This window comes from Sphingomonas sp. UYEF23, from assembly GCF_040546165.1.
GTDB lineage: Bacteria > Pseudomonadota > Alphaproteobacteria > Sphingomonadales > Sphingomonadaceae > Sphingomonas > Sphingomonas glacialis.
Genome location: NZ_JBEPNG010000001.1, coordinates 226884 through 342226 on the forward strand (window position 1 = coordinate 226884; position 115343 = coordinate 342226).

General features: G+C 66.5%; 98 protein-coding genes (2 of these 98 cut by a window edge). 47 read left to right on the forward strand and 51 right to left on the reverse strand.

Annotated features, from left to right (window positions below; translation table 11 throughout):
* From ABIB28_RS01050 to ABIB28_RS01060, 3 genes are all read left to right on the forward strand, one after another.
* Positions 1–113, forward strand: partial view of an NAD(P)H-dependent oxidoreductase gene (locus ABIB28_RS01050; RefSeq protein ID WP_354285732.1) — the 3' portion only. The gene continues 577 nt to the left of window position 1, outside the view; 113 of the gene's 690 nt are visible here — the last part of the coding sequence; its start codon lies beyond the left edge, outside the window; it ends in the stop codon at positions 111–113.
* Positions 114–233: 120 nt separating this feature from the next.
* On the forward strand, positions 234–857 hold the full coding sequence (locus ABIB28_RS01055) for a response regulator transcription factor (protein ID WP_133188366.1): 624 nt from the start codon (positions 234–236) through the stop codon (positions 855–857).
* Positions 858–1490: 633 nt separating this feature from the next.
* Positions 1491–3761: a hypothetical protein gene (locus tag ABIB28_RS01060; RefSeq protein WP_354285735.1), complete on the forward strand. Its 2271-nt coding sequence runs from the start codon at positions 1491–1493 to the stop codon at positions 3759–3761.
* 26 nt (positions 3762–3787) lie between these two features.
* Here the strand turns inward: ABIB28_RS01060 and ABIB28_RS01065 are convergent, their stop codons facing one another.
* The 9 genes from ABIB28_RS01065 to ABIB28_RS01105 form a co-directional block, all read right to left on the reverse strand.
* Complete coding sequence (locus ABIB28_RS01065) at positions 3788–5254, reverse strand: efflux transporter outer membrane subunit (RefSeq protein ID WP_354285737.1); 1467 nt, start codon at positions 5252–5254, stop codon at positions 3788–3790.
* Between the two features lie 5 nt (positions 5255–5259).
* Positions 5260–6777 carry a DHA2 family efflux MFS transporter permease subunit gene (locus tag ABIB28_RS01070; RefSeq protein WP_133188373.1) on the reverse strand — a complete coding sequence of 506 codons (1518 nt, stop codon included), beginning with the start codon at positions 6775–6777 and terminating at the stop codon, positions 5260–5262.
* A complete protein-coding gene (locus ABIB28_RS01075) occupies positions 6774–7919 on the reverse strand; it encodes an HlyD family secretion protein (protein WP_354285739.1) in 1146 nt (381 codons plus the stop codon). Before ABIB28_RS01075 ends, ABIB28_RS01070 begins: the two co-directional genes overlap by 4 nt.
* A gap of 375 nt (positions 7920–8294) precedes the next feature.
* Positions 8295–9596 (reverse strand): ABC transporter ATP-binding protein, encoded by a 1302-nt coding sequence (locus ABIB28_RS01080; protein ID WP_354285741.1) that lies wholly within the window; start codon positions 9594–9596, stop codon positions 8295–8297.
* Positions 9597–9606: 10 nt separating this feature from the next.
* The gene (locus ABIB28_RS01085; protein ID WP_354285743.1) at positions 9607–11352 is read right to left on the reverse strand and encodes an ABC transporter permease; all 1746 of its coding nucleotides are present in this window, start codon (positions 11350–11352) and stop codon (positions 9607–9609) included.
* A 1-nt stretch (position 11353) separates the two neighbouring features.
* Positions 11354–12700, reverse strand: coding sequence for a carbohydrate porin (locus tag ABIB28_RS01090; protein WP_502958187.1), 1347 nt, complete (start codon positions 12698–12700; stop codon positions 11354–11356).
* Positions 12701–13074: 374 nt separating this feature from the next.
* A complete protein-coding gene (locus ABIB28_RS01095) occupies positions 13075–15648 on the reverse strand; it encodes an HWE histidine kinase domain-containing protein (protein WP_354285745.1) in 2574 nt (857 codons plus the stop codon).
* The gene (locus tag ABIB28_RS01100) at positions 15641–16198 is read right to left on the reverse strand and encodes a biliverdin-producing heme oxygenase (RefSeq protein ID WP_354285747.1); all 558 of its coding nucleotides are present in this window, start codon (positions 16196–16198) and stop codon (positions 15641–15643) included. Before ABIB28_RS01100 ends, ABIB28_RS01095 begins: the two co-directional genes overlap by 8 nt.
* A gap of 96 nt (positions 16199–16294) precedes the next feature.
* The gene (locus ABIB28_RS01105; RefSeq protein ID WP_354285749.1) at positions 16295–16852 is read right to left on the reverse strand and encodes a DNA-3-methyladenine glycosylase; all 558 of its coding nucleotides are present in this window, start codon (positions 16850–16852) and stop codon (positions 16295–16297) included.
* 197 nt (positions 16853–17049) lie between these two features.
* Between ABIB28_RS01105 and ABIB28_RS01110 the strand changes: the two genes are divergently transcribed.
* From ABIB28_RS01110 to ABIB28_RS01130, 5 genes are all read left to right on the forward strand, one after another.
* Complete coding sequence (locus ABIB28_RS01110; RefSeq protein WP_354285751.1) at positions 17050–18252, forward strand: MFS transporter; 1203 nt, start codon at positions 17050–17052, stop codon at positions 18250–18252.
* A 60-nt stretch (positions 18253–18312) separates the two neighbouring features.
* Complete coding sequence (locus tag ABIB28_RS01115) at positions 18313–19566, forward strand: MFS transporter (RefSeq protein WP_354285753.1); 1254 nt, start codon at positions 18313–18315, stop codon at positions 19564–19566.
* Between the two features lie 163 nt (positions 19567–19729).
* Positions 19730–20773 carry a rod shape-determining protein gene (locus ABIB28_RS01120; RefSeq protein ID WP_189674786.1) on the forward strand — a complete coding sequence of 348 codons (1044 nt, stop codon included), beginning with the start codon at positions 19730–19732 and terminating at the stop codon, positions 20771–20773.
* A gap of 85 nt (positions 20774–20858) precedes the next feature.
* Entirely contained in the window at positions 20859–21131 is a 273-nt protein-coding gene (locus ABIB28_RS01125) for a DUF1488 family protein (RefSeq protein WP_010186626.1), read from the forward strand.
* A gap of 222 nt (positions 21132–21353) precedes the next feature.
* Complete coding sequence (locus ABIB28_RS01130) at positions 21354–21488, forward strand: hypothetical protein (protein ID WP_354285756.1); 135 nt, start codon at positions 21354–21356, stop codon at positions 21486–21488.
* A gap of 183 nt (positions 21489–21671) precedes the next feature.
* Here ABIB28_RS01130 and ABIB28_RS01135 read toward each other — a convergent pair whose 3' ends face one another.
* Positions 21672–22991 (reverse strand): MFS transporter, encoded by a 1320-nt coding sequence (locus ABIB28_RS01135; RefSeq protein ID WP_133188395.1) that lies wholly within the window; start codon positions 22989–22991, stop codon positions 21672–21674.
* Positions 22992–23113: 122 nt separating this feature from the next.
* Here ABIB28_RS01135 and cyoA point away from each other — a divergent pair, with 122 nt between their 5' ends.
* From cyoA to ABIB28_RS01175, 8 genes are all read left to right on the forward strand, one after another.
* Positions 23114–24226 (forward strand): ubiquinol oxidase subunit II, encoded by a 1113-nt coding sequence (gene cyoA / locus ABIB28_RS01140; RefSeq protein WP_354285758.1) that lies wholly within the window; start codon positions 23114–23116, stop codon positions 24224–24226.
* 13 nt (positions 24227–24239) lie between these two features.
* The gene (cyoB, locus tag ABIB28_RS01145; RefSeq protein ID WP_133188399.1) at positions 24240–26258 is read left to right on the forward strand and encodes a cytochrome o ubiquinol oxidase subunit I; all 2019 of its coding nucleotides are present in this window, start codon (positions 24240–24242) and stop codon (positions 26256–26258) included.
* Positions 26255–26893: a cytochrome o ubiquinol oxidase subunit III gene (cyoC, locus tag ABIB28_RS01150; protein ID WP_133188401.1), complete on the forward strand. Its 639-nt coding sequence runs from the start codon at positions 26255–26257 to the stop codon at positions 26891–26893. Before cyoB ends, cyoC begins: the two co-directional genes overlap by 4 nt.
* The gene (cyoD, locus tag ABIB28_RS01155; RefSeq protein ID WP_133188403.1) at positions 26890–27309 is read left to right on the forward strand and encodes a cytochrome o ubiquinol oxidase subunit IV; all 420 of its coding nucleotides are present in this window, start codon (positions 26890–26892) and stop codon (positions 27307–27309) included. The genes cyoC and cyoD overlap by 4 nt, the downstream gene beginning before the upstream one ends.
* A complete protein-coding gene (locus ABIB28_RS01160; protein ID WP_354285761.1) occupies positions 27306–28001 on the forward strand; it encodes an SURF1 family protein in 696 nt (231 codons plus the stop codon). The genes cyoD and ABIB28_RS01160 overlap by 4 nt, the downstream gene beginning before the upstream one ends.
* Positions 27998–29281, forward strand: a complete 1284-nt coding sequence (locus ABIB28_RS01165; RefSeq protein ID WP_133188407.1) for an ATP-binding protein — start codon at positions 27998–28000, stop codon at positions 29279–29281. The genes ABIB28_RS01160 and ABIB28_RS01165 overlap by 4 nt, the downstream gene beginning before the upstream one ends.
* Positions 29278–29820 (forward strand): response regulator transcription factor, encoded by a 543-nt coding sequence (locus ABIB28_RS01170; RefSeq protein ID WP_354285763.1) that lies wholly within the window; start codon positions 29278–29280, stop codon positions 29818–29820. Before ABIB28_RS01165 ends, ABIB28_RS01170 begins: the two co-directional genes overlap by 4 nt.
* Positions 29821–29895: 75 nt before the next feature.
* The gene (locus tag ABIB28_RS01175) at positions 29896–31005 is read left to right on the forward strand and encodes an NADH:flavin oxidoreductase/NADH oxidase (RefSeq protein WP_354285765.1); all 1110 of its coding nucleotides are present in this window, start codon (positions 29896–29898) and stop codon (positions 31003–31005) included.
* 58 nt (positions 31006–31063) lie between these two features.
* Here ABIB28_RS01175 and ABIB28_RS01180 read toward each other — a convergent pair whose 3' ends face one another.
* The gene (locus ABIB28_RS01180) at positions 31064–33418 is read right to left on the reverse strand and encodes a putative bifunctional diguanylate cyclase/phosphodiesterase (protein WP_354285767.1); all 2355 of its coding nucleotides are present in this window, start codon (positions 33416–33418) and stop codon (positions 31064–31066) included.
* 1 nt (position 33419) lies between these two features.
* Positions 33420–34013 (reverse strand): methylamine utilization protein, encoded by a 594-nt coding sequence (locus ABIB28_RS01185; protein WP_354285769.1) that lies wholly within the window; start codon positions 34011–34013, stop codon positions 33420–33422.
* Between the two features lie 134 nt (positions 34014–34147).
* On the opposite strand from ABIB28_RS01185, the gene ABIB28_RS01190 reads away from it, so the two are divergent.
* The 13 genes from ABIB28_RS01190 to ABIB28_RS01250 all read left to right on the forward strand — a co-directional run bounded on the left by ABIB28_RS01190 (position 34148) and on the right by ABIB28_RS01250 (position 49068).
* A complete protein-coding gene (locus ABIB28_RS01190) occupies positions 34148–35026 on the forward strand; it encodes a DUF3034 family protein (RefSeq protein ID WP_354285770.1) in 879 nt (292 codons plus the stop codon).
* A 15-nt stretch (positions 35027–35041) separates the two neighbouring features.
* Positions 35042–35506, forward strand: a complete 465-nt coding sequence (locus tag ABIB28_RS01195) for a group I truncated hemoglobin (RefSeq protein WP_354285772.1) — start codon at positions 35042–35044, stop codon at positions 35504–35506.
* 68 nt (positions 35507–35574) lie between these two features.
* Positions 35575–36189 carry a TetR/AcrR family transcriptional regulator gene (locus ABIB28_RS01200; protein ID WP_133188415.1) on the forward strand — a complete coding sequence of 205 codons (615 nt, stop codon included), beginning with the start codon at positions 35575–35577 and terminating at the stop codon, positions 36187–36189.
* Positions 36190–36517: 328 nt separating this feature from the next.
* Positions 36518–36913 (forward strand): hypothetical protein, encoded by a 396-nt coding sequence (locus ABIB28_RS01205; RefSeq protein WP_354285774.1) that lies wholly within the window; start codon positions 36518–36520, stop codon positions 36911–36913.
* Complete coding sequence (locus ABIB28_RS01210; RefSeq protein WP_354285776.1) at positions 36910–38181, forward strand: efflux RND transporter periplasmic adaptor subunit; 1272 nt, start codon at positions 36910–36912, stop codon at positions 38179–38181. The genes ABIB28_RS01205 and ABIB28_RS01210 overlap by 4 nt, the downstream gene beginning before the upstream one ends.
* 211 nt (positions 38182–38392) lie before the next feature.
* On the forward strand, positions 38393–41575 hold the full coding sequence (locus ABIB28_RS01215; RefSeq protein ID WP_354285777.1) for an efflux RND transporter permease subunit: 3183 nt from the start codon (positions 38393–38395) through the stop codon (positions 41573–41575).
* 8 nt (positions 41576–41583) lie between these two features.
* Positions 41584–42987, forward strand: a complete 1404-nt coding sequence (locus ABIB28_RS01220) for an efflux transporter outer membrane subunit (RefSeq protein WP_354285779.1) — start codon at positions 41584–41586, stop codon at positions 42985–42987.
* Positions 42988–43242: 255 nt separating this feature from the next.
* On the forward strand, positions 43243–43692 hold the full coding sequence (locus ABIB28_RS01225) for a MarR family winged helix-turn-helix transcriptional regulator (protein ID WP_354285781.1): 450 nt from the start codon (positions 43243–43245) through the stop codon (positions 43690–43692).
* Complete coding sequence (locus ABIB28_RS01230; RefSeq protein ID WP_354285783.1) at positions 43689–45734, forward strand: FUSC family protein; 2046 nt, start codon at positions 43689–43691, stop codon at positions 45732–45734. Before ABIB28_RS01225 ends, ABIB28_RS01230 begins: the two co-directional genes overlap by 4 nt.
* On the forward strand, positions 45731–45937 hold the full coding sequence (locus ABIB28_RS01235) for a DUF1656 domain-containing protein (RefSeq protein WP_189674800.1): 207 nt from the start codon (positions 45731–45733) through the stop codon (positions 45935–45937). The genes ABIB28_RS01230 and ABIB28_RS01235 overlap by 4 nt, the downstream gene beginning before the upstream one ends.
* On the forward strand, positions 45934–46818 hold the full coding sequence (locus ABIB28_RS01240) for an efflux RND transporter periplasmic adaptor subunit (RefSeq protein WP_354285785.1): 885 nt from the start codon (positions 45934–45936) through the stop codon (positions 46816–46818). The genes ABIB28_RS01235 and ABIB28_RS01240 overlap by 4 nt, the downstream gene beginning before the upstream one ends.
* Entirely contained in the window at positions 46815–48218 is a 1404-nt protein-coding gene (locus ABIB28_RS01245) for an efflux transporter outer membrane subunit (RefSeq protein ID WP_133188433.1), read from the forward strand. Before ABIB28_RS01240 ends, ABIB28_RS01245 begins: the two co-directional genes overlap by 4 nt.
* A 19-nt stretch (positions 48219–48237) precedes the next feature.
* Complete coding sequence (locus ABIB28_RS01250) at positions 48238–49068, forward strand: aldo/keto reductase (protein WP_354285787.1); 831 nt, start codon at positions 48238–48240, stop codon at positions 49066–49068.
* On the opposite strand, the gene ABIB28_RS01255 is transcribed toward ABIB28_RS01250, so the two are convergent.
* The 4 genes from ABIB28_RS01255 to ABIB28_RS01270 all read right to left on the reverse strand — a co-directional run bounded on the left by ABIB28_RS01255 (position 49065) and on the right by ABIB28_RS01270 (position 52542).
* Positions 49065–49928 (reverse strand): exonuclease domain-containing protein, encoded by an 864-nt coding sequence (locus tag ABIB28_RS01255; RefSeq protein WP_133188437.1) that lies wholly within the window; start codon positions 49926–49928, stop codon positions 49065–49067. The two genes, ABIB28_RS01250 and ABIB28_RS01255, sit on opposite strands and share 4 nt — an antisense overlap.
* Before the next feature lie 31 nt (positions 49929–49959).
* Positions 49960–50550 carry an alpha-ketoglutarate-dependent dioxygenase AlkB gene (locus ABIB28_RS01260; RefSeq protein ID WP_354285790.1) on the reverse strand — a complete coding sequence of 197 codons (591 nt, stop codon included), beginning with the start codon at positions 50548–50550 and terminating at the stop codon, positions 49960–49962.
* Positions 50551–50779: 229 nt separating this feature from the next.
* Positions 50780–52084, reverse strand: a complete 1305-nt coding sequence (locus ABIB28_RS01265) for an OmpP1/FadL family transporter (RefSeq protein ID WP_354285792.1) — start codon at positions 52082–52084, stop codon at positions 50780–50782.
* A 47-nt stretch (positions 52085–52131) separates the two neighbouring features.
* Positions 52132–52542, reverse strand: coding sequence for a DUF2147 domain-containing protein (locus tag ABIB28_RS01270; RefSeq protein WP_133188443.1), 411 nt, complete (start codon positions 52540–52542; stop codon positions 52132–52134).
* Between the two features lie 349 nt (positions 52543–52891).
* On the opposite strand from ABIB28_RS01270, the gene ABIB28_RS01275 reads away from it, so the two are divergent.
* The gene (locus tag ABIB28_RS01275; RefSeq protein WP_133188445.1) at positions 52892–53326 is read left to right on the forward strand and encodes a MerR family transcriptional regulator; all 435 of its coding nucleotides are present in this window, start codon (positions 52892–52894) and stop codon (positions 53324–53326) included.
* A gap of 8 nt (positions 53327–53334) precedes the next feature.
* Here ABIB28_RS01275 and ABIB28_RS01280 read toward each other — a convergent pair whose 3' ends face one another.
* From ABIB28_RS01280 to ABIB28_RS01295, 4 genes are all read right to left on the reverse strand, one after another.
* The gene (locus ABIB28_RS01280; RefSeq protein ID WP_322164203.1) at positions 53335–54003 is read right to left on the reverse strand and encodes a FadR/GntR family transcriptional regulator; all 669 of its coding nucleotides are present in this window, start codon (positions 54001–54003) and stop codon (positions 53335–53337) included.
* A 65-nt stretch (positions 54004–54068) separates the two neighbouring features.
* Positions 54069–54707, reverse strand: coding sequence for a 2-dehydro-3-deoxy-6-phosphogalactonate aldolase (locus ABIB28_RS01285; protein WP_133188449.1), 639 nt, complete (start codon positions 54705–54707; stop codon positions 54069–54071).
* On the reverse strand, positions 54704–55606 hold the full coding sequence (locus tag ABIB28_RS01290; RefSeq protein WP_354285794.1) for a 2-dehydro-3-deoxygalactonokinase: 903 nt from the start codon (positions 55604–55606) through the stop codon (positions 54704–54706). Before ABIB28_RS01290 ends, ABIB28_RS01285 begins: the two co-directional genes overlap by 4 nt.
* Positions 55603–56463, reverse strand: a complete 861-nt coding sequence (locus ABIB28_RS01295) for an SMP-30/gluconolactonase/LRE family protein (RefSeq protein WP_354285796.1) — start codon at positions 56461–56463, stop codon at positions 55603–55605. Before ABIB28_RS01295 ends, ABIB28_RS01290 begins: the two co-directional genes overlap by 4 nt.
* A gap of 200 nt (positions 56464–56663) precedes the next feature.
* On the opposite strand from ABIB28_RS01295, the gene ABIB28_RS01300 reads away from it, so the two are divergent.
* From ABIB28_RS01300 to ABIB28_RS01315, 4 genes are all read left to right on the forward strand, one after another.
* Positions 56664–57401 (forward strand): glycosyltransferase family 2 protein, encoded by a 738-nt coding sequence (locus ABIB28_RS01300; protein WP_354285798.1) that lies wholly within the window; start codon positions 56664–56666, stop codon positions 57399–57401.
* A gap of 86 nt (positions 57402–57487) precedes the next feature.
* Positions 57488–57574 (forward strand): ion channel, encoded by an 87-nt coding sequence (locus ABIB28_RS01305; RefSeq protein WP_354286319.1) that lies wholly within the window; start codon positions 57488–57490, stop codon positions 57572–57574.
* A gap of 98 nt (positions 57575–57672) precedes the next feature.
* The gene (locus ABIB28_RS01310; RefSeq protein ID WP_354285800.1) at positions 57673–59193 is read left to right on the forward strand and encodes a PAS domain-containing sensor histidine kinase; all 1521 of its coding nucleotides are present in this window, start codon (positions 57673–57675) and stop codon (positions 59191–59193) included.
* Between the two features lie 53 nt (positions 59194–59246).
* On the forward strand, positions 59247–59630 hold the full coding sequence (locus ABIB28_RS01315; protein ID WP_133188459.1) for a response regulator: 384 nt from the start codon (positions 59247–59249) through the stop codon (positions 59628–59630).
* Here the strand turns inward: ABIB28_RS01315 and ABIB28_RS01320 are convergent.
* On the reverse strand, positions 59623–61215 hold the full coding sequence (locus ABIB28_RS01320; RefSeq protein ID WP_189674812.1) for an MFS transporter: 1593 nt from the start codon (positions 61213–61215) through the stop codon (positions 59623–59625). The two genes, ABIB28_RS01315 and ABIB28_RS01320, sit on opposite strands and share 8 nt — an antisense overlap.
* A gap of 63 nt (positions 61216–61278) precedes the next feature.
* Here ABIB28_RS01320 and ABIB28_RS01325 point away from each other — a divergent pair, with 63 nt between their 5' ends.
* Entirely contained in the window at positions 61279–61950 is a 672-nt protein-coding gene (locus ABIB28_RS01325; RefSeq protein WP_322163676.1) for a DUF6445 family protein, read from the forward strand.
* 13 nt (positions 61951–61963) lie between these two features.
* Here the strand turns inward: ABIB28_RS01325 and ABIB28_RS01330 are convergent, their stop codons facing one another.
* On the reverse strand, positions 61964–62986 hold the full coding sequence (locus ABIB28_RS01330; RefSeq protein WP_354285803.1) for a LacI family DNA-binding transcriptional regulator: 1023 nt from the start codon (positions 62984–62986) through the stop codon (positions 61964–61966).
* A 211-nt stretch (positions 62987–63197) separates the two neighbouring features.
* Between ABIB28_RS01330 and ABIB28_RS01335 the strand changes: the two genes are divergently transcribed.
* The 7 genes from ABIB28_RS01335 to ABIB28_RS01365 all read left to right on the forward strand — a co-directional run bounded on the left by ABIB28_RS01335 (position 63198) and on the right by ABIB28_RS01365 (position 76504).
* Positions 63198–66152 (forward strand): TonB-dependent receptor, encoded by a 2955-nt coding sequence (locus ABIB28_RS01335; RefSeq protein WP_206365654.1) that lies wholly within the window; start codon positions 63198–63200, stop codon positions 66150–66152.
* Between the two features lie 81 nt (positions 66153–66233).
* Positions 66234–67757 carry a tryptophan halogenase family protein gene (locus tag ABIB28_RS01340; RefSeq protein WP_354285805.1) on the forward strand — a complete coding sequence of 508 codons (1524 nt, stop codon included), beginning with the start codon at positions 66234–66236 and terminating at the stop codon, positions 67755–67757.
* Positions 67754–69568, forward strand: a complete 1815-nt coding sequence (locus ABIB28_RS01345) for an alpha-amylase family glycosyl hydrolase (protein ID WP_354285807.1) — start codon at positions 67754–67756, stop codon at positions 69566–69568. The genes ABIB28_RS01340 and ABIB28_RS01345 overlap by 4 nt, the downstream gene beginning before the upstream one ends.
* A 5-nt stretch (positions 69569–69573) precedes the next feature.
* On the forward strand, positions 69574–71193 hold the full coding sequence (locus tag ABIB28_RS01350; RefSeq protein WP_354285809.1) for an alpha-amylase family glycosyl hydrolase: 1620 nt from the start codon (positions 69574–69576) through the stop codon (positions 71191–71193).
* Positions 71190–72710 carry a tryptophan halogenase family protein gene (locus ABIB28_RS01355; protein WP_354285810.1) on the forward strand — a complete coding sequence of 507 codons (1521 nt, stop codon included), beginning with the start codon at positions 71190–71192 and terminating at the stop codon, positions 72708–72710. Before ABIB28_RS01350 ends, ABIB28_RS01355 begins: the two co-directional genes overlap by 4 nt.
* Before the next feature lie 18 nt (positions 72711–72728).
* Entirely contained in the window at positions 72729–75218 is a 2490-nt protein-coding gene (locus tag ABIB28_RS01360) for a TIM-barrel domain-containing protein (protein ID WP_354285811.1), read from the forward strand.
* 146 nt (positions 75219–75364) lie between these two features.
* Positions 75365–76504: an aldose epimerase family protein gene (locus ABIB28_RS01365; RefSeq protein WP_354285813.1), complete on the forward strand. Its 1140-nt coding sequence runs from the start codon at positions 75365–75367 to the stop codon at positions 76502–76504.
* 18 nt (positions 76505–76522) lie between these two features.
* Here the strand turns inward: ABIB28_RS01365 and ABIB28_RS01370 are convergent, their stop codons facing one another.
* From ABIB28_RS01370 to ABIB28_RS01465, 20 genes are all read right to left on the reverse strand, one after another.
* Positions 76523–77635, reverse strand: coding sequence for an ABC transporter permease (locus tag ABIB28_RS01370; protein WP_354285815.1), 1113 nt, complete (start codon positions 77633–77635; stop codon positions 76523–76525).
* Positions 77632–78768, reverse strand: coding sequence for an ABC transporter permease (locus ABIB28_RS01375; protein ID WP_354285816.1), 1137 nt, complete (start codon positions 78766–78768; stop codon positions 77632–77634). The genes ABIB28_RS01370 and ABIB28_RS01375 overlap by 4 nt, the downstream gene beginning before the upstream one ends.
* Positions 78765–79763, reverse strand: coding sequence for an HlyD family secretion protein (locus tag ABIB28_RS01380; protein WP_354285818.1), 999 nt, complete (start codon positions 79761–79763; stop codon positions 78765–78767). Before ABIB28_RS01380 ends, ABIB28_RS01375 begins: the two co-directional genes overlap by 4 nt.
* Entirely contained in the window at positions 79760–81214 is a 1455-nt protein-coding gene (locus ABIB28_RS01385) for a TolC family protein (RefSeq protein ID WP_354285820.1), read from the reverse strand. The genes ABIB28_RS01380 and ABIB28_RS01385 overlap by 4 nt, the downstream gene beginning before the upstream one ends.
* Positions 81215–81398: 184 nt before the next feature.
* Entirely contained in the window at positions 81399–81725 is a 327-nt protein-coding gene (locus ABIB28_RS01390) for a PilZ domain-containing protein (RefSeq protein ID WP_189674826.1), read from the reverse strand.
* A 181-nt stretch (positions 81726–81906) separates the two neighbouring features.
* On the reverse strand, positions 81907–82140 hold the full coding sequence (gene rpmE / locus ABIB28_RS01395) for a 50S ribosomal protein L31 (protein ID WP_010186706.1): 234 nt from the start codon (positions 82138–82140) through the stop codon (positions 81907–81909).
* Between the two features lie 81 nt (positions 82141–82221).
* Positions 82222–82440 (reverse strand): hypothetical protein, encoded by a 219-nt coding sequence (locus tag ABIB28_RS01400; RefSeq protein ID WP_133188487.1) that lies wholly within the window; start codon positions 82438–82440, stop codon positions 82222–82224.
* Positions 82440–82916 (reverse strand): 3-hydroxyacyl-ACP dehydratase FabZ, encoded by a 477-nt coding sequence (gene fabZ, locus ABIB28_RS01405; RefSeq protein WP_133188489.1) that lies wholly within the window; start codon positions 82914–82916, stop codon positions 82440–82442. Before fabZ ends, ABIB28_RS01400 begins: the two co-directional genes overlap by 1 nt.
* A gap of 5 nt (positions 82917–82921) precedes the next feature.
* Positions 82922–83653, reverse strand: coding sequence for an OmpH/Skp family outer membrane protein (locus ABIB28_RS01410; protein WP_133188491.1), 732 nt, complete (start codon positions 83651–83653; stop codon positions 82922–82924).
* Entirely contained in the window at positions 83653–86439 is a 2787-nt protein-coding gene (gene bamA / locus ABIB28_RS01415) for an outer membrane protein assembly factor BamA (RefSeq protein ID WP_502958188.1), read from the reverse strand. The genes ABIB28_RS01410 and bamA overlap by 1 nt, the downstream gene beginning before the upstream one ends.
* A gap of 68 nt (positions 86440–86507) precedes the next feature.
* Complete coding sequence (locus ABIB28_RS01420; RefSeq protein ID WP_354285824.1) at positions 86508–87641, reverse strand: M50 family metallopeptidase; 1134 nt, start codon at positions 87639–87641, stop codon at positions 86508–86510.
* Positions 87638–88831: a 1-deoxy-D-xylulose-5-phosphate reductoisomerase gene (locus ABIB28_RS01425; RefSeq protein WP_354285826.1), complete on the reverse strand. Its 1194-nt coding sequence runs from the start codon at positions 88829–88831 to the stop codon at positions 87638–87640. The genes ABIB28_RS01420 and ABIB28_RS01425 overlap by 4 nt, the downstream gene beginning before the upstream one ends.
* Positions 88828–89628, reverse strand: a complete 801-nt coding sequence (locus tag ABIB28_RS01430; protein WP_354285828.1) for a phosphatidate cytidylyltransferase — start codon at positions 89626–89628, stop codon at positions 88828–88830. The genes ABIB28_RS01425 and ABIB28_RS01430 overlap by 4 nt, the downstream gene beginning before the upstream one ends.
* Positions 89625–90368: an isoprenyl transferase gene (locus tag ABIB28_RS01435; protein WP_189674831.1), complete on the reverse strand. Its 744-nt coding sequence runs from the start codon at positions 90366–90368 to the stop codon at positions 89625–89627. The genes ABIB28_RS01430 and ABIB28_RS01435 overlap by 4 nt, the downstream gene beginning before the upstream one ends.
* Positions 90365–90922: a ribosome recycling factor gene (gene frr, locus ABIB28_RS01440; RefSeq protein WP_354285830.1), complete on the reverse strand. Its 558-nt coding sequence runs from the start codon at positions 90920–90922 to the stop codon at positions 90365–90367. Before frr ends, ABIB28_RS01435 begins: the two co-directional genes overlap by 4 nt.
* Before the next feature lie 3 nt (positions 90923–90925).
* On the reverse strand, positions 90926–91600 hold the full coding sequence (pyrH, locus tag ABIB28_RS01445) for a UMP kinase (protein ID WP_354286323.1): 675 nt from the start codon (positions 91598–91600) through the stop codon (positions 90926–90928).
* Positions 91601–91959: 359 nt separating this feature from the next.
* Positions 91960–92898 (reverse strand): translation elongation factor Ts, encoded by a 939-nt coding sequence (tsf, locus tag ABIB28_RS01450; protein ID WP_354285832.1) that lies wholly within the window; start codon positions 92896–92898, stop codon positions 91960–91962.
* A gap of 85 nt (positions 92899–92983) precedes the next feature.
* On the reverse strand, positions 92984–93829 hold the full coding sequence (rpsB, locus tag ABIB28_RS01455; protein ID WP_189674833.1) for a 30S ribosomal protein S2: 846 nt from the start codon (positions 93827–93829) through the stop codon (positions 92984–92986).
* 420 nt (positions 93830–94249) lie between these two features.
* Positions 94250–95065: a CDP-alcohol phosphatidyltransferase family protein gene (locus ABIB28_RS01460; RefSeq protein WP_133188510.1), complete on the reverse strand. Its 816-nt coding sequence runs from the start codon at positions 95063–95065 to the stop codon at positions 94250–94252.
* Between the two features lie 160 nt (positions 95066–95225).
* A complete protein-coding gene (locus ABIB28_RS01465; RefSeq protein ID WP_354285835.1) occupies positions 95226–95954 on the reverse strand; it encodes a phosphatidylserine decarboxylase in 729 nt (242 codons plus the stop codon).
* 136 nt (positions 95955–96090) lie between these two features.
* Here ABIB28_RS01465 and ABIB28_RS01470 point away from each other — a divergent pair, with 136 nt between their 5' ends.
* From ABIB28_RS01470 to ABIB28_RS01485, 4 genes are all read left to right on the forward strand, one after another.
* Positions 96091–97314: an NADP-dependent isocitrate dehydrogenase gene (locus ABIB28_RS01470; protein WP_354285837.1), complete on the forward strand. Its 1224-nt coding sequence runs from the start codon at positions 96091–96093 to the stop codon at positions 97312–97314.
* 270 nt (positions 97315–97584) lie between these two features.
* Positions 97585–99375, forward strand: a complete 1791-nt coding sequence (locus ABIB28_RS01475) for a cation:proton antiporter domain-containing protein (protein ID WP_354285839.1) — start codon at positions 97585–97587, stop codon at positions 99373–99375.
* A gap of 373 nt (positions 99376–99748) precedes the next feature.
* Complete coding sequence (locus ABIB28_RS01480) at positions 99749–100795, forward strand: M4 family metallopeptidase (RefSeq protein WP_354285841.1); 1047 nt, start codon at positions 99749–99751, stop codon at positions 100793–100795.
* A 40-nt stretch (positions 100796–100835) separates the two neighbouring features.
* The gene (locus tag ABIB28_RS01485) at positions 100836–101108 is read left to right on the forward strand and encodes a hypothetical protein (protein WP_354285843.1); all 273 of its coding nucleotides are present in this window, start codon (positions 100836–100838) and stop codon (positions 101106–101108) included.
* A 39-nt stretch (positions 101109–101147) separates the two neighbouring features.
* Here ABIB28_RS01485 and alaS read toward each other — a convergent pair whose 3' ends face one another.
* The 3 genes from alaS to ABIB28_RS01500 all read right to left on the reverse strand — a co-directional run bounded on the left by alaS (position 101148) and on the right by ABIB28_RS01500 (position 105819).
* Complete coding sequence (alaS, locus tag ABIB28_RS01490) at positions 101148–103826, reverse strand: alanine--tRNA ligase (protein ID WP_354285845.1); 2679 nt, start codon at positions 103824–103826, stop codon at positions 101148–101150.
* Positions 103827–103954: 128 nt separating this feature from the next.
* Positions 103955–104455 carry a M50 family metallopeptidase gene (locus ABIB28_RS01495; RefSeq protein ID WP_354285848.1) on the reverse strand — a complete coding sequence of 167 codons (501 nt, stop codon included), beginning with the start codon at positions 104453–104455 and terminating at the stop codon, positions 103955–103957.
* 77 nt (positions 104456–104532) lie between these two features.
* Positions 104533–105819, reverse strand: coding sequence for a M24 family metallopeptidase (locus ABIB28_RS01500; protein WP_354285850.1), 1287 nt, complete (start codon positions 105817–105819; stop codon positions 104533–104535).
* Between the two features lie 133 nt (positions 105820–105952).
* Between ABIB28_RS01500 and ABIB28_RS01505 the strand changes: the two genes are divergently transcribed.
* Positions 105953–107260 carry a dicarboxylate/amino acid:cation symporter gene (locus ABIB28_RS01505; RefSeq protein ID WP_354285852.1) on the forward strand — a complete coding sequence of 436 codons (1308 nt, stop codon included), beginning with the start codon at positions 105953–105955 and terminating at the stop codon, positions 107258–107260.
* 144 nt (positions 107261–107404) lie between these two features.
* Here the strand turns inward: ABIB28_RS01505 and ABIB28_RS01510 are convergent, their stop codons facing one another.
* The 6 genes from ABIB28_RS01510 to ABIB28_RS01535 all read right to left on the reverse strand — a co-directional run.
* On the reverse strand, positions 107405–108037 hold the full coding sequence (locus ABIB28_RS01510; RefSeq protein WP_354285854.1) for a glutathione S-transferase family protein: 633 nt from the start codon (positions 108035–108037) through the stop codon (positions 107405–107407).
* 369 nt (positions 108038–108406) lie between these two features.
* Entirely contained in the window at positions 108407–109516 is a 1110-nt protein-coding gene (recA, locus tag ABIB28_RS01515) for a recombinase RecA (protein ID WP_029625358.1), read from the reverse strand.
* Positions 109517–109650: 134 nt separating this feature from the next.
* Positions 109651–110661 (reverse strand): SDR family oxidoreductase, encoded by a 1011-nt coding sequence (locus ABIB28_RS01520; RefSeq protein ID WP_189674843.1) that lies wholly within the window; start codon positions 110659–110661, stop codon positions 109651–109653.
* A gap of 94 nt (positions 110662–110755) precedes the next feature.
* On the reverse strand, positions 110756–111121 hold the full coding sequence (locus ABIB28_RS01525; protein ID WP_189674844.1) for a response regulator: 366 nt from the start codon (positions 111119–111121) through the stop codon (positions 110756–110758).
* Positions 111122–111158: 37 nt separating this feature from the next.
* A complete protein-coding gene (locus ABIB28_RS01530; RefSeq protein WP_354285857.1) occupies positions 111159–113564 on the reverse strand; it encodes a response regulator in 2406 nt (801 codons plus the stop codon).
* A gap of 136 nt (positions 113565–113700) precedes the next feature.
* Positions 113701–115343: the 3' portion of a M13 family metallopeptidase gene (locus ABIB28_RS01535; protein ID WP_189674846.1), read on the reverse strand. It continues 409 nt past the right edge of the window; only the last 1643 of its 2052 coding nucleotides appear in the window; its start codon lies off the right edge, out of view; the stop codon is at positions 113701–113703.

Genomic DNA, 115343 nt, shown 5'->3' on the forward strand with positions numbered 1-115343 from the left:
TCCGCCAGTGCCTCGCCGATGTGCGCGAAGTCGCGCGGCGGACGTGCGCCGCTGTCCTGAGCGAACGCCATGCCCGCCAGAACGACGCGCGCCGCTTGCAGCTTTCACACTAAGGAAAAGACAGAACTCGAACGTGGCGGGTCAATCGTGCCAATTAGCAGCGGGGGCAGGCACGGGATGGCGCCGCCGCCGCATCCGGCCTAGGCTGCTGCGCGGCGGACGGAGTCGAAAAGGTGGCTGAACAGAGACTTGTCCATATCATCGACGATGAGGAGGCGATCCGCCGGTCGGCAAGCTTCATGCTCAAGACGTCGGGCTTCGCGGTCGAGACCTGGGCGTCGGGCGTCGATTTCCTCCGGGAGGCGAAGCATGCGGCGATGGGCTGCGTACTGCTCGATGTCCGCATGCCCGAGATGGACGGGCTTGCAGTCCAACAGGCCATGCTCGAACGCGGCATTGCGATGCCGGTCGTCGTGCTGACCGGGCACGGCGATGTCTCGATCGCAGTGCGAGCAATGAAGGCCGGCGCGGTCGATTTCATCGAGAAGCCGTTCGCCAAGGCGCTGTTGCTCGACTCGCTCGCCGTGGCGTTCGAGCGGATCGATCGTTCCGAAGCCGATGCCGTGCGCGCGGCCGACGCTGCGATCGCGATCAGCGCACTGACGGCGCGCGAACGCGAGGTCCTTGAGGGCCTGGCGAGAGGGCTGCCCAACAAGACGATCGCCTACGACTTCGGCATCTCGCCGCGCACGGTCGAAGTCCACCGCGCCAACATCATGTCCAAATTGCACGCGCGCAGTTTGTCCGAAGCGCTGCGGATCGCCTTTGCCGCGGGGTTGGGCAGCTCGCGCGGTTGAGTACCCGGACCGCCGGTCTGATCCGACGCTCCAGACGCGATCGCACCTGCCACGACGCCCGCCGCGAGCAGCACGAGCACGACCGGCGAAACCGTTGCCATCGCCTAATAGGCGCGCACCCCCGAGCGCGGCGGTAGCCGTGCGGCGGGCATGTCGCGCGAAAACAAGCCGATCGGCTTGCGATCCAAGACGTCGATATCGCGTGAAGGCGCCGGGCGACACGGCGTGCGCGGTGCCGTATGGGAATTCCTCGTCAACGGGAAATCACCGGATCACCGAACCTCACAAGCCGCGCAAGGAGCGCAATCCCCGCGATGAGGACGATCCGGGCGTGGGGACCCTGCGATCAAGACGGGATTGCGACGCAGGCAGGATCGTGGGGTCAGGCGGTCGCCGGGGTTTGTCACCGACCACCGCGAGCTTGCTGGATGCGGGGTTGCGGCCGCATGGCTTCAGCCGCATTGTCGCCACACGCCAACGGCATAGGCCGCGGCAAGCAGAAATTGAGCCGTGGACACCGTGTTGCGTTTTTCTCCTATCGTCGGTCTTCTCGGTCTGTTGCTAGCGGCGTCCGCCGTCGAGGCGGCGTCCTCCTCGTTCGACCTTGTCGGCCCCCGACTGGACGTTAGCGTGGTGCGCGACGGCGTTACGCTCCCGCTCGAGCGCGTGCCCAACCTCGCCGAAGGGGATCACATCTCGGTCAAGCTCGCCCCCCTTGCGGGGCATGACGAACATTATCGGCTGATCGCGGTGTTCCTGCGCGGCGCGGTCGATCGCCCCGGTAAGGACTGGTTCCGCGAGGCCGAGAGTTGGCGGGAGAAGAACGCCAGCCTGTCGCTCGTCGTCCCCAAGGACGCGCAGCAGATGGCGCTGTTCATCGTTCCCGAGCGTGGCGGCGGCGCAAACGCGGTGATCAGCGCGGTCCGCAAGCAGCCCGGTGCGTTCGTCCGCGCGGCGCAAGAGCTCAATCAAGCCTCGCTCGACCGCGCACGACTCGACACCTTCCTGCTCGAGATGCAGCGTGCCGAGCGCAAGAACCCCGAGAGCCTTGCCGCCGTCTCGCCGGTCCTGACGCGCAGCCTTGCGGTCAAGCTCAAGGCCGAATGCCTCGCGCAGCCGACCGAAGTCCAATCGGCGTGCCTGACCGGCGACCGCGAGACGCTGCTGCTCGCCGACACGCACAGTTCGGCGCTCGCCGATACGCTCGCCGGCGCGCCGACCGACCTCGCTTTCCAGCTGAGCGCGACACCGCAAGCCGGATACGGCTCGTACAGCTCGTATATAGGCGTGGTGCGCGATCTTTTTCGGATGTTCGGCGCGTTCCAGTCGACGCAGCTCCAGTTCATCCCGGCGCTCGCGCAACAGCGTGAGGGCAATGTCACGGTATTGCTCAACACGCCGGTCTCGTTCGCCAAGCCGACCTCGGTGATGGTCGTCGCGCTCCCGGCGATCGAAGCGCCCAAGCCGCCGCCGCTGCGCCAGCCACTGCCGGCCACGATGTTGTGCGCCGCGCCAGGGGTAATATTGCCGGTCGAAGGCGCACCGCTGGTCTATGCCACGGGCTATGCGCACGACATGGTCTTACGGCTCAAGCGTCTTGACGGGACGCAAGCCGAGATGCCGGTCCGCGCCGATCCAAGCCTTGGCGGATTCGTCTCGACCGGGGAAATTCCGTTCGGGCCATTCGGACCGGTCATCTCCGCGCAATTGCACGGTGCCTGGGGCTTTTCGTCGTTCGATGGCCCGAGCTACGTCCTGACCAAGCCCGGCGACGGGACGTGGAAGGCAACCGACCGCACCGCGCTGGTCGTCGGCCGCTCGAACGAACTGCAACTGACCGGCGGCAGCGCAGGGTGCGTCACCAAGATCGGGCTGCGGCGCGGCGATGGCGCGGTCGAGCCGCTCAGCTGGAAGCAATCGGCCACGCACGGGATCGTCGCGACCGTCCCGCTCGAGCAATCCGAACCCGGCACGGTCTCGATCGTGATCGAGGAAAAGGGCGTCGCGACGCCGACCGAGCTCCCGCTGCGCGCGTTGCAGCAAGCAGGCAGCGTCGATGAACTGAGCTTCCACGCGGGCGACGACCAGGCCACACTGACCGGCACGCGGCTCGACCAAGTGATCGGAGTGACGCTCGGCACCCTCGCCTTCCAGCCGGGCGCGCTGACTCGCGTCGGCAAGCAGGATCGCGTCGCGCTGCAGGCCGCCAATCCGGCCAGCGCGATGGCGCTCGCTGCGGGCACAACGCTTTCCGCCGACATCAGCTATGTCGGCGGACGCCACAAATCGCTGAGCGTGACGATCGCACCGCACCGCGTCTCGGCAACGCTGCTCCGCGTTACGGCGCGGGCGCCGGTGCGTGATGGCGCCTTGCCGATCACCTTGCCCGGCACCGCGGTCTTTGCGCAGGATGCCCGACTGACCTTTGCCTTCCACCTCAACGACGCCCCCCCGCTCTCGGGACGCGAAAGCATCGAGATCGGGACGGTCGACGGGCGTACGAGCACGATGGTCGCGGCGGGCAAGGGCTATGATCTGCAGGACGCCAAGACGGGGATCGTCTCGATCAACCCGGCCGAAGCGCTCGGGCCCACGGCCTATGGCGCCCTGCGCTTCCGCATCGCAAGCGACGGCGCAGGGTCATCGTGGACGCCGCTCGCCACGGTCGTGCGACTCCCCGAAATCCACACGATCAGCTGCGCGGCGCGGAAGGCCTGCAAGCTGTCGGGCAACCGCTTCTTCCTGATCGAAGCGGTCGGGACGAACGCCGAGATGCAGCCGAGCCAAGCGATCCCCGACGGTTTCGTCGCGACCGAAATCACCACGCGCGCCAGCGCCGAAGGGCGGATCTACCTGCGGCTGCGCGATGCCCCCGAAGCCACCGCAACGGTAGCGGCACCCTAACGATCCGGCGGTTGAAAAGGGTGTGGTTACCCCGCGACTGGCGCTTCGGCGGCAGGTCCGGTCCAGCCGCCTGCCGTTGCCACGTATAGCCGCGCCACGTTGAGGAACTGTCGCGTCTGCGCCAGCACCAGGCCATTGCGGGCACGCTGATACAGGCGCTCGGTCTCGAGCACTTGGAGGATGCCCGAATTGCCGACCTGATAACTGCGTTGCGACAGATGGCGCGATTGTTCGGCGACCGAGACCGACTCGCGCTGATTGACCACCGAACGCGCGTCGCTCTGGATCGCCGAGAGCAGATCCGCGACTTGGCCGAAGGCGGTCAGCACCGTCTGCTGATAGGTCGCCTCGCTCGCCTTGGCGCGGTTGATCGCCGCCGCGCGCTGCGCCTTGAGCGTCCCGCCATGGAAGATCGGCGCGGTCACGCCGGCAAAGATGTCGTACCCCCGGAACGCGTTCTTGACGAGATCGCCGATCCCGGGCGCGCCCTGCGTCAGCGTCGCGCCGAGCGTGATGTCGGGATAGAGCCGCGCGGTCGCGACGCCGACCCCGGCCGCCGCGGCATGCAGATCGGCTTCGGCCTGAAGGATGTCGGGCCGACGATGCACGAGCTCGGACGGCAGCGCGACCGGGATAGTGGTGGGCAAGGTCAGTTTGGCGATGTCGAACTCGGTCTCGCCGAGCTCCGACGGCGCGATGCCGACCAGCGTCGCGAGCAGATGCCGCGCTTCGGCAAGCTGCTGTTCGAGCTGCGGGATGTCGCCGCGATCGGCGGTGTATTGGCTTTGCGCGTTGAGCACCTCGACCAGCGTACCCTCGCCGCCCTTCCGCCGCTTCTGCGTCAGATCGACGTTGCGCAGATCCTCGGCGAGCAAGGCATTGGCGGTCGCGACCTGCGCACGGATCGCGGCGACGGTGAGCACCTGGTTGACCACCTGCCCGGCGATCGAGAGATGCGCCGCCTCGGTCTGGCGTTGCTGCGCCTCGACCTGCGCGGCGCTTTGCTCGACCTGACGGCGCAGCCCGCCAAACAGATCGAGATCGTAGCTGATCCCGCCGCCGACCGAATAGAGATGGAATTCGGGATTGCCGCCGGGCGCGAGCGGATTGTTGCCCGAAAAGCCGAAGCCCGCGAGATTGACCTGCTGCTGATCGACGCGCGCATTTGCGTCGATCTGCGGGAGACGACGGCCCGCAACGGCGCGCAACTCGTCACGCGCCGCGGCAAGCGTCGCATTGCTCGCCGCCAAACTGCGATTGTTGGCGATCGCACGGTCGACCAGCGCATCCATTTCGGGCGATCCGAACGCCGTCCACCAGCGCTGCGCCGGCCCCGCGCCGACTGTCACCGCAGGCGCACCGCGCACCGCGACGCGCTGCTCGCTCGGTGGCTGGTAGCCGCTCACCCCCGGCGTCTGCGGACGCACGAAATCGGGGCCGACGGTGCACCCGGCGAGCGCGGTCGCGGCGAGGAGGATCGGGAGAAAGCGCATTGGCATCAGTCCATATGGATCGTTGGGCCGTCGGCCGCACCCTTGCGCGGGCCGCGCATCAGCAGAAGCAGCGGAATCACCGCGAGCGTCAGCACGAACAGCAGCCAGAAGGCGTCGATATAGGAGACCATCGACGCCTGCCGGGTGACTTGGGCATTGAGCGCCGCAACCGCGCTTGGGAGATTGAAGTCGAAGCCTTGCGCCAGCGCGGGATTGTCGGGCCGGACGCCTTCGGTCAGTCGCGAATGCACCGCGGCGGCATTGCGGATCGTCAGCGCCTGGAGCACCGAAATGCCGACCGCCGAGCCGATATTGCGCGTCAGCGTGAACATCGCCGCACCCTCGTTGCGATATTTGACGTCGAGCGTCGCGAACGCGATCGTCGTCAGGGGCACGAAGACGAGCCCGGTGCCGAGCCCCTGGATGAAGCCCGAGACGATCACCAGCCGCTCGCTCATCTGCAGCGAAAAGCCCGCCATGATGTAGAGCGAGACTGCCGCCAGCGCGAAGCCGACGAAGATCAGCAACCGAGCGTCGACGCGCTTGATGATCCGCCCGACGATGATCATCGAGATCAACGTGCCGATCCCGCGCGGCGCGGTGACGAGTCCGGTCAGCACCACCGGATAGCCCATCAGCGTCTCGAGCATCGTCGGCAGCAAAGCGAGCACGCCGAACAGCACGGTGCCAAGGAAGAAGCCGAAGATCGAACCCGTCAGGAAATTGCGATCCTTGAACATCCCGATGTCGATGAACGGTTTTTTCGCGGTCAGCGTGTGCACGACGAAGAGATAGCCGAAGAACAGAGCGAGCCCTCCCTCGATGCAGATCTCGAGCGAGCTGAACCAGTCCTTGGTCTGCCCGCGATCGAGCATCAGCTGGAACGCGCCGATCGCGAGCGCGAGCATCGCAAAGCCGAACACGTCGAGCCGCGGGCGCGCGGCGTCCTTGGTCTCGGTGAGAAAGCCCGACAGACCGACAAAGGCGAGAATGCCGATCGGCAGATTGATGTAGAACACCCAGCGCCAGGTGAGATTGTCGGTCAGCCAGCCGCCGAGCGCGGGGCCGATGATCGGCCCGAGGATCGCGCCCATGCCCCACACCGCCATCGCCGGGCCGTGGCGTTCGGGTGGATTGATGTCGAGCAGGATCGCCTGGCTCATCGGCACCAGCGCCGCGCCGAACACGCCCTGCAACAGGCGGAAACCGACGAGTTCGCCGAGGCTGTTGGCCAACCCGCACAAGCCCGACACGACAGTGAAACCGACGATCGACCACAGCATCAACCGCTTGCGCCCGAAGCGCCCGGCGAGCCAGCCGGTGAGTGGCGTCATGATCGCCGCCGCAACGATGTAGGACGTCAGGACCCAGGTGATCTCCTCGCTCGACGCCGAGACGCTGCCCTGGATGTGCGGCAGCGCGACGTTGGCGATCGTGCTGTCGAGCGAGTTCATCACGGTCGCCGCCATCACCGAGGCGGTGATCAGATTGCGGACGGCAGGGGCCGGATAGGCGCTCGTCATCGCACCGGCGTCGCGGCGCCGAACAGATGACGCTGATAGCCGGTATCGACGGTGACCTCGACGCTCAGCCCGGCGTGGAGCGGGATGTCGCGCGGCACTTGGTCGATGCTGAACTCGATCGGCAGGCGCTGGACCACCTTGACCCAGTTCCCCGTCGCGTTCTCGGGCGGGAGCAGCGCGAAGCTGTTGCCGGTGCCGGGGCTGAAGCTCGCGACGCGGCCAGTCAGCTTGAGGTCGGGAAAGGCGTCGATCTTGAAGGTCGCGCGCTGGCCGACGCGCATATGGTCGAGCTGATTTTCCTTGAAATTGCCCTCGACCCACAGACGCGTCCCCGCCAGCGTGAACACGGGCTTCGCCGCCGAAACATAGCTGCCGAGCTGGAGCTGATCGACCTTGGTGACGATGCCGTCCTGCGCGGCGCGGACCGTCGTATAGCCGAGGTTAAGCCGCGCGCGTTCGAGCGCGGCCTGTGCTCGCTGCACCGCCGGCTGGCGCTCGGTCGGCGCAGAGACGCTGCCGGTCAGTGTCGCGGCGACGCCGGCATTCTGCTCGACCGAGGTCGCGATCTGCTGGCGCGCGGTCTGCGCGGCGAGCACCGCCTGGTCGTATTGCGCTTGCGACGAGATGCCCTCGGCGAGCAGCGCCTTCTGGCGCGCCGCCTCGCGCTGAGCGTAAGCGAGCTTGTCGCGGCCGGCCTGCAGCGTCGCTTCGCCTTCGCGATAGCTTGCCCGCACCGAGGCGACCTGGGTGCGCGCACTGGCCAGTTCGGCGGCGGCTTCGTCGACGGCCGCCTGATACGGCGCGGGGTCGATCCGGAACAGGACGTCGCCCGCCTTGACGCGCTGGTTATTGTGGACCGCGATCGCGACGACGGGGCCGCTGACATTGGCGCTGACCGAGACCAACCCGGACTGGAGATAGCCATTGTCGGTCGCTTCGTAGCGGCCGCCGCTCAGATAGAAATACACGATGGCCAGCACCGCGACGATCGGCGCCAGCAGCAGCAAGGGCGTCCGCAAGCGACGCCGGGCGCGGGGCTGGCGGTCGGCGGATTGCACTACGGGAGCAGGCGCGACGATCGGGGTCGAGTCTTCCACCGTGGGATAGTCGGCCGAGCGACCTGGCGAATCTTCCAAACTCATAGACTTTGCTCTCGAAAAGCAGTCGGTCCGCAGACGAAAATCGGACGCGGATAGCGCGTGCAACCGCGGTCGCGCCTTGCCGCTTCCGCCGATACCACGCAAGCAGATAATATGCATGCTTATGTTTTGAAAGAGGCTAACGCGATTTGGCGACGAGGCTCCAGCGCGGATGCGCGGTGGAACGCGGCGCGACGACCCTACTGCGCGCGTAAGACGGCGGTTTTGAAACTGCGGAAACCCCGACCGCCTCGCAATGATCGCTCTTCCAGATGACCTTCAGGCGCTAACGGCAAAGGCCATCACCCTCCGCGCAGCAGGGCCGGCACCCGCCGCCTTAGCGAGCGGCTTGCGCCGCCCCCCGGGCAGCGCACGTGATCAGGCCGGATCGTCGAGCGAGAACAGATCGCCGTCATCGTCGAACGCGAACAGTTCGGCGTAGCGCCCCCATTCGGTCACGGTGCGCAATGTCGTCGCGGCGAAATCGGGCGACATATGGTCCTCGAGCTCGTCGCGGAAGCGCCGCGCCGGCGCCTGGTGGCTCGGCCGCTCGTCGAGCACGACGCGGATGTGGCGCGCCAGCCGGACATGCGTTTCAAGCGTCCGGCGGAAATTGGCCTTGCGCTGGTCGACATCCTCCTGCGCGAACGCCGCGCCGCGCTTGGTGAGCACCGCATCGCCATCGTCGATATCGACGAACTGCAACATCTGCAGCGTCTCGACGATCGGAAAGAGGTCGTCGATCTCGAGCTGGAGCGTGTCGGCGAGCGTGGCGAGCGGCGCGCGGCCCTCGAACGGCGCGGCCTCGATCTCCTCAATCAGACCCGCCAGGCTGTTGATCGACACGTCGGGCAACGGCCGGTCGAGCCCGTGCTCTGGCTGCGTCCCATGGAGCGCCACCGGCACCGCCGCACGCTGCGTCATCCGCGCATAGATCTGCTCGACCAATTCGCGGAACGCGGGATCGAGCCGGTCGCGCGGCTGCGGCAGGTCGACGGTGAACTCGGCCGCAATCCGCCCCGGGTTCGACGACAGCACCAGGATCCGATCGCACATCAGCACGGCTTCCTCGATATTGTGCGTGACGATCAGCACCGAGGCGATGCCGAGCTTCCCCTCGCCCCACAGGTCGAGCAGATCGGTGCGCAGCGTCTCGGCGGTCAGCACGTCGAGTGCCGAGAAGGGTTCGTCCATCAGCAGCAGCGACGGCTCGACGACGAGCGCGCGCGCCAGGCCCACACGCTGGCGCATTCCGCCCGACAGCTCCTTGGGAAAGGCGTTCTCGAACCCGTCGAGCCCGATCAGATCGATCGCGGCGAGCGCGCGGGTGCGGCGTTCCTCGGCCGGCACGCGCTGCGCCTCGAGGCCGAGCTCGACATTTTGCAGCACCGTCAACCACGGGAACAGCGCGAACGACTGGAACACCATCGAGACCGAGCGCGGCGCGCCCTCGGCATCGGGCACGAAACGAAGCTCGCCGCTCGAAGGGCGGACGAGACCAGCGATCGAGCGCAGCAGCGTCGACTTGCCCGATCCCGAGCGGCCGAGCAGCCCGACGATCTCGCCCTCCCGCACGGCGAGCGCGACGTCTTCGAGAATCGGCGGGCCGCCCTGCTCGCCGCCATAACTATGGCTGACATGCTCGAGCGTGACGACGGGGCGGGCGGTGTGCGGGATCATGATAAGGTCCTCAAGACAGACGCAGGCGGCGTTCGGACAGGCGATAGAGCGGGCGGAACAGCAAGCGATTGATCGCGATGACGAACACCGACATCACCATAATGCCGAGCAGCACCCGCGCGCCGTCGCCCGCGGTGGTCGCATCGGCGATATAGCTGCCGAGCCCTTGCGCGCGCAGCCGCGTGCTGCCCCACGACACGGCTTCGGCGACGATGCTCGCGTTCCACGATCCGCCCGAGGCGGTCAGCGCGCCGGTGACGTAATAGGGGAAGATTCCCGGCAGGATCAGCCGCCGCCACCACTGCCAGCCGCGCACCCCGAACATCTGCGCCGCCTCGCGCATGTCGCTCGGGATCGCGCTGGCGCCTGCAATGACGTTGAACAGGATGTACCATTGCGTCCCGAGCACCATCAATGGCGAGAGCCACACGTCGGGATCGGCATGAAAATGGACGATCGCGACGACCGCGATCGGGAACAGCACGTTGGCCGGGAACGCCGCGAGAAATTGCGCAACGGGCTGGATCCGCGAGGTCCAGCGCGGCCGCAGCCCGACCCACACGCCGATCGGCACCCACACGAAGCTCGCCAGGATGATCAGCACAATCACGCGCAACAGCGTGATCAGCCCGAAGCGCAACGCCGCCAGCGCCTCGGCAAGCGACAGCGTCTGGTGGAGGAAGTCGATCGCATAGCCCGTCGCGGCGAGCGCGGTGAGCGCGACCACCGCCGCCCAAAGCCGCATCCCGCGCGCTGCCGGGGCGACCGCCCTGGCGGCGAAGTGCCGCTCCTGCGCGATCGGGCGGCGCGCGGGTTCGAGCCGATAGACCATCTGCCCGACCGCGCGCAGCGGCGCAGTGAACGCCGGAAGCAACCGCGCGCGCCGGAACAGGTCGAACAGCCACGATTTCGGCGGGGCGACGCTCGCGGTCTGTTCGACGCGAAAGCGATCGGCCCAGGCGATCACCGGACGGAAGACGAGTTGGTCGTACAGCAGGATAACCACCGCCATCGCCCCGACCGCGAGCGCGACCGCGCTGAGATTGCGCTGCTCGATCGCGATCGCCAGCCACGACCCGATCCCCGGCAGCATGATCTGCGTATGCCCGACGCTGATCGCCTCCGACGCGACGACGAAGAACCAGCCGCCCGACATCGACATCATCGCGTTCCACACGAGGCCTGGTGCGGCAAACGGCAGTTCGAGCCGTATCAGTTTGCGCAGCGGCGAAAGGCCGAAACCGCGCGCGACTTCGTCGAGATCGGCGGGCACTTGCCGCAGCGACTGGTACAGGCTGAACGCCATATTCCACGCCTGGCTGGTGAAGATCGCAAAGATCGCCGCGCATTCGACCCCGACGCGGCTGCCCGGGAACAGCCCCATAAAGGCGGTCACGGTAAAGGTCATGAAGCCCAGCACCGGCACCGACTGGAGGATGTCGAGCGCAGGGATGATCACCAGTTCTGCCCGCCGGCTCTTCGCCGCGGCGGTCGCCGCGAACAGCGTGAAGACGAACGATGCCGCCAGCGCCGCGAACAGCCGCAGCGTTGTCAGCAGTGCGTAGCGCGGCAATTGCCACGCATCGAGCACGACCGGCTCGAGCCGAAGTCGCGCGAGCGGCTCCGTCGCGCCACTGACCCCCGCCGCGATCGCCACCCCGGCCGCAGCAATGATCGCGAACAAGGCGGCATCGGGCCAGCCGAACCGCACTTTCAGGCGCCGCGGCGAGAAGCCGAGAAATCCGGGCGTTTGCATGTCAGAACGCTCCATGCAGGCGTAAGGCGGCGATGTTCGCCGGCCCGCGATCGCGATTGTAGCCCGGGTTGGCGATATGCTGCGCGTCGAGCGTCGCATCGACGCCCGGCAGGAGATGCACATCGTAATAGAGCTCGGCGATCTGCTCGCTCCCGGCGTCGGGCAGCCGCGCATCGCCGACGAGCACGCCGATCCCGCCCGCCGCGAGATAGCGCTGATGCGCGGCCGAGATGCCGTTGACGACGAGCGCGAGCCCGACCCGGTCGGTCGACCGCCCCCAGCCCTTGCCCGCCAGCACCGCGCCGACTTGCGCGGTGCGATCGATATCGGTGAAGTCGTACGGCTCGATGCCGCCATCCGACCAGCCGAGACGGCCGAAAATCCCGAGCGTGTCCGTCAGTTCCTGCTCGGCATTGGCATAGGCGCCCACCCGGGTCCGCCGACCGCGCACCAGCGCCGTATCGGCCGGGGCAGCGCTTGCCGCGCCGAGCGCCAGCGCGTCGTCGAACCGCCCGAACTGCCCGCGATTGCGGAACATGCCGAGCCGGATCGATCCTGCACTGGGCCCGAAGCTGTGACGATGTTCGACTTCGCCATCGAGCTGATACTGGCCGAAACCGCGCTCGAGCGTCTCGCCATTGGGCACGTGCGACAGGTTGAACGCACCGACGCGGATGGTCCAAGGCCCGCGATAGGCCTCCAGCGCCGCCCCGGTCGAATAGCCCCAGGCGTCAGCGGCGTAATCGAAGCTGCCCGCATCGACCACCGACCAGTTGAGGAAGTCGGCGCGCGGGTCGTGCGCGTAGCGGTTCGTATCGAACACGTCGCCGACGCCGATCTTGCCAAGAGTGAGGACGATCCGATCGATTGGACGCGATCCGCCCAACTGATTGGACGACGCCAGCACGGCCTCGCGCTCGCTGCCGAGAGCGATCGTCTGGCGGAAGAACACGCGCTGTAGGCGGAAATAGGGTGCGGACTTGCCGACCTTGTAGGCTTCCGCACTCGGAAAACCCGCCGCGCCGAGCGTGTTCGACAAGCCGAAGCCCTGATCGATCTCGGGGTTGGCCCAAACCTCCGCCCCCTGCCAAGGTGCCACGCCGAGATAAGCGGTGACGTCGGCGGTCTCCTGTACCTGGCGCGGCGTCAGGCTATTGGGGCCAGAGTAAGGCGAGGCGAAGCCCCCTACCCCCTGGACAACGAACGTTGCCTGGCCGTGCAGCGCAAAGGTCTGCGGATCGCCCGTCCGCGCGCCGCTGGTCTGCGCCGCGACGGGACTGGTAGTAAATAGCAGCACGCTTCCGAATGCCACGATCGGAAAATACGGGACCGCGACGCCTTTGGGCATGCGCGACCGAAACAGCGCGTCAGCGACGCGCACGGGGGGATATGGTGCGCACTTGGGCGCGAAACATGGTCATCAGCGAAATCCTCGGGTCTCGTGGTTCGAGCCCGCCGGATATCGCCTCAGGCCGGCATGATACCGCCCATGACGACCCGGCCGGGCCCAGGATTCCGACAATCGGCAGCGCAGAAGCCGAGGCTTCTACTGTCGCCGTCGCCGGACAAGGGGCTAGATCGGGGCATTGGGATCCTGTGGAATAGAGGCATCAAAGTCGTACCGAATCGGACGGGCGATTGCGATATCGCGCGGCGCCTAGCAGCTTGCCGTTCCCTCGCACAGTGTTTGCGCGGCAGTGCGGTACGATGCCGTGGCGAGGCTCAATCGGTCGCCACCGGCCCCAGCATCTCGGCCATCGCCCGCGCGACATTCTCGAGCGTGTACGGCTTTTGCACGACCATGCGGTCGCGATGGTCGGCCGGCAACTTGGCCTGTTCGCCATACCCCGTCGCGAACAGGAACGGTACGCCAAGCACAAGCAGGCGATCGGCGATTGCAAAGCTGTTGCGATCGCCAAGGTGGATGTCGAGCATCGCAATCGCGGGCCGATTCTGCTCGATCGCATCGAGCGCGCCGTCGACCGTCGCCGCGGTCGTAACGGTCTCGGCGCCGAGCCGCGTTACGATGTCCTCGGCATCGAGCGCGATGATCAAGCTGTCCTCGACCAAGAGGACGTCGCGCCCCTTCAGCATGCGATCGGGCACCACCGCGGCCAGCCCCGGCGCGGGCCCTGCATACCGAACCGGCGGCGCAAGACCGGGCGGCGCTTCGGAGACGTGTCGCGCGGGAATGCGGAAGCGCGCCTCGACCCCCTCGGGACGATAGTCGACCTCTGCCGTCCCGCCGATGTCGTATGGCACCGAGCGATGGATGATCGTCGTCCCGAACCCTTTGCGCGTCGGCTTGGCGACGGTCGGGCCGCCGGTTTCACGCCAGGTAAAGTGCAGGTCCTGCGCCGCGTCGCGCTGCCAGCTGATCGCGACACGACCTTCGGGCACGGAGAGGCTGCCATATTTGGTCGAGTTGGTGACGAGTTCGTGCAGCACCAACGCCATCGTCGAATAGGCCTGGGGATTGAGCAGCACCGGCGCGCCGTCCGAAATGATCTTGTCGCCATCGGCAAGAAAGGCCGCGGCCTCGGCGTCGATCAGCGCCTGCATCGGCGCCGGGCCCCAATGGTCATCGGTAATCTGGTTGTGCGCGCGCGCCAGCGCGTGGATCCGCCCGTCGACCACCTTGACGAAATCCTGGACGACATTCTCGGTCGGCTGCGACTGGCGGATCAGCCCCCGGATCACGCCGAGCACGTTGCGCACGCGGTGGTTGAGCTCCGCGATCAGCAACTCCTGCCGCGCGCTGGCGTGCTGCCGCTCGGTCGAGGCTTCGTCGGCCATGCGCAGCACGACTTCGATCAACGTCGCGCGCAGCGTCTCGGCAACGCGCACCTCGGACGGTGTAAAGGGCTGCGAACGCCCCTGGACGAGCTCCTTCCACTCGGCAAAACTCTCGCGCGGCGACAGGCGTGGCCCGTTGATGCCATATTCGACCGGCTTGTCCGGGTTGCCGGCCCAGCGCACCGATCGCACGAGTTCCGAGCGGAACAGCACGACATAGTCGCGCGGCGCACGCGAGATCGGGATCGCCAGCAAGCCGGCGGATTGCGAGACGAACGCCTCGGCACCCGGCAGGATCGAGGCAATATGATCGGTCGCAAAAACCTTCCCCGCAGCCGTGCTGTTGAGGGCGCGAACGATCCGCTGGAATTCCTCGACCGACGGCGTCACCCCGGAAAACGCATGGTTGCCACCGATCCACACGCCGACACCGTCTGCGGCGATAGCGTTGGTCAGGATATCGCCGAGCCAGTCTGGATCCCTCAACAGCGTATCGTCGGAGGCAACCGCGCCGAGCAACTGGTCGGCGATCTCGCGCGCACCGCGCTCGAATTCGACCGTCGCCTGGCGCTCGCGGCTTTCGAGCCGCATCGCGAACATCTGCGCGAACAATTCGCTGACCGATCGCCGCTCGAAGGTCGGGCAACGCGGCGCATAATGGTGGCATGCGAACAGCCCCCAGAGCTTCCCGTCGACCAGGATAGAGATCGACAGCGACGCCTGGACGCCCATGTTCTTGAGGTATTCGATATGGATCGGCGACACCGCGCGCAGCACCGAAAGCGACAGGTCGAGCGGCTGGCCCTGCGTGTCGCGGGCCGGCACGATCGGGACCGTCTGATGGTCGACATCGGCGATGATGCGCAGCAAATTGCGCTTGTAGAGTGCGCGCGCCTGGACTGGGATGTCGCTTGCCGGATAACGCAGCCCGAAGAATTTGCCGATCCCGGCCTTGACCGCCTCGGCCACGACCTCGCCCGAATCGTCGGCGTTTAAGCGATAGACCATCACCCGGTCGAAGCCGATCAGCGCGCGGACCTGGCGTGCGCCTTCGCGGAAGAAGCTCTCCATGTCGGCGCATTGGTCGAGCCGCGAGATCATCGACCGGACAAGGCTGCTCGCATCGCCATATTCCCCCGATGCCGGCTCGGCCTCGATAACGACCTGGCCTCCCGAATAATGGATCGCGACATCGAACGCAGTGCCGCCGGGAACGAGCACGAGGTCGAACACTCGCTCGACCGCATCGGCGCCGCGCAGGACCGCGGCACGGTTGCGCAGGTCGTGGATGACCGAGGCGGAGAAGATTTCGGCAAGCGGCAGCCCGATCAGATCTTCCGGAGCGTGGCCGATATAGTCGGCGATATTCGCCGACGTGCGCGCGACAAGCCAGTCGGCGGTCAGCGCCAGCAGGAACCCAATCGGCTGAATCGCCCCCAGGATATGGATCGGTTCGCGATCACAGTTCGTCAGATCGACCGATCGGAAGTCGTCAGCCAAGGTGCCCGGTCTCCACAATTCGTTGTCCGCTGGTTTCAAACAACGCAAACACGTTACGCGCCGCGGCGACCGCGACGGAGCGTTTTAAACCAGTATCGAGCCGCACGTCGAGCATCTGGAGCAAGCTGCGCCACGCGGCCGAATCGACGCCCCCAAGAAAGCGCGTCGGGAAGTCGGCGGGGACCGATCGCCTCAGCATCGTCCCGCCCAGCCGCGACCCCTCGAGCACATAGAGGCCACCAAGCACCGCCGCTTCATCCGAAAAGACGATCGGTCCGGCGGGGTCGGGCACGGGCAGACCGAGCACCGCGAGATCGGCTCGCACCAGATCGCCGCGCTGGCGGATATCCCAATCCGGGACGATCGCGCCCACACCCGCTTCGACAAGGGCTTGCTCGACAGGGATGTGAGCAGCCGCCTGCGCACCGAGAAATGCGCCATAATCGTCGCGGTCATCGAGCCGGATCTGCGAGTATAGGCGATCGACCCGGTCGTGCTGCTCGTGCGTTGCCGCCCGCAACGCGCCTCGCGCGGTGATTTGATGCGTCATCGCATCATAGTAGTTCGGTTCGACGCAAATGTAACCGCGCGCTATCATAGGCTGGATCAGCAAACGCCGGCCATGCGCGATGGTGCGAGCGCGCGATCACACGGGTTTGCTCAGATAGCGCGACCCCGCGAGACAGAAGCGCCACGGCGTTGTCGCGCCCTTGCTGATTCCGATCCGCACCCCCTCGACGATGCCGGGAGCGGTCGCAGGCAAGGCCATCGCAAATGGCGGACCATCGAGCGGCGCTCCGTTCAGCTCCGCATCGATCCCCAGCGCCTGTGCCAGCCGCCCCGGCCCGCTGCAGAGCAGTCGGTCGGCGACGTCGCCGCGACGCGCCTGCATGACGTCACGACCGTATAACGGTTCGATCGCGCGGATCAGCACGGCACTCCCGGGCTGCTCCGCCGCGCAAACGAAGTTCAGGCACCAATGCAATCCGTAGATGCGATAGACATAGGCTCGCCCGACGGGGCCGAACATCACGGCATTGCGCGGCGTCATTCCGCCGAAACTGTGCGAGGCTGGATCGCCCGCGTCATACGCCTCGGTCTCGACGATCCGGCCGCCCGCGCCATCGACTTGCAGCTCGGCGCCGATCAGGCCGCGCGCAACGCTCACCGCGTCGCGCGCGAAGAACCCGGCGGCGAGTGTCACAGCAGCTTCCCCTCACCGACGCGCACGCCGCGATCGCATCGGTCGATGACCATCGGTGGCGGAAGCGGGCAAGTTTGTGGTGGCATCACGGCCCCCGGCTTGTATGGCACGCGACGCGCGGATCAACCCCCGCACGCTACGGAGAGGCTGCCGAATCGCCCGTCGCCGCTGTTCGGTGACGGACCCTGGAGCCTGTCATGCCTGCCCCCTCCTCAACGTCAGCGCGCACCGGCGCTGCGCCGCACGTCGGCCTCGTCCACGCGGCGCTCGCGGTCGGCGGTTTTGCGATCGGTACGACCGAATTCGCGACGATGAGCTTGCTTCCCTATTTCGCGCGCGACCTGCACATCGACGAACCGAGCGCCGGACACGTCATCAGCGCCTATGCGCTGGGCGTGGTCGTCGGGGCGCCGCTGATCGCGATCCTGTCGGCCAAGGTCCCGCGCCGCACGCTGCTGATCGCACTGATGACGGTCTTCGCGGTCGCCAATGCGCTGTCGGCGCTCGCGCAATCGTACACCATGCTGTTGCTCGTCCGCTTTTTGAGCGGCTTGCCGCACGGCGCCTATTTCGGCGTCGCGTCGCTCGTCGCGGCGTCGCTCGTGCCCGACGAGCGGCGAACTCAAGCCGTCGGCCGGGTCATGCTCGGGCTGACCGTCGCGACGATCGTCGGCGTGCCCGCCGCGACATGGCTCGGGCAAGCATTCGGCTGGCGCTATGGCTTCGCGATCGTCGCGGTGCTTGCGTTGATCACCGCAGGCCTCGCGGTCGCGATCGTCCCGCAGGACCGCCCGCAAAGAGACGCCAGCCCGTTGCGCGAACTCGGCGCGCTCCGCCGGCCGCAAGTGTGGCTGACGCTCGCGATCGGCGCGATCGGCTTTGGCGGGCTGTTCGCGGTCTACACCTATCTCACCGCGACGCTGACCCAAGTGACGCGCATCGCGCCGGCGCTTGTCCCGGTCGTCCTCGCGTCGTTCGGGATCGGGATGACGATCGGCAACCTCGTCGTACCGCGCTTCGCCGACAAGCGGCTGATGCGGACGGGCGGCGTGCTGCTGCTGTTCATGGCGCTCGTCCTCGCGCTCTACACGGTTGCCGCGCACAATTTCCTCGCGGTGACGCTCGATGTCTTTGCGATCGGGCTCGGCGGCGCGCTCGGGACGGTGCTGCAGACGCGGCTGATGGATGTCGCGGGCGACGCGCAGACACTCGCGGCGGCGCTCAACCATTCGGCCTTCAACGTCGCCAATGCCCTCGGACCATGGCTCGGCGGGATGGCGATCGCGGCCGGCTTGGGCTGGACCTCGACCGGCTGGGTCGGATGCGCGCTCGCGCTCGGTGGGTTCGCGGTGTGGTGCGCCTCGGTGCTGCTTGAAGCGAGAGGTCGACGCGCCGTATAGTCGGCTGAGCTCGGCGGCGCGCGATTTCGACAAGCGCCGCCGGCGTGCGTAAGAGGAGCCATGTCCACCGCCTCGACCCGCCGCATCCTTCTCGCCAGCCTGATCGGCACCTCGGTCGAGTTTTACGACTTCTACGTCTATGCGACCGCGGCAGCGCTCGTATTCGGGCCGCTCTTCTTTCCGGCGAGCGATCCCGGCGTGCAGATGATCGCATCCTATGCGAGCTTTGGCCTCGCCTTCTTCGCGCGCCCGCTGGGTGCCGCGCTGTTCGGACATTTCGGCGATCGGCTCGGTCGCAAATCGACGCTGGTTGCCTCGCTGATGCTGATGGGAGGATCGACCGTCGCGATCGCCTTCCTGCCGACCTATGCGCAGATCGGATGGATCGCGCCGCTGCTGCTGTGCATCCTGCGCTTTGGCCAGGGGCTCGGGCTCGGCGGCGAATGGGGCGGCGCCTCGCTGCTCGCGGTCGAGAATGCGCCCGAGGGGCAGGAAAATCGCTGGGGCATGTTCCCGCCGCTCGGTGCGCCGATCGGCTTCATCGCGGCGAACGGCTTCTTCCTGCTGCTCGGCGCGGCGCTGACGCCCGCGCAGTTCACCGCCTGGGGCTGGCGCCTGCCCTTCCTCGCCAGCGCAGTGCTCGTCGTGCTGGGGCTGTGGGTGCGTCTCAAGCTCACCGAAACGCCGGCATTTCGCGAGGCGGCGGCGCACGATGCGCTGCCGCCGGTGCCGATCGCCGAACTGTTCCGCCACCATCTGCGCGCAACGCTTGCCGGGACTGGCGCGGTGATCGCCTGTTTCGCGCTGTTCTACCTGACCACCGCCTTCGCGCTGAGCTATGGCACGACGACGCTCGGTCACAGCCGCCAGGCGTTTCTCGGGATCGAGATCGGCGCGATCCTGTTCCTCGCGCTCGGTGTCATCATCTCGTGCACGCTCGCCGACCGGACCGGGGCGCGGCCGATGCTGCGCTGGGGGTTTCTGGGGTGCGCAGTGTCGGGACTGCTGATGGGGCCGATGCTCGGTGCGACGTCCTTGTGGATCGTGTTCGCGTGGCTCGCGCTGTCGCTGTTCGCGATGGGCTTTGCCTATGGCCCGCTCGGCGGCTGGCTGCCCTCGCTGTTCGACGCGGGGGTGCGCTATACCGGCGTGTCGATCGCCTTCAATCTCGGCGGAATCCTCGGCGGCGCACTCGCCCCGATCGCGGCGCAGAAACTCGCCGAAGCAGGCGGACTGAATCTGGTCGGCATCTATCTCATTGGCGCAGCCTTGCTGAGCCTTGGCGGCCTGGCGCTGCTCAAACCGGCGCATTGAGCGGACCGGGCGCGCGGCTCTGGCGCGCAACTTGCCGCGCGAAACGATCGGCGGGTCGGAAGCGCGCTTGACCGCCGGGCCAGCGGCACCCACGGAGTCGCCAAAGCCTGCGCCGGGAGCCCTTCACGGCGGCCAGACCACGACCTTATCATCGAGACCTCTTATGTGGCCGTCGCGGCTCTTCACTTTCTCTTCCAACGACATGGCGATCGACCTCGGCACAGTGAACACCCTGGTCTATCTTCGCGACAAGGGGATCGTGCTCGACGAACCGTCGGTTGTAGCGCTCGAGACGATCGACGGCGTGACCAAGCTGCGGGCGGTCGGCACCGACGCCAAGCTGATGATGGGCAAGACCCCTGAGGAGATCCGCACGATCCGCCCGATGCGCGACGGCGTGATCGCCGACATCGATGTCGCCGAACAGATGATCAAGCATTTCATGGACAAGGCGCTCGGCGGCGCGAGCCGGATGCCGCGACGCCACAAGGTCGTGATCTGCGTGCCGTCGAGCTCGACCCAGGTCGAACGTCGCGCGATCCGCCAGGCGGCGACCAATGCCGGCGCGGCGAACGTCCTGCTGATCGAAGAACCGCTCGCCGCCGCGATCGGCGCCGGCATGCCCGTTACCGAGCCGATCGGCAGCATGGTGGTCGATATCGGCGGCGGGACGACCGAAGTCGCGATCCTGTCGCTGCGCGGGCTTGCCTACAGCACGTCGGTGCGCGTCGGCGGCGACAAGATGGACGATGCGATCGCCTCGTACATCCGCCGCAAATACAACCTGATGATTGGCGAGGCGACCGCCGAGCGCGTCAAGATGACGATCGGCATGGCGCGCAAGCCCGAGAACGGCGTGGGCCTCACGATGAACGTCCGCGGGCGCGGGCTGGTCGGCGGGATCCCGACCGAGATCGAAATCAACCAGGCCGAAGTCGCCGAGGCGCTCGGCGAGCTCGTCGCGCAGATCGTCGAGGCGGTGATGAACGCGCTCGAGCAGACGCAGCCCGAGCTTGCCGCCGACATCGTCGACCACGGCATCGTGATGACCGGCGGCGGATCGCTGCTGCGCGAGCTCGACACTGTCCTCGCCGATGCGACCGGGCTGCCCGTCGTCGTTTCGGAAAACGCGCTGACGTGCGTCGTCACGGGTGCGGGCCGCGCGCTCGAGGATGCGGTGTTCAGCGGCGTGCTCAGCGAAAGCTGAACCTGCGAGGGAACCTCCACCGCGTACTTGCGCTTGGTCAAGCGCACGGGCACATCGCGCCCTCACACGATCTGGAGCATTCTGCATGGCCGCCGACAAGATGGATATTCTGCACTCGAGCCTGCTCGACAATGACGACGAGCGCGTCGTCGAATTTATGGGCGAAGTCGATGGCGAGGAATATCAGTTCGCGGTGCAATATGCCGTGCTCGAAGCGCTGAGCGGCGACGCACCCGAGGACGACGCCATCGAGCAGTTCAATCGCTTCGAGGATTCGATCGCCGAAGCCGGTCTCGTCGCGCTCGCGCGCAACAGCGACCAGGCGATGATCGTGATCAGCGAAAACGATCTCGAATAGCCCATGCCGCCATGCCGGGAACGTCCCGGCATGGCGCCTCGTGAGGCGGGTCTTACATGGATAGGCCATGAAAACCGTCGTGAGATCTTCCGAATGGTGCCCGCTTGCTCTTGCCTGGCCGCTCGCTCTCCCCGTGGCGGGATAAGGCCTCACCTATCATGCCCGACGTAGCGACCCCCAAAGGGTAAGTTGCCCGATCCTGCGCGATGGACCGCGTATCGCTTGGCGTTGACGATCGGTCCCGACCATCCGCGCTTCACCGCCCGTGACGAGATCGACATCGTGGTGAAAGCTCAGGCCTCGATCCTCTACGGCCGCGACAAGACCGTCGCCACGCCAAGCGCGGGACCATGTTGATCCCCGCACGCCCTACCCAAGTCGACAGGACCCGCGTCGTGTAACGCGATTCTTCCAGCCCCCCCACCCACTCCCCGTACCAATGCCGGTGCGGTTGGCGCGAGCTGATCGCATAAAAACGCTCCCCCGGCACAGGCCGAGGGAGCGTCTCGAAGATCGAAGCAGAGCGTTGCGACGTGCCGATCAGGTGCGGCTCGCCAGCTCCTTGTTGAGCCACAGCGCGAGCAAGGTCGCGAGCGAGCCCGACAACAGATACGCGCCGCCTGCGACCAGACCGAAGTGCGACGACAGGAACAAGGCGACCAGCGGCGCGAAGCCGGCACCGACCAGCCATGCGATGTCCGACGTCAGCGCAGCGCCGGTATAGCGCGATTCGCCCGTGAATTCCGAAGCGACGACGCCCGACGACTGGCCGAACGAAATGCCGAGCAAGGCAAAGCCGAGCACCATGAAGATCACTTCGCCAAGCTCGCCTGCGGCCAGCAACTGCGGCGCGAAGCCCGAGAATACGGCGATCGCCGCCGCCGACGCCCCCAGCAAGGTGCGGCGCCCGATACGATCCGCGAGATACCCCGACGCCACGATCGCGACGACGCCGATCGCTGCGCCGACCACTTCGATCGCCAGGAAGCGCTCGGGATTGCTCTTGGTGTAGAGGAAGACCCACGACAGCGGGAACACGGTGACCATGTGGAACAAGGCAAAGCTCGCCAGCGGTGCGAACGCGCCGAGTGCGATCGTCCGCCCCTGCTTGCGGACCGTCTCGAGCACCGGCGCCGGGATCAGATCGCGGCTGGTGAACATGTCCTGATAATCCGACGTGCTGACGATGCGCAGCCGGGCGAAGAGCGCGACGACGTTGATCGCGAAGGCGACGAAGAACGGATAGCGCCAGCCCCAGTCGAGGAAATCGACCGACGACAGCGTCGCGGTGAAATATGCGAACAGCCCCGCCGCGACCATCAGGCCGAGCGGCGCGCCGAGCTGCGGAATCATCGCATACCAGCCGCGCTTGTCCTGCGGCGCATTGAGCGCCAGCAGCGACGACAGGCCATCCCAGCTCCCGCCGAGCGCCAGCCCCTGACAGATCCGCAGGAAACCGAGGACGAACGCGGCATAGACGCCGATCTCGGCATGGCCTGGCAGGAAGCCGACCGCGACGGTCGATCCGCCGAGCAGGAACAGCGCAATCGTCAGCTTGGTGCCGCGGCCATACAGATGGTCGATCGCGAGGAAGATCATCGATCCGATCGGCCGGGCGACGAAGGCGAGTGCGAACAGGCCGAACGAATACAGCGTGCCGGTAAGACGGTCGACATAGGGGAAGATCATCGTCGGGAAGACGAGCACCGAGGCGATCGCATAGACGAAGAAATCGAAGAACTCGGACGTGCGCCCGATCACCACGCCGATCGCGATCTCGCCCGAGGAAACATGCTCCTGGTTGATCCGGCTGGCATCGGCCTCGATCGCGCGCGACGTCGGGGTGTGGGTGGCTTGCATCGGTGTTCGAACTCCCGGCCATGATCGCCGTTTATGGTGTTCCTCTACGCGTGCTGCAGCGCAGCGAGGATTGGACAAAATGTCCAATGGGAGGCGCCGCCATAGAGGCTTAGCTCCGCGACATGATCCGACCTCCCTCGCCCCTTCGCCCCGCAATCGCGGGCCTCGCGCTGCTAGCGCCCGCCTTGCTCGGAGGGTGCAGCACCGTCGTGCTGTCGCCCGCGGGCGATGTTGCACAGCAACAGGGTGACCTGGTGGTCATCGCTACATTGTTGATGTTGATCATTATCGTGCCCGTTATGGCGCTGATCGCCTTCTTTGCGTGGCGGTATCGCCAGGCCAATACCGATGCACCGTACAGCCCCGAGTGGCATCATTCGACTGCGCTCGAACTGGTCATCTGGGCGGTGCCGCTGTTGATCATCATCTGCCTTGGCGCAGTAACCTGGACCAGCACGCATCTGCTCGATCCATATCGTCCGATCGGCCGGATCGACGCGACCCGCCAGGTGGCGCTCAACGCCAAGCCGATTCGTGTGCAAGTCATCGCACTCGATTGGAAATGGCTGTTCATCTACCCCGATTACGGGATTGCCACGGTCAACCAGCTGGCCGCGCCGATCGATCAGCCGATCGAGTTCGACCTGACCTCGGCCGACGTGATGAACGCGTTCTACATCCCCGATCTTGCCGGCATGATCTATGCGATGCCGAGCATGACGACGAGGCTCCATGCAGTTGCCAACAAACCCGGCAACTATGCGGGTTTCTCGTCCAACTTCAGCGGCGACGGCTTCTCGTATATGAAGTTCCGCTTCCTTGCAGGATCGCAGAGCGACTTCGACGCCTGGGTCGCACGGGTCCGTGCGAGCGGCGCCATGCTCGACCGCGCGACCTATCTCAAGGTCGCCAAACCGAGCATGAACCATGCACCAACCTTCTATTCGGGCGTCGCGCCCGGCTTGTTCGACGCTGCCGCCAACAATTGCACCAAGCCTGGGCAAGTCTGCATGGACGCGATGATGCGCGCCGATGCGGGACCGCACAGTGGCGCGCATGCCGAAGGCCACGCCAAGAACGACGACGCGATGAAGATGTCGGCGATGCCGATGCCCGGTTCGGGGAAACCCGACGTGGTAGAAGCAACCAAGATCACCGCCAAGAATTCCGCCCAAAGCACAGCGCGCCTTGCCGGCGCAGGTCTGCCGATGCCCGGCGACCGGAGGACCTTCTGACATGATGCCCCCCATGAGAGATGTACACCCAGTGGTCAGCCCGCTTCTCGGGCGTCTGACGCTCGATGCGTTGCCCCTTCACGAATTGCCCGTGCTGCTCGCCTTTGGCGGCGTCACGGTCGGCGGCCTCGCGCTGCTCGCGATCATCACCTACTTCAAGGCGTGGGGATGGCTGTGGCGCGACTGGTTCACCTCGGTGGACCACAAGAAGATCGGCATCATGTATGTGATCCTCGCGCTGGTCATGTTCCTGCGCGGCTTCTCCGACGCCCTCATGATGCGCGCGCAGCAGGCGATGGCGTTCGGCGACAACGCCGGGTACCTTCCGCCCGACCACTATAACCAGATTTTCACCGCGCACGGTGTGATCATGATCTTCTTCGTGGCGATGCCGCTGGTCGTCGGGCTGATGAACTTCGTCGTCCCGCTGCAGATCGGCGCGCGCGACGTGTCGTTCCCGTATCTCAACAATTTCAGCTTCTGGCTGACCGCGTCGGGCGCGATCATCACGATGATCTCGCTGTTTGTCGGCAACTACGCGCGCACCGGCTGGCTCGCGATGCCGCCGCTCTCGGGGATGGAGGCGAGCCCGGACGTCGGGGTCGACTACTACATCTGGGGGCTGCAGATCGCCGGTCTCGGCACGTTGCTCTCGGGCGTCAATCTGCTCGCGACCATCGTCAAGATGCGCGCGCCCGGCATGACGCTGTTCAAGATGCCGATCTTCGTGTGGACTGCGCTTTGCACCAACACGCTGATCGTCGCCGCCTTCCCGGTGCTGACCGCCGTGCTCGCGATCCTGTCGCTCGACCGTCTGCTCGGGATGCAGTTCTTCACCAACGGCCTCGGCGGCAACCCGATGATGTACGTCAACCTCATCTGGATCTGGGGTCACCCGGAGGTCTACATCCTCATCCTGCCGGCGTTCGGCATCTATTCCGAGGTCGTCGCGACCTTCTCGCAGAAGCGCCTCTTCGGCTACACGTCGATGGTCTATGCCACGATCGTCATCACGATCCTCGCCTACCTCGTCTGGCTCCACCACTTCTTCACGATGGGTTCGGGCGCGAGCGTCAACTCGTTCTTCGCGATCACCACGATGATCATCTCGATCCCGACGGGCGCGAAGATCTTCAACTGGCTGTTCACGATGTACCACGGCCGCATCCGCTATGAGCTGCCGATGATGTGGACGGTCGCCTTCATGCTGACCTTCACGATCGGCGGGATGACCGGCGTGTTGCTCGCCGTGCCGCCAGCCGACTTCGTGCTGCACAACTCGCTGTTCCTGGTGGCGCATTTCCACAACGTCATCATCGGCGGTACGCTGTTCGGCATGTTCGCGGGCATCAACTTCTGGTGGCCCAAGGCATTCGGCTTCAAGCTCGACCGGGTATGGGGCAAGCGCTCGTTCTGGTTGTGGGTCGTCGGTTTCTGGACCGCCTTCGCACCGCTCTACGTGCTCGGCCTGATGGGTGTGACGCGCCGCTTGAGCCACTTCGACGATGCCTCGTACCAGCCCTACTTCATCGTCGCGGCGATCGGCGCGGCAATGATCGCGGGTGGCATCGGCTGCATGGCGATCCAGTTCTTCGTCAGCATCCGCGATCGCAACACCGAGCGGCTGCGCGACCTGACTGGCGATCCGTGGGATGGCCGTACGCTCGAATGGTCGACCTCGTCGCCGCCGCCAGACTACAACTTCGCGTTCACCCCGATCGTCTATGACAACGATGCGTTCTGGGACATGAAGACGCGCGGCTTCGAGCGTCCGACCGCAGGCTTCAAGGCGATCCACATGCCCAAGAACGCCGCCGCCGGCGTCATCATCGGCCTGATCAGCGTTGGCTTCGGCTTTGCAATGATCTGGTACATCTGGTGGCTGGCGATTGCTTCGCTGGTAGCGATGCTCGGCGTCTCGATCTGGCATTCGTTCAACTACAAGCGCGATTTCCACATCCCCGTGGAGGACGTGATCCGCACCGAAGACGAGCGCACGCGCCTCCTCGCAGCGCAGAAGGTTGTGGCATGAGCACCGAACTGACCCACGAACAGATCACCGGCGGCGGGAAGCCGGTGTTCTTCGATTTCGACGAGCACGATCATCCCGAGGGCGGCAGCACGATGCTGGGCTTCTGGATGTACCTGATGAGCGATTGCCTCATCTTTGCGGTGCTGTTCGCTTGCTACGGGGTGCTTGGGCACGGCTATGGCGGCGGCAAGGGCCCGAAGGAGCTGTTCGAACTCCCGCTGGTCGCGTTCAACACCGCGATGCTGCTGTTCTCGTCGCTGACGTACGGCATCGCCATGTTGACGATGGAGAAGGGCAGCGTTCGCCAGGTGCAGTTCTGGCTGGTCGTCACCGGCCTGTTCGGCCTGACCTTCCTCGGCGTCGAGATGTACGAGTTCAGCAACTTGATCGCGGAGGGCAATGGCCCGTCGCGCAGCGCGTTCCTTTCGGCCTTCTTCACGCTGGTCGGCACGCACGGCTTTCACGTCACTTGCGGCTTGATCTGGCTGACCACTCTCGTCATCCAGATCGGGACGCATGGCCTTGGCCAGGCCAATCGCCGCCGCCTGCAGTGCCTCAGCATGTTCTGGCACTTCCTCGACGTCATCTGGATCGGCGTCTTCACCATCGTCTATCTCATGGGAGTGCTCGGATGAGCGCCGATACGCACAGCGCACATGCGCCCGAATACGACGCCGGCGCCGGCGGCTACCATGACGCGCATGGCGACGACATGCCGCACGGTTCGATGCGCGATTACGTCATCGGCTTCATACTCTCGGTCATCCTGACGGCGATCCCGTTCGCGCTGGTCATGACCGGGGCACTCGATCACACGTGGACCGCGATCCTGGTGCTCGGCTCCGCGCTGATCCAGGTGTTCGTCCACATGATCTACTTCCTGCACATGAAGACGAGCAACGAAGGTGGCTGGTCGTTCATCGCGCTGCTGTTCACGCTGATCGTCATCGTCATAACGCTGTCGGGATCGATCTGGGTGATGTATCACATGAACGCCAACATGATGCCGATGAGCCCCGCCATGTCGTCCGAGACGATGAGCCAGCAATGAGACGGTCCCCCGCGACGATGGCTGCGCTGCTGGTCGTCGCGGGGGTTTTGTGTGCCGGGCTGATCGGGCTCGGTATCTGGCAGATCCAGCGGCTCAGTTGGAAACTCGCGCTGATCGCATCGGTCGAACAGCGCGTCCACGCCGCCCCAATCCCCGCACCCGGCCCCGAACGTTGGGCCACGATCAGCGCGACGCAGGACGGCTATCGTCATGTCCGCATCGCCGGTCGCTACCGCGATGACGCGACGGTGTTCGTTCAAGCCGTGACCGAACGCGGTCCCGGTTTCTGGGCGATGACCCCGCTCGTCTCCGATCGCCGCTTCACCGTTCTCATCAACCGCGGCTTCGTTACGGATCGCCGAACGCCGGCAGGCGGCGCTGCGAGCGTTAGCGGGCTGCTGCGCCCGAGCGAGCCCGGCGGCGGCTTCTTGCGCAGCAACGACCCAGCGGCAAACCGCTGGTATTCGCGCGACGTGGCAGCGATTGCCGCTGCGCGGCGACTTGGTCCGGTTGCGCCCTATTTCATCGATGCAGAGGCAGGACCGCCGGGACGCAGGCCGGTCGGCGGGCTGACCGTCATCCGCTTTTCGAACAATCATCTCGTCTACGCGCTCACCTGGTTCGCGCTCGCGGTGATGGTTGCCGGTGCCGCAGCGATGCTCGTGCGCAGCCAGCGGCGCGACGCTGCATGAGCGCCCCGCTCCCGCCGCTCGATACGACCGGGCGCGACAATCTCCGGCAATTGATCAATTTGCGCTGGCTCGCGGTCGGTGGCCAGTTCGCGACGATCTTGGTTGCGCAATTCCTCATGGGTCTGACGCTGCCGCTGGCGCCGATGCTACTGGTCGTCGGCGGGCTGGTCCTGCTCAACGTCGTCAGCATCACGCAACTGCCGCGCCGTGTCGCGATCTCGAATGGCGAACTCTTCGCCAGCCTGTTGCTCGACGTCGGCGCGCTTACCGCCCTGCTCTATCAAAGCGGCGGCGCGACCAACCCGTTCATCGCGCTGTATCTCGTCCAAATCGTGCTCGGCGCGATCCTGCTCGAGGCGTGGTCGAGTTGGGCCCTGGTCGCGGTGACGATCGCCGCCTTCGCCCTGCTCGCCGAGGTGCATATGCCGCTGCTCTTGCCGCAGCGCTTCTCCTACGACTGGAGCGATCTGTATGTGCTCGGTTCGCTGATCTGCTTCGTGCTGATCGCGGTGCTGATCGTCGGCTTCGTCACGCGGATCAACCGAAACCTGCGGATGCGCGACGCGCGGCTCGCGACGATGCGCCAGCAGGCTGCCGAGGAGGATCATATCGTCCGCATGGGCCTGCTCGCGACCGGCGCGGCGCATGAGCTCGGGACGCCGCTCGCCTCGCTCTCGGTGATCGTCAACGATTGGGGGCATTCCCCCGCGTTGCGTGCACAGCCGGGCCTCGCCGAGGAAATCGAGGACATGCGCGTCGCGCTGACGCGCTGCAAGACGATCGTCACCGGCATCCTGATGGCGGCGGGTGAAGCGCGCGGCGAGCATCCGACGATCACCAGCGTCCATCGCTTCTGCGACGAAGTCGTCGCCGAATGGCGCGTACAGAATTCGGACGACGCGATCGTCTTCCGCAACCGCTTCGGCAACGATCGTGCGATTGTCGCCGATACCGCGGTCAAGCAGATGATCTGGAATTTGCTCGACAATGCCAAGGAAGCGTCGGGCCAGCCGATCACGCTCGAGGTCGCGCGCGACGGGCCGTCGCTGCTGTTCGCGGTGAGCGATACCGGGCCGGGCTTCGCGCCTGAGATGCTTGCCAATATCGGCAAGCCGTATCACTCGACGCGCGACCGGCTCGGCAGTGGGCTGGGGCTGTTCCTCGTCGTCAACGCAATGCGCAAGCTCGGCGGGTCGGTCGAAGCGCGCAATCGCCCGAGTGGCGGCGCGGTCGTCACGTTGACCTTGCCGCTCTCGGCACTGGAGTGGGATGGCGTATGAGCGAGAAGCATCTGTTGATCGTCGAGGACGATGGCGCGTTCGCCCGCACGCTGCGCCGCTCGTTCGAGCGCCGCGGATATGAGGTCGAGGTCGCTGCCGACCAGGGAGCCGTGACGAGCGCGCTTGCCGAGCGTACGCCCGATTTTGCGGTGGTCGATCTCAAGCTCGGCGCGACCTCGGGGTTGGCGTGCGTCCAGGCGATCCATGCGCATGATGCCACCACGCGGATCGTCGTGCTGACGGGCTATGCCAGCATCGCGACCGCGGTCGAGGCGATCAAGCTCGGCGCGACCAACTATCTCGCCAAGCCGTCGAACACCGACGATATCGAGGCGGCGTTCGGCCAGACCGACGGCGCGGCGGCGGGCAATGTCGACACGCCGCTGACCAACCGCCCGACCTCGATCAAGACGCTCGAATGGGAGCATATCCACCAGACGCTCGCGGCGAACGATTTCAACATCTCCGAGACGGCGCGCCAGCTCGGAATGCACCGCCGCACACTCGCGCGGAAGCTCGAGAAGCAGACCGTCAAATAACCTTGCCCTTTGTGGGCGGCGTGCGGCCAAACGCGCATCCGTGCGTTGCAGCGATCGTCTTACCCGGAGTGTTTCATGCCAGGCCCAAAACTGTTCGAGCCGATCGCCATCGGCGGTCTCGCGCTGCGCAATCGCATCGTGATCGCCCCGATGTGCCAATATTCCGCGGTCGATGGTGCGATGACCGATTGGCACCTGATCCATCTCGGCCAGCTGGCGCTCTCGGGCGCTGGCCTGCTGACGATCGAGGCCAGCGCGGTGCTGCCCGAGGGGCGGATCAGCTATGGCGATGTCGGGCTGTGGAACGACGCGACCGAGGCCGCGCTTGCGGGCGTCATCGCCAGCATCCGGCGGCATTCCGACATGCCGATCGCGATTCAGCTGTCGCATGCCGGCCGCAAGGCATCGACCGACCTGCCGTGGCACGGCGGCAAGCAGATCGCGCCATCGGCGCCGAATGGCTGGCAGACCGAAGCGCCGTCGGCCGCCGCCTTCGCGGAGGGCGAGAACCCCCCGCTCGCACTCGATCGTGACGGCCTTGCCCGGATTCGCGATGCCTTTGCCGCATCCGCCACGCGCGCGGCGCGGCTCGGGATCGATTTGGTCCAGCTCCACGCGGCGCACGGCTATCTGCTCCACCAATTCCTCTCGCCGCTGTCGAACCACCGCGATGACGACTATGGTGGCAGCCTCGAGAACCGGCTGCGCTTTCCGCTCGAAGTGTTCGATGCGGTGCGGGCGGCCTTCCCCGCCGACAAGCCCGTCACGATGCGCGTCTCTGGTACCGATTGGGTCGAGGGCGGTTGGGACGTGGATGGCACGATCGCCTTCGCACGGGCGCTCGAGGCGCGCGGGTGCGCGGCGATCCACGTGTCGAGCGGTGGGCTCGATCCGCGCCAGGCGATCCCGGTCGGCCCCAACTATCAGGTCCCGCTCGCGCGTGCGGTCAAACAGGCGGTAACGATCCCCGTCGTCGCGGTCGGTCTCATCACCGAGTTCGAACAGGCCGAGGCGATCATCGGAACCGGCGATGCCGACATGATCGCGCTGGCGCGGACGATCCTCTACGATCCGCGCTGGCCGTGGCATGCCGCGGCGCATCTCGGCGCGCGTGTCGCTGCGCCAAACCAATATCTGCGCTCGCAGCCGCGCCAGCACAGCCGCTTGTTCGACCTGCCGGACTGATCGGGCGCAGGCGTCGCCGGCCTGCTCCCGACCTCTAATCGAACGTGGCGGCTGGCCGTCAGGCCGCCGCGCTCATCGCGCTGCCAATCATCGCCGCGACCATATTGCCTTCGATCGGGCGGCTGAACAGATACCCCTGAATGCTGCTGCACCCCTGCCCGCGCAGCTCGCTCAACTGGTCGCGGTCCTCGACACCCTCGGCGGTCGTCTCCATGTGGAGCGCGGTCGCCAAGTCGACGATCGCGCGGACGATCGCCGCCGCGCTGCGGTCCTCGGCGACCGCGTCGACGAAACTCTTGTCGATCTTGATCTTGTCGAACGGGAAGCTGCGCAGATAGCTGAGCGACGAATAGCCGGTCCCGAAATCGTCGAGCGCGATCCGCACACCCATCGCGCGCAATTTGTGGAGCAGCGTGACGACGGTCGTCTCGCCATCGAGAAACACCGACTCGGTGATCTCGATCTCGAGCCGGTCGGGGGAGAGCCCGCTATGGCTCAACGCCTGGAAGATGACGTTCGGGAAGCCCGAATTGCGAAATTGCAGCGGCGAGACATTGACCGCGACGCGGACATGCGCCGGCCAGGCGGTCGCTTGACGACACGCCTCCTGCATCACCCAATCGCCGATCGCGATGATCAGGCCGGTCTCCTCGGCAACCGAAATGAACTCGATCGGCGGGACGTTGCCGCGCGTCGGATGCTCCCAGCGCAACAACGCCTCGAAGCCGCCGATCCGATCGCGCTTGAGATCGAAGATCGGCTGGAAGTTGAGCCGGAACTGGCCACTCTGGATCGCTTCGCGCAAGTCGAGCTCGAGCGCACGCCGCTTGCGCGCTGCGGCATCGAGCGCGGGCTCGAAGAAGCGGAATACCCCGCGGCCGTCCTGCTTGGCACGATACAGCGCGAGGTCGGCATTCTTGAGCAGCGCATCGCTGTCGGCGCCGTCGTTCGGGCTGATCGCGATGCCGATGCTGGCCCCGGTAGCGATCTGGTGCCCTTCAACGAGCAACGGGCTGCGCATCTCATCGAGGATCGCTTGCGCCAAAGCGCGCGGGCGATCGACATCGTCATGATCGGCGAGGATGATCGCGAACTCGTCGCCGCCAAGCCGCGCGACGACTGCATCGCTGGCGATACGCGAGAGGATGTCGCCCATCTGGCGGAGCAAAGCGTCGCCGATCGGGTGGCCGAGCGAATCGTTGATCCCCTTGAACCCGTCGAGATCGAGGCACAGCAAGGTCGTGCGCTGTCCGCGTTTGAGCGAACGCTGCAATTCGGACTCGAGCTGCTGGCAGAAATAGGTGCGGTTTGGCAGGCTGGTCAGCGTGTCGTGGAACGCGAGATGCGTGATGCGATGCTCCCGCTCGACGATACCCGCCGACATCCGGTTGAAGCTCTGCGCGAGCCGCCCGACCTCGTCGTCGCTCTCGACCAGCAGTTCGGTGCGCGTGCCTTCCTCGAGCGCGCGCGCGGCCGCATCGAGCGCTGCGATCGGACGGGCGATCCCGTTCGCCAAGCGGCGGCTGCCGAGCAGGACGAGCAGCAGCCCCATCACACCGGCGAGCGCGATACCAACCTCCATCGTGCGATACGCCGCCATCGCCGCTGCCCAAGGATAGCTCAGCAACAGGACCGCGCTCGGCTTGCCCGCCGGCCCGAGCAACGGCTTGGCGAGCGCCAGCGCATCGCCATCGGGCAGGGCAAGAAACGCCGGCTCGCTGCGCCCGCCGATCGCGGTCGCGACGAATGCGTCGAGCGCCCGCGACCCGGCAACGTCGCTCGATACGCCGTGCCACGATCCCTTCGCATCGCGTGTCAGGATCGTCGCGGCGAGCGGGATGGCGGACAGATGCTGCAACGCCGCCATCTCGGCGCGATCGAGCGGAAGCGCGAACGTGACCCAACCGATTTCATTCGGGGCGAGGACCGGTGCTACGATGAGCCGGAATGCGCCGGTTCGCGTGGCGATGACCGCCTCGGTCCGGCCGCGCGCGAGGGTGGTCGGCACGCTCGCGATCGCACGCCGCACGTCGCCCGAGCCAGTACCGAAAACTTGCCCCTGAAGATCTACGAAGAATGCCTGCGGCACGTCGGCGCGGGTGCGCAACGACGCGAGGGCAGACTCGATCGTCGGCCGATCGCCGCTCGCGACCGCCGAGCGGAAGCCGAAATCGCGCGTCAGCACCGACGCGCTGTCCATAAGCGCGTGCGCGCGCATCGCCCAAATACGATCGTAGACGCTGCCGCTGGTCCGCAACTCGGCGCGGACCGCGTCGCGGGCCTGCCCCCAGATCACGAGCTGCCCGACGATTGCGACAACGAGCAGGCTGGCCGCGAACAGCACGCCATATTGCACCGCGAGCCGCGTGCGCAGATGCCGGAAGCGCCACCGCGGCAGGGCCCGTACGGTCATCTCAGCGCCCGCGAATGGTGTAGGTGGTGGTGTACCCGGTCGCAGTCACCGTGGCCGATTGAGACAGCATATTGTCGGGCGCGCGGATTGATGGATGCCATACGCGGATCGTCGCGCCCCCAACCGGGACGTCCGCGATCGTCGCGTGCCCCTTCGCGTCCGATTGCACCGCATAAGGCGTTTCGACGACGATGATCGACCCGTTCATCGCATCGTGGATATTACAGCCGAGGGCGACGACGCCGGGCTTGTCGAAGACGACAGAGCGAGTCTCATCCTTGCCGTACAGCTTCAAGTCGAACTTGCGCGCTTTCGAGAAGGAATAGACGTGGTGGCGCACCTTGTCGCGATTGGGAAAGCTGACCGTCGCCCCGACCGGCACGATCAGCACGTGCGGGACGAACGCGATATTCTGCTGCGCCATCTCGTACGGACCGCCCGGCTTCATCGCGCCGGCCGGTTTGCGGGGGGTATCGACGAGCACCACCGCGCCAGCGAGCGGTTTGCCATCGGCGCCGATCACGTCGACCGAAACGGTCGCCGCGAAGGCCGGAAACGAACATGCGAGCGCCGCGGCCGCTCCGGTGAATCGCATAACATGGATTAACATCACACCCGGCTAAGCCGGAAAGGTGGCGAAAACGTAAAATTCGCATTTACGGAACCCTAAGGGTCTTTCCCTAGGCAAACGGCGGCGCCTGCACTTCAGCCGGCGTGGGTGGGCGTATCATGTTTCGACACTTTCAGGCTCTGGTCGTTTGCGTGCTCGCCTTGCTGTGCGCGTCTCCCGCCTTCGCCGGCGAATTGCGCCAGGGCGGCAAATTGATGCTGACGAGCGGGGTCTCGACCGTCGAGGGATCGGCCGGCGGCGGACTGGCGACTTGGGCGCTGATCGCGGGCAATGAGACCGATGCCGGGATCGGCGGCAGCGCGCATGCGACCATCGTCGCGCTGCCCGATTTCGACCTGAAGAGCGTCGGCGGCGCGATCGGCCTGCACAATCGCGTTGAATTCTCCTACGCGCACCAGAGCTTCGACACGCGCCAGGCGGGCGCGACGCTCGGGCTCGGGCACAACTTCACGTTTGGCCAGGACGTGTTCGGTGCAAAACTGCGCGTGATCGGCGATGCGGTGTATGATCAGGACCGCGTGCTGCCGCAAATCTCGATCGGCGTGCAGTATCACCGCGCTGCCAAGAGCGCGATCATCGCGGCGGTCGGCGGCAAGCACGCGCAGGGCACCGATTTCCTGCTGTCTGCGAGCAAGGTCGTGCTCGCGCGCAGTCTCGTTCTCGGCGCGACGGTTCGCTTCACCAAGGCCAATCAGTTCGGGCTGCTCGGTTTTGGCGGCGACCGGAGCGATGCCTATCACGCCGAATTCGAAGGGTCGGCTGGTCTGCTCGTCTCGCGCCGCCTGCTGCTTGGCGCCGAGATTCGGACCAAGCCCGACAATCTCGGTTTCGCGCGCGAGCGCAAAGCGGTGGATGCGTTTGCGGCGTGGCAATTCGAGCGCCATCTGACGGTGACTGCCGCCTATGCCGATCTCGGCAGTATCGCGACCTTCAAGCGCCAGCGCGGCGCATTCCTTTCGCTCCAGGCGAGCTTTTGAGGTAGGCGCGTTCCCATGGTACTTCTTGCTCTCGCGCTCGCGCTTCAGACCACGCCGCCTGGCGAGGATCCCGTCGATCCCTATCCGCACAGCAACGCCAATGCCGGAGCGACGCCGTTCAAGGGCAGCGCGATGCTCGTCGCGTTCCACGGGCGTGCAGGCGTGGACCGGATCGCCGACGATCTCGTCACGCGCATCGTGATCGACCCGCGGATCGCCGATATCTTCAAAGGCCAGGACGAGGTGCGGTTGCGGCGGCTGCTCAAGGAGCAGTTCTGTTACATCCTCAACGGCGGCTGCGGTTATAGTGGACGCACGATGCGCGAAGGCCACAAGAACCTCGGACTGCAGACCGCCGACGTCGGCGCCCTCGTCGAGGATCTCCAGGCGGCGATGCGCAAGGAAGGCGTGCCCTTCGCCGCGCAAAATCGCTTTCTCGCCAAGCTCGCGCCGATCAAGCGCGATGCGGTTGAACGCTAGGTTCGCTGACACGTCTCACGTGTGACAGGTCTGGACGTCGCGGGCAGAATGCCTATATACCGACCGGTATGAATAGCGTTTGCTCCCCCTCGGCGCCGAAAGGCAGGCCGCGTGAGTTCGACATTGACGAGGCACTGGGCCAGGCTTTGCTGGTGTTCTGGCGCAACGGCTATGAGGCCGCGTCGATGACCGAGCTGACCAGTGCGATGGGCATCACCAAGCCAAGCCTGTACGCTGCGTTCGGCAATAAGGAGCAGCTGTTCCACAAGGCGCTCGACCTCTACGAGCGCGAAAAACTGGCCTATATGACGTCGGCGCTCGAAGCACCGACGGCGCGGGGTGTCGCCGAACGCTTGCTGCGCGGATCGCTCGAAATGCAGATGAGCACGTGCGATCCCAAGGGTTGCCTCGGGGTGATCAGCGCCGCGACCTGCGGCGCCGAGGCCGAACCGATCAAGGCCGAGGTCGTCAAGCGGCGCGCCTCTTCCGAGGCAGCGCTGGTCAAGCGCTTCGCCGAGGCACAGGCCGCGGGCGAATTCCCCGAAGGTATGACGCCCGAGGCGCTGACCCGCTTCCTCTTCGCGATCCTGCAAGGCCTCGCGCTGCAAGGCGGATCGGGCGCGACCTGCGCTGAGCTTTCGCAACTCGTCGAGACCAGCATGGCGGTTTGGCCGACCCAATAAAAACTTGTCGATAAATATTCAGACCGGTACAGAATGCCGTTGACGCACGCCTTTGGCGCTTTATATACCGAACGGTATTGAAGCTGGATCCTAACGCGGAACCGGTAGCGGCAAAAGGGTCTGTGCCCATGACCAACACGATCACCTGACTGAAGGGTCCGTCGGTAATGCCGCGGGCCTTTTCTACACTTTCCAAAGCTTGATCAGCAGGAAGCATGTGCTTCCTGGCATGATTTCTCACGCCCATCGCGCGGCTACCGCAGACGAAGCCTCGTCTGCGTAGGGTGCTGCTCGTCTGTCCGCCAAAGACCCAAGAGGGGGATTTTCCATGGCCTATCTCGACCTCGACAATATGTTCGCAGCGCCCGTCACCAGCCGCAGCCAGACGCCTGCCACCGCTGGGCTTGCCGGGTTCTCGGCGCTCGAATGGAGCGTCATTGCGCTGGCGCAACGCGATACGCTCGGCAGCCTTACCACCCCTGGCCGCCTGGCGCGCGCGCTTGGCGGCGTATTCGGGCGCGGTACCGCATCGCGGCTCGCCGATCCGAAGCTGGAAGCGCTCCGCCGCGCGGCGGTGCACGCCCGGCATCGCGGTTTCGCCCTGCCAACGGCTGAAATCGCGCATTTCCATTCGGTCGGCTTCAGCGAGGCGCAACTCGAGACGCTCATCATCAGCGTGACCGGAATGCGCGTCGGACGTACCGACCGGAGGATCTTCGCATGAACATGATCGCACCGATCGATACGACGCCGGAGCTTCGTACCGAATCCGACATATCCAAACCAAAGCGGTGGACGCGCTGGCAAAAGCGCGCGGCAGTGCTGGTGCCGATCGCGGTCGCCGGGGTCGTCGGCGTCAAGCTGTTCGATCATTCCGACGCGGTCGCAGCGCTTCCGCCGCCCGCCGCCGTGACCATCGCCACGCCGTTGGTACGCCAGGTCAGCGAGTGGGACGATTATGTCGGCCGCTTCGCGCCCAGCCGCAGAGTCGAGGTCCGGCCGCGCGTTGCGGGTGAAGTGACCGGGGTGCATTTCCACGACGGCGATGTCGTCCGCCAGGGCCAATTGCTCTTCACGATCGACTCGCGCCCCTTCGCCGCCGCGCTCGCCGAAGCACGCGCCAACGAGGCGAGTGCGCAAAGCGCGCTGGTGCTGGCGCGCACCGATCTCGGCCGCGCGACGCGGCTGATCGCCGACGATGCGGTTTCGGCCGGCGAAGTCGATGCACTGCGCGGGAAGCTGCAGGCGGCACAAGCCGGCCTCGCGGCGGCGCAAGCCCGCGTCCGGGCGCGCGCGCTCGATGTGTCCTTCACGCAGATCCGGGCACCGATCAGCGGACGCATCTCGGATCGCCGCGTCGATGCGGGCAATCAGGTCGCCGGCGGCGAAGGCACCGGCGGCACGGTGCTGACGACGATCAACGCGCTCGACCCGATCTACTTCACCTTCGACGGTTCGGAGGCGTTGTTCCTCAAGACGCAACGCAACCGCCAGCCGGGTGCCGCTGCGCCTGCGGTCGAGATCCAGTTGCAGGACGAGACGAGCCATCGCTGGAAGGGCAAGCTCGACTTCACCGACAACGGGCTCGACACGCATTCGGGCACGATCCGCGGTCGCGCGGTGCTCGCCAATCCGGGGCTGTTCCTGACGCCGGGGATGTTCGGCAACATGCGGCTCGCCAGCGCCGGGACCAGGCCCGCTTTGCTCGTCCCCGACGATGCGGTGCAGACCGACCAGGCACGCAAGGTCCTGCTCACGGTCGATGGCAACAATGTCGTCACCGCCAAGCCGGTCGTGCTCGGCGCGGTGGTCGACGGGATGCGCGTGATCCGATCGGGCGTCGGCCCGCAGGATCGCATCATCATCAAGGGCACGCAGATGGCGATGCCGGGTGCCAAGGTTGCGCCCACGGTCGGCAAGATCGCGGTTTCGGCGGATGCATCTGCGCCGACCGCGCAGCCAATCGCGGGCGAAGCGACGCTGAGCCGGTAATGCCCCTGCTCGTCACCCTCGCGAAGGCGAGGGTGCCGCTTCTTCTCCCACGACGGGGCAAGGCAGCGGGATCCCCGCTTTCGCAGGGATGACGGGAGTGGCGTCGGTCCGGACCCAATAGCCGATCGATTCATCATTGCCGTTCGTCGCTTCGGCGTCCGCTCGTGGACGCTCTCCGGTGACGTGCGCGCTTCTTCTAGGGACACTGTCCATGCGCTTCTCGCGCTTCTTCATCACCCGGCCGATCTTCGCCGGGGTCATCGCGGTGGTCATCACCATCGTGGGTCTGGTCGCCTATTTCACCCTGCCGGTGTCGCAATATCCCGATATCGTGCCCCCCACGGTGACGGTCAGCGCGGTGTATCCGGGCGCTTCGGCCGAAACCGTCGCCGAGACCGTCGCCGCGCCGATCGAGCAGGAAATCAACGGCGTCGACAACATGCTGTACCAGTCGTCCCAATCGACCGGCGATGGCAAGGTGACGATCACCGTCACCTTCAAGATCGGCACCAACCTCGATGCCGCGCAGGTGCTCGTGCAAAACCGCGTCGCGGTCGCGGTCCCGCGGCTACCCGAGGACGTGCAGCGCCTTGGCGTGGTGACGCGCAAGACCAGCCCGGACTTCCTGATGGTCGTCAACCTGATCTCGCCCGACAATTCGCTCGATCGCGGCTACATCTCCAATTACGCGCTCACCCAGGTCCGCGATCGCCTCAGCCGCATCGATGGCGTCGGTGACGTGCAACTGTTCGGCGCGCGCGACTATTCGATGCGCGTCTGGATCGACCCCGGCCGTGCCGCCGCGCTCGACCTGACCGCGGGCGAAATCGTCGCGGCACTCCGCGCCCAGAACGTCCAGGTCGCGGCGGGCACGCTCGGCCAGCCGCCCTACGCCACTGGCAACGCGTTCCAGCTCAACGTCGAGACGCAGGGCCGCCTCACCGACCCCAAGCAGTTCGCCGACGTGGTGATCCGCACCGACAAGGATGGCCGCCAGGTCAAGGTCTCGGACGTCGCGCGGGTCGAGCTCGGTGCGCAGGACTACGGCGCCAACACCTATCTCAGCGGCAAGCCGACGGTCATCGCGGCGGTCTTCCAGCGCCCAGGCTCGAACGCGCTCGCCGCCGCGCAAGCGGTGTCGGCCGAGATGGAGACGATGTCGAAGAAGTTCCCCAAGGGGCTCGCCTACAAGGTCATCTACAACCCGACCGAATTCATCGCCCAGTCGATCGACGCGGTGAAGCACACGCTGATCGAGGCGATGATCCTCGTCGTGCTCGTCATCCTCGTCTTCCTGCAGAAGTGGCGCGCGGCGGTCATCCCGATTGTTGCGATCCCGGTCTCGCTGATCGGCACCTTCGCGGTGCTGGCAGCGGTCGGTTACTCGCTCAACAACCTGTCGCTGTTCGGGCTGGTGCTCGCGATCGGCATCGTTGTCGACGACGCGATCGTTGTGGTCGAAAATGTCGAGCGCAACCTCGAGCACGGGCTCTCCCCGCTCGAGGCGGCGCGCAAGTCGATGGACGAAGTGTCGGGCGCGCTCGTCGCGATCGTGCTCGTGCTCTGCGCGGTGTTCATCCCGACCGTGTTCCTCACCGGCCTGTCGGGCGCCTTCTACCGCCAGTTCGCGGTGACGATCTCGACCGCGACGATCATCTCGCTGCTGCTCTCGCTGACACTGTCGCCCGCGCTCGCGGCGATGCTGCTCAAGCCGCATGGACCGGCGGATTCGGGCAACCGCGCCGCGCGGCTGGTGCGCCGCGCGGGCGACGCCTTCAACCGCGGCTTCGAGCGGATGAGCGAGGCCTATGGCCGCATGACGCTGCGCCTCGTCAGCGCACCGCGCAAAATGATGCTGGCGTACGGCGCGCTGATCGCGCTGACCGCCGTCGTCTTCACCGTCACGCCGTCGGGCTTCGTGCCAGCGCAGGATCAGGGCTACTTCCTGACGATCATCCAGCTGCCGCCGGGCTCGGCGGTCGATCGCACCGATGCCGTGATGCAGAAGGTCGCCAAGCGCATCCTGCCGCTCGCCGGGGTCAAGGGCGCGGTCATGCTTGCCGGCTTCGACGGCCCGTCGCAGACGCTCGCGCCCAACAGCGCCGCCGCCTACATCCCGCTCAAGAGCTTCGAGGAACGTCGCAAGCTCGGCGTGACGCTCGCCTCGATCATGGGCGAGGCGCAGAAGGCGACCGCCGACATCAATGAGGCACGTCTGCTGATCGTCCCGCCGCCGCTGATCCAAGGCATCGGCTCGGCCGGCGGCTATCGCCTGATGGTGCAGGACCTGCAGGGGCATGGCTATCAGGAGATGGGCAAGACCGCCTACGGCCTGATCGGCCAGGCGAACCAGACCAAGGGGCTGGCGCAGGTCTATACCTTCTTCGACACCGCCACCCCGCGCATCTTCGCCGATGTCGATCGCACCAAGGCGAACATGCTGGGGGTGCCACCCGAGCGCGTGTTCGAGGCGCTGCAGGTCTATCTCGGGTCGGCGTTCGTCAACGACTTCAACCTGCTCGGCCGCACCTACCGCGTCACCGCCCAGGCCGATGCGCCGTTCCGCAACACCACCGCCGATATCGCCAACCTCAAGACGCGGTCGAACACCGGGCAGATGGTGCCGATCGGATCGGTCTCGACCTTCCGCGACAAGACCGGGCCGTATCGCGTCGTGCGCTACAATCTGTTCCCGGCGGTCGAGGTCGATGGCGACACCGCCAAGGGGTCGTCGTCGGGCCAGTCGCTCGTCGCAATGGAGAAGCTCGCCGATACCGCATTGCCGACGGGGTACGCACATGAATGGACCGGCATCGCCTTCCAGCAGAAATCGGCGGGCAGCACGGCGGGGCTCGTCTTCGGCATGGCGGTGCTGTTCGTCTTTCTCGTGCTCGCCGCACAATATGAGAGCCTGACGCTGCCGCTCGCGATCATCCTGATCGTGCCAATGTGCCTGCTCGCGGCGATGACCGGGGTGAATCTGCGCGGGATGGACAACAATGTCCTGACGCAGATCGGCCTCGTCGTGCTGATCGCGCTTGCCGCCAAGAACGCGATCCTCGTGGTCGAGTTCGCCAAGCAGGCCGAGGAGGAAGACGGCCTGTCGCCGGTCGAGGCGGCAGTCCGCGCGGCGAAGGACCGGTTGCGGCCGATCCTGATGACGAGCTTCGCCTTCATCCTCGGCGCGGTGCCGCTGGTGATCGCCGAGGGGGCTGGCGCCGAACTCCGCCAGGCGCTCGGCACGGCGGTGTTCTTCGGGATGATCGGTGTGACCGGCTTCGGCCTGCTCTTCACCCCCACCTTCTACGTCGTCGCGCGCGCGCTGGCGAAGCGGCTCGAACGCCGCCGCCCGGCTTCCCCATCCGCCGCCCCGACGCTTCAGCCAGCCGAATAGGAACGATCATGAAAGCCGTCCTGCTCACCAGCCTCTCCGCGCTCGCCCTCTCCGCCTGCGCCGCCGGGCCTAATTATGTCGCCCCCCTGCCCCCACCGACCGCCGCGGCGCCGTTCGTCACGTCAAACGCCGCGACGGTCACCACCGATGCCGAGCTGAACTGGTGGCGGATGTACCGCGATCCCGTGCTCGACGGGCTCGTCGCCGATGCGCTCGCGGCGAACACCGATCTGCGCGTCGCGGTCGCGCGGCTCGACACCGCCCGCGCCTCGCTGCGCGGCGCCAAGACCGACCGCGAGCCGCAGGTGAATGCCGGCGCGAGCGGCACTTACGCACGGTCGTCGCAACTACAGAGCCTGCCCGGCTTGGCACGCGAGCGCGCCACCTACGATGTCGGCCTCGACGTCAGCTACGAACTCGACCTCTCGGGCCGAGCCCGCCGCAATGTCGAGGCGGCACGCGGCGATGTCGGCGCGGCGCAGGCCGATGCCGATGCGGTGCGCGTCTCGATCGTTGCCGCGACGACGCGCGCCTATGTCGATGCCGCCTCCTCGGCCGAGCGGCTCGCGGTCGCGCGGCGGATCGTCGACCTCCTCGAAAAGTCGACGACGCTGACCGGCAAGCGCGTCGACGCCGGGCGCGCGACCAAGCTCGACCAGGTCCGCATCGCCGCGCTGCGCGACCAGCGCGCCGCGCTCGTCCCGCAGATCGAGAGCGAGCGGCAAGCCGCGCTGTTCCGCCTGGCGACGCTCACCGGTCGAACGCCGCGCGACCTCCCCACCAGCGCCAGCGCGCGCAGCACGACGCCGCGGCTCGACCAGCCGATCCCGATCGGCGACGGGGCGGCTTTGCTCGCCCGACGCCCGGACGTTCGCGCCGCCGAGCGCCGCCTTGCCGCGTCGACCGCGCGGATCGGGGTGCAGACATCGCAACTCTATCCGCAGATCTCGCTAGGCGCCTCGATCGGCTCGACCGCGACGACGGTCGGCGATCTGTTCACCGGCGGTCCGGTGCGCTGGCTGCTCGGGCCATTGCTCAACTGGTCGCTCAACCAGTCGGCGGCGCGGGCGAAGATCGCCGGCGCCAAGGCCGAGACGCGCGGCGCGCTCGCCAGCTTCGACGGCAGCGTGCTGAGCGCGCTCGAGGAGACCGAGACCGCGCTGTCGACCTATGCGCGCGAGCTAGACCGCCGCACGCAGTTGCAGTCGGCACGCGACAATGCCGCGACCGCCGCGCGGATCACCCGCGCGCGCCAGCGCGAGGGGACGATCGATTTCCTCGAAGTGCTCGATGCCGAACGCACCTTCGCCGACAGCGACGCCGAACTGGCCGCCGCCGACGCGCGGATCGCCGATGCGCAGATCGACCTGTTCCGCGCGCTGGGGGGTGGATGGCAATCCCGACAAAGCTGATCGTGCAGGGCGCGGTGGCGGCCGATCGAAAGGCCATCGGCGTCGCGTCGCCCCACGCGGACGCGCTCCTAACGGCTAAGCCAGGGCCGCGCCGCACAACCGACGAACCGCTGGCGTGGTCGGCCAACGCCCCGCCGGCCGGTCCGCACCAAAATTCGGCCCGGCTTGGACCCAAAGCGGTTTCGTTTCGTTGCCGTCGCATTCCATCCTCAAGGGTTGCGATTGCGCCATGCATCATTACTTAGCACGCTAATGATGTCCGAACGATCTAACGTCGAAGCCGCTTATGCTCGCACACTCCTTCCGCTTGCGCGCATGTGGCGGCAATCCGCCGACCGTGCGCTGAGCGGCTTTGGCCTATCCGCTTCAGGCGGGTGGACGATCGTCCAAGTCGGGCGCCTCGGTGACGATGTGCGCCAGACCGACCTCGCCGCCGAGCTCGACGTTTCCGCCGCCTCCTTGGTTCGCGTGGTCGATCAGTTGGTCGCCGCCGAACTGGTCGACCGCCAACGCGACGACGTCGATGCCCGCGTCAGCCGCGTCCGCTTGACCGAGCGGGGCCGCGCGCTGGTCGCAAAGATCGAGGCGGCGTTCGAGGCGTTGCGACGCGAGATGCTCGCCGACGTCGCCGACACCGATCTTGCCACCGCCCTGCGGGTGGCAGAGCAGCTCGAGGCGCGCTTCACCCGGAAGCGCAGCCGATGACGGGCAATCGCTTCGGCTGGAAAGAGGCGCTGTTCTCGGTCAAATGCCTGCTCGCGGCGGTGCTTGCCTATTATATTGCGCTGCGGATCGGCCTGACGCGGCCATACTGGGCGGTGACGACGTCGTACATCGTCGCGCAACCGCTCGCCGGCGCCGCGCTGTCGAAGGCGGCGTTCCGCGTGATGGGGACGGTGCTCGGCGCCGCCGCCGCGGTCGTGCTGGTGCCGAACCTCGTCAACGCGCCCGAACTGCTGTCGCTTGGGCTCGCGCTGTGGCTCGGCGTGTGCCTCTATATCTCGTTGCTCGACCGGACACCGCGCGCCTACGTTTTTCTGCTCGCCGGCTATACCGCGAGCATCATTGGCTTCCCCTCGGTCGAAGCGCCGGGTGCGATTTTCACCACCGCGATCCTGCGCGTCGAGGAGATCACGATCGGGATCCTGTGCGGCGCGTTGGTGCACGGCTTCGTCTTCCCGCAGACCGTCACTGCAACGCTGCTCTCGCGCGTCAACGCGATCCTCGCCGATGCCGAGCGCTGGTCGCGCGATTCGCTCGCGGGGCTCGCCGACAGCCGGCTCGACCGTGATCGGCGACGGCTCGCGCTCGATATCAACGAGCTGCACCAGCTCTCCATCCATTTGCCGTTCGACACCGCACGCCTCCAGCCGCGCGTCCGTACGCTGCGCGCGCTTCAAGCCGAGCTGTCGATGCTGCTCCCGCTCGCCAGCGCCGTCGACGACCGCATCCGCGAATTGCTGCGTGGGGCCGACGCGCCGCGTCCCGAAGCGCTCGCGTTGATCGAGGAGGTCCGCGGCTGGCTCGCCGCTGCGCTGCCGATGGCCGAGCGCAACGCCACCGGCGATGCGCTGATCGCCCGCGCGCGCGCGCTCGAGCCGCCTGTGGCCGAGCCATTGCTGTGGCGCGATGCACTGCGGCTGAGTTTGCTCGCGCGGCTCGCCGAGCTGATCGATGCGCATCGCAATGCGCGCGACTTGCTCGACCAGATGCGCTCGCCCTCGCGCACGCCGCTCAACCCCGGCGTCGCGCGACTGCTGGCGCGGACCGCGCGCCGCCCGCTCCACCGCGACCGTGGCATCGCGCTGCGGGCGGCGGCGGGAACCGTCGCGACGATCCTGATCGGCTGCGTCTTCTGGATCGGGACGGGCTGGTCCGATGGCGCTGGCGCGGTGCTGATCGCGGGCGTGTGCTGCGCGCTGTTCGGCAACAGCGACGATCCCGCGCCGTCGATCATGGCGTTCTTCTACGGCACCATCCTCGGCCTGACCGTGGCGGCGATCTACGCTTTCGCGATCCTGCCACGCGTCACCGATTTCGTGACGCTGATCGCGGTGCTTGCGCCGGCGATGCTGATCGGCGGCGTATTCCTGTCGCGCCCGCGGACGACGCTGGTCACGCTCGGCGCGTTGCTCGGCGGGATCAATACGGTCGGGCTCAACGATCGCTACGGCGGCAGCTTCGACGGGTTCGTCAATGGCGGCGTCTCGCAGCTGATCGGGACGATCTTCGCGGTCGTCACCGTCGGCCTGTTCCAGACGATCGGCGCCGATACCGCCGCGCGCCGCCTGATCCGCGCCGGCTGGCGCGAACTGGCGCAGCGAAGCAACGCGAAGGGCCCGCCCGACGCCGCAGGCTGGGTTGCGCGGATGCTCGACCGGATCGGCTTGTTAGCGCCGCGGCTCGCGCTGCAGGACAAGGATCCGGGCAAACCGCTGCTCGATGCGTTGAGCGATCTGCGCGTTGGCGTCGCGATCGGCGAATTGCGGCAATTGCGGCTCGACGGCACGCTCGACGACGCTGCGAGCATAACTCCCGTCCTGCAGGGCGTCGGCACGCATTATCGCGCGCTGCGGCCAGATCGCCCCGCCCCACCCGAACCCGAGCTGCTTGCCGATCTCGACAGCGCGATCGGCGATCTGGCGGCCAACCCCGAACCCGCCCGCGCGCGTGCCGGCGTGCTGGCTTTGACGTCGTTGCGCCGCAACCTCTTCCCCGGCGCGCCGGCGTATGGAATCGCGGCATGATCGGCGAAGTCTCGATCGGCGGGGTGTTCGTGCCGACGATCCTGCTGCTGGCGATCGCCGCGCTGGTGCTGACCGCCGTCGTCACGCGGCTGCTGTCGGCGTTCGGCGCGTATCGCTTCGTTGCCTACCGACCCTTGGTCGACCTCGCGCTCTTCTTCCTCATCCTCGGACTCTTGTCCTTGCTGACCGGACCCTCGTTATGAAATCGCTGCTCGCCCCGCTTGGCCGTTCCGCCGTGACGATCGTGATCGTGCTGCTCGCGATCCTCGTCGCTTTGTGGCTGTGGCGCCGCTACGAGACCGATCCGTGGACGCGCGACGGGCATATCCGTGCCGATGTCGTCCGCATCACCCCCGATGTCGGCGGGTTGATCACGCAAGTCGCGGTGCACGACAATCAGCGCGTGAAGGCGGGCGACGTGCTGTTCGTCGTCGATCGCCCGCGCTTCGCGTTGACGCTCGCGCAGTCCGACGCGGCGATCCAGAGCGCGCGCGCGACGCTGCTGCAAGCGCGGAGCGAGGCGCAGCGCGACCTTGCGCTCGGCGATCTCGTCGCCAAGGAAACGCACGAGCAAAATGTCGCGCGCGTTGCGACCGCCAGCGCGGCGCTCGCGCAGGCGCAGAGCGCGCGCTCCACCGCCGCGCTCAACCTCGCGCGGACCACGGTACGCGCGAGCGTCAACGGCACGGTGACCAATCTCGATCTGCACCCGGGCGACTTCATCGCAGCGGGGGCGCAAGCGATGGCGCTGCTCGATTCGGATTCGATTCGCGTCGAGGGCTATTTCGAGGAAACAAAGCTCGGCAGCATTCATATCGGCGACCCCGTCACGGTCCATCTGATGGGCGAGCCGCGCGCGCTGAAGGGCCGCGTCGACAGCATCGCAGCGGGCATTAGCGACAACGAGCGCAGCATCAGCGCGAACCAGCTACCGACGGTCAACCCGACCTTCACCTGGGTCCGCCTCGCACAGCGTATCCCGGTGCGCGTCAAGCTGACCGCGGTGCCGCAGGGGGTCTCGCTGATCGTCGGGCGCAGCGCGACGGTAACGGTCGTCCCGCAAGCCCCACAGGTGCACGCATGAGGCGCGGTGTCCTCGCGGGAGCTGCCGCGCTTCTGCTGGCCGGCTGCACCACTGCCGGACCGAACTACACGCTGCCCGATCCAGCCGTGGTCAACCGCCCGAGCGCGCAAGGCGCGTTCGACAGCGGCAAGGAGAAGCGCTTTGCCGATGTCCCGCTGCCCGATCACTGGTGGCAGCTCTATGGGGACACGCGGCTCGACGGCTTCGTCGCGGAAGGGCTTGCCGCCAATGCCGACCTGCGCGTTGCCGACGCCAATCTGCGACGCGCCGATGCGGTCGTGGCGGAGGTCGCTGCTGGACGGACGCTGTCGACCGCGCTTGGCGGCGGCGCGTCGCTGTCGCGGCCCGCTGGCACCGGCGGATCGCTGCCGGGTACGGTGGGCTACGATGTCGGGCTGTCGCTCGCCTACCCGCTCGATCTGGCGGGGCGAATCCGTCGCGCGATCGAGGCGGCGCAGGGCGATGCCGAAGCCGTCGCCGCGGCGCGCGACAATGTCCGCGTGACCGTGGCTGCCGAGATCGCGCGCAGCTATGCGGCGGCCTGCACGGCGAACATGGTGCTCGCCGCCAACAACCGCGTGCTCGCGCTCCAGCGCCAGACGCTCGGCGTGACGCAGCGGCTGCAACGCGGCGGACGCGGGACGGCCTTCGACGTGACGCGCGCGCAAAGCGCGGTCGATCAGAGCGCTGCGCTGGTTCCCTCAACGATCGCGACGCGCACCGCCGCGCTCTACCGGCTCGCCACGCTGATGGGCCGCGCGCCCGCCGATTACCCGAAGGACGTGGCGAGCTGCGCGACCGCGCCGACGATGCGCAAGCCGCTGCCGATCGGTGACGGCGCAGGGCTGATCGCGCGGCGGCCCGATATCCGCGCCGCCGAACGCTCGCTCGCCGCCGCGACCGCGCGGATCGGGGTCGCCACGGCGAACCTGTATCCCCAGGTCAGCCTCGGTGGATCGGTCGGGCTGACCGGGCCGCTCTCGGCGTTCGGGTCGGGCGATGCCTTCCATGTCGGGCTGGGACCGCTGATCAGCTGGAGCTTCCCCAACCGCCCGATCGTCCGCGCACAGATCGCGCAGGCGGGCGCGGCCGCCGACGCTGCGCTCGCGCAGTTCGATTCGACGACGCTCGAGGCGCTGCGCCAGACCGAGACCGCGCTCTCGGCCTATGCGCGCGAGGCCGATCGCAACGCGGCACTCGCCCGCGCGCAGGCGAGTGCCGCGCGCGCGGCGAACCAGGCGGGCACGCTCTATCGCTTCGGGCGGACCGATTTCCTCGCTCTGCTGAGCGCACAGGCCGCGCTCACCACGGCGCAAGCGAACCTTGCCGCCTCCAACGCGTTGTTGGTCGATCGGCAAGTCGACGTGTTCAAGGCCCTTGGCGGGGGCTGGCAGTCCTGACGCGCCGCCCGGAGCAATGATGAAACAGGTTTCCCTCCCCGATGGCACGACCGTCCCGGCGCTTGGCCAGGGTACGTGGATGATGGGCGAAGACCGCTCGAACCGCAGCGCCGAGATCGCGGCTTTGCGCGAGGGCATCACGCTCGGCATGACGCTGATCGACACCGCCGAAATGTACGGCGACGGCGAATCGGAAGCCTTGGTCGGCGAAGCGATCGCTGGGCTTCGCGATCAGGTGTTCCTGGTCAGCAAGGCCTATCCGCAGAATGCCGGCCGCGCGCGCCTTCGCGCGGCGTGCGAAGCCAGCCTCAAGCGGCTCGAAACCGACCGGCTCGATCTCTATCTGCTCCACTGGCGCGGCTCTGTCCCGTTGGCCGAGACGGTCGAGGCGATGGAGGCGCTCCGCGATGCCGGCATGATCGTGCGCTGGGGCGTCAGCAACCTCGACACCGACGATATGGAGGAGCTGGTCGAAGCCGGTGGACAAGGCTGCGCGACCGATCAGATTCTCTACAATCTCACGCGACGCGGGCCCGAGCATGACCTGCTGCCATGGCTCGCGGAGCGGCGGATCCCAATCATGGCGTACAGCCCGGTCGAGCAAGGACGCCTGCTCGGTCACCGCGCGCTGGCGACGATCGCTGCCGCGCGCGACGCGACACCGGCACAGCTCGCGCTGGCCTGGACGATGCGGCGCGACGCCGTGATCGCGATCCCCAAGGCCGGCAGCGTCGCGCACGTCCGCGACAATCGTGCCGCGCTCGATCTCGAACTCGACGCGGAAACGCTGGCGGCGCTGGACGCAGCGTTCCCGCCGCCACGCGCGCGTACGCCGCTCGCGATGCTCTAAGCGGCTTGCCCGATTGCGGCGAGCAGCGTCTGTTCGGACACGATCCGGATCGGCTTGCCCGCGCGGCGCAGCGCTTCGGCCTTGCCATATGCCGGGCTCATCAACGTCGCGCGCGTGAAGCGATCGCCTCCGGCGACGATAAGGACATTGGTGCTCGTACCGACCGAGGTCATCACCTTGGCGCCGAGCGCCGCGAGCCGATGCGCCAATGGCCCATCGCGCGGCTCGCCGACGATCGCGACTCGCTCGCCGAGCAGCGGCCCTGCCTCGGCCGGGGTCGGCGCTGGCCCCGGCTTGCGCGGCGGTGCCAGCCATTTCTCGAGCGAAATCCCGGTTTGCTCGATCGCCTTGACGATCACCCAGCCCGCGGCGCGCGCATCGCTCAGCGCGTCGTGATGGCGATGCGCGATCCCGAGATAGCGCGCCAGCCCCCCAAGCTTGTGGTTTTCGAGATCGGGCCAAGCGCGCTGGGCGACGCGGACGCTGTCGAGCCACGTCGTCTCGATCATCGGCCGATCGTGCTGCCGGCAGGCCGCCGCGAGCGCGCTCTTGTCGAAGAACGAATGCGCGACCGTGGTGCGCCCGGCGAGATGCCGTTCGACCACCGCGTGCACGTCGCCGAAGCGCGGCTGCCCGACGACATGGTGCGCGGCGATCCCATGGATGCGCGTATTGAAGATGTTGAACTCGTCGCACGGATCGAGCAGCGTTTCGTATTCGAAGACTTCGCGGCCTCCGCGAAACCCGACAATGCCGATCTGGCAGATGCTGCTCGCGCGCGAACAGGCGGTCTCGACGTCGATCACGACGAAATCGGGCGGCGGGGATTGGAACTCGGCAGACGACACGTCGTCCGGCATAGCAGTTTTCAGGCGGGCATTGTCCACAGGCTTAGCGATTTGCGGCCGCGATCGACGCCCTGCCCGTGTCGGAGAGGCTGCGAAAGGTGATCGACCAGCGCGGTGCATCCATTTCGGCGATGCTGTGCTCCCACGCGTGGCGTGCAACGCCGCTCAGATGATAGGCGCCGCGCGGAGTCAGCAGCGCGGTGGCCCGCTCGAAGCGGTCGCCGATCCGACGGCGGAAGCGCAGCGTCGCGGGCGCGCCGAGCGAGATGCCGACGACATGCTCGAAGTGCGGCCGGTCGCGGTGCCAGCCGATCCCGGCACCGATATCGTAGCGAATCACCAGCGCTTGGACGAGCGTGCCAGCGGCCAATCCCGCCATCCCCTCGGCACGGCGACGAAGCGGATCGAGCCACGCCGGAATTGGCGAAGCCTCGGCCATCCCGCCGGTGTCGAAATCGTAGTGCCAGCCGAAGCTGTGCGTCAGCCGCTTGCCGAGCCAGCCCTGGAAGCGGAACGGCTCTAGCGCACACGCATCGATCGACGTGACCAGCGCGCGCGCTTCGTCCGCGGAAACGAAATCCTCGACTGCGGTCAGCCCCGGCAGGATCGGGGTATCGAACAGATCACGCATCATCGATCCAAAGACAAAAGGCCGCCCCTTGCGGGACGGCCTTTCCATTGTCGGCCTCAGGCCGGCAACTCTTCAGGCGAGACCGCCCTCCACGAGGGAGACCGAGCTCAAACCCTGTGCCGACTGCGGCGTGAGACAATGAGACATTCGACCACCTCCTTTCCATTGTTGAACGATGACAGGAAGATGGTGACGCTTCCGGGGATTGCAAGATCCCCGGATGTCCGTTCGATCAGAAGCTGAAGCGCCCGCCAAGCGACAGCACGACGGCATGCGCGTTCTGCAGCAGGCCCTTGGTCAGGATGACCGTCTGCGCGGCGGTGCCGGCATAGGCTGCGGTCGCACGGTCGATCGTCGTGTCCTTGAAATCGACATAGCTTGCCGCGGCATCGATCGTCATGTGGTTGCTCATCCGATAGCTGCCGCCCGCCGAATAGGTCCAGCGGTTCGAATCGGGCACGCGCGCGTCACGCAGGCCATCCTGTGTCGGGGTCACTGCGCGCTGCACGCCGGCACGCACCGTCGCCTTGGGGCTGACCGCGTAATCGAAACCGCCGGCGAGGCTCCAGCTGTCGCGGTAGTTCTCGGGCAGTGCGACGTTGAGCGGCGCGCCGAGGCGGATCGCGTCGAACTTGCTCCAGTTATACGCGACGACCTGCGCGTTGAGCGTCAGCGCTTCGGTTGCGCGCAGACGACCGCCGACGATCACCTGACCCGGTGTGTTGAACTGTGCCTGGACGCCCGAGAGCGAACGGTTCTGCGCCGCGAGCGGGCCGACCAGCCCGGCAACGGTGAGATCGCCCTTCAGCGTATGCTTGATGCTCGACTTGTAGCTGATGCCGACCGAAACGAGCTTGTTGTGGAGCTGGACGCCCGCGGTCCAGCCGAAGTCCCAGCCGTCGCCGCGCAGCGTCTGGCTGCCGTCGGGCAGTGCCGCCGAGACGTTGGGCAGCGCGTTGCTGAGGTACGCGTCGGTATATTCGACGTTGAGCGCGCCGCCGACCCGCAGCCAGTCGGTCAGCACCACGCCGATCGAAGGCTGGATGTCGATCGTGCGCAGGCGCGTCTTGTCGGCGCTGTAGCGCGTCCAGCTATTGGCGTCGTAATCGGTGGTGAAGCTGAACGGCGACGTCACCGCGAGGCCGACCGCGATCCGGTCGTTGATCGGATACGCGACCGATCCGCTCGGCAGCACGCCGTTGTTGATCGGATTGCGCGAGCGGGTCTGTCCGCCGATCGGCGCGAAGGCCTGGCCGGGACGCGCGATCAGCGTGCCGTTGTCGACGACGTCACCCTTGGGCAGGATTGCGGTCGCGCTGACCTGGACTTCGGTCTCGGTGATCCCGGCGATCGCGGCAGGGTTCCACCACAGCGACGACGGTCCCGTGTCGGCGACTTCACCCGAGAACGAACGCCCCGCGCCGACCGTGGTCTGTGACTGGAGATAGAAAGCATCGGCGTGCGCAACGCCGGCGAAGCCGACGGTCGAGACGAGTGCAGACGCGGCCAGCAACGGGGCCTTGCAACGGATAACCATGATATATTCCTGAACTGACTTTTCGAGGGGGAAGAAAGAAGGTGGGCTCAGCGCACGCGCGTCCACGTCTGCGTCTTGCAGAGCGGGAAGAAGACGCAGCCGCGCAGCTTGAGCCGGTCGCTGCCAACGGGGGTGATACGACCGCTATAGGTGTGGCCGTCCTCGGCATTGTAGACTTGGCCGTTGGCCCATACGCCGTCCTTGTCGGGTGCAAAGCCGCTCAGCATCAGCATTCCCTGGACAGGACGCGTGCGCAGCTTTTCGTCCGAATTCTTGGCGTCTTTGAGCGACGGATTGGCGCGGATCGCATCCGACGTTACGACTTTACCGCAGATCGAGGCGCCGCACCGGCTGATCTCGACAATGGCATTGAGCGTCTCGGTCTTCCAGCGGCCGATCACGGTGTCGGCGGTGGCGGGGGCGCCGGCGAGCAGGGCGCCAATGAGCAGCAGGGACATGTACGTTCCTCTCCAAGCACCACCATCTCGGTGGTGCAATCGTGGTTGCCGTGCTTGAGCGATCCCCGCACGGTCGGTTCTTGGTGTCGCTCCGTTTCGGCCCTAATGGCGAGCCCGTTGACGTATGCGGCAGATGGCTCGCAGTAGATTCGTATGCCGACAAGTCAAGCACTTGTCGGTACCGCTCGGGCACACCGACCCGGCAACACCGCAAGATCGCGCTTCCCCAACGCGATGAAATCCGCAACACACAGGCCAAGACGTTGATCGCCACGCATTCGACAAAGGAGCGTGTCCGTTGCTCGCCGGTGGTCCGGCAAGGGTCGGCGTCCTTGGATCGAGGGCGTGAATGAAAGAGCCGATGCAGGATCTGACGGGGATCAACGAGGTCGCGCGCATGCTCGACATCACGCCCCGCACGTTGCGTTTCTATGAGGATAAGGGGCTGATCACTCCCTGCCGGGTCGGCGCGATCCGCGTCTATACGCGGCGCGAGATCGCGCGGATGCGGTTGATCCTGCGCGGCAAGCGGCTCGGCTTCACGCTACGCGATATCGTCGAATTTCTCGATCTCTACGACACCGATCCGCAGCATGTCGAACAGATGCGCGCGCTCGCGCAGCGATGCCGCCAGCGGATCGACCGGCTCGCCGCGCAGCAGGAGGCGATCGCCGAAACGCTCGTCGAGCTCGAGAAGATCGAGCGCGAAGCCTTGGCACGCGTGCCCAAACCCCGCCGCCCGCGTGTCGTCCTGTCGTCAGACGCTGCGCCGCGCGAGGCCTAGCCGTCTGATCACGTGTCGTCGTGCTCACGCGCAAGGATCAGCGCCAGCACGTCGGCGATGATCTGCTGCATCGCATGCTGCGCCGCCAGGCCGTCCCGCGCCTCGATTGCGCGCAGCACCGCGCCGTGCGCCGCCAGATCGGCGCTGCGGCCCTTGAAACGATTGGTGAAGCGAATCGACGAGCGCAGCGCGGTCGTCACGACGTCCTCGAACTGCGCGAAGAACGGGTTGCCGGCGGCGCGCAGGATCGCGACATGGAACGCGATATCGGCGTCGAGCGAGTCATCCTCGCCCGCCTCAGCCGCGACCATCCGCGCGTAACCCGCGCGAATCGCGACGAGCCCGCCCGCGCCCGCATTGCGCGCGGCAAGCTCCGCTGCGGCGGGCTCGATCGCGATGCGGAGCTCGCTGAAATGCCGCAGCAGCCCGAGCGAGAATTTCCGCTCGAGCAACCAGCCGAGCACATCGGCATCGAACAGGTTCCACGACTCGGCCGGCTGGACGATCGTCCCTTGGCGCGGCCGGGCCGACAACAGCCCCTTGGCGGTGAGCATCTTGACCGCCTCGCGTGTCACCGATCGGCTGACGCCGTGCTGGCTCGCGAGATCGGCTTCGGTCGGGAAACGCTTGTCCGTATACACCCCCGTCACGATCGCCCGCCCCAACGCATCGAGCATCCCGTGCGTAAGATTGCGTCCGAGCGAGCTGCGGACGTCGTGCGGCTCGGGTCCCTCGCCGCTGGTCACAACGACGCGCGGGCAGCGCGCCAGGCTGCGATCAGGCCATCAGCCTTGGCGCCGACGCGCGCGGCATCGTCGCCCGGGCGGTAGAGCGCGCCCCCGACGCCGATCCCCTCGGCCCCCGCAGCAAGCCATTCCCCGAAATTGTCGGCCCCCGTGCCGCCGACGCCCCACACCGCGACATGCCGCGGCAGCACTTCGCGGATCGCCTTGAGGTAGTTCGGGCCAAGCGCGACCGCCGGGAACAGCTTGATCCGCCGCGCACCCGCATCGATCGCGCGGAACGCCTCGCTCGGCGTGACGAAGCCCGGCATCGGCTCGAGCCCCAGCTCGACCGCGCGCGCGATCAGCGCGGGCGCGGTGTTGGGCGTGACCATCACGGTCGCCCCGGTCGCTGCCAGCGCCTCGACCCCAGCAAGATCGAGCACCGTGCCCGCGCCGATCGCCGCAGTGTCGCCGAACGCCTGCTGGATCGCGGCGATGCTGGTGAACGGATCGGGCGAGTTGAGCGGCACCTCGATAATGCGAACGCCGGCCTTCACGAGCGCCTGGGCGACGGGGAGCGCCTCATCGGGCCGTATCCCACGCAGGATCGCCACGACGGGCGGGGCACCAGCGGCCAGCAGATCGTCGATCGTCATCGGTCAGTCTCCAACAAGGCAAGCCCGGCGAGCGCACAGGCATCGCCATCGAGCAGTTTCGTATCGATCCCCCGCGCGGTGAGCGCACGAGCGTAGCGGGCACAGAGCGCGGGATCGCCGATCAAGCCGATCGTCTCGCCCGCGGCGGGGGCGACCTCGGCGACCTCGCGACCGATCAGCAGGCCCGACAGATAGCCGGCGGCCCAATCGGGCGAACGCCCGTCGATGAGCTGCGCGCTGCGCGCCTCGAACAGCGCGCCGAGCACAATGTCTCTGTCGTTCGCCCGCGCGAGACCGTGGGCGAAGCCTGCCTGCTCGGCGGCAGGGTCGGCATCACCCTGGCTGGCCGCGCGCAGCAGCGTCGAGCGATCGCGCAGCAGCGCGAACAGCTCGCCGGTGAAGAAGGTCTGGAAGCCGGTGATCCGCCCATCCTCGATCGTCGCCCATTTGCTGTGCGTCCCCGGCAGAGCGAGGCGATGGCGTCCCACGCGTAGCGCAGGATCGCGCGCGATCGCCCCGAAGAGTTGCGTTTCCTCGCCGCGCATCACATCGGGGCCGCCCGACGGCGCGGTGCAAGCGAGCCCGGCCATGATCGTGACCGGCACCCCGTCGAGCGCAACCTGCCCAGCCCCGGCAAGCCAGCCCGCGACGTCGGCAGGACACGCCGCATAGGGCACTTCGATCCAGCCGTTACGCGACCCGACCATACCGCACAGCGCGATCGACTCGGCAGCGCCGACGGCGCGCCACGGCGCAATCGCGTCGCGCAGCGCCGCCTCGGGCGTGCCGTCGAGCGCGCCGATACCAGCGCCCGCGGCGCGCGCGACGACCGCGCCGTGTTCGATGCGAAACAGCCGCAACCGGCTGGTGCCCCAATCGCCGACGATGCGATAGCTCATCGCACGATCCTGACGGCAGGAAGCGGTAGTCCGGGGGCAGGCGCATCGAACGCGAACAGCCCGCCGGCAAGCGGTTGCGCGGCGAGGTCGGCGTCGGACAGTCCGGCGCGCGCGGTGGTGACAAAGCCGGTCCGCAGATCGGGCCCGCCGAATGCCACCTTGGTGACATTGGCGCACGGCAGGGCGACGCGCATCAACACGCTGCCGTCGGGCGCATAGCGCCGCGCTTCCCAGCCGCCCCACAGACCGACCCAGACACACCCTTCCGCATCGACCGTCACGCCATCGGGATTGCCATCCTCCGGCGCGATCGTCGCGAACAGCGTGCCGTCGCGCAATTGCGCATCGGTCGCGATGTCGAAGCGGTGGATCGTGCCAGCGAGCGTATCGACATGATAGAGGAAGCGCCCGTCGGGGCTGATCGCGGGGCCGTTGGTGATCGTGCATTCGCCGCCGACCACGGTGATGCTGTCACCGTCGTAGGTGTGGACCGCGCCACTCGGCCGCGACTCTTCGTCGTCCATCGTGCCGAACCAGAGCCGGCCCTGCGGGTCGACCGTGGCATCGTTGGTCCGGTTATGATCGGGCATCGGCACCGTCGCGATCGGCGCCCCGAGCGCCGCGCCGTCGAACAGCTGGAGCGCACCGCGATTACCGACCAGCAGCGCGCCATCGGCGGTTGGAACGATGAAGCTCGGCGCTCCGCCGACGGCAAAGCTCTCGCGCCTGTCGGTACCCGGATCATAGCGATGGATCGCGCCGGACTTGATATCGACGAACCACAGCACGCCATCGACCCAGGCAGGCCCCTCGCCGAGCGTTGCGGCGACCGGCCAAACCAAACGACTTTGTGACACAGCGCTCTCCGATCCTGACCTCGCGGCCGATAATGTGTGATCGATCATATAATTAAGCCGCGGGGATCGGGCAATCGCCGAACCGGGGCGGCAAATCGGATCACGGGCCGCCGCCAGGCTATGCCGCATGCATCCCAATTCTCCGACTTTTTACGTTATCCCCGCTAGCCTTGCGGTCGATAATCGGGCACCTGCGCCGCATGACCGGCTTACCCCAAGTTCGAACGCCGACAATCAGCCTCATCATCCCGGCGTATAACGAGGAGGACTATCTCCCGGCCTGCTTGGATGCGGTCATGCGCAACGTCGCGGGCAAGGCGTTCGAGATCATCGTCGTCGACAATAACAGCACCGATGGCACCAAGGCGGTGGTCGAGCGCTACCCCTCGGTCAAATATGTGTTCGAGCCGAACAAGGGCATCACGCGCGCGCGGCAGCGCGGCTTGATCGCGTCCAGCGGCGATATTCTGGCATATGTCGACGCCGATACGCATCCGCCCGCCGGCTGGATCGAGCAGATCTGGGAGCAGTTCGCCGCGAACCGCGATCTTGCCTGCCTGTCGGGCCCCTACAGCTTTTACGACCTGAGCGGCTTGCGCAATCGCGTGTCGACCGCGTGGTTCGTCGCGGCCCGATCGATCTACGGGATCACCGGCTATCTGATGGTCGGCGGCAATTTCGCGATTCCGCGCCAAGTTCTCGAGAAAATGGGCGGCTTCGACAGCTCGATCGAATTCTACGGCGAGGACGTGGACATCGCCAAGCGCGCCAAGCAACAGGGAAAGGTCCTGTTCTCACCGCGCTTCGTCATGCCGACATCGGGCCGTCGCATGCAGAAACAGGGCTTTGCGAAGATCGCGGGGATCTACCTCGCCAATTATGCGTCGATCATGCTGCGCGGCAAACCCGTGACCAAAGGGTATGAGGACATCCGCTAGCTCCCCCGTGGACGACATCGTGCGGGCCGGGAACGCTATGCCGCGCTGTACAGGCCGACCCACGCGCGGCCCGATTTGAGAGCGGTTTGTATTTTTCGACACCTACCTCCGCCACCATCGGCTATGGGGATGTGGTACTTGTCCGTTCGTGGGCGATCGTCGGCGCGACCTAGGTCGCCAACGGCGTCATCCTGCGGGGCTGGTCGACGGCCTTCTTCGTCGCGGCGGTCGGCCGAATCCGGTTTGTCGAAGGGGAGATAGAGACATTACGGTGACCGCCACGGACCCGCTGGCCGATGCCTTCGCCCTGTTCGTCAACAGCACGACCGATCGCGCGCAGTTCCTGCTCGATCCCGCGGGCCTGGTGATGAGCTGGAATCGCGGTGCCGAAATTCTGACCGACTGGAGTGCAGAGGCGATCATCGGACAGTCCTTCATGCTGTTCTATCCCCCCGCCGATGCCGAACGCGGCGACCCCGCCGCCGATCTGGCGCAAGCGCAGAAAGACGTCACGACGCGCAAGGAAGCCTGGCGGATTCGCCGCGACGGTTCCGAATTCCTGGCGGACTCAACGCTCGTCGCGTTGCGCAATCCGGCCGGCGCGCTGCTTGGCTATGGGCAAAGCGTGTACGATATCACCGCGCGTCGCGCCGCCGAGGCAGCGCTTGCCGATAGCGAGCAGCACGTCCGCTCGATCCTCGAAACCGTGCCCGATGCGATGATCGTGATCGACGAACGCGGCCGCATCCTGTCGTTCAGCGCGGCGGCCGAGCGGCTGTTCGGCTATGCCGAGGCCGAATTGGTCGGCCGCAACGTCAGCATGCTGATGCCGAGCCCCGACCGCGACCGCCATGACAGCTATCTCAGCCATTATCTGACGACGGGCGAACGCCGCATCATCGGCATCGGCCGAGTCGTGGTGGGGATGCGTCGCGATGGCACTCCCTTCCCGATGGAGCTTTCGGTCGGCGAGGCGAGCAGTACCGGGCGGCGCATCTTCACCGGCTTCATCCGCGACCTGACCGAACAGCAACGCAGCGAATTGCGGCTGAAGGAGCTGCAATCCGAGCTGATCCACGTCTCCCGCCTCAGCGCGATGGGGACGATGGCGTCGACGCTGGCGCACGAACTCAACCAGCCGCTGACCGCAATCGCCAATTACATGGAGGCGAGCCGCGATCTGCTCGACGCGCCCGATGCCGATACGCTCCGCTATCTGCGCGAAGCGGTCGATCAATCGGCCAAGGAAACGCTCCGCGCCGGCGACATCGTGCGCGCCTTGCGCGACTTCGTATCGCACGGCGAAGTCGATCGCCGCGTCGTTCCGCTGCGCCCGCTGATCGAGGAAGCCAGCGCGCTGGCACTCATCGGTGCGCGCGAGCGCGGTGTGCGATCTTTCTTCGCGTTCGAGAGCGATGCCGCGCACGCCCTCGTCGATCGCGTTCAGATCCAGCAAGTCGTGGTCAATCTGGTGCGCAATGCGGTCGAGGCGGTCGAGATGTCGCTGACGCGCGACGTGACGATCAGTGTGCGCGCGGCGGCGGGCGACATGATCGAGATCATCGTCGCCGACACGGGCCCCGGGATCGATCCCGCGGTCGCGCCGCGCCTGTTCCAGGCGTTCGCCACCAGCAAGAAAAGCGGCATGGGGCTTGGTCTGTCGATCTGCAGGACGATCGTCGAAACGCACGAAGGCCGGATCTGGGCGGTACCACGGCCAAACGGCGGAACCGCGTTTCATTTTACAGTCCGCGGCGCGCCCGACGCCACCGACACCCGGACCATTACGTAGCGACGCGGCGTCGCGCTCGCGGCAGGACCGGCGTTCCTATTCCCCGGGTACCTATGTCAGACCTTGCCGCCGCCAAACCGCCCCGCCGCACCCGTATCGTGCTGATCGACGCCGATGAGAGCGTTCGCCGCCAGTTGCAGTTGGCGTTGCAATGGCATGGCTACGAGGTGCGCTCGTTCGGCACCGCTGCGCCGGTGCTGCAGGGTGGCTATGCCGACGCCACTGACATCCTGATTACCGATTATGCCCCGCCCGGCAGCAACGGGATCGCGATCCTGCGCATCCTGCAAAGCCGCGGGTGGGACGGGCGTGCGGTGCTGATCACCAGCAATCCGTCGCACGAGCAGGAACACTGCGCCCGCGCTTCGGGTTTTGCCGCAGTGCTCGAAAAGCCAGTCCACCAGGCCGACCTGATCGCCGCGATCACGTTCAGCTGACCGCGCGATCCCCCGTCTCGGGAACCCGCAACATCGCGAGCGCCGCCAGCGCCATCACGATCGCGGCGAACGCCATCGTCCAGATCGGCTCGGTCGGGAAGAACGCCTTGAGGACCGACCCCATCACCGTCGCGACGAGCAATTGCGGTACGACGATGAAGACGTTGAACAGCCCCATATAGATGCCGAGCTTGGCTTGCGGCAGGCTCGAGGCGAGGATCGCATAAGGCATTGCCAGGATCGACGCCCAGGCGATGCCGACGCCGATCTCGCTCAGGATCAGCCAGTTGGGATCGCGGATCACGAAGAAGCTGGCATAAGCCGCGGCCCCGCACAGCAGGCAGGCGATATGCGTCCGGACCTTGCCGATCCGTGCCGCAAGCCGGGGCAGGACGAGCAGAGCAGCCAGCGCGGCCACGCCATTATAGACCGCGAACAGCACGCCGACCCAGTCGCCACCGGCATTGTAGGCGGCACTCTTCGGATCGCTCGCGCCGAACATGTATTGCGCGACGACGGGGGTGGTGAAGATCCACATGATGAACAGCGCCGACCAGCTGAAGAACTGCACCAGCGCCAGCCGCTTCATCACGAGCGGCATGCCCGCGAAATCGCCTACGATCATGCTGAGCGCATTGTCGGTCTTCCCGCCGCGGGCGAGCCGGATCGCGACGATGCTCGCGACGCCGTAGGCGATCAACAGCGCACCGAGCAGATAGACTTCCTTCTGCAACGCGAGCAGGGGCACCGCCGCGACGATCACTACGCCGCCGACGATCCACGCGAGGCTGCGCCCCAGCCCGCGTGCGGCAAGCGCGCGCATCGGTTCGCCCACGCCTTCAACGGGGTCGCGCTCGCCGAATGCGGCCATTTGCGCCGGGCTGTATTCCTTGACGTTGCCGACGGTCCACAACACCGCGAGCAGCAGCGCCGCGCCCCCGAACCAGAAGCTGTAACGCACCGTGTCGGGCACCCCGCCGAGCGCTGTTCCCGAGACGCCGAGATGCGCCAGCACGAACGGGAAGATCGACCCGACCACCGCGCCCGCACCTATGAAGGCGGTTTGCAGCGCATAGCCCGCGGTGTGCTGGTCCTTGCGCAGCATATCGCCGACGAACGCGCGGAACGGCTCCATCGAGACGTTGATCGAGGCGTCGAGCACCCACAGCGTCACCGCCGCGAACCACAGGATCCTGGCCTCGGGCATGACAAACAAAGCGAGCGCCGCGAGCACCGCGCCCGCGAGGAAATACGGCCGCCGCCGCCCGAGCCGGTTCCAAGTCCGGTCGCTGTAATGGCCGATGATCGGCTGGATCAGCAGCCCGGTCAACGGCGCGGCGACCCACAGATAGGAGAGGTCGTCGAGCGAGCCGCCGAGCGTCTGGAAGATCCGGCTCATATTGGCGTTTTGCAGCGCGAAGCCGATCTGGATGCCGAAAAAGCCGAAGCTGATATTCCACAGGCCACCAAAGCCCTGCACCGGTTTTTCGTTCAACTCTGGCCTCCCCTGCCCGGCGCCTGACGATCGGCGGGGCGTGTTTGTCGGCGAGCGTGGCGACAAGCCGGGGGCCGCACAAGCCTGCATACGAATGCGCAGCGCCGCACAAACCCTTGCCGAGCGCCCCACGCGCGTTCCATGACGCCAGCCATGGACACCGTGCACCTCCATCATCAGGGCAACGAGCGCCGCCCGTTGCTCGTGATCGACGATTTCTGGCCCGACCCCGAGATGCTGCGCGAGGATGCAGCGGCGTTGCGCCTGGGCGAGATCGGCCCGCATTATCCCGGCGTCCGCGCCGAAGTCCCGGCGCGCCTCGCCGAGACGATGCGTCGCAAGATCGCGCCGTTGCTCGCCACGCATTTCGGGTTCGATCCGGCGCCCGGCGTATCGGAAGCCTATTATTCGCTCGTCACGACGCCGCCCGCAGCGCTCGCGCCGATCCAGCGGCTGCCGCATTTCGACGGGGTCGAGCCGCGCCGGATCGCATTGCTGCTGTTCCTCGGCCATGGCGCGCAGGGCGGCACCGCCTTCTACCGCCAGCGCGAGACGGGCTTCGAAAGCGTCGATGCCGACCGGCTCGATCGTTTCAAGGCGACGCTGGAGGAGGGCGTGCGTACCCACGGCATGCCAGACCCGGCATATATCGCCGGCGATACGCCGCTTTACGAACGGATCGCGCTACAGCCCGGCGCGTTTAACCGCGCGCTCGTCTATCCCGGCAACACGCTCCACTGCGCGCATCTGCCGCCCGAGGTCGTGCTCAGTGCCGATCCGCTTGCGGGCCGCCTGACGCTCAACCTCTTCCTGTTCGACGACTGAGACCGCGCCGGCGCTAGCCGCCGCTGCTCGCGCGGACGACGAGCCGCGTCGGGAGCGGTGCCGCCTCGCACATCCCGCCGCGCAACTGGCCGAGCAGCGTCTCGACCAGCACTTCGCCCGCGCGCCGCGTGTCCTGCACCACGCTCGACAGCGGCGGACTGGTCAGCGAGGCCGAGGGGATATCGTCGAACCCGACGATCGCGACGTCGTCGGGCACGCGCCGCCCCGCCGCCGCCAAGCCGCGCATCGCGCCGATCGCGATGCTGTCGCTGGCGGCAAAGATCGCGTCGTACGCCACCCCGCGGCTGGCAAGCGTCTCGACCGCCGCCTGCCCCGGTTCCTCCGCCGTCGTCGCATCGACGCGCAACATCGGATCGGGGGTCAGCCCGGCGCTCGCCAGCGCATCGAGATAACCGCGATAGCGTTCAAGCAGCTCGGGATAGCGGCTGTCGGCCGAGCCGAGGAACGCAATCCGCCGCCGTCCCTGCGCGATCAGATGCGCCGTCGCCAACGCCCCGCCGCCGCGATTGTCCGATCCGACGGTGATCCCAGCGGGCCCCGTCCCGACCGCACCCCAGCGCACGACATGCGTCCCCTGCTCGACGAGATGGTCGAGTCGCACGCGGTACGCTTCGTAATCGCCGTAGCCGAGCAGGATGATCCCATCGGCCTTATGGCTGTCCTGATAATCGACGTGCCAGTCACCCGACAGCTGCTGGAACGAGATCAGCAGGTCGTACCCGGCCTTCGCACAAGCGCGCGTGATCGATCCGAGCATCGAGAGGAAGAACGGGTTGATCGCGGCATCGTCATCCGCTGCCTCTTCGAAAAACAGCAATGCCAGCGTGTTGGACGATTGGCTGCGCAAGCTCGAGGCGTTCTTGTCGACCGCATAATGCAGACTGCGTGCGATCGCCTCGATCCGCGCGCGCGTCTGCGGATTGACCGATTTCACCCCGCGCAAGGCGCGCGAGACGGTCGGCTGCGAGACGCCCGCCAGCTGCGCGATATCGAGGGAGGTCGGTCGTCTGGCCATCGGGAAAAGCAGGTCCTGCGCTACACGGCACACGCGATACTGCGCCAAACGATCGGCTGACGACAGCCCATTCGTGAATACGTATGCCCGATCCTTTCGAAATGTGTCTGCCCGAAATATAGCCGTGCCGGGCCAATCGACGCTGTTTCACGACGTCGAGGAAACTGAAGCGAGGATGTGCGGGCCGGGCCCGCCTGATGGGGAACACCACATGACTGATTTCGAGCCGAGCCGCGCTGACCGCGCGTGCGCGCCGCTGCGCCGCATTTCCATGTCGGCACGCCTTGGGCTGTACACCAGCACCGCCGCGATCACCGCTGCCCTGCTGCTGCCTGGCGCCGCCTACGCGCAGGATGCCGCGACGACTGCGAACGCGAACCCGACCGCCAAGGCGCAAGTCGAAGCAACGCCGACCCAAGCCGATCCGACGCCGCAGCCGACGACGCCGGCGCCCGTGACCGCCGCCGACGTTGCGCCGACCACGGACACCACGCCCGACGGCGACATCGTCGTGACGGGCATCCGCGCGGGCCTCGACTCCTCGGCCAAGATCAAGCGCCAGTCGGTGCTGATCGTCGACTCGGTCTCGGCCGAAGACGTCGGCAAGCTGCCCGACGTGTCGATCGCCGACTCGCTCGCTCGCCTTCCCGGCGTCACCGCGCAGCGTCTCGAGGGCCGCGACCAGCGCCTGTCGATCCGCGGTCTCGGCCCCGACTTTTCGACCACGCTACTCAACGGTCGCGAGCAAGTCACCGTCGGTGACAATCGCGGCGTCGAGTACGACCAATATCCGTCGGAATTCTTCAAGACGGTCAACGTCTACAAATCGGCCGACGCGTCGCTCGTCGCCGCCGGCATCTCGGGCACGGTCGATCTGCGCATGCTGCGCCCGCTCGATCAGGCCAAGCGCGTTCTCGCGGTCAGCGCTCGCGGCCAGATGAACGGCATCAAGAACCTCAACCCCGACAGCTCGCGCTACGGCTATCGCGCGTCGGCGACGTATGTCGACAAGTTCGCCAACGACACGCTCGGCATCGCGCTCGGCGCATCGGCGACGCTCACCCCGTCGCAGGACGAGCGCTATAATGCTTGGGGTTATGCCGGTGCCGGTACCGCGGCGAGCCCGTTCGTGCTCGGCGGCGCAAAGCCCTATGTCCAGTCGAACGAACTCAAGCGCTACGGCGGCGTCGCGACGATCGAATGGCGCCCGTCGGAGGTGTTCCACTCGACTTTCGACGCGCTCTATTCGCACTTCGAGGAAACGCAGCACCTGCGCGGGATCGAATTCCCGCTCGGCTTCTCGAGCCCGACGCAAAGCGGCGTGACCGTCGCCAACGGCTTCGCCACCGCGACGACCTTCTCGGGCGTCCATGCGATCCAGCGCAACGACTATAACCAGCGCAAGGCCGAGAACTTCTCGCTCGGCTGGAACAACGACCTCAAGCTCAGCGACAAGATCCACCTCAACGTGGACGCGAGCTGGAGCCATGCGACGCGCACCGACTTCCTGCTCGAGACCTATACCGGCGTCGGCTATGGCGGCGCGGGCCCGGACGACACCGTCCGGGTTTCGCAGCAGGGCAACGGCACCTACAAGATCGTGCCGACGCTCGACTATACCAACACCAGCGTGTTCAAGCTGACCGATCCGCAGGGCTGGGGCTATAACGGCACGCAGGCCGTCGTGCAGTCGGGCTTCCTCAACCGCCCGAGCTTCAAGGACGACCTCAAGTCGCTCCGTGCAAACCTCAACGGCGAGTTCGACAATAGCATCATCAAGAGCTGGGAAGCCGGCGCCAACTACAGCCGTCGCGAGAAGACCAGCGCCTACCAGTCGTTCTTCCTGTGCCCCAAGGGTGCCGGCAGCAACTGCACCGTCGCGAGCGGCACCCCGACTTCGGCGCCGATCCCGACCCAGGCGGTGATCGGCAAGATCCCGCTCGACTATCTCGGCGTCCCCGCGGTGCTCGCGCTCGATCCGCTGTATCTGTACAACAACAGCTACAACACGTTCTTCGACAACCGCCCGTCGTCGCTCGTCCGCGACAACGTCGTGACCGAGAACGTCTATACCGGCTACGCCAAGATCAACATCGACGGCGATGTCGGCGGCAAGGCGCTCAAGGGCTCGATCGGCACGCAGGTCATCCACAGCGAGCAGCGCTCGACCGGCCAGATCGCGAGCGTCGTCAACGGCGTCGTGACGATCGCCCCTGCGTCGCAAAAGTACAGCTACACCAACGTCCTGCCCTCGGCGACGATGGCGGTCGAGCTGGTCCCGCTGGGCTATGTTAAGCTTGGTGCCTCGCAGACGATGGTGCGCCCGCGCCTCGACCAGGAGCGCGTGACGCAGGACGTGGCGATCAACATCGCCAATATCGTGCCGAACAACTTCAACCCCGGGCTCAACCCGGTGTTCACCTCGTCGGGCGGCAATGTCGCGCTCCGGCCGTACAAGTCGACCAACATCGACATGTCGTTCGAGCAGTATTTCCGTGGCGGCGGCTATGTCGCGCTGTCGGGCTATTACAAGCACCTCACCGACTTCGTCGATCCGAACAACAGCTACGCGTATGACTTCTCCTCGCTGCTCGGCGCCCTGTCGCCGGCACAGCGCGCGATCGTCACCGCGAACCGGCTGGCGATCGGCAACGTCAGCGCGCCTGCCAACACCGGTCGCGGCAGCGTGATCGGCGTGGAAGGGACGATCTCGCTCCCCTTCAAGATGGTCAGCGAAGCGCTCGACGGCTTCGGCATGTTCGTCTCGGGCAACTACACCGAGTCGGAGATCAAGTTCGTCAGCAACCCGACTCAGGCGATCACCCTGCCCGGCCTGTCGAAGTGGACCGGCAGCGGCACGGTGTATTTCGAGAAGCACGGCTTCCAAGCGCGCGTGAACTATCGCTATCGCTCGTCGTTCCTCGCCGAGGTCGCGGGCCTCTCGGCCAACCCGACCTATCGCACCGCGCGATCGGAAGGCATTCTCGATGCGCAGATCGGCTATGAGTTCCAGAGCGGTCCGCTCAAGAACTTCGCGATCCTGGCGCAGGCGAAGAACCTGACCGACCGTCCGTTCGTGACGTACCAGAATGACGACCCGCGCCAGGTGATCGATTACCAGCGCTATGGCCGTGATTACTACCTGGGCATCACGTACAAGTTCTGACCCCGTGCGACGGCGGACGGCGAACCCTTTCGCCGTCCGTCGTTCCGCGAGTCTAATGTCGAAGAAGCGGGGACGCGGACCATGGCCACTCTATCCGATCCGACCGGACCGATCCGGATCGTCATCGTGGGCGGCGGCACCGCAGGCTGGATGGCGGCCGCCACGTTCGCGCGTTTCCTCGAAACCGGGTTCGAGATCGACCTGATCGAATCCGAAGAGATCGGCACCGTCGGCGTGGGCGAAGCGACGATCCCGCAGATCCGCTTGTTCAACGATGCGCTCGGGCTCGACGAGGATGCGTTCCTTCGCGCGACGCAAGGGACGTACAAGCTCGGAATCGAGTTCGTCGACTGGCTGCGGCCAGGCCATCGCTACATGCACGCGTTCGGCGCGGTCGGGCGCGATGTCGGTTTGCTGCCGTTCCACCAATATTGGCTGCGCGCGCAAAAGCTCGGGTCGGCGCGCGATCTCGCGGCCTATTCGCTCAACAATCAGGCGGCACTCGCCGACCGGATGCAGCGCGGCCCCGCGCGCACCGCACGCGTATTGCCCGACATGCCGAGCGCGTTTCATTTCGACGCCGGCCTCTATGCGCGCCATCTGCGCCGCTACAGCGAGACGCGCGGCGTCACCCGGATCGAAGGCAAGGTGGTCCGCGTCGACCAGGACGAGCGCGGCGATATCTCGACGCTGCTGCTCGAGGACGGGACGACGCTCGGTGCCGATCTCTTCATCGATTGCACGGGGTTTCGCGGGCTGCTGATCGAGCAGACGCTCAAGACCGGCTATGACGACTGGACGCATTGGCTCCCGGCCGACCGCGCGATCGCGGTGCCGTCGGAACGCAGCACCGCGTTCACCCCGTACACCCGCTCGACCGCAAAGGCAGCGGGCTGGCAATGGCGCATTCCGCTGCAGCACCGCACCGGCAACGGCCTCGTTTATTCGTCGCAGCATTTGAGCGACGACGAGGCGACCGCAACCCTGCTCGCGGGGCTCGACGGCGAAGCGCTTGCCGATCCGCGCCCGATCCAGTTTCGCACCGGCAAGCGTCGGCAAATGTGGAACCGCAATGTCGTCGCCATCGGCCTGTCGGGCGGCTTCATGGAGCCGCTCGAATCGACGAGCATCCACATGATCCAGTCGGCGATCGCGCGGCTGATGAAGCTGCTGCCCGGTCGCACCATCGCGCAAGCCGACCGCGACGAATTCAACCGCCAGAGCGACTTCGAATACGAACGCATCCGCGACTTCATCATCCTCCATTATCACGCCAACGACCGGAGCGAGCCGTTCTGGCAGATGTGCCGCGAGGCGACGCTGCCCGAAACGCTTGCCGCCAAGATCGATCTGTGGCGCGGCAACGGCCACATCACGCGCGAGCATGAGGAGCTCTTCACCGAGGTCGGCTGGCTTCAGGTGTTCGCTGGCCAAGGTGTGATGCCAGCGGGGCACCACCCGCTCGCCGACGCGATCCCCGCCGCCGATCTCGCCGAATTCCTCGATACGATCGACCAGCTCAACGCCCGCGAGGTTGCCCAGATGCCAAGCCATGCCGATTTCATCGCGCGCCACTGCGCCGCGCCGACGCCGGTGGCGGCGTGAGCCTTACCGCCGCGCTGCTGCTTGCGCTCGCCGGTCCGGCGACCGCAGTCCCGGTCGAACAGGTCCGCGCGCGTCTGCCCGAGGACGAGATCATCTATTTCGTCCTGCCCGACCGCTTCGACAATGGCGACCCGGCCAACGACACAGGCGGGTTGACCGGCGACCGGCTGACGACGGGGTACGACCCGACCGCCAAGGGTTTCTATCACGGCGGCGACATCAAGGGGCTTCTCCAGCGGCTCGACTATATCCAGGCGCTCGGCGTCACCGCGATCTGGGTCGCGCCGGTGTTCAAGAACAAGCCCGTGCAGGGCGCGGCGGGGCATGAGAGCGCCGGCTATCACGGCTATTGGATCACCGACTTCACGAAGGTCGATCCGCATTTCGGCACCGACGCCGAGTTCGCGGCGTTCGTCGATGCCGCGCACGCGAAGGGCATGAAGGTCTATATGGACATCATCGCCAACCACACTGCCGACGTGATCCAGTACCGCGAATGCGTCGGCAAGAGTTGCGCGTATCGCGGCAAGGCGGATTATCCATACCAGCGCCGGCTTGGCGTCACGGGCAAACCGATCAACGCCGGTTTTGCAGGCGATGCGGTGCAAACGCCCGAGAATTTCGCCAAGCTGACCGACCCGGCCTATGCCTACACGCCGTTCGTTCCGGCAGCGGAAGCGAAGGTCAAGGTCCCGGCGTGGCTCAACGACCCGCGCTATTACCACAATCGCGGTGACTCGACCTTTGCCGGAGAATCCGCGCGCTATGGCGATTTCAGCGGGCTCGACGATCTGATGACCGAGGATCCGCGCGTGATCGATGGGTTCATCGCGATCTATGGCGGCTGGATCGATCGCTTCGGCGTCGACGGCTTCCGCATCGACACCGCGCGCCACGTGAACCCCGAATTCTGGCAGGCGTTCATCCCGGCGATGCAAGCGCGCGCCGCCGCGCGCGGGATCCGCAACTTCCCGATCTTCGGCGAAGTCTATTCGGAAACCGTCGACCCCGGCTACACCGCGCAATTCACGCGCCGCGACGGCTATCCCGAAGTGCTCGATTTCTCGTTCCAGGCGGCCGCGCGCGCGATGCTGAGCGGCAAGGCGGGGACCGATGTCTTCGCCAAGCTGATCGACGGCGACGTGCTGTACCAAGGCGGCGACGCCACCGCGCTGCGGCTGCCGACCTTTCTCGGCAACCACGACATGGGCCGGATGGGGCACATGCTCGATCTCGCCTGGCCCAAGGCGACCGACGCAGAACGCCTTGCGCGGCTCGAGCTCGCGCACGTCCTGCTCCTTTCGGCGCGCGGAGTGCCGACGATCTATTCGGGCGACGAGCAGGGCTTCACCGGCCATGGCGGCGACCAGGATGCGCGCGAGGATATGTTTGCGAGCAAGGTCGCGAGCTACAACGACAATCGTCTGATCGGCACCACCAGCACGACGGCGACTGCGCATTTCGGCACCGACAACCCGATCTTCCAGACGATCGCGCGTCTGTCGCAGATCCGGCGGACCCACGCGCAGTTGCGCCACGGTCGCACCATCGTGCGCTTCGCGTCGGACAAGCCCGGCCTGCTCGCCTTCACGCGCGGCGATGACGACGGGCGCGAGATCCTCGTCGTGCTCAACACCTCGAGCCAGCCGCTTAGCGCCAATGTCGAAGTCGGCGCGCGCTCGGCCGGCTTCGCCACGCTCGCCGGCGCCTGCCCCGCCACGGTGACCGCACCCGGCTCGGCCGCGATCACGCTCCCACCGCTCGGCTACGCCATCTGCGCCGCCACTCCTGCACGCCTCCCCAGCGAATGAGCCCTATGCCCGCCCCTGCCCAACACCCCGTTCCCGGAACTCCTGAACCCTGGTGGAAGGGCGCATCGATCTATCAGATCTACCCGCGCAGCTTCGCCGACTCGAACGGTGACGGGATCGGCGACCTCAACGGCATCACCGCGCATCTCGAATACGTCGCCGGGCTCGGGATGGACGCCGTCTGGCTGTCGCCCTTCTTCACCTCGCCGATGAAGGATTTCGGCTATGACGTGGCGAACTATCGCGACGTCGACCCGATCTTCGGGACGCTCGCCGATTTCGACACGCTGATCGCGCGCGCGCATGCGCTCGGGCTGCGCATCATCATCGACCAGGTCTATTCGCACACGTCGAACGCGCATCCGTGGTTCGAGGCGAGCCGCGCGAGCCGGTCGGGCGACAAGGCCGACTGGTACGTCTGGGCCGATGCCAAGCCCGACGGCAGCCCGCCGTCGAACTGGCAATCGGTGTTCGGCGGCCCGGCGTGGACGTGGGACGCGCGGCGGCAGCAATATTACCTGCACAATTTCCTGAAGGAACAGCCGCAGCTCAACGGGCACAACCCGGCGGTGCAGCAGGAACTGCTCGACACCGCGCGCTTCTGGCTCGATCGCGGCGTCGACGGCTTCCGGCTCGATGCGATCAACTTCGCAATGCACGATCCCGCGCTGACCGATAACCCGCCCGCGCCCGCGACCAATCGCGCCCGCACGCGCCCGTTCGATTTCCAGCTCAAGCTCCACAATCAGGGCCATGCCGACATTCCGCCGTTCCTCGAGCGGATCCGCGCATTGCTCGACGAATATGGCGCTGGCTTCACCGTCGCCGAGATCGGCGGCGAGGATAGCGACCGCGAGATGAAGCTGTTCACCGCGGGCGGCAAGCGGCTCGACAGCGCGTACAGCTTCGACTTCCTCTACGCCGATGCGCTGACGCCCGAGCTTGTCGCGGACTCGCTCGCGCGCTGGCCCAACGATCCGACGATCGGCTGGCCGAGCTGGGCGTTCGAGAATCACGATGCCCCGCGCGCGGTGTCGCGCTGGACCAGCCCCGACCATGCGCGGGCGTTCGCGCGGATGAAGCTGCTGCTGCTCGCTTGTCTCCGCGGCAACATCTTCCTGTATCAGGGCGAGGAGCTCGGGCTGACGCAAGTCGACATCGCGTTCGAGGACCTGCTCGATCCCGAGGCAATCGCGAATTGGCCGATGACGCTGTCGCGCGACGGCGCGCGTACGCCGATGCCGTGGACGGGCGACGCACCCGATCTCGGTTTCGGAAGCGCAACGCCGTGGCTGCCCTTCGGCGGCGACCATGCGGCGCTCGCGGTCGATGTGCAGGATGCAAATCCGGAGTCGCAGCTCAACTGGACGCGCCGCGTGATCGCAGCGCGCAACGCACATCCGGCATTGCGTTCGGGCGACCTTCGGATGCGCCACAATGACGCCGCCGTGCTCGCGTTCGAGCGCGAAGAGAATGGCGAGCGGCTGCTGTGCCTGTTCAACATGAGCGACGCCGCGCAGGCTTGGCCGGAGGGCATCGAACCGACGAGTAGGATCCTGCTCGCTACAGGCGAATTGGAGACGGGCACCCTCCCCGCATTCGCCGGCTTGGTGCTGCGCGGGTGAGCGATTCCGCCAAGGACCTCGCCCGCGACGGCGCGATCGTGATCCTTGGCGGCGGAACCGCAGGCTGGATCGCGGCATGCCTGATCGCGCAGCGCTGGCCGAGCGCGCGCGTGACGCTCGTCGAAAGCCCCGAGATCGGCATCGTCGGCGTCGGCGAAGGCTCGACCCCGCAGCTCAAAGGCTTTTTCGACCGGCTCGGCATCGCCGAGGCCGAGTGGATGCCGGCGTGCGATGCAACCTACAAGCTCGGCATCGGCTTTGCGGGCTGGTCCGACCGGCCGGGGTTCGAGCGCTACTTCCACCCCTTCCCTACCGCGCTCGACAGCCACACCGCGGGCTCGTTCTTCTACAACACGCGCGCCCGGCGGACGGGCCGCGACGTCGCGGCGCATCCCGACCAATTCCTGCTTCCGGCGCGGCTTGCCGCAGCCGGATACGCGCCGCAGCCCGAGGAGAGCTTTCCGTTCGAGGTGAGCTACGGCTATCATTTCGACGCCTACAAGGTCGGCGCGTTCCTCGGCCGGCATGCGGTGACCAAACTCGGCGTCACCCACCTCCAGCGCCGTGTCGAAAGCGTCGAACGGCGCGCCGATGGCGGCATCGCGGCGTTGCTGTGCGACGATGGCGAGCGGATCGCGGGCGATCTCTTCCTCGACAGCAGCGGGTTTCGCAGCTTGTTGTTCGAGGGCACGCTTGCCGTCCCGTTCGTCCGTTACGGCGACACATTGTTCAACGATTCCGCGGTGGTCATGCCCACCCCGCGCGACGACGCCGCGCCGCTAGCAAGCCAGACGCGCGCCACCGCGCTGTCGGCGGGCTGGGTGTGGGACATCCCGCTGACCAGCCGGACCGGCAACGGCTATGTCTATTCCAGCTGCCATGTCAGCCGCGACCAGGCCGAGGCCGAGCTGCGCGCGCACTTGAAGGTCGGCGACGAAGGCACCGCGCGCCACCTGTCGATGCGCGTCGGGCGCGTCGCCGAAAGCTGGTCGCACAATGCGCTCGCGGTCGGGCTGGCGCAGGGGTTCCTCGAACCGCTCGAGGCGACAGCGCTCCACATCGTCATCGCCACGGTCGAGGCGTTCCTCGACGCCGTCGACGCCGACGGGTTCACCGAGAAGGCCCGCATCCCCTTCAACGCGCGCATCGCCGCGCGCTATGACGGCGTGCGCGACTATATCGTCGCGCATTACCGGCTCAATCAACGTCACACCGACCCGCACGGCTATTGGGCGGCGGCGCGCGCGGTCGAGCCGTCCGACACGCTCAAGCACGTCATGTCGGCGTGGTTCACCGGCGCCGACCTCACCGCGACGATCGACCAGCTCGACATATCACGCTATTACAATGCGATAAGCTGGCATTGTCTGCTCGCTGGATACGGCACCTTCCCCGACGCCGCGCGGCTCGTGCCGCCCGGCCCCGATATCGAGCGGATCGACATGGTCAGGATCGAAGACTTCCTACGCCGCTGCGCGCACAATTTCCGCCCGCATACCGATCACCTCCCCCGGTAATCTCTTGAAAGACCTGCCATGAAACGCCTCCCCCTCGCGTTGCTGCTCGCCACCGTCGCGCTGCCGCTCACCACGGTCGCCGCGCACGCGCAGAGCGCTGCCCCCGCCCCGACGCTCACCGCGGCCAAGGATGGCGTCGAAGTCACCGCCGGCGCGCTAAAGATGAAGCTGATCGCGCTCAGCGACGATCTCGTCCGTGTCCGCATCGCGCGCGGCGGCGTCTATCCCGAGGACGCCAGCTGGGCGGTCCTCCCCGCGCAGCGCGCAACGCGCGCGACGGTGACGTCCACCGCCGATGGCTTCACCACCGCCAAGCTCCGTGTCCGCATCGGTGCCGGTGGTGCGGTGACCTTCGAGACGCTCGACGGGAAGATCATCTCGGCCGATGCCGCGCCCGCGAGCGTCGACGACAAGGCCTTCACGCTGACCAAGACGCTGCCGATCACCGAGCATTTCTACGGCCTCGGCGACAAGACCGGCGGGCTCGACCGACGCGGCAAGGCGTTCGTCGACTGGAATACCGACGCATTCGGCTTCTCAAGCTCGGACGACCCGATCTACAAGTCGATCCCCTTCTTCGCCTCGACCGGGGCGGCAGGCGGAAGCTACGGGATCCTGCTCGACAACACCTATCGCACCTGGTTCGACTTCGGCCACAAGGATGCCGAGACGCTCGCGTTCGGCGGCCCCGACGGCCCGATCGACTATTATTTCATCGCCGGGCCGACCCTCGCCGACGTCACCCGCCGCTACGCCGGGCTGACCGGCCGCGCGCCGCTCGCGCCGAAATGGGCGCTCGGCTATCAGCAATCGCGCTACAGCTACATGTCCGCCGACGAAGTCCGCGAGATCGCGCGCCACCTGCGCGCCGACCGAGTGCCGACAGATGTGATCTGGCTCGACATCGACTATCAGGACCGCAACCGGCCCTTCACCACCAACCCCAAGACCTTCCCCGACATGGCGAAGCTCGTCGCCGACATGAAGGCGCAAGGGATCAAGCTGGTCGCGATCACCGACTTGCACATCGCCAAGGTCGATACCGGTTACGCGCCCTACACCAGCGGCAAGCGCGGCGACGAATTCGTCAAGAACCCCGACGGCAGCGACTATGTCGCGCCGGTCTGGCCCGGCCCGTCGGTCTTCCCCGATTTCACCCAGGCCAAGTCGCGCGCGTGGTGGGGCACGCTCTACAAGGGTTTCCTCGATGACGGCGTTGCCGGCTTCTGGAACGACATGAACGAGCCCGCGATCTTCAATACGCCGACTAAGACGATGCCGCTCGACACGCAACACCGCATCGCCAGCGACGATTTCGCCACCCGCACCGGCGACCATCGTGAGATCCACAACGTCTACGGCATGCAGAACACGCGTGCGACCTATGACGGCCTGCTCGCGCTCCGCCCCAACGAGCGGCCGTTCGTGATGACGCGCGCGAGCTATGCGGGTGGCCAGCGCTATGCCGTCACCTGGACCGGCGACAACTGCGCAACCTGGGATCATCTGAAGCTCTCGGTCCACCAGATCCTCAACCTCGGCCTGTCGGGCTTCGCCTATAGCGCCGCCGACGTCAGCGGCTTTGCGGGCGGGCCGAGCCCCGATTTGCTGACACGCTGGTTCGAGATCGGCGCGTTCACGCCGGTGTTCCGCGATCATTCGGCAACCGGCACGCCACGCGTCGAGCCGTGGGTCGACGGCCCCGATCATCTCGCGATTCGCCGCCGCTTCGTCGAGGAGCGCTATCGCCTGATGCCCTATTTCTACGCGCTGGCCGACCAGAACAGCCAGCTCGGCGATCCGATCATGCGCCCGGTGTTCTACGATTATCCGAGTGCTGCGAGCATGGGCTGCGACCAGTCGATGGCGTTCACGCTCGGAAAGGCGCTGCTGATCGCGCCGCCGCCGAGCCCCGAATCGCCGCAGCGCTACGACGTCTGCCTGCCCGCGGGCGGCTGGTACGACTACTGGACCGGCCAGCGCGCCGGCACGCCAGAGCCGACCGCTGCCGGCCCGATCCAGTCGGCGACGCAGGCCGTCCCGACCGAACACGCCAAGGGCGACCGCGTGAACGAAACCCCGCGGCTCGATCGGCTGCCGGTGTTCGTCCGCGCCGGCACGATCCTGCCGCGTCAGCCGCTCGTCCAGAGCACCGCGCAAACGCCGTCGGGGCCGCTGATGCTCGACATCTATCCGGGCGAGGACTGTGTCGGAACGCTCTACGAGGATGACGGCACGACGCTCGCCTATCAGCGCCGTGGCTATCTGCGGCAGACGGTCCGCTGCAGCGTAACCGCGAACGGGCTCACGATCGCGTTCGACGCGCGCGAGGGCAGCTTTGCGCCGTGGTGGAAGCAGATCGCCGTCACCGTGCATGGCTGGACCGGTGCCGCCACCGTGGCGCAGGACCGCAAGGCGATCACCGCGCAGCCAGACAGCGCGGCCGGCACGCTGAGCTTCACCGTCGCCGCGCCAATCCGGGCAACGCAGATCACGCTGGCGCGCTGACCGGGCGCGCCCGGCGGCTATCCCGGGCGCGACAGCGCGCCACGGGGCCTTGCGCTTTGCCCTCTTTTGTCTGACTATAAGCGCAAGGGGATCACGTTGACACTGCGTCGGCGGCCTTGTGTCACAGACTCCTGGAGGGGACCTCGATGCCTCGGACTTTCGCTCTTGCGGCGCTTGCGCTCGGCTTTGCCGCACCCACCATGGCAGCCGCCGCCGGCGCCGATCGCGCGCCTTTCGGAACGCTCGCCGACGGCAGCCCGGTCGAAGTGGTTACACTGACCAATAGCCACGGCATGCGCGCGCGGATCCTGAGCTACGGCGCGATCCTCCAGGGCGTCGATGTCCCCGACCGCGATGGCAAGATCGCCGATGTGACGCTCGGCTATGGCGACATGCGCGGCTATCTCACCGCGCCCAACTATTTCGGCGCGACCGTCGGGCGCTATGCCAACCGGATCAAGGGCGGTCGCTTCACGCTCGACGGCAAGGGCTATACGCTCGCGCTCAATAACAAGACCAACGCGCTGCATGGCGGCATGAAGGGGTTCGACAAGCGTCCGTGGCGGATCGTCGACGTGGCCGGCGTTGCCACGCCGCACGTGACGCTCGCATACACCAGCGCCGACGGCGAGGAAGGCTATCCCGGCAAACTCCAGGTCACTGCGACTTATTCGCTCAACGACGCCAACGAACTCACAATCGAGTATCGCGCGACGACGAACAAGCCGACCATCGTCAACATCACCAATCACAGCTTTTTCAATCTCGGCGGCGAAGCGGCGCAGCGGTCGATCTATGACGCTGTGCTGACAATCCCGGCCGAAACGACGACGCCGGTCGATGCCACGCTGATCCCAACGGGCAGCTTCCGCCCCGTCGCGGGGACGCCGTTCGACTTCCGCACGCCGACCGTGATCGGCACGCGCATCCGTGACGCGAGCGATCCGCAGATCGTCTACGGCCAGGGGTATGATGAGAATTACGTCCTCGCGCGCACGTTCAGCGCGACGCCGCGGCTTGCGGCACGCGTCTCCGATCCGGTGAGCGGGCGGACGATGGAAATCCTGTCGAACCAGCCGGGCGTGCAACTCTATACCGGCAACTTCCTCGATGGGACCGCGGTCGGCAAATCGGGCCATGCCTATCGCCAGGGCGACGGGATCGCGCTCGAACCGCAGGTGTTCCCCGACACGCCCAACCAGCCGGCGCTCGGATCGGCGCGGCTCGATCCGGGCCAGACCTATCGCAACGTGATCGTCTACCGCTTCTCGGTCGCCGCCCGCTAACGCCGGCGATCGCCCCGGTCAGTCTGTTCGCGCGCTCCGGAAGGGGCGCGTGAGCAGCCAGGCGGCGAGCGCGCCATAGACCAGCGCTTCCACCGCCAGCGCGATCGCGTCACCCGCCACGTCGTTCAACCCCGCCCCCATCTGGTTGAGCGGCACGAAGATATGCACCGCGAGCGTCGAGGGCGCGAGATGCGCGAGCGCGGCGAGCCAGGACGGCATTTGCTCGAGCGGCCATGCCGATCCGGTGAGGAAGAACAGCGGAACCGAGGTCGGCACGAGCACCGCCATCGCGCGCTCGGAGCGATCGAACAGCCCGCCGAGGAACAGCCCGAGCGCCGCGACCGCCGCGGCAAAGCACGGCACCGTCACCAGCAAGGCCGGGATGTTGCCGCCGCGCGGAACGTCCTGCAGCCAGAAGATGAAGCCGAAATAGAAGAACGCCGCGAACACGCCGAGCAGCGTCATCGCCGCCCATGCCCCCGAGAACGCGGCACGCCGCATCGGCGGATCGCCGCGCTCGCGTCGCCCGGCGACGAAGGTCGCGACGCCGAACAACAGCGTCTGCTGGAGGATCACACTCGCGACCGCGGGAAAGACATAGTCCTTGTAGCCTGCGCCGGTGTTGAACAGCGGCTCTTGGATGACGCGGACCGGGGTGCGCAGCCCGAGGGCGCGCGCCGCGCTCCCCAGCCGGTTCTCCGCCGCGCCCGCGATCGCCGCGCTGACCCCTTCGCCGATCGCGCTCGCGCGCAACAGATATGCGGCCTTCACCCATACACCGACACCGCCGCCCGGCGCGCCGGTCAGCAGCGAGCGCGTCACCCCGCGCGACAGCAGGATGATCCCGTCGGCCTCGCCCGCGCGCATCCGCGCGGTCGCGCTTGGCATGTCGGCGACCGAGGCGACGATCCGCACTTCGCGCGTCGCCGCCAGATTGCGCAGCACCTCGCGCGTCAGCCCACTATCCTCCTGGTCGACCACCAGCACGGGCACGCTTTGCGTCGCTTCGTGCGCGTACGGCGCGGGATAGTAAAAAGCATACAGCACGACCGCGAGCAGCATCGTGCTGGCGAGCGTGCGCGAGGTCAGCACCGTCCGCCACGTCTCCTCGAAGGCTTCGCGAAAGCTCATGCCGCGCTCCGGGCGCTGTGCGCGATCAGCAGCACCGCGCCGCCACCCGCAATCGCGACATACGCGAGCAGCGCGAGGATCGGCCCGACCGCCGACCCCGCCGCATCCCCGACGAACTGCCCCATCTGCAGCGCGAGGTAATGCGTCAACGGCAGGATCGCACTGACGATCCGCGCAAAGCCGCTGCCGCCATCGAGCGGCAAGGTCGCTCCTGAAAAGGCGAGCGCCGATCCGGCATAGACCGCGCTCGCCGAGAGCCCGGTCGAGGTCTCACGCGTGACCGCGACGAGCAGTGCCGAGATGCACGCGGTGCCGAGATAGAAAAGCGACTGCCCTGCGACGATCAGCGCGATGCTCCCCTCGACCCGCCACCCGCGCGCGAGCGTCAGGTAGAGCAACCAGGCAACACCCCACAGGCTCATCGCCGCGACATAGGGCAGCATCTTGCCGAACACCGCTCCCGCGACACCACCGCTCGCGCGCGCCCAGGCGGCGAGCGACTTGTCGCGAAGTTCGCGACCGAGCGCCATCGCCGTCACGCACGCGGTCAGCAGGTGGAGCACCGCCGGATTGATCAGCGAGAGCAAATACCATTCGAAACTCGTCGCGGCGTTGTACAGCGCGGTCACTTGCACGGTGAGCGGCGTCACGCGCAGCGGTGGCAGTCCGTGGGCGCTCAACTGCGCGGCGACGAGCTCGGCACTCGCCGCGGTCACCGCGCTCGATATCCCGCGCACCGCCTGCGTGCCGGTCGAGAGGAAGCTCGCTTGGTAGCGGATATGGATCGCGGGCGCTGTACCGCGCGCCACCCCCCGCCCGACGCCGCGCGGGATCTCGACGATCGCCCAGGCCTGCTCGCGCCGCACCAGCGTCATCGCATCGGGCAAATCCGCCCCGACCGAGACGATCCGCACCGCCGGCGACGCATCGACCGCACGCACGATCGCGCGGCTCGCGCTGGTCGCGTCATGATCGACGACCGCGATCGGCAGATCGCGCGCCACGCCTCCGAACAGCATAGCCCCCATCGCGAAGAGCAAGGCGGCGGGCATCAGCGTCAGCATCGCGAGATCCCAGCGACAGCCGCGCAAATGCGCGAGCTCCGCCGACAGCGCTCGCGCGAACGCGCTCATTGCGGCCAGTCGAACAATACGCTCATGCCCGGCCGCAGATTGGCGAGCGTACCGACCGGGCGCATCCGAACCTCGAACGAGCGCACGTCATAGCCCGATGATTGCCGCGTCGCGCGCCACGTCGCAAAATCGGCCCGCGGCGCGATGCTATAGATACGGAAGCTCGCGGTCGTGCCGAGCGCGGGCACCTTGCCGCGCAGCACCTTGCCCATCGCGATGCCGCGATATTGGTCCTCGCGCACCGTCATCGACACCCACGGATGCGCGACGTCGATCACTTGATAGGCGGGGACAATCGGGCTGACGACCTCGCCCGGCTGGACGAGCTTGCGCGAGACTTCGCCCGCGATCGGCGAGACCAGCCGCGTCTCGCCGCCAAGCGCGGTCGCTGTAGTGAGCGCGGCGCGCGCGATATCGACCTGCGCCGCCGCCACCGCCTTGTTCTGCGGCCGCGCGCCCGCCAACGCCTTGAGATATTGCTGGCGTGCCGCCTCGGCCTGGCGCGCGCTGCTGTCGCGCGCGGCAACGGCTTCGTCACGCCGCTGCGCCGCGATCACGCCCTCGGCATAGAGCGTCTCCGACCGGCGGCTGGTGACTTGCGCCAGATTGGCGACCGATTGCGCCGCCAACCAGACCGCCTTTACGCTTGCGACATCCTCGGCGCGCGCGCCCTGCTCGGTCTCGGACTGGACTGCCTGCGCACTTTGCAAAGCGCCCTTGGCCTGCGCTTGTCCGCCCGCGATCTCGGGGCTCGACAATTCCGCGAGCACTTGCCCGGCACGGACGTGCGCGCCCTCATCGACGAACAGCCGATCGACGCGCGCAAGCGCCTTGGTCGCGACATTGACCTCGTCGGCATCGACCATCCCCTGCAACTGCTCAGGCGCGGGCCGGCTGGCGAGCCACAGGCCAATCGCGAGCAGGATCGCGACGAGGACCAGCGCGGCGTAGAACAGCGGCAGGAGATTGCGCTTGCTACGCGGACTGTCGGTCATGGCGTCACGGCCCCCAGGCGGTGGTCGGCGCGCGCGAGATAGCCGCCGAAACTGTCGAGCTGATGGCTGGCGACAAGCAGCCCCGCCAGCGCGAGATCATATTCATACGCCGCGGCAATCCGTTGCGTGCGGACCGTCGCGATCGCCGCCTGCGCATCGATCACCGCCGCCGAGGTCGCCTCGCCCTCGCGGAACGAGAGTTCCTGCACACGCAGATTCTCCTCCGCCGCGGCAACGCTGCTGTCGAGCGAGAGAAAGGTGCGCCGCGCGGTTTCGGTCAGGTCATAAGCGCGGATCGTCTGCGTCGCGATCGTCTTGCGGATTTCGGCCGCGCCGTCGGCGGCCGCGCGCTCGCGTTCGTGCGCCGCATCGAGCGTACGGCGCCGGTCGACGTTCGACAGCAAGGTCATCCGCACCGCGACCCCGGCGATCCAGTCGGGCTCGGTCGGCAGCGCATCGTTGCGATTGAGATTATACTCGCCGAACGCAAACGCCTGCGGGCGATAGCGGGAGCGCGCCAGATCGACCCCGGCCGCGGCGACCGCGCGCGCCGCATCGGCGCCGCGTGCTTGCGGATGATCGCTTGCGGCGAGGAACTCGGCCTTGGGCGGCAACGGCTGGGCGTTGACGAAGAGCGCCGTGGTCGGCTGCACCCCACCCTCGGCATCGAGCAGCCGCGCGAGCGTATCACGCGCGGTCGCCGCCTCGAGATCGGCGCGCAGATAGGCGCGGTCGGCGGCATCGCGCGCGACTTGGACCTCGAGCACGCGGGCATGCGACAACACGCCTTGCTGCTCGAGCTTGCGCGCGTCGGAAAGATGGCGGTCAAAGCCGTCGCGCGTCGCGCGCGTCGAGGCAGCGAGCTGTTCGGCGACTTGCTGCCCGAAATAGGTGCGGACCAGGTTGAGCTGCGACAGATCGCGCCCCTGCGCCTGCGTCGCCTCGGCGATCGCGACGCCGGCCTGCGCGCCACGCTGGATCGCGGGGATCGCACCGCCGGTGTAGAGCGGCAGCGCGGCTGTCACCGTCGGGCGAAACGCCGTATCGCGCGTCTGGAAGCGCAGCGTATCCGGGATCGCCGACACTAACCCTGGCAGCGCCGCGCCGACGCGTTGCGTCACCTGGCTGACGATTTCCTGAAAGCCCGGCGGGAATTGCCCGGGCAAGCCGGCGAGAAAGTCGGTGGTCGCTCCGGTCAGGTCGCTTTTGCTCCCCGACAGGTCGATCGCAAGCGTCTTCTGATATTCGACAACGCTCGCCGAGGCGGAGACAACGGGCCGCCGCAATGCCTTCAGCGCGTCTGCCGTGGCCTGTGCCGCCCGGACCTCGTGATCCGCAGCACTCAGCGCGCGCGAGCCCTTGCCCAGCGCCTGCGATGCCGCCTCGAAGCTCATCGCCACCGGCGGCGCGACATCCTGCGCCGCAGCGGGCAGCGCAAGAAGAAGACTCACGCCTGCCGCACCAAAGGAAAGCAAATGGGCCATGTCGCCGCCATGCCTCGACTACGGTCCCCGGCGCAAGTCGAAGCGCGCAGAGGCGGGCGCCCTCAGTACGGATTGCCATTGCGTCCGAGGACGCTTGTCTCGGACGTGCATCGATCAAAACTTATGGTAGCTGACGGCAAGCCCGCCAAAGTCACGCCAGTTCGAGCGTCCGGTCCGTCAACCGCGCAAAGGCAACGTCGTCGAGCGGCTCGCGGAATTGGCAACCCGCCTGATATTCGTCGGCCCAGATGATCGTCGCGACGATCTGGCCGATCTTGGGCAACGTCAGCCAGATCATCGCCCCCTTGGTCATCGGCGAATAGGTGTGGATCTTGGCGCCGTGCAGCGAGACGTCGGTCACCTTGCACAAGGCGCGATCGAGACCGCCGCGCCCCATCTTGGCATCGAGCGAGATCGGCGAACGCGGACTGCGACGGCGATCGGGTCTGACGGCGGGTTCGAATTCGGCGGCGATCATCGGCGGTTCCTTCCCGCGCCATTCGCGGGAGACGAAAGCCTATGCCGGTATCGTTAAGGCGCGGTTAGCGATGCTGCCCCGCGGCGATTTTCCATGCCCCAAAACAGAACCGGCCCGCTCCCCGTGATGGGGAACGAGCCGGCTCGATCCGCGCAGCGCCATGCGGCGCTGGTCGCGATGCTTACTTCTTGCCGATCGACGACATCGCGCCGAAACGCTTGTTGAAGCGCGCGACCTGACCGCCTGCGTCGAGCATCGTGCCGCGCCCGCCGGTCCATGCCGGATGCGCCAGCGGATCGATGTCGAGCGTCATCAGATCGCCTTCCTTGCCCCAGGTTGTGCGGGTCTGGAACTGCGTGCCGTCGGTCATCTGCACCGTGATGGTGTGATAATCGGGGTGAATGCCTTTTTTCACGTCTAAATCTCCGAAGAGCCGCTGGTTACCGACCAGCAGCGAAGTCGCGGCCCCTAGCAGGGCGCAGCGGTCTTTGCAAACTCAACCGCCCCGCAACCCCCACCAGCGGCGCAGCGCGATCAGCGACCAGATCGCCTCGACGCCGCCGAACGGCCAGGCCCCCTGCAGGAAGCCGTAGGTCGACCCGAGCACGCAGGCCCCGGCAAAGCCGAGCACCCACCAGGACGAGCGCTGCTCGAAGGCGTAGCAGACCAGCATCGCCGACACGGCAAACAGGCCAAACCAGGTCAGCGCGTCCATTACGCCTTTGGCGGATCGGCGATCATCGCGGTGAAATTGGCTTCCGCGGCGAGCTGCCCGTCGATCGTAGCGCGGCCTGCGAACTTGCAGACGCTCGAGCGCTTCTGGACGAATTCGACCTCGAGCTTGAGCAGCACGCCCGGCTCGACCGGTTTACGGAACTTCGCGCCGTCGATCGCCATGAAATAGACGAGCTTGCCCGAGCCGGCGAGCCCGAGCGATTCGACGGCAAGGATCCCCGCGGCTTGCGCCATCGCTTCGACGATCAGCACGCCCGGCATGATCGGCCGCCCCGGGAAATGCCCCTGGAAGAACTGCTCGTTGATCGTCACCGCCTTGATGGCGGTGATCGACCGGTCGAGGATCAGTTCCTCGACACGGTCGACCAACAGCATCGGATACCGGTGCGGCAGCGCCGCCATGACCCGCCCGATATCGAGCGGGCCAAGCGGGCCCCTGCTTTCGCTATCGCTCATCGGGCTCAGCGGCCCGATGGCGCCTTGGCGCCGGCAGCCGGTGCTGCGGCTGCGCCACCCGCCTGCTGCGCCTGCGCGCGACGCACGGCCGAGAGATAGACGAGCTGCTGGAACTGCTGCTGCAGCTGCGCGGTCTGCTGGCTCGGCTGCCAGTTGGCGGGCGGCGTGATCGACACTGTCGGGTTTGCGGCGTCGAGGGCTGCCTTGATCTCGTCGGTCATGTCGACTGCCGGCGCGCTGTACTGGACCGAGTTGGCCGAGAGCAGCAAGCTGATCTTCTTCGAATCGACGACGGTCTTCACCGCAGCCGAATACTTCTGCGAGATCTGCTCGATCGCCCAGGCCTGGGCGCGCGTCGCAGGTGCGCTGAGACGTGCGGACTCGGCCTGCGCGGTCTTCTGCGCGGCTTCCATCTTGGCGAGGATCGGGTTGCGCGCAGCCTGGGCAGCGGCGATTTCCTCGTCCGACAGGCGCTTGTCCTTGTTGGTGTCGAGCGGCGCGCCGAGCGTTGCCATTTCGGTCTGCAGCGCAGCCTGGCGTGCGCTCGCCTGGTCGAGCTGCGCCTTGTAGGTCGTGCTGATCGACTGGTTGGCGGCGTCGAGCGCCTTCGCGGTCAGGATCACCGTCTCGGGATCGGAGATCGCCACGCCATTGGCCTGTGCAAATGCCGAATTCGCCATCGCGAGCGCCGGCACAATCGCCGCGCAACCCAGCATGAGCTTCTGGTACGTCTTCATCAGAACTGTGTCCCTACGTTGAAAGTAACGAGTTTCGAGTCGTCGCTCTTATCCTTGAGCAACGCATAAGCAAGATCGATCCGCAGCGGACCGAACGGCGAGTTCCAGTTGACGCCCGCACCGACCGAAATACGCGGCCGCGGCGAATCGCCACCGAATGTTTCCTTGAACGGCGCGTTCGAACTGGTCGAGGCGACATTGGTCGACGTCCCGGTGCACGCCCCACCGATCGTCGACGAATAGCCGACTGCGCAGGTCGTGGCCGAACCCGGGTTCGTTGCATCGGTATTCGGCACCACATAGAGCGGGCTGCCGTTCGTCGCGTAGTTTTGCGTAATCAACGGCAGGTAGGTGATGCTTCCATCGGACTCTATCCGCGTTGGGAACTGACCGCCCTGCAACACTGGCGATGTGATTCCGAACAGCGCACCCGCCTGAACGTAGATCGACGGCCGCAGACCCAGTTCGCGCGCGCCCGCACCCAGCGGAATCTCGAGCTCGAGCTTGCCGAGGTAATAGGCGCGACCGCCGAGCGCATCGTCGGCGAGGAGCTGCGTACGATCGGTGACGAGCGTCTGCTTGCCCGAAGCATCGGTCGTGAAGCTCTGCCGCTGGACGCGCGGGCCGACGCCGCGAATGTCGAAGCCGCGGAAATCGGGCTCGCCGAGATAGAAGCGATCGGTGATGCGGACATTGTCGATGCCGACGCCACGGCTCTTCTCGAGCGACTTGATATAGCCGCCCTCGACGTTGGCCGAAGCGATGAAGCCGCTGCCGATGTTGAAAAACTTCGAACCCTCGAACTTGGTACGAATGTACTTCACGTCACCGCCGAGCCCGGCAAAATCCTGGCTGAAGATGAAGCGATGCCCCGCGGTCGGCCGCAAGCGGCTGTTGAGGCTGTCGTAGATCAGCGAATAGCCGACCGACGACGTCCAGCGATTGCCGATTGCATCGCACAGATAACGCCCGGCCTGAAGCGGATCGCACCCGTCGTTGGACGAGTTGCCGCGAATGCCGTCGAAATTGCTGTCGGTATAATAGGTCGACTTGTCCAACCCGACCTGATCGTACGACAGGCCATAGCGGCCGGCGAGCTGCCAATATTCGGTCAGCGGCACGCCCGAGCGAATCTGGAAGCCGGTCGACACCTGCGTATAGGTCGTCTGGCGCTGGTTATTGAGCGTGTAGTTGAACGCGTTGTAATCGCGCCGGAAGATGTCGCCACCGATCGCGATGTTCTTGTTGAACAGATACGGTTCGGTGAACCCCAGCTCGACCGACTTCGAATAGGTCGAATAGTTGACGCTCGCGCGCAATTCCTGGCCCTTGCCGCGGAAGTTGCGCTGGCGGATCGAAGCCTGGATGATGAAGCGTTCGAGGCTCGAATAGCCCGCCGACAGCGACAGCTCGCCGGTCGACTTCTCCTCGAGGTTCGCGGTCAGCACGACGCGGTCGGGCGATGACCCTTGCGTCTGCTTGATCTCGAACTTGTCCTGGAAATAGCCGAGCGAGTTGATGCGGTCCTGCGAGCGCTTGACCTGGAAGCTGTTGAACGCATCGCCCTCCGACAAACGGATCTCGCGACGGACGACCTTGTCCTGCGTCTGCGTGTTGCCGTTGATGTCGATCCGCTCGACATAGGTACGCTTGGCTTCGGCGATGTGGAAATTGAGCCCCATCGTCAGCGTGTCTTTGTCACGCGCGTAATCGGGGTTCACTTCGGTGAACGCGTAGCCGAACAGGCCGGCCGCTTCGCTCAGCGAATCGATCGCGGTTTCGACCTTTTTGGCGTCGTACCAATCGCCCTTGTTGATGCCGAGGTTGGCGGCGAGCTTCTTGTTGTCGAAGTCGCGGATGTCGCTGTCGACGGTGATGTCGCCGAACTTGTAGCGCTTACCCTCCTCCACCACGTAGGTGATGATGAAGTCCTTCTTGTCGGGCGTCAGCTCGGCGACCGCCGAGGTCACCTTGAAGTCGGCATAGCCCTCGGTCAGGTAGAACTGGCGCAGCTTCTGCTGGTCGTATGCCAGGCGATCCTGATCATAGCTCGTGTTCGAGCTCAGCAGCGTGGTCAGACGCGCTTGCTTGGTCGCCATCTGCTCGCGCAGCTTGCTGTCCGAATAGACCTCGTTGCCGAGGATGTTGATCTGGCGGACCTTCGACTTCGGGCCTTCCGAAACCTCGAAGATCACGTCGACGCGGTTCTGGTCGAGGCTGACCATCTTCGGCTCGACGACCGCAGCGAAGCGGCCCTGGCGACGATACAGTTCGACGATCCGTGCGACGTCCTGCCGGACCGCGGTGCGCGTGAAGATCTGGCGGGGGGCGAGTTTCACCTCCTTCTTGATCTTGTCTTCCTTGAGCCGCTTGTTGCCCTCGAAGATGACGCGGTTGATCACCGGGTTCTCGCGAACGCGCAGCACCAGCTCACCGGTATCGGCGCCGGCGATGATCACGTCGGCGAACAGTTCGCTCGCGTAGAGATCCTTGATCGCCTGATCGAGCGTCTCGTTGGTGAACGCCTGCCCCGTCCGCAGCTTGGTATAGGACAGCACCGTCTCTGGCTCGAGCCGCTGCGCGCCTTCGACGCGGATCGACTTGATCGTACGCGACACGACCGGCGCGGCGGCAGCCACGACCGGAGGTGTGGCCTGCGCGGGAGCTGCGGCGGGCTGGCCCGTCGTCTGCGCCGACGCCGCGAGCGGAACGCCCGTCAGCATCGTGCCGGCGAGCAACACGGCGGTGGCCCGTGCGCCGAAATTGGAAACCTTGATCGCTGTCACATCCCACCCCAAATCGGAGAAAATTCCGCGTGGCCGATAAATCGTCGGCCCGCCCTGCCTTACAAGCGTCAACCGATCAAGCCGGTCAGCGACTTCCAGAGGCCAAATGCGCCGAGATCGTTGATCGTTACCATGATCATCAGCGCGAGAATCGCCGCCAGCCCGCCGCGAAACGCCCATTCCTGGATTGCCGGCGTCACGGGCCTGCGCCGGATCGCCTCGATCGCGTAAAAGAACAGGTGCCCGCCATCGAGCAGAGGGACTGGCAATAAATTGATGAATCCGAGATTAATGGAAACCCCGGCGATCAGGAAGATCAGGTCGGGCCAGCCGAGCGCGAGCTGTTCGCCCGACACCTTTGCAATGCGCAGCGGCCCGCCAAGTTCGTCGACCGAGCGCCGCCCGGTGATGATCTGGCCCAGGCCGTCGAGCGTCGTGCGCAGGATCTTGCCCGTCATTGCGACGCCGAACGCGGGCGCCTCGAGCAAGCTGACGGGGCGAGCGACGGGTGCGGTCGGGCCGACCCCGAGCAAGCCCTTCTTGAATTCGTTGCCGAAGCGATCGCGCTCGGTCGCGGTTCCGAGCACGGCTTCGCGCTCGACGGTTGCTCCGCCGCGGACGTAACTGACCATCACACGCTCGCCGGGGCGTAGCATGGCGAATTGCGCGACATCGTTGAAGGTCGCGATCGGGCGTCCGCCAAGCGCAGTGATGCGATCACCCGGCTGCATGCCGATCGTCGACGCGGCGCTGCCGGGGCTGACCAGACCGACGACGGACGGCGTCCGGTCGACCCCGAAGGTCATGGCAAATCCCGAAAGGATGATGATCGCGACGATGAAATTGGTGATCGGCCCGGCCGCGACGACGATCGCGCGCTGCCATACAGGCCGCGCCTGCAACGTCCGCGCGCGCTCTTCGGGCGGCAGTTCGAGCCATGCCGGATCGGGGGCACTGGCGGCGTTGAGATCGCCCGCGAACTTCACATAGCCGCCAAGCGGCAGCGCGCTGAACTTCCACCGCGTTCCGCGGCGGTCGGTCCAGCCGAACAGCTCGTGGCCAAAGCCGATCGAAAATGCGTCGATCTTCACGCCGAACAGCCGCCCGGCGAGATAGTGTCCAAGTTCGTGCAGAAAAACGAGCGGCCCGATGACGAGCGCAAAAGCGAGGACGGTAAGCAACAGGCCTGGGGATTGGCTCAAACCGAGATATCCTTCACGTTCGCCCCTCTCGCCGCCCCGCTGCGCGATCCGACATGCCGGCGCGCCATCCTGCGCGCTTCGGCATCGACCACGAGCACGTCTTCCAACGTCGCCGGTGCGGCCGGATCATAGCCCTCGAGCGTATCGGCGACGATTGCGGCAATTTCGAGGAAGCCGATCTCGCGGGCGAGAAAAGCCGCGACCGCGATCTCGTTGGCCGCATTGAGGATCGCCGGGCGCGCGCCGCCCGCGTTGAGCGCATCGCGCGTCAGCTGCAACGCCGGGAAGCGCACCGGATCTGGCGCGGTGAAATCGAGCCGGCCGATCGCGACGAGATCGAGCGGTGCCATCGGCGTGGCCATCCGGTCGGGCCAGGCGAGGCACGAGGCGATCGGCACGCGCATGTCGGGCGGGCCCATCTGCGCGAGCACCGAGCCGTCGACATAATCGACCAGCGAATGGATCACCGATTGCGGATGGATCACGATCTCGATCGCGTCGTTCGGCACGGGGAACAGCCGCGCCGCCTCGATCAGCTCGAGCCCCTTGTTGAACAAGGTGGCCGAATCGACCGAGATCTTCGCGCCCATCGACCAGTTCGGATGCGCGACCGCCTGTTCGGGCGTGACGCTGCGCATCTGCTCGGTCGACCATTCGCGAAACGGTCCACCGCTGCATGTCAGGATGATCCGCCGGACGCGCTCGGGACGCGCCGCGTCGAAGCATTGGAAGATCGCATTGTGCTCGGAATCGGCAGGAAGCAGCGTCGCGCCCGATTTGGCTGCGGCGGCTAGAACGACCTCGCCCGCCGAAACCAGCGGTTCCTTGTTGGCCAGAATCACCGTCTTGCCGCCAGCAATCGCCGCCATCACCGGCTCGAGCCCGGTGCAGCCGACGATCGCGCCCATCGTGATGTCGGCACCCATGCTCGCCGCCTCGAGCACCGCGGCACGCCCGCCGCCGCACCCGATATTGGTCCCGGCAAGCGCCGCGCGCAGTTCGGGCAGGCAGCTTTCGTCGGCGACCACCGCGAACTTGGCATTGGTGCGGATCGCCGCGGCGGCAAGCCGCGCGACGTCGCAATTCGCGGTCAGCGCAACGACCGCGAACCGGTCGGGCTCGCGCTCGATCAGATCGAGCGTCGACGTACCGATCGAACCGGTCGCGCCGAGAATTGTAATCGTCTTCACCACCAATAGACTTTCGGTAACAGGATCAGCAGCGCCGCGACGGGGGCGACGGGCACCAGACCGTCGAGGCGATCGAGCACGCCGCCATGTCCGGGAAGCAGCGTACCGCTATCCTTGACGCCCGCCTGGCGCTTGAGCCAGCTTTCATAAAGATCGCCCGCCTGTGCAAGCACGGCGAGCAAGGGCGTCGCCAGCGTCAGGCGAAGCGGCAGGCCATAGTGCAGATGCATCGCCGCGGCGAACAGGCTCGCCGCAGCAACGCCGCCGGCAAGGCCGGCCCAGGTCTTGTTCGGGCTGATCGCCGGGGCGAGCTTGGGCCCGCCGATCGCGCGTCCCGCAGCATAGGCGCCGATGTCGCACGCCCAGACCAGCGCCAGCGCCCACAGCGTGAGCACCACGCCCTCACGCTGATGCCGGATCAGCAGCAGCGCCATGATCGGCAGCCCGACGTACAGCACGCCACGCGCGAGGCCGGGGAGCCGCGTCACGATCACGACGAAGAACGCCGCGCCGATCAACAAGCCAAGCGACAGGAACCCCGCCCCTGCCCCGACCACCGGCATCATGATCGCCAGCGGCACCGACAGCGCATATTGCGCGAGCCGCTTGGTGTGCGGCGGCGCATGTTGCAGATCGGACCACTCGGCCATCATGAACAAGCCGAGCACGACGCACACCAGCCAGAACGCGATGCTGCCGAACACGATCGCGCCGAGCGCAACCGCAATCAGCGCCAATCCGACAACGATCCGGAGTGTAAGATTCGACGGGCCGGCCGCCTTGGGGACAGCCGTCACAGGCCGCCGAACCGCCGTTGCCGCTGTCCGAAGGTCGCGATCGCGCCAGCCAGCGTCTCGGCATCGAATTCGGGCCAGAGCGTGTCGACGAACAGCAATTCGGCATAGGCCGCCTGCCACAGCAGGAAATTCGACAGCCGGACTTCGCCGGACGTACGGATCAACAGATCGAGCGGCGGCAAGTCGCGCGTGTCGAGTTCATCCTCGAACATCGCAGCGTCGATCGTCGCGGGGTCGAGCGTACCTGCCTGAGCACGCTCCGCCATGCGCCGGGCGACTTCGACGATCTCTGCCTGCGCGCCGTAATTGAGCGCCATCACGAGGATCGGCCCGGTATTGACCGACGTGCGCGCGATCGCGGTGTCGATCAGCTCGACGAGATCGGGCGTGAAGCGGCGATAGTCGCCGATGATGCGAAGCCGCACATTGTCGCGCACCATCTCGTCGAGATCGCTGCGGATGAAGACGCGCAGCAGACCCATCAGGTCGCTGACTTCCTCTTCCGGCCGCCGCCAATTCTCGCTCGAGAAGGCGTAGAGCGTCAGCGCCTCGATCCCCATCGCCCGCGCCGCGCGCGCGACGCGGCGGACCGCCTCGACACCCTGGCGGTGCCCGGCGATCCGCGGCAGATGCCGCTTCTTGGCCCAGCGACCATTGCCGTCCATGATGATCGCGACGTGGCGCGGGAGCACCCCGGCCACGGTCGCAGGATCGGCAGCCCGGGCGGCGAACGGCCTCACTTGCCCAGGATTTCCTTTTCCTTGGCCAATGCCGCGGCATCGATGTCGGCAATCGTCTTGTCGGTCAGCTTCTGGACTTCGGTCTCGAGCTTCTTGCGATCGTCCTCGCCGAACAGGCCCTTCTTCTCGTCGACCTTGAGCGAGTCCATGCCGTCGCGACGCACGTTGCGCGCGGCGATGCGCGCGTCCTCGGCATATTTGCCGGCAAGCTTGGCGAGCTCCTTGCGGCGCTCCTCGGTCAGATCGGGGATCGGCAGGCGCAGCGTGGTGCCGTCGACGATCGGGTTGAGGCCGAGCCCGGCCGAACGGATCGCCTTGTCGCACGGGCCGACATTCATCTTGTCCCACACCTGGACCGAGATCATCCGCGGCTCGGGCACCGAGACGGTCGCGACCTGGTTGAGCGGCATCTGCGCGCCGTACACTTCGACCGTCACCGGATCGAGCAACGAGGTCGAGGCGCGACCGGTGCGCAGCCCGCTGAGATCGCCCTTGAGCGATTCGACGCTGCCGGCCATGCGGCGTTCGAGATCAGCCTTGTCATACGCGGCCATGGATCAGTCTCCCTTGATATGCTGAACGGTCGTCGAGACGCCTTCGCCGCGCAGTACCGCGGCAAGGTTGCCCGACTGACGGATGTTGAAGACGACGATCGGAATATTGTTGTCACGGCACAAGGCGATCGCGCTGGCGTCCATCACCTTGAGGTCCTGAGCGAGCACGGTGCCGTAGCTGACGGTGTCGTAGCGCTTTGCGGTCGGCACAACCTTAGGGTCGGCATCATAGACGCCGTCGACCGAAGTGCCCTTGAAGAGCGCGTCGCACTTCATTTCCGCTGCACGCAGCGCTGCGCCGCTATCGGTCGTGAAGAACGGGCTGCCGACGCCGGCCGCGAAGATCACGATGCGCCCCTTTTCGAGGTGACGCTCGGCGCGGCGGCGGATGAACGGCTCGCACACCGAGGCCATCGGGATGGCGGACTGGACGCGCGTCTCGACGCCGATCTGCTCGAGCGCGTTCTGGACGGCGAGCGCGTTCATCACGGTCGCAAGCATGCCCATGTAGTCGCCGGTCGCGCGGTCCATGCCGCGCGCCGCGCCTGAGATGCCGCGGAAGATGTTGCCACCGCCGACGACGACGCAGAGCTCATAGCCCTGGTGCTTAACGTCGGCGATTTCGGCCGCGACACGTGCGATGACGTCGGGATCGATCGACAGGCCGCCCGAGCCCATCAGGACTTCGCCCGATAATTTCAACAAGATGCGTTTGTGGGCGATTGTCACGAGAATCCAGACTGCAATGGGCTTGGTCCGCCAGCGGGCGGTGCGGCGCGGACCTTATCGGCGACGCCGGATGATTGGAAGCGCGGAAACCGTGCAGAGTGCTCGGGTCGGCGCGGATGTGGGCGTGCTTCCGCTTCCGTCACCCTCGCGAAAGCGAGCGTCCCGCTTCTTCTTCTTCTACTCGGCCCGGGCCAGGCAGCGGGATCCCGGCTTTCGCGGGGAGGACGGGTTCCCGACGTAACAAGGGCCGCACCATCCGGCGCGGCCCCTGCCCTTTGTCGCGTCACCCGAAGGCGAAACCGAATCGCTTAAGCGGCCGGCTGCTGCGGAACGCCCGAAGCGGCAGCGACTTCGGCTGCGAAGTCGCTCGACTCCTTCTCGATGCCTTCGCCGAGCTGGAAGCGGACATAGTCCTTGAGCTCGATGGGCTTGCCGGCGGCCTTGGCAGCGTTGGCGACGACGTCCGAGATCTTGGTCTTGCCGTCCATCACCAGCAGCTGGCTGACGAGCGCGTTTTCCTTGCAGTACTTCGCGATCGCACCGTCGACCATCTTCGCGACGATCTCGGCGGGCTTGCCGCTCTCCGAAGCCTTTTCGGTTGCAATCGCGCGCTCGCGGGCGACGATCTCGGGGTCGAGGCCGTCCTCGTTGAGCGCGAGCGGGAAGGCCGCCGCGATGTGCATCGCGATCTGCTTGCCGAGCGGGAGGAGCACGTCCTCGCCAGCTTCGCTCTCGAGCGCGACGAGCACGCCGATCTTGCCGAGGCCAGGCGCTGCTGCGTTGTGGATGTACGGCACGACCGCGCCCGAGGTCACTTCGAGGCGCTTGGCGCGACGCAGGTTCTGGTTCTCGCCGATCGTCGCGATGTTGCTGGTCAGCGCCTCTTCGACGGTCTTCTCGCCGATCGACGCCTGCTTGATCATCTCGATATCGTCGCCGAGCGCGAGCGCGACTGCGGTGACGTCACGGACGAAGGTCTGGAACTGGTCGTTCTTTGCAACGAAATCGGTCTCGGAATTGACTTCGACGGCCGCACCCGTGGTGCCGTTTACTTCAACGCCGATCAGACCCTCGGCCGCGGTGCGGCTCGACTTCTTGGCGGCAGCAGCGAGGCCCTTGGCGCGCAGCCAATCCATCGCCGCCGTCATGTCGCCAGCTGCTTCGGTCAGCGCCTTCTTGCAGTCCATCATGCCCGCGCCGCTCTTTTCGCGCAGGTCCTTAACCGCTGCTGCAGTGATCTCGGCCATGTGAAAATCCTCTTGTCTGTAGATACGAATATAGGCGGAGCGGGGCGAAAAGCCCTACCCCGCCCATAGGTCAGTTCGGTGACGCTTACGCGTCGATCTGGCGCTCGGCCTCGGCGACCATTTCGGCCTGCAGAGCTGCGTCCGATGCCGGCGTGATCTCGGCGGCAGGAGCCTCCGGTGCCACGGTCAGCGCTTCCTCGGCGGGCGGCGCTTCCATCGAACCGATGTCCTGACGGCGCGACATCTGCTCGTTGCCACCGCGCGTCGCGGCGATCGCGATCGCTTCGCAATACAGGCGGATCGCACGGCTGGCGTCATCGTTCGCCGGAACCGGGAACGCGATGCCGTCGGGCGAGACGTTCGAATCGAGGATCGCGACGACGGGGATGCCGAGCGTGTTGGCTTCCTTGATCGCCAGCTCTTCCTTGTTCGCGTCGATCACGAACATCACGTCGGGGATGCCGCCCATGTCGCGGATACCGCCGAGGCTGAGCTCGAGCTTGTCGCGCTCGCGCGTCAGCTGGAGGACTTCCTTCTTGGTCAGGCCGTGCGTGTCGCCGGAGAGCTGCTCTTCGAGCGTCTTGAGGCGCTTGATCGAACCCGAGATGGTCTTCCAGTTGGTGAGCATGCCGCCCAGCCAGCGATGGTTGACGAAATGCTGGCCCGAACGGCGAGCGGCGTCAGCGACGGGCTCCTGCGCCTGGCGCTTCGTGCCGACGAACAGAACCTTGCCGCCAGCGGCGGTCGACGCCGAGACGAACTCGAGCGCGCGCGCGAAGAGCGGAACGGTCTGCGAGAGATCGAGGATGTGGACGCCGTTGCGGTCGCCAAAGATGTAAGGCTTCATCTTCGGGTTCCAGCGATGCGTCTGGTGGCCGAAGTGTGCGCCCGTTTCGAGCAATTGCTGCATGGAGACGACTGGTGCCGCCATAAGATAGGTCCTTTCCGGTTGTGCCTCTGGGAAGCGAGTCATCCGTGGATCCAGGGTGAAACCCCGGACGGACACCGGCAATATGTGCTTCCCATGCGGTGTGAAGGCGGCCCCGTTAGCCGAGCTTGCCCCAACAATCAACCCGGAACACGACTTGACACGCAGAACGGAAACGGAACATACCATGTTCGAGAGCGGAACGGGGAACCCGAACGCCTTAAGGATGTTGCGACTTTATGACGCTTCACCGTGATAGACGGAGATAAACGATGGCTGTTATCGGTTTCCTGGTTTTTGCAAGCGCGCTGGCAGCGAGCGTTGCGGTGTTTTGTTTGACGCTTGTGCCGGCCTTGCCGCGGATCGTTGCGTTGCTCCGCGACGGTGTAGATCCGATGGCGACGCGACCTCCGGTTTGGATCGTTAGCGAGCCTCGGCTTCGGGCGCGGATGCGGACGGTGTCGGCGGTAGCCCGGCCGAAGCTGCGCGCTGCCGCTTGACCTTTGCATAGGCGGCGATGCTGAACGGCACCGTCGCCAGATAGGCGGCACACAGGAACGTGAGTGTGTGCCATGGCGCGGAAATCAGCGCCGCGCCGAGCAACACGACAACTGCGATCGCCTCGAAGCGGATATTGGTGCGTAGTTTGAGCGACGACCAGCTGAAGGTCGCGACGCTCGACACCATCAGGATCGCCATCAACGCGACCCACGGCCCGACGATGAACGGCGAGCGCCACAGATCGAGGCCGGTCCAGAACCACAGATAGAGTGGCAACATCGCGAGCCCTGCGCCGACCGGCGCCGGTGAACCGGTGAGGAAACCAGCCGATTTGTGCGGCTGTTCGGCGACATCGATGCCAGCGTTGAAGCGTGCCAACCGCAGGGCACAAAACACCGCGAACACCAACGCGACGAGCCACCCGAAGCGCGGTACTTCCTTGAGCGACCATAAATAGAGAATCAGCGCGGGCGAGACGCCGAATGAAATCGCGTCGGACAGCGAATCGAGTTCAGCGCCGAACCGGCTCTCGCCGCGAACCATCCGCGCGATCCGGCCGTCGATCCCGTCAAGCACACTGGCGATCATTACCATCAGCACAGCGGTTTCCCACTGCTCGGCGATTGCGAAGCGAATCCCGGTAAGCCCGGAACACAAGGCCAAGGCGGTGACCGCGTTGGGCGCGACGGCCCGCAATGGCAGGCCGCGCGCAGCGGTGCGGCGCAGGGGCGTGGTCATGCGGCGATGCCCGGCAGGCCGGCGGACATTATCCGCGAAATGCTGACGCGTTCAGCCGCGCACGAACGCACATTCGGCGATGTAGCAGGCAACGCTTCGACACGCTCGACGCGAATGGCAGGCGAAGACCACCGCACAGGTGACGCTGAAACACGCTCGATCACTGCGCGATCCCGCTTGCGACGGTGCCGCCGATGCGCCCGAGAATCGTCTCGCCAGCCACGCTGCGCTGGCCGAGGACGACCTGGCACGCACAATCATCGGGCAGGAACACATCGAGCCGGCTGCCGAAGCGAATGAGACCGATCCGCTGCCCCGCCGCGATCATGTCGCCTGGCTTGACGAACGGAACGATCCGCCGCGCGAGCAGCCCGGCGATCTGGGTGAAGCCGATGCGCCGGCCGTCGCGACCCTCGACGACGATATGCTGGCGCTCATTGTCCTCGCTTGCCTTATCGAGCTCGGCGTTGACGAACTTGCCTGAGATATACACCACCTGCTTGACCGTGCCGGCGATCGGGGTGCGGTTGATGTGCACGTCGAACACCGACATGAACACCGAAACGCGGATCAGCGGCGCGTCGCCGAGGCCATTCGGCCCGGCGAGCTCGCGCGGAACGGGCACGCGTTCGATCATCGAGACCAAGCCGTCGGCAGGCGAAATGATCAGACCCTCGCCCGACGGCGTGACACGCACCGGATCACGGAAGAACAAGGCGACCCACAATGCGAGCCCGAGCAGCGGCCACGTCAGGATGGGTACGAACACCCACGCGAGGAAGGCGATCAGCAGCGCGATCGCGACATATTTGCGCCCCTCGGGGTGCAGATCGGGAACGCGCCATTTCACGGCTTCGGCGGACGGGTTCAGCTTGTCGGATGGTATCATGCCGGAAACTGTAGCTCACCCCCCTCGCTGCGACAATCGCGAACCCAAAGCGCTCCGCCCTGGACCGGGTGCGGGTTGATCACCGCGCGCCATGCTCCTAGACGCTCCCCAAACCTCCCTTCAGGAAAGAGCGGAAATGGCGAAGATCAAGGTAAAGACGCCCGTCGTGGAAATCGATGGCGACGAGATGACGCGGATCATCTGGCAGTGGATCCGCGAGCGCCTGATCCTCCCCTATCTCGACATCGATCTCGAATATTACGATCTCGGCATGATGAGCCGCGACAACACCGACGACAAGATCACCGTCGACAGCGCCAAGGCGATCCAAAAGTACGGCGTCGGCGTTAAGTGCGCGACGATCACCCCTGACGAGCAGCGCGTCGAGGAATTCGGCCTCAAGAAGATGTGGAAGTCGCCCAACGGCACGATCCGCAACATCCTCGGCGGCACGATCTTCCGCGAGCCGATCGTGATCAAGAATGTCCCGCGCCTGATCCCGGGCTGGACGCACCCGATCGTCGTCGGTCGTCACGCATTCGGCGATCAGTATCGCGCGACCGATTTCCTCGTGCCCGGCCCCGGCAAGCTGCGGCTCGTGTTCGAAGGCGATGACGGCAAGGTCATCGACCGCGAAGTGTTCCAGTTCCCGTCGTCGGGCGTGGCGCAGGCGATGTACAACCTCGACGACTCGATCCGCGATTTCGCACGCGCCTCGATGCATTACGGCCTCAACCTGAAGTGGCCGGTCTACCTGTCGACCAAGAACACGATCCTCAAATATTACGACGGCCGCTTCAAGGACCTGTTCGCCGAGGTCTTCGAGACCGAGTTCAAGGACAAGTTCAAGGATGCGGGCATCTCCTACGAGCATCGCCTGATCGACGACATGGTTGCATCCGCCCTCAAGTGGCACGGCGAGTTCGTCTGGGCGTGCAAGAACTATGACGGCGACGTCCAGTCGGACCAGGTCGCTCAAGGGTTCGGCTCGCTCGGCCTGATGACCTCGGTGCTGCTCACGCCCGACGGCAAGACGGTCGAGGCGGAAGCCGCACACGGCACCGTCACGCGCCACTTCCGCCAGCACGAGCAGGGCAAGGCGACCTCGACGAACCCGATCGCGTCGATCTTCGCCTGGACCGGCGGCCTCAAGTATCGTGGCAAGTTCGACGGTACGCCCGAGGTGACCAAGTTCGCCGAGACGCTCGAGCAGGTCTGCATCCAGACGGTCGAGGACGGTCACATGACCAAGGATCTCGCGCTGCTGATCGGCCCGGAGCAGCCGTGGATGACGACCGAGCAGTTCTTCGAACAGGTCCGCGTCAACCTCGAAGCCAAGATGGGCGAGATCACCGGCTGATACCGGCGTTTCAGGAGATGAGGAGCCCCGGGGTTGCGAGCGTCCTGCTTGCACCTCCGGGCTCCTTGCTCCGCACGGTCGTCGGGTATCGGGCGGCGCGACAACGACGATCGCGCAGTTAATCGCGCTGCCTTCGGAGCACAATCGGCCGACCTCAGCGGCCCGCAACCAACAACCGGATGATGATACCGGCCGGTTCGGCGCCGATAATCAGCACATCTGTGTCAGGCATAAGCTGACAAAGCGGCCGCAAGCTGGTCTAACGGCTGCATGGCATCTCCCCTTCTCTCTTCCGGCTTCAGCGACGCGCTCGTTATCCTCGGCGCCGCGGGGTTGGTCATTCCGGCATTTGCCCGCGCGAAGATCAGTCCGGTCATCGGCTTCATCCTCGTCGGCCTGCTCGTCGGGCCATTCGGGCTCGGTGCGCTCGTCAAGAGCTACCCCTGGTTGTACCACATCACGATCTCCGACCCGCACGCGATCGAACCCTTCGCCGAGTTCGGCATCGTGTTGCTGCTGTTCTCGATCGGGCTCGAGCTGTCGTTCAAGCGCTTGTGGTCGATGCGCCAATTGGTCTTCAGTACCGGCGCCGCGCAGCTGATCGCGTCGGGCATTATCCTCGGAACCGGCCTGCACCTGCTGATGGGGCTGGCCTGGACGGGATCGATGGCGCTCGGGATCGCGCTTGCCCTCTCGTCGACTGCGCTGGTGTTGCCGATCGCGGGGACCGCGAGCCCGGTCGGGCGCACCGCGTTCGCGATGCTGCTGTTCGAGGATCTCGCGCTCGTCCCGATCATCTTCGTGCTCGGTGCGCTCGGGCCGATGGCGGCGGCGGCGGGCTGGGCCGGATTCGTCAAGGTCGGCGGCCTCGCGGTGTTGACGGTCGCGATCCTGTTCGTGGGCGGGCGCTTGCTGCTGCCGCGGCTGTTCGCGCAAGCCGCACGCACCAAGAGCCCCGAACTGTTCCTCGCCGCCTCGCTGCTCGTCGTGATCGCCGCGAGCTTGGCGACCACCGCCGCGGGTCTTTCGCCGATCGTCGGCGCGCTGCTCGCTGGCTTGCTGATTGCCGAGACCGACTATCATAGCGAAGTCGAGGTGATGACCGCGCCGTTCAAGGGGCTCGCGCTCGGTGTGTTCCTCATCACCGTCGGAATGAGCGTCGATATCGGCGCGATCCTCGCGGATTGGAGCAGCTATCTGCTCGGCATCGCGGCGGTCGTGGCGATCAAGGCGGTGGTGACCTTCGCGCTGCTGCGCCTTTCCGGTCTGGGTGGCGGGGTTGCCGCGGAAACCGGCGTGCTGATGGGCAGCCCGTCCGAGACCACGCTGATCGTGCTCGGCGCAGCGGGACAGGCGCAATTGCTGGCGCCTGGACTTACCAGCTTCTGGCAGACGGTGACCGCGATTGGCCTCACCATCACGCCGCTGCTGGCGATGCTCGGCAAGCGCGCGGCGAAGCGGATCGAGCTCCGCGGCGACACCTTGCCCGAGGCGGAGATTTCGCCCGAGGGGCCGGGCACGGTCGTAATCGGCTTTGGTCGCGTCGGTCGGATGGTGTGCGACATGCTCGCGGTGCACGGCCAGCCCTATGTCGCGGTCGAGGCGGACATCGACGCAGTGACCGCAGCGCGCGCCGAGGGATATCCGGTAATTTTCGGCGACGTGGTCCGTCCCGAGCTCGTCGACCGACTCAATCTGGGGCGCGCCAAGGCGCTGATCCTGACGATGAACGACCCGGTGCTGAGCGTGTCGATGACGCGGCGAGTGCGCGGCGGGGTGCCCGATCTGCCGATCATCGTGCGCGCGCGCGACACCGCGCATGCCGCGCAACTCTACAAGGCCGGGGCGAGCGATGCCGTGCCCGAGACGCTCGAAAGCTCGCTCCAACTTGCAGAGGCTGTGCTGACCGATCTCGGCGTCGCGGTCGGGCCCGTGATCGCCTCGATCCACGAAAAGCGCGACGAACTGCGCCAGGAGATCAAGGCGGCGGCCGAGATGGAAGTCCTGCCGCGGCTCAAGCGGGTGCGCGGCATCATCCGTACCGAGGGTAGCCCGGCCTGACGCCGACGTGCGGCCCCGCCGCGCGTTGATCCGAAACGCCGCTAATCGCGCCGCGATCGACTGAGGGCGGACCGCCATCGTTTGATGGCAATTGCAGCGGTTTGGGACCACATCCCGCCGGCTCGATCCACGGCAAACGCGCTCAACACGCGCGCGAGCGCATCCGAAACAGATGCAACCGGCTTTGACGCGGCCCGCCGCATGATGCGACCAAGAGCAGCGCCAACGCTCGCGCTGCCGAACCTCTCCCCGATCGACTCGATCCGACAGCCTCCGCTGCCGGCACCGGACACCCGCGTCGGGAGAGAATCGGCAGCCCGCCGTCCTGCGCCTGTGATCGCGTCGTCGCATCATCATCGCCCAGGGGGACATCATGACGTGTGGTTGCTGCATCATTCCAGAAGACATCCTGCTCCGCTTCGCATCCGATCCCGAACTGTCCGACGCGGCGCGCCAGGCGCTGCATCACACCGCCGAGATCAGCGGCCAGATCCGCGCGTTGCGCCAGCAGAACGCCGCGCTGACGCTGACCGCGCTCCGGCTGCCCCTGCCGCGCCCGCCGATCCCGTTTCCGCTGCCGCATGTGCTTCCCGCCGCGCACATCTTCGATTGCCATCACACGACGGCGCTGCCCGGGGTGCAGGTCGCCAATCCGGGGTCGTCGCCCGACGGTCCGATCAAGCGCGCCTATGTCGAATCGGAGAATGTCGCGAAATTCTATTGGGACAATTTCAAGCGCGATTCGATCGACGGCAATCACATGACGCTCGTCTCGTCGGTCCATTACGGCGTGAAATACAACAACGCCTTCTGGAACGGCGCGCAGATGACGTACGGCGATGGCGACGGCCAGATCTTCCTCGATTTCACGCTGGGTGACGACGTGATCGCGCACGAACTGACGCATGGCGTGACCCAGCACAGCCTCGGCCTTGCCTATTCGGGCGAGGCGGGCGGGCTTAACGAAAGCATGTCCGACGTCTTCGGATCGATGTTCCGCCAATGGGAGAAGAAGCAGGTAGTCACCAAGGCCGACTGGCTGATCGGCGCCGCCATCATGGGGCCGCTCTCCAAGCAGAAGGGCTTTACCTGTCTGCGCGACATGGCGGCCCCCAAGAGCCCGCACGCAATGGCGCCGCAGCCCGACCATTATTATCCCGGCATCGGCAACCTCGATCCGCATTATTCGAGCGGCCCGCCCAATCTCGCCTTCTACAAGGCGGCCCAGGCGATTGGCGGGCATTCGTGGGAAAAAGCCGGCAAGGTCTGGTACACGGCACTGACCACCGCGCCGCCGATGCCCAATATGACCATGTCCAAATTCGCCGCCCGCACCCGTAAACTCTCGACGAGCCTGTTCCCCAATGATCCTACGGTCCATAACGCTGTCGACGCTGCTTGGACTGCTGTCGGCCTGTAATCCCGGTCGGCCCGCGGCCCTCCCAACAAAGGCAATCGCAATGCGTGAGATTTCGATCGAAGGCTTTGGCGGATTCGTTGGTGCGGGAGGGCCGGCGAGCCACGTCCATCAGCGCGGCCGGCTGGATTGGTCGGCTTTGTCGGCGGCCGATCAGGCGGCGCTCGACCGGCTGTTTGCCGCGCAAGCGCGGGTCGAAGCCAACCTGTTCTATCGTCTGACGCGGGTCGGCGCAGGCGGGACCGAGACGGTCGATGCCCTGCCCGACCAGATCCCGCCCGCGCTCTTGGCGAGCGTTCAGACGACGCTCGACTGAAGGCGCGACGACGCTGGAGGTGGGGCGGGACGGCTCGCGTTACGCCGCCAGCGCCGCCTTGACCGCGTCGACCGCCTCGCCACCCTTGGCGCCATCGGGGCCGCCGCCCTGCGCCATGTCGGGGCGACCGCCGCCGCCCTGACCGCCGAGCGTGGCGACGGCGATCTTGAGCAGATCGACCGCACTGCGCGTCGCCACCAGATCGGCGGTGACGCCGACCGCGACCGAAGCGCGACCGTCATTGACCGCGACGATCATCGCGACGCCCGAGCCGAGGCGTTGCTTCATGTCGTCGACCGTGCCGCGCAAGCCCTTGGGATCGAGCCCCTCGACCACTTGCCCGAGAAACGCGACGTCGCCGATCATCTCGGGACCAGCGGGCGCCGCCCCTGCCCCACCGCCGAGCGCGAGCGCCTTCTTGGCCTCGGCGAGTTCGCGCTCGAGGCGACGGCGATCCTCGACCAGGGCGGCGACGCGCGCCGGCACTTCATCGGGCGACGATTTGAGCGCGGTCGCGGCTTCGCGGAGCTTCTCGTCGCGGCCGGTAAAATAGGCGCGGGCCGCTTCGCCGGTAAGCGCCTCGACGCGGCGGATACCCGACGACACCGCGCCTTCACCGACCACCGCGAACAGGCCGATGTCGCCGAGCGCGCGGACGTGCGTGCCGCCGCACAGCTCGAGCGAATAGGTCTTGTCGACCCCGTCTTCCTTGGCGGTCCCCATCGAGACGACGCGGACCTCGTCGCCGTATTTTTCGCCGAACAGCGCCATCGCGCCTTCCTCGATCGCTTCGTCGGGCGTCATCAGCCGCGTCGCGACGGGCGAGTTGCCGCGGATGTGGTGGTTCACATCGGCCTCGACCAAAGCGAGCGCCGCCGGATCGATCGCGCTTGGCTGCGAGAAATCGAAGCGCAGGCGTTCGGGCGCAACCAGGCTCCCTTTCTGCGCGACATGCAGGCCGAGCCGCTGGCGGAGTGCTTCATGCAGCAGATGCGTCGCGCTGTGGTTGGCGCGGATGCGGTCGCGGCGCGCGCGGTCGATCGTCAGGTGGAGCGCATCACCGACCGCGATCTCGCCCTCGGTGATCGTGGTGGCGTGCGCGAACAGGCGACCGAGATACTTCCGCGTGTCCTCGACCTGGCCGAGCACGCCCGGCGCGGTGAGCGTGCCGGTGTCGCCGACCTGCCCGCCGCTCTCGGCATAGAACGGCGTCTGATTGAACAGGATCTCGACACTCTCTCCCGCAACGGCGCGCTCGACGCGCGCGCCGTCCTTGACGATCGCGACGACTTGGCCCTCGCCTTCCTCGGCGGTGTAGCCAATGAATTCGGTGCTGCCGGTCGCCTCGGCGATGTCGAACCACACGTCATCGGAAGCGCGCTGGCCCGAGCCCTTCCAGGCGGCGCGCGCGGCGCGCTTCTGCTCGGCCATCGCGGTGTCGAAGCCCGCGCGGTCGATGCCGAAGCCTTGAGCGCGCAAGGCGTCCTCGGTCAGATCGTAGGGGAAGCCGAACGTGTCGTAGAGCTTGAACGCGGTCTCGCCGGGCAGCGTCGCGCCTGGCTCCATGCTCGCAGTCGCTTCGTCGAGCAGCCGCAGGCCGTTGACCAGCGTGCGGCGGAACTGCGTTTCCTCCTGCAGCAGCGTCGATTCGATCGACGCCTGTGCGCGGACGAGTTCCGGGTATGCCGCGCCCATTTCCGCGACGAGCGCAGGCACGAGCCGGTGCATCAACGGCTCCTTCGCGCCGAGCAAATGCGCGTGGCGCATCGCGCGCCGCATGATCCGGCGCAGCACGTAGCCGCGGCCCTCGTTCGACGGCAGCACGCCGTCGGCGACGAGGAAGCCCGACGAGCGCAGATGATCCGCGATCACGCGGTGGCTCGCCTGCGTGCTCGGCGTCAACGCCGCGCCCGACTGCGCGACCGAGGCGGCGATCAGCGCCTTGAAGGTATCGGTGTCATAATTGTCGTGGACGCCCTGCAGCACCGCCGCGACGCGCTCGAGCCCCATGCCGGTGTCGATCGACGGCTTGGGCAGCGCGGTGCGCGTGCCGTCGGCCGATTGCTCGAACTGCATGAAGACGAGGTTCCAGATCTCGACGAAGCGATCGCCATCCTCGTCGGGGCTGCCGGGAGGGCCGCCGGGGATGTGATCGCCGTGATCGAAGAAGATCTCCGAGCAGGGGCCGCATGGGCCCGTGTCGCCCATCGACCAGAAATTGTCGTTGGTCGCGATGCGGATGATGCGCTCTTCGGGGAGTCCGGCGATGCGGCGCCACAGGTCGAACGCCTCGTCGTCGGTATGATAGACGGTGACGGTCAGCCGGTTGGGGTCGATCCCCCATTCCTTGGTCAGCAAATTCCACGCGAGCGTGATCGCGCGCTCCTTGAAATAATCGCCGAACGAGAAATTGCCGAGCATCTCGAAGAAGGTGTGGTGCCGCGCAGTATAGCCGACATTGTCGAGGTCGTTATGCTTGCCGCCGGCGCGCACGCACTTCTGCGACGAAGTCGCGGTGACATACGGCCGCGATTCGAGCCCAGTGAAGACGTTCTTGAACGGCACCATCCCGGCATTTACGAACATCAGCGTCGGGTCGTTCTGCGGGACGAGCGGCGCCGAGGCGACCTTGGCGTGGCCGTTGGCCGCGAAATAGTCGAGGAAGCTGCGCCGGATGTCGTTGGTGGAAACCGGGATCGAGAGCGAAGGCTGGGTCATGCGCCGTGGCTTAGGCGAGCGCGCGCTGTATCTCAAGCCGGGCTCGGTTGGTCGCGTTCGCTATGGTTGCCACAAGACCGGCATTGTCTCGCGTCTCGGGTGTGCGTGGAGCTCGTCACAGCCTTCGGTCATGCCGCTTGCGCTGAACCGAGACCCAAAGCCTCGAGAATCATCGCGCCGTCGCTCGTATCGAATGGCACGAGGTTGACGATCGCATAGGTCAAGGAAATGCCGATCAGGCTCGCCACGATTTCGGGAGCGTATCCGGGCGCGCGATACGCCAGCGCAATAAGAAGCCCACAGCTGGCGAAATTGGCCAAGGGACCGGCAAGCGATAGCAACACGCGGCCCCACCGCGAGATATCCGGCGCGCGTGCGAAAACGACCGCGCCCCCCAGATCCTGCCCCAACACCTGTCGCGTGAGGTGGAACGACCAGGGACGCAGCCGGATCTCGAGCGGGACGACGTGGAATCTCAAGATCGTCATTCCCAGTAATTTGCCGACGACGGCATGGCCTAGTTCGTGAACCAAGATCGCCAACCAGCTCAGACCCCAGAACACGACCCATTGCAGTACCCCCTGCGCCGACCCGGGAAGCAGCGCGGTCAGAGGCGCGAACGCGATCAAGCCGCCTACTATGCCTATGCCGAACGCCACTCCCCGCCCGAGCTTTTGCCGTAGCGGTGGGTTGGGCGTGCGCCGCGTCATCCCAGCGGCGCATCAAGTGAGATCGGCGGGACGCTGAACCATTTCGGGCCGGCCGCGGTCATGTGGAAGCAATCCTCGAGCCGCACGCCGAACTTGCCCGGCAGATACAGGCCCGGCTCGTCGGAGAAGCACATCCCCTCGGCGAGCTTGGTCGTCTCGCCATGGACGAGATTCACGGGCTCGTGCCCATCGAGCCCGATCCCGTGGCCGGTACGGTGCGACAGGCCGGGGAGCGCGTAACGCGGGCCGTAGCCGAGCGCGGTGTAATAGGCGCGGACCGCATCGTCGACCGCGCCCGCCGGTGTGCCGAGCTGCGCCGCGGCGAAGGCATTCGCCTGGCCGGTGCGGACTTGCTCCCAAACCGTGCGCTGGTCCTTGCTCGCCGCACCGTAAACGAAGGTGCGCGAGACGTCGGACTGATAGCCCTGCACGGTGCAGCCGCAGTCCATCAGCACGATCTGCCCGTCGGCGACGATCTGCGGGTCGCGGCTGCCGTGCGGGAAGGCGGCGGCGGGGCCGATCAGGACGAGCGCGAATTCGGGATCGCCGCCCAGCTGCACTGTCGCGGCGTTCATCAGCGCGGCGATGTCGGCGGGCTTCATGCCCTTTTCGACGCGCGGCCAGGTCCAGCGATAGGCCGCGATCGTGACGTCGGTCGCCGCCTGCATCAGCGCGATCTCGGGCGCGGTCTTGCGCATCCGCACACCGCGCACGATCGGATTGGCGCTGACGATCGTCGCGCCGGGCATCGCGTGCGCGAGCCCGTCGACCGCGAAATAGCGCACCGTTTCCTCGATCCCGATCGGCCGACCGCTAAGCTTACGGTCGCGCAGGAAACCGGCGACGAGTTTGGCGGGATCCTCGTCCTCCTGCCAGACACGGACTTCCGCGGGGACGCCGAGCGTCTGGCGGACCGAGGGTTCCTCGAAGAACGGCGTGACGATGCACGGCTCGCCCTCGACCGGCAGGATCGCCGCGGTGAGGCGTTCGCTGCGGTGCCAGGTGACGCCGGTAAAATAGACCAGGCTCGAGCCCGATTCGATCAGCACCGCGCCGATGCCGGTGGCGCGCATCAGGGCTTGCGCACGCTCGATCCGGGCGCGGCGTTCGGCTGCGCTGATCGGCGTGGTGGCGGTGGTCAGCGAGCGCAGGCCCGAAAGGTCGGGCGCAGCGGCGCGGACGACGGCCGCCGGCAGAATGGGGAGCGCCGCGGCGGCGCCGACGAGCGCGCGACGGGTGATCAGGCTGCCTGAAGTCGACGCGGTTCGGTTCTGATCGGCCATGCTCGCACTCCCCAATTCGGGCACGTGTCTGCCAGCCCTGCCAGCGGCTCGCAACGCCTTGCGTGGCGGTGGGCGCTTGACCGGGCGCGCATTCTCCCCTTGATGACCGTGAAAGACGACATTGGGGCGACACGTGGCGAAACGGCTGACTAGCTATATCCTGATCGGGCTGGTGCTCGGATTGATCGTCGGCTGGGCGATCCATTTCCAGATCGCCGACGGCACGCCGGAAGCGACCGCGCGGCTAAAGGACATCGGTGCGGGCTTCTCGATCGTCACGACGATCTTCCTGCGGCTCATCAAGATGATCATCGCGCCTTTGGTCTTCTCGACGCTCGTCGTCGGGATCGCGCATATGGGCGACATCGCCGCGCTCGGCCGCGTCGGGGGCCGTACGATGGCGTGGTTCGTCACCGCCTCGCTCGTCTCGCTCTCGCTGGGGCTTTTGCTGTTCCACGGGATCGAGGCGGTGATCGACCTGGTCGCGCCGGGAACGGGCTTCGGCTTCAAGCTGCCGCCGCCCGCCGCCTCGGTCGGGCTCGACGAGAAGGCGTTCAACCTCACCAACTTCATCACGCATATCGTGCCCTCGTCGATCGTCGAGGCGATGGCGACCAACGAGATCATCCAGATTGTGCTGTTCTCGGTGTTCGCTGGCGTCGCGCTGACCGCGATCGGGGAGAAGGGCGAACCGATCGTGCGCGGCGCCGAAGCGCTCGCCGCGATGATGCTGCAGATCACCGATTACGTCATGCGCTGCGCGCCGATTGCGGTGTTCGCGGCGATCACTGCGACGATCACGGTCAACGGGCTCGGGATCTTGTGGTCGCTCGGGTTGTTCGTCGGCGGCTTCTATCTGGGGTTGGCGACACTGTGGCTGCTGCTGTTCGGCGCGGCGTTCGTGTTCATCGGGCCGCGCGCCTTCGGTCTCGCGCGCTATATCCGCGAGCCGATCCTGCTGGCGTTTTCGACCGCGTCGTCCGAGGCGGCGTATCCGCGCACGCTCGAGGCGCTCGATCGCTTCGGCGTGCCGCGGCGGATCTCGAGCTTCGTGCTGCCGCTGGGGTATTCGTTCAATCTCGACGGGTCGATGATGTACATGACCTTCGCGACGCTGTTCATCGCGCGGGTCTACGGGATCGACCTGCCGCTCGGCACGCAGATCGTGATGCTGCTCGTGCTCATGATCACCTCGAAGGGGATTGCCGGCGTGCCGCGCGCGTCGCTCGTCGTGATCGCGGCGGTGATGGGGCAGTTCGGCATTCCCGAGGCGGGGCTGCTGCTGATCCTGCCGGTCGACCAGTTCCTCGACATGGGCCGATCGGCGACCAACGTCGTCGGCAATGCGGTGGCGACGACGGTGGTGGCGAAGTGGGAGGGCGCGCTCGGCGAGCCGCAGGCGGCGGAGATCGAACCGCCGCACGCGCCGCATCGGGCTTAGCGCTTACCGCACCATTCGTTCCTGCGGTCACCCCGGCCTTGTGGCGGGGTCTACCGTGCCGCGCGTGCTACGACGGCAGGAGCGGGATCACGGTGGACCCCGGGACGAGCCCGGGGTGACGGGTATTGGGGGTCGCCCCCGTCTTCACGCGTAGGCGTAGGGCCCGCCCTTTTCGAGCGCTGCCTGATAGGCCGGGCGGGCATGGATCTTGTCGAGCCAGGCGATCGTCGCTGGGCGGCTGTCGTCGAGCCCGGCGCGGCTCTTTGCGGCTTCGAGCGGGAAGCTCATCATGATGTCGGCGCCGGTCAGCTGGTCACCCGCGAACCACGGCCGCTTGGCGAGTTTGGATTCGACGTAATCGAGATGGACGTCGATCATCGGCTGAACCCGCTTCGCGGCGGTTGCGCCGATCACCGGGATGCGATTGAGCACGAGCAGCAGCAGCAACGGCGGCATCACCGAGCCCTCTGCGTAATGCAGGAACTGGCGATAGCGCAGCACGTCGTCGCGGTGCGCGGGCGGCCCGAGCTTCCCGTCGGCATATTCGACCAGATAGTCGATGATCGCGCCGGTCTCGACCAGCGTCTGCCCCGCGGCGGTGTCCTCGAGGATCGGCGACTTGCCGAGCGAATGGACGCGCTTCAGCTCGGGCGGGGCGAGCATCGTCTTGGCGTCGCGCTGGTAGCGCTTGATCTCATAGGGCAGCCCGAGCTCCTCGAGCATCCACAGGATGCGTTGCGAGCGCGAGTTGTTGAGATGGTGGACGATGAGAGTCATGCGCGCGCTCCGGTGGTGGACAGGATCAACCGATCGTAACGCGCAACGCGGAACGTCGCACTAAAGTCGCACCATCGCGGTGCTTGCCTCGTCGCGACGACCCGACCGTCATGGGGCGGTCCGACATCGGACGCTGCTCGGGCGGAGGGGTGGGCCCCGGTACAAGGCCGGGGTGACGATAGGGTAGTTTTCGATCGGCGCCTGATCCTGTGAAGCGCCTGCCGTTTGACGAGCCCGCCATAGCAAAGGCCCGCCATTGCTGGCGGGCCTTCCCGGTTTTGCGACGACCAACCAAAGCCGCCTGTAGAAAGAACGCGGCCGAGCCCTGCCGCCGCTCCCTGCCCCGGACCAAGCGGCCCGAAGCGGATCTCACATCTCGGGCTCGTCCCCGTCGTCGGGCTCGCCGCCGACCATCATTTCCTCGGCGACCTTGTCGGTGCGCGCGCGGATCGAGGCTTCGAGGCGGTCGGACATTTCGGGATGTTCCTTAAGGAACGTCTTCGAATTCTCGCGGCCCTGGCCGATGCGGACGCTGTCGTAGGAGAACCACGCGCCCGACTTCTCGACCAGCCCGGCCTTGACGCCGAGATCGAGGATCTCGCCGATCTTCGACACGCCCTGCCCGTACATGATGTCGAATTCGACCTGCTTGAACGGCGGCGCGACCTTGTTCTTGACGACCTTCACGCGCGTCGTGTTGCCGATGATCTCGTCGCGATCCTTGATCTGCCCGGTGCGGCGGATGTCGAGGCGGACCGAGGCGTAGAACTTGAGCGCGTTGCCGCCGGTCGTCGTCTCGGGGTTGCCGTACATCACGCCGATCTTCATGCGCAGCTGGTTGATGAAGATCACCATGCAGCGCGAACGGCTGATCGAGCCCGTCAGCTTGCGCAAGCTCTGCGACATCAAGCGCGCCTGCAGACCGACATGGCTGTCGCCCATCTCGCCCTCGATTTCGGCGCGCGGCACCAAAGCCGCGACCGAATCGACGACAAGCACGTCGATCGCGTTCGAGCGCACCAGCGTGTCGACGATCTCGAGCGCCTGCTCGCCGGTGTCGGGCTGCGAGACGATCAGCTCGTCGATGTTGACGCCGAGCTTCTTGGCATAGACTGGGTCGAGCGCGTGCTCGGCGTCGACGAACGCCGCGGTGCCGCCGGTCTTCTGCGCTTCGGCGATCACGTGGAGCGCGAGCGTCGTCTTGCCCGACGATTCGGGACCGTAGATCTCGATCACGCGCCCGCGCGGCAAGCCGCCGACGCCGAGCGCGATGTCGAGGCCGAGTGAGCCGGTCGAGATCACCTCGACCTGCATCGTCTGCTTCGACCCGAGCTTCATCGCCGAGCCCTTGCCGAACGCGCGATCGATCTGCGCGAGCGCTGCTTCGAGCGCCTTCGCGCGTTCGTCCTTGGCCTTTTCGGCGGCCTTGTCCGTGGATGCTGCCATTTTGCTGTCGATGACCTTCAAAGATACCGCCATTGGTAGCTCCCGTCGCTAGACCGAACGCCTCATGCGTTCAATGCGTGACAGCGATGTATCGCATTTGTTCTGTGAGAACAAGTGTGGAACGACGGTGCTTTTCCGAGGGTCGTAGGACAGGTTAACACCGCAGGTTATGGCATCCCGCCGCCGCCCGCCGCGCCATAGACGTGGCCGGTGGTGTAGCTGGCGCCGTTTTCGGCGAGCAGGACGTAGATTCCGGCGAGCTCGGCGGGCTGGCCGGGTCGGCCGAGCGGCGTCATACTGCCGAAGCTCTCGAGCTTCTCCATCGTCGCGCCACCCGATACCTGGAGCGGCGTCCAGATCGGCCCCGGCGCGACGCCGTTGACGCGGATGCCGCGCGGGGCGAGCTGCTTCGCCAGGCTGCGGACGTAGTTCGTCGTCGCGGCCTTGGTCATCGCATAGTCGTAGAGATCCTTCGACGGGTCGGTCGCCTGTTCGGAAGTCGTGCCGATGATCGCCGAGCCGGGCTTGAGATGCGGCAGCGCGGCCTTGATGATCCAGAACGGCGCATAGATGTTGGTCTTCATCGTCGCGTCGAAATCCTCGCTCGACACGTCAAGGATCGAGGCGCGCGTCTGCTGGCGCGCGGCGTTGCTGACGAGAATGTCGAGCCCGCCAAGCTCCTTGACCGCGGTCTCGACCAGCTTCTGGCAGAAGGCCTCGCTGCGCAAATCGCCGGGGATGGCGACCGCCTTGCGTCCCGCCTCGCGGATCAACGCGACCACGGCGCGCGCATCCTCCTCCTCGGCGGGGAGATAGTTGATCGCGACGTCGGCACCTTCGCGCGCATAGGCGATCGCCGCTGCCGCACCCATGCCCGAATCACCGCCGGTGATGAGCGCCTTGCGGCCGAGCAGACGACCCGAGCCACGATAGCTCTGCTCGCCATTGTCGGGCTTGGGGGTCATCTTCGACGACAGGCCGGGCCACGGCTGCGACTGCTTTTCGAACGGCGGCTTGGGCCCGCTCCGCGGATCCTTGAGGCCGGCCGCGGGTGCTGCCCCGGCGGGCGTTCCTGGCGTCTTGGCAAAGGCCGAGCCGGTCGCAGCGGTCGCGACGCCGAGCGCAGCACCGCCCACGACGGCCCGGCGGGAAACGGAGGATTCATCGTTGCTGCTCATGGGTCGATCTCGCTCGCTATCAAAGGTCGAGCGGGTAACTCATGGCGTCTGCACGCGGTTCACAAAGAAGCCGGGTTTATTCGGCTAACCTCAATCAAGCCGCGCTGGCGGTACCCAACGCATCGAGCGCCTTCGACACGCCGTCCATCGTGAACGGCTTGGGCAAGGTCGGGCGGTCGCGGAACTGCTCGGCGACGGTATCGTGCGATCCGCCGGTGGCGAAGACGAACGGGATACCCTTTTGCGCAAGCACTTCGGCGATCGGAAAGCTCTTCTCGCCGCCGCGCAGATTGACATCGAGGATCGCCGCATCGACACCGCCATCCGCGATGATCGCGACCGCGCCCTCCACGGTATCGGCCGAGCCCGCGACGGATTTACCAAGCACATCGAGGAAATCCTCGATCATCATGGCAATAAGGGGCTCGTCTTCGACGATCAGGATACTCTGGGCGCTCATTGTGTGCCTTTAGCGTCCTGGAACGCCGTCCGCCAAGTCATTTCGCACGAAGCACGTCGCGCGTCGCCTCGGCGAGCTCCTGGACCGAGAAGGGCTTGGCAAGGAAGGCAACATTGTCGAGATCGATCGACTTGCGGATCGTCTCCTCGGCATAGCCCGACATGAACAGGATCGGCAGGTCGGGATAGCGCGCGCGCACCTGGCGGACGAGCGTCGGTCCGTCCATCAACGGCATCATGACGTCGGAGATGAGCAGATCGGGGCGATCGCAGCGGGCCAGCAGCTCGAGCGCCGCCTCGCCATGCTCGGCGGTGAGCACGGTATAGCCCTGCCGCGCGAGCGCGCGTTCGGCGACGGCGCGGACCATGTCCTCGTCCTCGACCAGCAGAATCGTGCCGCTGCCCCACAGATCGGCGGGCTTTTCGCGCGGGAGCGCCTTGGCCGGCGTCGCGTCGACCAGCGCGCCCGCGGTGTGGACCGGCAAATAGATCGTGAAGACTGCACCCGACGCGCCCTTCGGCCCGCTCTTGACGGTATCGGCGAAGATCCAGCCGCCCGATTGCTTGACGATGCCGTAGACGGTCGACAGCCCGAGCCCGGTGCCCTTCCCCACTTCCTTGGTGGTGAAGAACGGCTCGAAGATCTTGGGCAGGATGTCGGGCGGAATGCCGCCGCCGGTGTCGGCCACTTCGAGCACGACATAGTCCGCCGCAGGCAGAATATCCGAGCCGAGCTTGCGCACTTGCGCCGCGGTGACCGCGTAGGTCTGGATCGTCAGCGTGCCGACGCCGCGCGGATCCTTGGCGATCATCGCGTCGCGCGCATTGACCGCGAGGTTGACGACGACCTGTTCGAGCTGCCCCGGATCGGCGCGCACCGGCGACAGGTTGCGGCCGTGCTTCACCGTCAGCGTGACGGTCTCGCCGAGCAGCCGCTTGAGCAGCGTCGAGACTTCGGAAATGACGTCGGGCAGCTGCAGCACTTGCGGGCGCAGCGTCTGCTGGCGCGAGAAAGCGAGCAATTGCCGCGTCAGGCTCGCTGCGCGGTTCGAATTGGCGCGGATCTGCTGGATGTCGTCATAATCGCTGTCGCCGGGCGAATGGCGCATCAGCATCAAGTCGCAATGCCCGATGATCGCGGTGAGGATATTGTTGAAATCGTGCGCGACGCCGCCGGCGAGCTGCCCCACGGCTTGCATCTTGGTCGCTTGCGCGACCTCGCGCTTGAGCCGCGTCTCCTCGCTATTGTCCTTGAGGCTGAGCAGCACCGCCGAATCGCCCAGCCCCCGCGCACCCGCGATCGACAAGGCGACGGGTTCGTCGGGATGGTCCTTCAACCGCACCGCGAGGTCGGTCGAATGCGTTGCGCCGCCTGCAAAGCGGCGGATCGCATCGGCGACGACGCCCTTGTCCTCGCGCACGAGCAGATCGCCCGGATAGATCGGCGGGCTCGCCGGATCGACCGCAGCGGCGCGCGCGAACGCGTCGTTCATCTGCAGGAAGCGGCCATCGCCGCCGATCAGCGCGACGCCGAACGGCATCAGCGACACGAGGCTGCGGATATGCGCGCTCGCGCTCTCGCCGATCGCGGCGTGCCCCTCCTCCTCGTCGATCAGCGCGACGAGCATCGGCGCGTCCTCGCCATCGAGGAACGGGATCTGCAGCACCCGCAACGGATTGCGCGTCAGCCCCTCGCGCTCGAAGCGCGCCATGCCTTGCGCGTCGGTGATGAGGAAACGCGCGAAATCGCGCCCGATGATCGCGCCGTCCTCCTGCCCCATCGCGCGCGAACGCAGCACGCGGTTGGCGGCGCGGATCCGGCCGTCGGGGTTGATCAGCGCGGCCATGATCCCGGCGCTGCCGAGCCGGTCGCCCGTCGCACCGGCGATGAGGTTTTCCATCGTCTTGGCGAGATCGAGCCCTTGCGAGGCGAAGAAGCGCCAGACGAGCAGATTCTCGTCCTCGCCGACGCGCGTGACATCGGCCGAGAGCGCCGCGCCCTTGACGGCCAGGCGATCGACGCTCGCCGCGCCATCGCGCCACGCCGCGCGCCCGGCGCTGCCGAGCCGATCGACCCCGCCCGCGTCGAGCGGCAGGCCGGGCGCAGTCGGAAAACCGCCGAACAGCGCTTCGTAGCGGTCGTTCGCACAGACGAGCCGCCCAGCGCGGTCGGTCACCGCGATCGCGTCGGGGCTGCTTGCCGCGAGCGCGCGCGCAACGCTCCAATCGGGTTCGATCGCGGTGCTGGCCGTTGCCGGGAACAGCCGGCGCGCTGCGATCAACCCGCCTGTCACGACGAGCGCCGCTGCGGCGAAAGCCGCAGCGATCACAAGGCTGTGGAGAATGCCGAGGATGACCAAGGCGGCCGCCAGACCACAGCCGAGCGCAATCAGAGCGGCGCTGCGTGTGGCGGTGGCGTGGGGGGGCGCAGGTAGCGGGACCATCGCATCATGCTGTGAGCGCTGCACGGCCCGCGTCAAGGCTTAAGCGGCGGAGCGCCGCGGAGCGGTCGCGATGCGCGACAAGCAGTCGATCGAAAAAAGGAGGCCCCAGCGCGCTGCGCCGGGGCCTCCAGGCATTTTACCAGACCTTCACGCGCTCAGCAGGCGCGAGGTACATCTTGTCGCCGGGCTTGACGCCGAAAGCGGCGTACCAGGCGTCGACGTTGCGCACTTCCATCGTGCGGAACGGACCCGGCGAATGCGGATCGCTCAGCAACTGCGAGCGCAGCGCCGGCTCGCGGAACTTGATCCGCCAGACCTGCGCATAGCCGAGGTAGAAACGCTGGTCGCCGGTCAGCCCGTCGATCACCGGCGCGGGCTTGCCGCCGAGCGAGCGATGATAGGCGTCGTACGCAAGCGCGAGGCCAGCGAGATCGGCCATGTTCTCGCCGAGCGTCAGCCCGCCGCGGATGTGCTGGCCGGGGAGCGGCTCGTACGCGTCATACTGCTTGACCAGCTGGTCGGTCATCGCGGTGAAACGCGCGACGTCCTGCGGCGTCCACCATTCCTTCAAGGCGCCGGTCGGATCGAACTTGCGGCCCTGATCGTCGAAATGATGGCTGAGCTCGTGGCCGATGACGACGCCAATGCCGCCATAGTTGACCGCGGGATCGGCCTTCGCGTCGAAGAATGGCGGCTGGAGGATCGCCGCCGGGAAGACGATCTCGTTCATCGGCGGGTTGGCATAGGCGTTCACCGTCATCGGGGTCATGCCCCATTCGGTGCGGTCGATCGGCTGGCCGAGCTTGTGCAGGTCGCGCTGATACTCGAACTGGTTCGCTGCGGCGACGTTGCCGACGAGATCGTCACGCTTGACCTGCACCGCGGTGTAATCGCGCCACTTGGTCGGATAGCCGATCTTGGGGGTGAAAGCGGCGAGCTTAGCGTGCGCCTTGACCTTGGTCTCGGGCGCCATCCAAGTCAGCTTGTCGATCCGCGTGCCCATCGCCGAGATGATGTTCTTGACGAGCTGATCGGCCGACGCCTTCGATGCCGGCGGGAAATAGGCCGCGACATATTGCTGGCCGATCTCTTCGCCGAGCGCGCCCGATACAGTCGAGACGCCGCGCTTCCAGCGCACCGGCTGCTGCGGCGCGCCGCTCAGCACGGTGCCGTAGAACGCAAAATTGGCGTCGTTGATCGGCTTGGACAGATACCCCGCATACGAGCGCATCGTGCGCAGGATCAGGAAGTCCTGGACGACCTGCACGGGGGCATCGGCGAACGCCTTGGCCTCACCCGCGATCGCGCTCGGCATCCCGACGATATAGTTCGCCTGGCCCGCAGCCCCGGCCGCCTGGAAATAGGCCGCCCACGGGAAGCCCGCGGCCTTGCCGTCGAAGTCGGCGGGGAGATATTTGTTGTACGTCAGATCGGCGTTGCGCGACTTGACGCGGTCCCAATGCGCCTCGGCGAGCGTCTTCTCGAACGCGAACACGGCGGCGGCGCGCTGTGCGGCATTGTCCTGCCCGGCAAGGCCGAGCATCGTTGCCTGATACGCTTGATATTTGGTGCGCGTGTCGGCGAGCTTGGGGTCATCCTTGAGGTAATAATCGCGATCGGGGAGACCGAGGCCGCCCTGATAGACGTGGACGATATAGTTCTCGGGAGCCTTGTCGTCCTGCCCGACGCCGACGCCGAACAAGCCGCCGACGCCACGCTGCTGGAGCTTGGCCATCTCGGTCGCGAGTGCGGCCTTGTCCTTGGCGGCCTTGATCTCGC

Bases quoted from the DNA above. Each gene is read 5' to 3' on its own strand.
- ABIB28_RS01065 (WP_354285737.1), bottom strand. From the start codon at position 5,254: ATGCGCTTTCTCCCGATCCTCCTCGCCGCGACCGCGCTCGCCGGGTGC.
- ABIB28_RS01070 (WP_133188373.1), bottom strand. From the start codon at position 6,777: ATGACGAGCGCCTATCCGGCCCCTGCCGTCCGCAATCTGATCACCGCC.
- ABIB28_RS01075 (WP_354285739.1), bottom strand. From the start codon at position 7,919: ATGAGTTTGGAAGATTCGCCAGGTCGCTCGGCCGACTATCCCACGGTG.
- ABIB28_RS01080 (WP_354285741.1), bottom strand. From the start codon at position 9,596: ATGATCCCGCACACCGCCCGCCCCGTCGTCACGCTCGAGCATGTCAGC.
- ABIB28_RS01085 (WP_354285743.1), bottom strand. From the start codon at position 11,352: ATGCAAACGCCCGGATTTCTCGGCTTCTCGCCGCGGCGCCTGAAAGTG.
- ABIB28_RS01090 (WP_502958187.1), bottom strand. From the start codon at position 12,700: ATGCCCAAAGGCGTCGCGGTCCCGTATTTTCCGATCGTGGCATTCGGA.
- ABIB28_RS01100 (WP_354285747.1), bottom strand. From the start codon at position 16,198: ATGACGCATCAAATCACCGCGCGAGGCGCGTTGCGGGCGGCAACGCAC.
- ABIB28_RS01110 (WP_354285751.1), top strand. From the start codon at position 17,050: ATGCCTGCCCCCTCCTCAACGTCAGCGCGCACCGGCGCTGCGCCGCAC.
- ABIB28_RS01115 (WP_354285753.1), top strand. From the start codon at position 18,313: ATGTCCACCGCCTCGACCCGCCGCATCCTTCTCGCCAGCCTGATCGGC.
- ABIB28_RS01120 (WP_189674786.1), top strand. From the start codon at position 19,730: ATGTGGCCGTCGCGGCTCTTCACTTTCTCTTCCAACGACATGGCGATC.
- ABIB28_RS01125 (WP_010186626.1), top strand. From the start codon at position 20,859: ATGGCCGCCGACAAGATGGATATTCTGCACTCGAGCCTGCTCGACAAT.
- ABIB28_RS01135 (WP_133188395.1), bottom strand. From the start codon at position 22,991: ATGCAAGCCACCCACACCCCGACGTCGCGCGCGATCGAGGCCGATGCC.
- cyoA (WP_354285758.1), top strand. From the start codon at position 23,114: ATGATCCGACCTCCCTCGCCCCTTCGCCCCGCAATCGCGGGCCTCGCG.
- cyoB (WP_133188399.1), top strand. From the start codon at position 24,240: ATGAGAGATGTACACCCAGTGGTCAGCCCGCTTCTCGGGCGTCTGACG.
- cyoC (WP_133188401.1), top strand. From the start codon at position 26,255: ATGAGCACCGAACTGACCCACGAACAGATCACCGGCGGCGGGAAGCCG.
- cyoD (WP_133188403.1), top strand. From the start codon at position 26,890: ATGAGCGCCGATACGCACAGCGCACATGCGCCCGAATACGACGCCGGC.
- ABIB28_RS01160 (WP_354285761.1), top strand. From the start codon at position 27,306: ATGAGACGGTCCCCCGCGACGATGGCTGCGCTGCTGGTCGTCGCGGGG.
- ABIB28_RS01165 (WP_133188407.1), top strand. From the start codon at position 27,998: ATGAGCGCCCCGCTCCCGCCGCTCGATACGACCGGGCGCGACAATCTC.
- ABIB28_RS01170 (WP_354285763.1), top strand. From the start codon at position 29,278: ATGAGCGAGAAGCATCTGTTGATCGTCGAGGACGATGGCGCGTTCGCC.
- ABIB28_RS01175 (WP_354285765.1), top strand. From the start codon at position 29,896: ATGCCAGGCCCAAAACTGTTCGAGCCGATCGCCATCGGCGGTCTCGCG.
- ABIB28_RS01180 (WP_354285767.1), bottom strand. From the start codon at position 33,418: ATGACCGTACGGGCCCTGCCGCGGTGGCGCTTCCGGCATCTGCGCACG.
- ABIB28_RS01185 (WP_354285769.1), bottom strand. From the start codon at position 34,013: ATGCGATTCACCGGAGCGGCCGCGGCGCTCGCATGTTCGTTTCCGGCC.
- ABIB28_RS01190 (WP_354285770.1), top strand. From the start codon at position 34,148: ATGTTTCGACACTTTCAGGCTCTGGTCGTTTGCGTGCTCGCCTTGCTG.
- ABIB28_RS01195 (WP_354285772.1), top strand. From the start codon at position 35,042: ATGGTACTTCTTGCTCTCGCGCTCGCGCTTCAGACCACGCCGCCTGGC.
- ABIB28_RS01200 (WP_133188415.1), top strand. From the start codon at position 35,575: ATGAATAGCGTTTGCTCCCCCTCGGCGCCGAAAGGCAGGCCGCGTGAG.
- ABIB28_RS01205 (WP_354285774.1), top strand. From the start codon at position 36,518: ATGGCCTATCTCGACCTCGACAATATGTTCGCAGCGCCCGTCACCAGC.
- ABIB28_RS01210 (WP_354285776.1), top strand. From the start codon at position 36,910: ATGAACATGATCGCACCGATCGATACGACGCCGGAGCTTCGTACCGAA.
- ABIB28_RS01215 (WP_354285777.1), top strand. From the start codon at position 38,393: ATGCGCTTCTCGCGCTTCTTCATCACCCGGCCGATCTTCGCCGGGGTC.
- ABIB28_RS01220 (WP_354285779.1), top strand. From the start codon at position 41,584: ATGAAAGCCGTCCTGCTCACCAGCCTCTCCGCGCTCGCCCTCTCCGCC.
- ABIB28_RS01225 (WP_354285781.1), top strand. From the start codon at position 43,243: ATGTCCGAACGATCTAACGTCGAAGCCGCTTATGCTCGCACACTCCTT.
- ABIB28_RS01230 (WP_354285783.1), top strand. From the start codon at position 43,689: ATGACGGGCAATCGCTTCGGCTGGAAAGAGGCGCTGTTCTCGGTCAAA.
- ABIB28_RS01235 (WP_189674800.1), top strand. From the start codon at position 45,731: ATGATCGGCGAAGTCTCGATCGGCGGGGTGTTCGTGCCGACGATCCTG.
- ABIB28_RS01240 (WP_354285785.1), top strand. From the start codon at position 45,934: ATGAAATCGCTGCTCGCCCCGCTTGGCCGTTCCGCCGTGACGATCGTG.
- ABIB28_RS01245 (WP_133188433.1), top strand. From the start codon at position 46,815: ATGAGGCGCGGTGTCCTCGCGGGAGCTGCCGCGCTTCTGCTGGCCGGC.
- ABIB28_RS01250 (WP_354285787.1), top strand. From the start codon at position 48,238: ATGAAACAGGTTTCCCTCCCCGATGGCACGACCGTCCCGGCGCTTGGC.
- ABIB28_RS01255 (WP_133188437.1), bottom strand. From the start codon at position 49,928: ATGCCGGACGACGTGTCGTCTGCCGAGTTCCAATCCCCGCCGCCCGAT.
- ABIB28_RS01260 (WP_354285790.1), bottom strand. From the start codon at position 50,550: ATGATGCGTGATCTGTTCGATACCCCGATCCTGCCGGGGCTGACCGCA.
- ABIB28_RS01265 (WP_354285792.1), bottom strand. From the start codon at position 52,084: ATGGTTATCCGTTGCAAGGCCCCGTTGCTGGCCGCGTCTGCACTCGTC.
- ABIB28_RS01270 (WP_133188443.1), bottom strand. From the start codon at position 52,542: ATGTCCCTGCTGCTCATTGGCGCCCTGCTCGCCGGCGCCCCCGCCACC.
- ABIB28_RS01275 (WP_133188445.1), top strand. From the start codon at position 52,892: ATGAAAGAGCCGATGCAGGATCTGACGGGGATCAACGAGGTCGCGCGC.
- ABIB28_RS01280 (WP_322164203.1), bottom strand. From the start codon at position 54,003: ATGCTCGATGCGTTGGGGCGGGCGATCGTGACGGGGGTGTATACGGAC.
- ABIB28_RS01285 (WP_133188449.1), bottom strand. From the start codon at position 54,707: ATGACGATCGACGATCTGCTGGCCGCTGGTGCCCCGCCCGTCGTGGCG.
- ABIB28_RS01290 (WP_354285794.1), bottom strand. From the start codon at position 55,606: ATGAGCTATCGCATCGTCGGCGATTGGGGCACCAGCCGGTTGCGGCTG.
- ABIB28_RS01300 (WP_354285798.1), top strand. From the start codon at position 56,664: ATGACCGGCTTACCCCAAGTTCGAACGCCGACAATCAGCCTCATCATC.
- ABIB28_RS01315 (WP_133188459.1), top strand. From the start codon at position 59,247: ATGTCAGACCTTGCCGCCGCCAAACCGCCCCGCCGCACCCGTATCGTG.
- ABIB28_RS01320 (WP_189674812.1), bottom strand. From the start codon at position 61,215: ATGCAGGCTTGTGCGGCCCCCGGCTTGTCGCCACGCTCGCCGACAAAC.
- ABIB28_RS01325 (WP_322163676.1), top strand. From the start codon at position 61,279: ATGGACACCGTGCACCTCCATCATCAGGGCAACGAGCGCCGCCCGTTG.
- ABIB28_RS01330 (WP_354285803.1), bottom strand. From the start codon at position 62,986: ATGGCCAGACGACCGACCTCCCTCGATATCGCGCAGCTGGCGGGCGTC.
- ABIB28_RS01335 (WP_206365654.1), top strand. From the start codon at position 63,198: ATGACTGATTTCGAGCCGAGCCGCGCTGACCGCGCGTGCGCGCCGCTG.
- ABIB28_RS01340 (WP_354285805.1), top strand. From the start codon at position 66,234: ATGGCCACTCTATCCGATCCGACCGGACCGATCCGGATCGTCATCGTG.
- ABIB28_RS01350 (WP_354285809.1), top strand. From the start codon at position 69,574: ATGCCCGCCCCTGCCCAACACCCCGTTCCCGGAACTCCTGAACCCTGG.
- ABIB28_RS01360 (WP_354285811.1), top strand. From the start codon at position 72,729: ATGAAACGCCTCCCCCTCGCGTTGCTGCTCGCCACCGTCGCGCTGCCG.
- ABIB28_RS01365 (WP_354285813.1), top strand. From the start codon at position 75,365: ATGCCTCGGACTTTCGCTCTTGCGGCGCTTGCGCTCGGCTTTGCCGCA.
- ABIB28_RS01370 (WP_354285815.1), bottom strand. From the start codon at position 77,635: ATGAGCTTTCGCGAAGCCTTCGAGGAGACGTGGCGGACGGTGCTGACC.
- ABIB28_RS01375 (WP_354285816.1), bottom strand. From the start codon at position 78,768: ATGAGCGCGTTCGCGCGAGCGCTGTCGGCGGAGCTCGCGCATTTGCGC.
- ABIB28_RS01380 (WP_354285818.1), bottom strand. From the start codon at position 79,763: ATGACCGACAGTCCGCGTAGCAAGCGCAATCTCCTGCCGCTGTTCTAC.
- ABIB28_RS01390 (WP_189674826.1), bottom strand. From the start codon at position 81,725: ATGATCGCCGCCGAATTCGAACCCGCCGTCAGACCCGATCGCCGTCGC.
- ABIB28_RS01400 (WP_133188487.1), bottom strand. From the start codon at position 82,440: ATGGACGCGCTGACCTGGTTTGGCCTGTTTGCCGTGTCGGCGATGCTG.
- fabZ (WP_133188489.1), bottom strand. From the start codon at position 82,916: ATGAGCGATAGCGAAAGCAGGGGCCCGCTTGGCCCGCTCGATATCGGG.
- ABIB28_RS01410 (WP_133188491.1), bottom strand. From the start codon at position 83,653: ATGAAGACGTACCAGAAGCTCATGCTGGGTTGCGCGGCGATTGTGCCG.
- frr (WP_354285830.1), bottom strand. From the start codon at position 90,922: ATGGCCGCGTATGACAAGGCTGATCTCGAACGCCGCATGGCCGGCAGC.
- pyrH (WP_354286323.1), bottom strand. From the start codon at position 91,600: ATGGGCTCGGGCGGCCTGTCGATCGATCCCGACGTCATCGCACGTGTC.
- tsf (WP_354285832.1), bottom strand. From the start codon at position 92,898: ATGGCCGAGATCACTGCAGCAGCGGTTAAGGACCTGCGCGAAAAGAGC.
- rpsB (WP_189674833.1), bottom strand. From the start codon at position 93,829: ATGGCGGCACCAGTCGTCTCCATGCAGCAATTGCTCGAAACGGGCGCA.
- ABIB28_RS01460 (WP_133188510.1), bottom strand. From the start codon at position 95,065: ATGACCACGCCCCTGCGCCGCACCGCTGCGCGCGGCCTGCCATTGCGG.
- ABIB28_RS01465 (WP_354285835.1), bottom strand. From the start codon at position 95,954: ATGATACCATCCGACAAGCTGAACCCGTCCGCCGAAGCCGTGAAATGG.
- ABIB28_RS01470 (WP_354285837.1), top strand. From the start codon at position 96,091: ATGGCGAAGATCAAGGTAAAGACGCCCGTCGTGGAAATCGATGGCGAC.
- ABIB28_RS01475 (WP_354285839.1), top strand. From the start codon at position 97,585: ATGGCATCTCCCCTTCTCTCTTCCGGCTTCAGCGACGCGCTCGTTATC.
- ABIB28_RS01480 (WP_354285841.1), top strand. From the start codon at position 99,749: ATGACGTGTGGTTGCTGCATCATTCCAGAAGACATCCTGCTCCGCTTC.
- ABIB28_RS01485 (WP_354285843.1), top strand. From the start codon at position 100,836: ATGCGTGAGATTTCGATCGAAGGCTTTGGCGGATTCGTTGGTGCGGGA.
- alaS (WP_354285845.1), bottom strand. From the start codon at position 103,826: ATGACCCAGCCTTCGCTCTCGATCCCGGTTTCCACCAACGACATCCGG.
- ABIB28_RS01500 (WP_354285850.1), bottom strand. From the start codon at position 105,819: ATGGCCGATCAGAACCGAACCGCGTCGACTTCAGGCAGCCTGATCACC.
- ABIB28_RS01510 (WP_354285854.1), bottom strand. From the start codon at position 108,037: ATGACTCTCATCGTCCACCATCTCAACAACTCGCGCTCGCAACGCATC.
- recA (WP_029625358.1), bottom strand. From the start codon at position 109,516: ATGGCGGTATCTTTGAAGGTCATCGACAGCAAAATGGCAGCATCCACG.
- ABIB28_RS01520 (WP_189674843.1), bottom strand. From the start codon at position 110,661: ATGAGCAGCAACGATGAATCCTCCGTTTCCCGCCGGGCCGTCGTGGGC.
- ABIB28_RS01525 (WP_189674844.1), bottom strand. From the start codon at position 111,121: ATGAGCGCCCAGAGTATCCTGATCGTCGAAGACGAGCCCCTTATTGCC.
- ABIB28_RS01530 (WP_354285857.1), bottom strand. From the start codon at position 113,564: ATGGTCCCGCTACCTGCGCCCCCCCACGCCACCGCCACACGCAGCGCC.